At 44.1% G+C, this 89,016-nt stretch carries 59 protein-coding genes and 5 pseudogenes; 52 read left to right on the top strand and 12 right to left on the bottom strand.

Annotated features, from left to right (window positions below; genetic code table 11):
- The first annotated feature begins 501 nt into the window (after positions 1 to 501).
- From GC102_RS21460 to GC102_RS39580, 10 genes are all read left to right on the top strand, one after another.
- Positions 502 to 2,187: a sensor histidine kinase gene (locus GC102_RS21460; protein ID WP_171691303.1), complete on the top strand. Its 1,686-nt coding sequence runs from the start codon at positions 502 to 504 to the stop codon at positions 2,185 to 2,187.
- A gap of 13 nt (positions 2,188 to 2,200) precedes the next feature.
- Positions 2,201 to 3,703, top strand: coding sequence for a response regulator transcription factor (locus tag GC102_RS21465; RefSeq protein ID WP_171691304.1), 1,503 nt, complete (start codon positions 2,201 to 2,203; stop codon positions 3,701 to 3,703).
- Between the two features lie 134 nt (positions 3,704 to 3,837).
- Positions 3,838 to 5,157 carry a sugar ABC transporter substrate-binding protein gene (locus GC102_RS21470; protein WP_171691305.1) on the top strand — a complete coding sequence of 440 codons (1,320 nt, stop codon included), beginning with the start codon at positions 3,838 to 3,840 and terminating at the stop codon, positions 5,155 to 5,157.
- Positions 5,158 to 5,237: 80 nt separating this feature from the next.
- A complete protein-coding gene (locus GC102_RS21475) occupies positions 5,238 to 6,134 on the top strand; it encodes a carbohydrate ABC transporter permease (RefSeq protein WP_171644274.1) in 897 nt (298 codons plus the stop codon).
- A 10-nt stretch (positions 6,135 to 6,144) separates the two neighbouring features.
- A complete protein-coding gene (locus tag GC102_RS21480; protein WP_171644275.1) occupies positions 6,145 to 6,987 on the top strand; it encodes a carbohydrate ABC transporter permease in 843 nt (280 codons plus the stop codon).
- A 7-nt stretch (positions 6,988 to 6,994) separates the two neighbouring features.
- Positions 6,995 to 9,100, top strand: coding sequence for a DUF5054 domain-containing protein (locus GC102_RS21485; protein WP_171691306.1), 2,106 nt, complete (start codon positions 6,995 to 6,997; stop codon positions 9,098 to 9,100).
- Positions 9,101 to 9,326: 226 nt separating this feature from the next.
- Positions 9,327 to 13,307, top strand: a complete 3,981-nt coding sequence (locus tag GC102_RS21490) for a DUF7402 domain-containing protein (protein ID WP_171691307.1) — start codon at positions 9,327 to 9,329, stop codon at positions 13,305 to 13,307.
- A 134-nt stretch (positions 13,308 to 13,441) separates the two neighbouring features.
- Positions 13,442 to 14,731, top strand: coding sequence for an S-layer homology domain-containing protein (locus GC102_RS21495; protein WP_246321041.1), 1,290 nt, complete (start codon positions 13,442 to 13,444; stop codon positions 14,729 to 14,731).
- Between the two features lie 694 nt (positions 14,732 to 15,425).
- On the top strand, positions 15,426 to 15,599 hold the full coding sequence (locus GC102_RS21500; RefSeq protein ID WP_171691309.1) for a hypothetical protein: 174 nt from the start codon (positions 15,426 to 15,428) through the stop codon (positions 15,597 to 15,599).
- Between the two features lie 68 nt (positions 15,600 to 15,667).
- Positions 15,668 to 20,599, top strand: a complete 4,932-nt coding sequence (locus GC102_RS39580; protein WP_312883345.1) for a LamG-like jellyroll fold domain-containing protein — start codon at positions 15,668 to 15,670, stop codon at positions 20,597 to 20,599.
- A gap of 244 nt (positions 20,600 to 20,843) precedes the next feature.
- On the opposite strand, the gene GC102_RS21520 is transcribed toward GC102_RS39580, so the two are convergent.
- Complete coding sequence (locus GC102_RS21520) at positions 20,844 to 22,070, bottom strand: response regulator transcription factor (protein WP_171691310.1); 1,227 nt, start codon at positions 22,068 to 22,070, stop codon at positions 20,844 to 20,846.
- A complete protein-coding gene (locus tag GC102_RS21525; protein WP_246321046.1) occupies positions 22,048 to 23,862 on the bottom strand; it encodes a sensor histidine kinase in 1,815 nt (604 codons plus the stop codon). The genes GC102_RS21520 and GC102_RS21525 overlap by 23 nt, the downstream gene beginning before the upstream one ends.
- 170 nt (positions 23,863 to 24,032) lie before the next feature.
- Between GC102_RS21525 and GC102_RS21530 the strand changes: the two genes are divergently transcribed.
- The 7 genes from GC102_RS21530 to GC102_RS39585 all read left to right on the top strand — a co-directional run bounded on the left by GC102_RS21530 (position 24,033) and on the right by GC102_RS39585 (position 38,125).
- Positions 24,033 to 24,959, top strand: coding sequence for an ABC transporter permease (locus tag GC102_RS21530; RefSeq protein ID WP_171646744.1), 927 nt, complete (start codon positions 24,033 to 24,035; stop codon positions 24,957 to 24,959).
- Between the two features lie 20 nt (positions 24,960 to 24,979).
- Positions 24,980 to 25,855 (top strand): carbohydrate ABC transporter permease, encoded by an 876-nt coding sequence (locus GC102_RS21535; protein ID WP_171646746.1) that lies wholly within the window; start codon positions 24,980 to 24,982, stop codon positions 25,853 to 25,855.
- A 55-nt stretch (positions 25,856 to 25,910) separates the two neighbouring features.
- Positions 25,911 to 27,416, top strand: a complete 1,506-nt coding sequence (locus GC102_RS21540; protein WP_171691312.1) for an ABC transporter substrate-binding protein — start codon at positions 25,911 to 25,913, stop codon at positions 27,414 to 27,416.
- 231 nt (positions 27,417 to 27,647) lie between these two features.
- A complete protein-coding gene (locus GC102_RS21545; protein ID WP_171691313.1) occupies positions 27,648 to 29,738 on the top strand; it encodes a DUF5054 domain-containing protein in 2,091 nt (696 codons plus the stop codon).
- Positions 29,739 to 30,751: 1,013 nt separating this feature from the next.
- Positions 30,752 to 36,400, top strand: a complete 5,649-nt coding sequence (locus tag GC102_RS21550) for an OmpL47-type beta-barrel domain-containing protein (protein WP_171691314.1) — start codon at positions 30,752 to 30,754, stop codon at positions 36,398 to 36,400.
- A 953-nt stretch (positions 36,401 to 37,353) separates the two neighbouring features.
- A complete protein-coding gene (gene sigK / locus GC102_RS21555; protein WP_171691315.1) occupies positions 37,354 to 37,896 on the top strand; it encodes an RNA polymerase sporulation sigma factor SigK in 543 nt (180 codons plus the stop codon).
- A 4-nt stretch (positions 37,897 to 37,900) separates the two neighbouring features.
- A complete protein-coding gene (locus GC102_RS39585; RefSeq protein ID WP_171691316.1) occupies positions 37,901 to 38,125 on the top strand; it encodes an ATP-binding cassette domain-containing protein in 225 nt (74 codons plus the stop codon).
- 81 nt (positions 38,126 to 38,206) lie between these two features.
- Here the strand turns inward: GC102_RS39585 and GC102_RS21565 are convergent, their stop codons facing one another.
- From GC102_RS21565 to GC102_RS21575, 3 genes are all read right to left on the bottom strand, one after another.
- On the bottom strand, positions 38,207 to 38,833 hold the full coding sequence (locus tag GC102_RS21565; protein WP_171691317.1) for an FMN-dependent NADH-azoreductase: 627 nt from the start codon (positions 38,831 to 38,833) through the stop codon (positions 38,207 to 38,209).
- A 71-nt stretch (positions 38,834 to 38,904) separates the two neighbouring features.
- Complete coding sequence (locus tag GC102_RS21570) at positions 38,905 to 39,489, bottom strand: DUF3238 domain-containing protein (protein ID WP_171691318.1); 585 nt, start codon at positions 39,487 to 39,489, stop codon at positions 38,905 to 38,907.
- Between the two features lie 48 nt (positions 39,490 to 39,537).
- On the bottom strand, positions 39,538 to 40,122 hold the full coding sequence (locus GC102_RS21575; protein WP_171691319.1) for a DUF3238 domain-containing protein: 585 nt from the start codon (positions 40,120 to 40,122) through the stop codon (positions 39,538 to 39,540).
- A 151-nt stretch (positions 40,123 to 40,273) separates the two neighbouring features.
- Here GC102_RS21575 and GC102_RS21580 point away from each other — a divergent pair, with 151 nt between their 5' ends.
- The 3 genes from GC102_RS21580 to GC102_RS21590 all read left to right on the top strand — a co-directional run bounded on the left by GC102_RS21580 (position 40,274) and on the right by GC102_RS21590 (position 42,173).
- The gene (locus GC102_RS21580) at positions 40,274 to 40,747 is read left to right on the top strand and encodes a MarR family winged helix-turn-helix transcriptional regulator (RefSeq protein ID WP_171691320.1); all 474 of its coding nucleotides are present in this window, start codon (positions 40,274 to 40,276) and stop codon (positions 40,745 to 40,747) included.
- Positions 40,748 to 40,871: 124 nt separating this feature from the next.
- Complete coding sequence (sigK, locus tag GC102_RS21585) at positions 40,872 to 41,438, top strand: RNA polymerase sporulation sigma factor SigK (protein ID WP_246321042.1); 567 nt, start codon at positions 40,872 to 40,874, stop codon at positions 41,436 to 41,438.
- Between the two features lie 60 nt (positions 41,439 to 41,498).
- On the top strand, positions 41,499 to 42,173 hold the full coding sequence (locus GC102_RS21590; RefSeq protein WP_171691321.1) for an ABC transporter ATP-binding protein: 675 nt from the start codon (positions 41,499 to 41,501) through the stop codon (positions 42,171 to 42,173).
- A gap of 207 nt (positions 42,174 to 42,380) precedes the next feature.
- Here the strand turns inward: GC102_RS21590 and GC102_RS21595 are convergent, their stop codons facing one another.
- Positions 42,381 to 43,034: a transposase gene (locus GC102_RS21595; protein WP_246321043.1), complete on the bottom strand. Its 654-nt coding sequence runs from the start codon at positions 43,032 to 43,034 to the stop codon at positions 42,381 to 42,383.
- 801 nt (positions 43,035 to 43,835) lie between these two features.
- On the opposite strand from GC102_RS21595, the gene GC102_RS21600 reads away from it, so the two are divergent.
- Complete coding sequence (locus GC102_RS21600; protein ID WP_171691322.1) at positions 43,836 to 44,957, top strand: amidohydrolase family protein; 1,122 nt, start codon at positions 43,836 to 43,838, stop codon at positions 44,955 to 44,957.
- A 12-nt stretch (positions 44,958 to 44,969) separates the two neighbouring features.
- Positions 44,970 to 45,344 carry a Rieske (2Fe-2S) protein gene (locus tag GC102_RS21605; protein ID WP_171691323.1) on the top strand — a complete coding sequence of 125 codons (375 nt, stop codon included), beginning with the start codon at positions 44,970 to 44,972 and terminating at the stop codon, positions 45,342 to 45,344.
- A gap of 48 nt (positions 45,345 to 45,392) precedes the next feature.
- Here GC102_RS21605 and GC102_RS21610 read toward each other — a convergent pair whose 3' ends face one another.
- Positions 45,393 to 48,110 carry an MGH1-like glycoside hydrolase domain-containing protein gene (locus GC102_RS21610; RefSeq protein ID WP_171691324.1) on the bottom strand — a complete coding sequence of 906 codons (2,718 nt, stop codon included), beginning with the start codon at positions 48,108 to 48,110 and terminating at the stop codon, positions 45,393 to 45,395.
- A gap of 125 nt (positions 48,111 to 48,235) precedes the next feature.
- Between GC102_RS21610 and GC102_RS21615 the strand changes: the two genes are divergently transcribed.
- Positions 48,236 to 49,096, top strand: coding sequence for a helix-turn-helix domain-containing protein (locus tag GC102_RS21615; protein WP_171691325.1), 861 nt, complete (start codon positions 48,236 to 48,238; stop codon positions 49,094 to 49,096).
- A gap of 34 nt (positions 49,097 to 49,130) precedes the next feature.
- On the opposite strand, the gene GC102_RS21620 is transcribed toward GC102_RS21615, so the two are convergent.
- Positions 49,131 to 49,916: an AraC family transcriptional regulator gene (locus GC102_RS21620; protein WP_171691326.1), complete on the bottom strand. Its 786-nt coding sequence runs from the start codon at positions 49,914 to 49,916 to the stop codon at positions 49,131 to 49,133.
- 239 nt (positions 49,917 to 50,155) lie between these two features.
- On the opposite strand from GC102_RS21620, the gene GC102_RS21625 reads away from it, so the two are divergent.
- From GC102_RS21625 to GC102_RS21695, 15 genes and pseudogenes are all read left to right on the top strand, one after another.
- Positions 50,156 to 50,377: a hypothetical protein gene (locus tag GC102_RS21625; RefSeq protein WP_171691327.1), complete on the top strand. Its 222-nt coding sequence runs from the start codon at positions 50,156 to 50,158 to the stop codon at positions 50,375 to 50,377.
- Positions 50,378 to 50,512: 135 nt separating this feature from the next.
- Complete coding sequence (locus GC102_RS21630) at positions 50,513 to 53,761, top strand: right-handed parallel beta-helix repeat-containing protein (protein WP_171691328.1); 3,249 nt, start codon at positions 50,513 to 50,515, stop codon at positions 53,759 to 53,761.
- An 88-nt stretch (positions 53,762 to 53,849) separates the two neighbouring features.
- Positions 53,850 to 54,608 carry a sugar phosphate isomerase/epimerase family protein gene (locus GC102_RS21635; protein ID WP_171691329.1) on the top strand — a complete coding sequence of 253 codons (759 nt, stop codon included), beginning with the start codon at positions 53,850 to 53,852 and terminating at the stop codon, positions 54,606 to 54,608.
- A gap of 192 nt (positions 54,609 to 54,800) precedes the next feature.
- Positions 54,801 to 56,924: a helix-turn-helix domain-containing protein gene (locus tag GC102_RS21640; protein ID WP_171691330.1), complete on the top strand. Its 2,124-nt coding sequence runs from the start codon at positions 54,801 to 54,803 to the stop codon at positions 56,922 to 56,924.
- Positions 56,925 to 57,085: 161 nt separating this feature from the next.
- Positions 57,086 to 58,018 carry an ABC transporter permease gene (locus tag GC102_RS21645; protein ID WP_216628121.1) on the top strand — a complete coding sequence of 311 codons (933 nt, stop codon included), beginning with the start codon at positions 57,086 to 57,088 and terminating at the stop codon, positions 58,016 to 58,018.
- Positions 58,018 to 58,902, top strand: coding sequence for a carbohydrate ABC transporter permease (locus GC102_RS21650; RefSeq protein WP_171691332.1), 885 nt, complete (start codon positions 58,018 to 58,020; stop codon positions 58,900 to 58,902). The genes GC102_RS21645 and GC102_RS21650 overlap by 1 nt, the downstream gene beginning before the upstream one ends.
- Positions 58,903 to 59,010: 108 nt before the next feature.
- Entirely contained in the window at positions 59,011 to 60,549 is a 1,539-nt protein-coding gene (locus GC102_RS21655) for an extracellular solute-binding protein (RefSeq protein ID WP_171691333.1), read from the top strand.
- A 61-nt stretch (positions 60,550 to 60,610) separates the two neighbouring features.
- A complete protein-coding gene (locus tag GC102_RS21660; protein ID WP_216628122.1) occupies positions 60,611 to 61,876 on the top strand; it encodes a polysaccharide pyruvyl transferase family protein in 1,266 nt (421 codons plus the stop codon).
- 271 nt (positions 61,877 to 62,147) lie between these two features.
- On the top strand, positions 62,148 to 63,215 hold the full coding sequence (locus tag GC102_RS21665) for a Gfo/Idh/MocA family protein (protein ID WP_246321044.1): 1,068 nt from the start codon (positions 62,148 to 62,150) through the stop codon (positions 63,213 to 63,215).
- 99 nt (positions 63,216 to 63,314) lie between these two features.
- Entirely contained in the window at positions 63,315 to 63,512 is a 198-nt protein-coding gene (locus GC102_RS21670) for a hypothetical protein (RefSeq protein WP_171691334.1), read from the top strand.
- A gap of 23 nt (positions 63,513 to 63,535) precedes the next feature.
- The gene (locus GC102_RS21675) at positions 63,536 to 63,976 is read left to right on the top strand and encodes a hypothetical protein (RefSeq protein WP_171691335.1); all 441 of its coding nucleotides are present in this window, start codon (positions 63,536 to 63,538) and stop codon (positions 63,974 to 63,976) included.
- A 57-nt stretch (positions 63,977 to 64,033) separates the two neighbouring features.
- Complete coding sequence (locus GC102_RS21680; RefSeq protein ID WP_171691336.1) at positions 64,034 to 64,423, top strand: hypothetical protein; 390 nt, start codon at positions 64,034 to 64,036, stop codon at positions 64,421 to 64,423.
- Between the two features lie 77 nt (positions 64,424 to 64,500).
- Positions 64,501 to 65,820 (top strand): SGNH/GDSL hydrolase family protein, encoded by a 1,320-nt coding sequence (locus GC102_RS21685; RefSeq protein WP_171691337.1) that lies wholly within the window; start codon positions 64,501 to 64,503, stop codon positions 65,818 to 65,820.
- 344 nt (positions 65,821 to 66,164) lie between these two features.
- Positions 66,165 to 66,626, top strand: a pseudogene (locus GC102_RS21690) (sigma-70 family RNA polymerase sigma factor); the annotation flags it as partial.
- A gap of 14 nt (positions 66,627 to 66,640) precedes the next feature.
- Positions 66,641 to 66,925 (top strand): ATP-binding cassette domain-containing protein, encoded by a 285-nt coding sequence (locus GC102_RS21695; protein ID WP_171691338.1) that lies wholly within the window; start codon positions 66,641 to 66,643, stop codon positions 66,923 to 66,925.
- A 214-nt stretch (positions 66,926 to 67,139) separates the two neighbouring features.
- On the opposite strand, the gene GC102_RS21700 is transcribed toward GC102_RS21695, so the two are convergent.
- Complete coding sequence (locus tag GC102_RS21700) at positions 67,140 to 67,988, bottom strand: PHP domain-containing protein (RefSeq protein ID WP_171691339.1); 849 nt, start codon at positions 67,986 to 67,988, stop codon at positions 67,140 to 67,142.
- 38 nt (positions 67,989 to 68,026) lie between these two features.
- On the opposite strand from GC102_RS21700, the pseudogene GC102_RS39125 reads away from it, so the two are divergent.
- The 12 genes and pseudogenes from GC102_RS39125 to GC102_RS40660 form a co-directional block, all read left to right on the top strand.
- Positions 68,027 to 68,182: pseudogene (locus GC102_RS39125) on the top strand (IS1380 family transposase); the annotation flags it as partial.
- 329 nt (positions 68,183 to 68,511) lie between these two features.
- Complete coding sequence (locus GC102_RS21705) at positions 68,512 to 68,658, top strand: hypothetical protein (RefSeq protein ID WP_171691340.1); 147 nt, start codon at positions 68,512 to 68,514, stop codon at positions 68,656 to 68,658.
- A 252-nt stretch (positions 68,659 to 68,910) separates the two neighbouring features.
- Positions 68,911 to 69,744 carry an AraC family transcriptional regulator gene (locus GC102_RS21710; RefSeq protein ID WP_171691341.1) on the top strand — a complete coding sequence of 278 codons (834 nt, stop codon included), beginning with the start codon at positions 68,911 to 68,913 and terminating at the stop codon, positions 69,742 to 69,744.
- A gap of 280 nt (positions 69,745 to 70,024) precedes the next feature.
- Positions 70,025 to 70,249 carry a hypothetical protein gene (locus GC102_RS21715; protein ID WP_171691342.1) on the top strand — a complete coding sequence of 75 codons (225 nt, stop codon included), beginning with the start codon at positions 70,025 to 70,027 and terminating at the stop codon, positions 70,247 to 70,249.
- Positions 70,250 to 70,487: 238 nt separating this feature from the next.
- Positions 70,488 to 71,870 (top strand): sulfatase family protein, encoded by a 1,383-nt coding sequence (locus GC102_RS21720; protein WP_171691343.1) that lies wholly within the window; start codon positions 70,488 to 70,490, stop codon positions 71,868 to 71,870.
- A gap of 17 nt (positions 71,871 to 71,887) precedes the next feature.
- On the top strand, positions 71,888 to 72,859 hold the full coding sequence (locus tag GC102_RS21725) for an ABC transporter permease (RefSeq protein WP_171691344.1): 972 nt from the start codon (positions 71,888 to 71,890) through the stop codon (positions 72,857 to 72,859).
- Positions 72,860 to 72,878: 19 nt separating this feature from the next.
- Positions 72,879 to 73,775 (top strand): carbohydrate ABC transporter permease, encoded by an 897-nt coding sequence (locus tag GC102_RS21730; RefSeq protein WP_171691345.1) that lies wholly within the window; start codon positions 72,879 to 72,881, stop codon positions 73,773 to 73,775.
- A 26-nt stretch (positions 73,776 to 73,801) separates the two neighbouring features.
- Positions 73,802 to 75,421 (top strand): type 2 periplasmic-binding domain-containing protein, encoded by a 1,620-nt coding sequence (locus tag GC102_RS21735; protein ID WP_171691346.1) that lies wholly within the window; start codon positions 73,802 to 73,804, stop codon positions 75,419 to 75,421.
- Positions 75,422 to 75,474: 53 nt separating this feature from the next.
- A complete protein-coding gene (locus GC102_RS21740) occupies positions 75,475 to 75,852 on the top strand; it encodes an FIMAH domain-containing protein (protein WP_171691347.1) in 378 nt (125 codons plus the stop codon).
- 24 nt (positions 75,853 to 75,876) lie between these two features.
- Positions 75,877 to 75,990, top strand: a pseudogene (locus GC102_RS40100) (SUMF1/EgtB/PvdO family nonheme iron enzyme); the annotation flags it as partial.
- Between the two features lie 27 nt (positions 75,991 to 76,017).
- Positions 76,018 to 76,257, top strand: a pseudogene (locus GC102_RS21745) (formylglycine-generating enzyme family protein); the annotation flags it as partial.
- Between the two features lie 316 nt (positions 76,258 to 76,573).
- Positions 76,574 to 76,696, top strand: a pseudogene (locus tag GC102_RS40660) (macrolide ABC transporter ATP-binding protein); the annotation flags it as partial.
- A gap of 328 nt (positions 76,697 to 77,024) precedes the next feature.
- On the opposite strand, the gene GC102_RS21750 reads toward GC102_RS40660, so the two are convergent.
- From GC102_RS21750 to GC102_RS21760, 3 genes are all read right to left on the bottom strand, one after another.
- Positions 77,025 to 79,379: an AraC family transcriptional regulator gene (locus GC102_RS21750; protein ID WP_171691348.1), complete on the bottom strand. Its 2,355-nt coding sequence runs from the start codon at positions 79,377 to 79,379 to the stop codon at positions 77,025 to 77,027.
- A gap of 401 nt (positions 79,380 to 79,780) precedes the next feature.
- On the bottom strand, positions 79,781 to 80,674 hold the full coding sequence (locus GC102_RS21755) for a carbohydrate ABC transporter permease (protein ID WP_171691357.1): 894 nt from the start codon (positions 80,672 to 80,674) through the stop codon (positions 79,781 to 79,783).
- A 32-nt stretch (positions 80,675 to 80,706) separates the two neighbouring features.
- Positions 80,707 to 81,696, bottom strand: a complete 990-nt coding sequence (locus tag GC102_RS21760) for an ABC transporter permease (RefSeq protein WP_171691349.1) — start codon at positions 81,694 to 81,696, stop codon at positions 80,707 to 80,709.
- Between the two features lie 531 nt (positions 81,697 to 82,227).
- Here GC102_RS21760 and GC102_RS21765 point away from each other — a divergent pair.
- The gene (locus GC102_RS21765; protein ID WP_171691350.1) at positions 82,228 to 83,805 is read left to right on the top strand and encodes a DUF3502 domain-containing protein; all 1,578 of its coding nucleotides are present in this window, start codon (positions 82,228 to 82,230) and stop codon (positions 83,803 to 83,805) included.
- A gap of 179 nt (positions 83,806 to 83,984) precedes the next feature.
- A partial coding sequence (locus tag GC102_RS21770; RefSeq protein ID WP_171691351.1) for a discoidin domain-containing protein occupies positions 83,985 to 89,016 on the top strand: 5,032 nt, incomplete at its 3' end.

Here is an 89,016-nt window from a genome sequence, read left to right on the forward strand (position 1 = left end):
GATTCACTATTTGCTTTGTTATATCCTTATGTGTCTGAAGCAGTTTAGATGCATGGGCGTATATACCGCAAAAGTTCACTTTTTGAGATAATTATATATATTTTTTGGATACTCCAGTTACAACAGAGAATTAGATATTAGATTATTAGAATTGCTTACACTGCGATTTATAAAAAATTAATTAGAGGACTTCGGCCGCTCTCTCCCATCGATAGGCCAGCTTGAGTCTTCTGACTGTAGGGGAACGTGCATTGAATTACGAGGAAGGTATAACACATCGATTAATTAATGTCGAATAATGAAATCTCATGTAATATGGAAATAGACACAATGTTCTTTTTCATGATATGGATAACGTCCACAAATTTACTACTTGGAAAGTGAGGAGTATCCATGTTAAGTTTCATCAAAACAAAGCTGCCAAATCGATCACTATATTTAACTATGGTTCTGTATTATTCGATGCTTTCCATATCTTCTTTAGTGGTGTTCGGAGGAATCATGTTTTATATTTTTTCTAATACAATGAGGTCGGACACTTTATCACACTCTTTAAAGATTTCCAGTCAGACCAGCATGAGTTTAGATAACTATTTTAAAGATATTGTTACTTCGTTGGAAATGGTTTCTACAAATCCAATAGTTATATCTAGTTTACTAGACTATAATACCAATTCCAGTTATACCAATAATGCAAATAGAAAACAAATCGCTGACTTATTGCAGAATACAAAATCACTCAAGCCTGATATCAGTAATATTTTTATATATAATCCAAGCTTATATTTTTCTATACCCAACTTAACATCAATAAATGTGAACTCACCATTTTTAAATCAAGTATGGAATTCCTTAGTAGATATGGATCATACGAAGTCCATATTCTACCCAACCCATACCTTAGACTACTACTCAAATCCCAGAGATCAGAATGTGGTCAGCATGAGTTTTCCAATACGAGATATTAGCCGTTTCAGTAAGACTAACTTGGCGATATGCTTTGTTGATTTTAATTTTGAGAAAATTGCTCAAATTATTGAACATTCCAAGCTTGGCAAAAGCGATAGCATTATTTTGTTATCTGATGACGGTATTGTCATTTATTCAACTGATCCTAGATTTAAAGAAGGCAGCAATGAATTAGGAGGGCTTTATGTTGAACAGATCCTCCAGCAGGATACCGGTAGTTACAATACAACGTTTCATTCTGAGAAATTGCAGGTCAATTATTCCACTTCTAAGGTGACAGGGTGGAAGTTGGTATATCTAAGCAAATTGTCGGAAATTCAAAAAAATGTAGATCGAACTGGAACTATAACCCTATATTTGGTATTTACCGTCATTGTTTTAAGTATAGCCATGTCTATTTTTATTTCACGTAGAAGCTCCAAGCCGATCATTAAGCTAATGAAAAATATGCAGGAAGTAGGTAGAGGAAACTTCACAGCAAGAATTCCAGAAGATGAGATCTACTCGGAGTTTAGAATCTTAAATAGTGGTTTTAATATGATGACTAATAAAATCAATGTTTTATTTGATGAAGTTTATACTGGGAAAATCAAACAAAGGGAAGCTGAATTTAAAGCATTACAGTCAAACATCCATCCACATTTTCTGAATAATACACTGCAGGTCATTCATTCATTGGCTATTTTGGAGCGCACATCGGATATCGAAAAAGTAGTTACTGCTCTAGGGAATTTATTGGAATACACAATTTATCAGAAAGAAACTAACGTGTTGATTTTTAAGGAACTTGACTATATTAATGACTATTTACAAATTCAAAATATAAGATACGACAATACGATTCAAGTTGATATCGAAGTTGAAGAAAAGGTTTCTCGGAGTTATATTTTGAAATTTTTACTCCAGCCATTGATTGAGAATGCAATTTATCACGGATTGGACAAAATAGCTAAAGAGAGAGTGCTTAGTATTAGAGGATATACGGCAGATGGCAACATTTATTTCGAAATTATGGATAATGGAATCGGAATGACGGAGCAACAATTGTTTGCTGTCATTCAGAACCTTGAACAAAAAGTTGTTCCTGAAACAAGCATTGGATTATCCAATGTGCAAGAGCGTATTCAGATCGCATATGGACAAGAATACGGAATAAAAGTCCATTCAGAATATGGAAAAGGTACTAAATTAGTAGTAGTGATCCCTATAAACGGTTAAATACGAGGTGAAGATGATGAAAAAAGTAATATTAATTGATGATGAGCCACTGATCAGGCAAGCCCTAAAAAAATTGTTAGAACGTAATAAGCTGAATGTCGAAGTCATCGGGGAAGCAAATAATGGCATTGAGGCGTTGGAGTGGATTGAACGTGAAAAGCCGGATCTTATATTTCTTGATATTCGTATGCCTCTTATGGACGGCTTTGAGTTGCTAAAAAAGCTTCAAGCCAAAAAAATAATGGTGATGACCATTATTTTAACGGCATTTAGAGATTTTGATTATGCAACAGAAGCGATTGAGTTCGGAGCATACGGTTATTTGGTTAAGCCAATTGATGAAAAAAAATTAATAGAAATGGTAGAGAAAGTGTGCCTGAAAATTGATGAGTTGAAGCAGACAGAGCTAGCCACAAAACAAGTAAATGAATTATTGAAAACAAGTTATTTGGAAAGGTTACTGGAGGGTCACGAGCCTAATATCACATTGGATAATAATGATGGCACCCTCCTGGAATTAAGAAGTAATAACTGCCAGTTAATGATAGTTAGGTCTTCTTTGACGATATCTGAAATAGATCTTCTATTGGAGCAAATGGGCTCCCGAATTCTTCTTAATTTTCAGGGGGAAATCGTTGTTGTATTCAACCATTCTACTGATTTTATAGATATACTTACTGGCATCCAACGTCAATTAGGTGAAAGGAAAACTGCTTGTACCTTTGGTGTAAGCAGCTTTGGTGTACCGTTACAACAATTGAGAGATGCTTATCTGAAGGTCAGAGCATGTATTTTTTATCAAAAAGCTACTTCGCTCCCTTATGTTTATGTGGTCGAAGGTGAAAACGAACGTGTCTCAACACAAGATTTTACACCCGATCAAGGGACATTTGAGCTGTTCGCCGAGAAATTGGTACTGGGTCTGAATGAGGAAGCACGCGAATTGATTCGCCAATTTAAAGTGAAGTTAGCAGATGCTATGCTGATTGATCTGGACCTCGTCTATCAGCTCTTTTTTGAGTTTGTGATACAAATTAAACAGAGAATAGCGAAAACAAATTTGCAAGATCGAATGAGTATCGGGATAGCAGAACTCAAATTTGTAGATATTCAAGCATACAAAACTTTGGAGGCGCTAAGCGCTTTTTTTGAACAAATGACATTAGAATTTATGCCTTTGCTTCAATTGGATGAAACTAGCCGTATGGTTCAGAAGATAAAAACGTACATTCAGGAAAATTATTCAAAAGAAGTTAGTCTCCATTCATTAGCCGAACAACTATTTGTCAGTAAAAATTATATCAGTTCTATATATAAACAAAAAACTGGGTTGAATTTTCTTGACTATTTGACTCAGGTGAGAATGGAGCAAGCCAAACACAGGCTGGAAACGACCGAGAAAGGAATTCTACAGATTGCCCAGGAAGTAGGCTATAAAAACGCAAGTCATTTCGGCAAGGTATTTAAACAGGAAGTCGGGACTACACCGGCAGAGTATCGGCAACGAATATTCTAATTGTGTTATTTTAGGACAGAAATCGATATTTCTCGATATTGTAGCTCATTCCGCCCAGGTATAAGATTAGATTATCAAATGGTAGCGTTGCCATTGGATATTACATTCAGAGTTTACTAAGGGGGAAATATGAAATGAAAAAAATATTAAGCGTGATTCTTGCGACGATGGTGATTACCAGTGTAACAGCTTGCGGCACGAAAAATGGGGATGACGGGTCAGCAGCAACGAAAGCACCAGATTCCAAGGCAACGAGTACGGCTAGTTCCACAAATGATAAGTTTACTTTGAAAGTTGTAGGCTCAGGGGCAAAAGATGATGGATTAGATATTGCGACAGAGATCTTCAAGAAAAAGTATCCGAATGCTGATGTGCAAGTAATTACTGCGCCGTGGGGCAACGGCGGTTCAGATATGCGTAATAAAGAGCTTATGATGTTAAGCAGCGGAGAAACTCCGGATGTTGGAAAAATGGTGTGGGGGAAAGAATTTTTCAGTTCAGGCGTTATTGAAGATATTACGGATCAAGTGAAGAATTGGGAAATTTATAGTCATTTAAGTGATGGGCAGAAAGATAGAATGACGTTAAATGGTAAGGTGTTTGGCGTTACTCAAAGTAATAACACGGTTTATATGTTCTACAATAAAGATATCTTGGCTAAAGTCGGTGTTACAGAAGCACCGAAAACGCTTGATGAAGTAGTTGAGATTGCAAAAAAAATAAGCGCAGCAAATTTAAAAACTGCAGATGGTAAACAGATTTATGCTACGAGCTTTGAAGGTGGGAACTGGGCAACCGATTATTGGTTATGGGCAAATGGTGGAAAACAGATGTCAGACGACTTCAAAAAAACACAAATCGATTCTCCTGAATCCGTAAAAGCATTTCAGTTCATGCAAGACTTTAGTAAAAATGGTTGGGCGCCAAAAATAGATGGCAGCTATGATAAGCTTTGGTTGAATGGACAGATTGCAATTTGGCCTTGTGGGGATTGGGATGTTCAGGCAACGACCAACGCTAAAATTAATGTTGGCTTTGCTCCAATGCCAAAAGGGTCTTCTGGTCAAAGCACGACAAGTGTCGGCGGCGCTGAGTGGGCTGTATTTAAACAATCAGCACATAAAAAAGAAGCGGCAGATTTCCTTCAAATCCTAGTTTCAAAAGAATTCCAACTTAAATCTAAATCCTATATAACAGATTTATCTTTATATGATGATCCAAGTATGCAAGCTGAATGGAAGACGGCAGGAACACTAGAGGCACGAATGGCAGAAAAGCAGCAATTGCAGAATACAAAATACAATTTCTTGGAAGCTCCGTTTATTTTTCCAGATGCATCCAAAATTTATGCTGCAGCTCTAGAGAAAATTTTGGTACGCGGTGATGATGTTGAGAAAACAATGAAGGACGCAGCAACTCAAATTAATAAGGGAATCGCAGAAGCCTCTAAATAAGAACTATGATCTAGCATGCTATTTATTGATCTGGTTTGGCAATTGCTGGACCAGATCAATGTATTTTAGGAGTGAAGCAGATGGAATCGACCATTCGACCGAAGTTGCGAAGAAGTAAATCAACGAATAAAGGTATCGTCTATGCGGCTATAGTACCAACAATCTTATTTTTTGCCACTTTCTTTTATTACCCATTCTTTACGAACATCGTCTGGATGTTTACGGATTATAACTTTCTGAATCATCCTAAATTCGTTGGCCTAAAAAATATTCTGAAATTTATACATGATCAGAATGCTTGGCATGCATTAAGGAACACGGCTTTAATTACGATTATCAGCACGCCGCTTACACTCTGTGTATCGCTCGGGATCGCCATGGCAGTTTTTTATATGAAGCTTGGCAAAAGTGTCATTAGAGGTGCCGTATTTACAACCTACATTGTGTCTACAATTGTTGCATCGATTATTTTTAAAGTTTGGTTTAATGATGAGCTAGGTTATATCAATGGCATTTTAACAAGTATGGGTATTCACAGAGTACCTTGGTTAACTGATCCTTTCTGGGCAATGGCAGCTATTATTGTTCTCTGTGTATGGCTCCAAATGGGTTATTTTATGGTCGTATTTTTGGCCGGTTTATCTAATGTCGACTCGCAGTTGTTTGAAGCCGGAGTGATCGATGGCGCTAACAAGCGGCAATTATTCTTTCATATCACCTTGCCACAATTAATGCCAGTTATAATTTTTTCGTCAATTATTGTAGTAGCTACTTTTCTGAAAACTTACCCACAAGTAGCTATATTAACAAATGGCGGACCTTATCGCTCCACAGAAACGATTCTCATGTATATGTTTGATCAAGGGTTTCAGTCCCGTAATGTAGGTTATGCTTCTGTTATAGGAATTGTCATATTCATGATTACCATGGTTGTATCCCTACTACAATTAAAATTGACGAAATTTTTCTCGGAATAGGAGTGGCAACATGAATCAACCAAAAACGCAGTGGAATGTAATAGATTTGGCATTTTTCTTCTTCATGTTAGTAATAGCGATTATACTATTGTCACCTGTATTCTGGCTCGTGTCTGCCTCATTTCAGGGAAGTGGAGAAATATTTAAAGTACCCTTCAAATGGATTCCAAACCATATTTCCTTAGATAATTATATCAATGCGTGGAACGTTGGAAAGATTGGTGAAGCACTGTGGAATTCAATCTGTGTATCATTGCTAATGTTGGTTTTCCACGTATTTTTGTGTACGTTTAGCGGGTATGTGATAGTCAAACACTCTTTTAAATACAAGAATATATTAATTATGTTCATATTAGCGACGATGATGTTACCTCAAGAAATAACGTTTTTGCCGATCTACAATGTGGTCAAGTCGATGGGGCTTATTAATTCATATTTAGGTTTAGCGATCCCTTTTTTCTACAGCGGTTTCGGTGTTTTCCTAATGATGCAGTTTGCTCGTTCCATTCCGAATGAAATTATTGAGTCAGCTAAAATAGATGGTAGTTCTGAATTTAGTATCTTCTTACGAATCGTAATGCCGATGATGAGATCGTCAATGGCAGCGTTAAGTATTTTGGCCTTTTCTTTTATCTGGAATGAATTTGCTTGGTCTAGAATTGCAATCATTTCGGACAGTATGCGAACGCTGCCGATAGCACTCAGTTTTCTTGCCTTCTCGTCTGATAATTCAACCAATATTACGGCTCTATTACCGTCTAGTGTTATCGCCATTGCACCTGTAATGATCTTATTTTTTATTTTTCAACGCCAATTTATCGAAAGTGTGGCTAGTTCAGGAGTGAAGGGGTAGCTAATACATGTGTAAAATAAAGACGGTTCATGTTATTTTTAAAACTCATTTGGATATTGGATTTACCGATTTGGCTGAAAATGTAGTAAACAAATACTTTGAATTATATATTCCCAAATCGATCGAATTGGCCAAACAGTTGAAAGCTGACGGCGGGCCTGCGCAGTTTGTATGGACGACCGGGTCGTGGTTGATTCATGAATACCTTAAGCAAGCTACGGAAGAACAGAAACTTTTGATGGAACAGGCAATTGCTTGCGGTAATATCGCTTGGCACGGTCTGCCTTTTACCACGCATACCGAACTGATGGATCCTGCTTTGTTCGTGTATGGGCTATCGATTGCACAAAAGCTGAATGCGCGGTACGGTAAAAATACAATGACTGCCAAAATGACGGATGTCCCAGGGCATACGATAGGCATGGTACCTTATTTCGCTCAGTTTGGCATTCAATACTTGCACCTCGGCGTGAATCCCGCATCGAAAGTACCGAATGTTCCTGGAATTTTCGTTTGGAAAGGGAAAGACGGATCGGAAGTTGTAGTCAATTATGCGAGTAACTATGGAAATGCGGTAGAAATTGACGGATTTGATGAGGTGATGGTGTTTGCCCATACGGGAGATAACTGCGGGCCCCCTTCCTCCGATGATATCAAAGCAGAGTTCGCTCGACTCTCTGAACAATATCCCGGCGCTTCCATTCAAGCGTCCACAATGGATCAGTTTGCCGAGAAGTTATTGACCTTGAGAGATCGGTTTCCGGTTGTATACGAAGAGATTGGAGATACGTGGATTCACGGCGTCGGCACAGATCCGTTGAAGGTTTCACAGTACAGAGAATTGTTAAGGCTGCGAGATAAATGGGTGAACGAAGGACGGCTCGACCCTGATAGCAAGGAATATGCGGACTTCTGCGATCAACTCATCCTAATACCAGAGCATACGTGGGGATTGGATGAAAAGAAATTTCTAACGGATTTCAAACATTATGCCGTTCAAGAGTTCCGTTCGGCACGTGAAGCAGACCGGATAACGGATGAGGCTGTTCCGGATAAGTACAGCTATATCGGATCGTTTGCCATGCATGAATTTGACAGCCTTTCGTCGGAATTATTTTCGACATCATGGGAAGATCGAAGTTTCCGTTTCTTCGAGAGCTCGTGGATGGAACAGAGGGCATATGTTTGGCGTGCAGTGAATGCTTTACCGCTAGATAAACGAGTTGAGGCTAAAGAAGCCATTCAGTCTTTGGAACCGAAAAATGCATGGATTCAAAACGGACATGAGCTTAAAAGCGACGAAACATATGATCTCGGATCATTTCAGGTTGCATTTTCTGCAGATGGGTCAATTACTATGCTAAATGACCGTCGTGGAAAGATTTGGGCTGACAAGGAGCATCATCTAGGCAGTTTCCAATATGAATTATTTGGTCTTGAAGACTACAACAATTGGTTTGAAACTTATACAGTGCAACGGAATACAACGTATCATTGGGCGGATGCAGACTTTGGTAAGCCTGGTATGGAGTTTGCGGAGCCGAGACCGAAGCATAGACGATTTACGCCGAGTGTGAAGCGCATATGGACTTGTTCAGAGGAAAATTGCGATGTTGTTCAAGTTCATCTTGAAATGCCATTAGAGAGTACTCAGTTGTATGGAGCTCCACGGGAGATTCGGATCGATTACAGATTTTACAAGTCACTGAATAAAATCGAAGTGGAATTAAGCTGGTTTGATAAGCAGGCTAATCGGCTGCCTGAAGCAAGTTGGTTTTCATTTGCTCCAAAGGTCGATAATCCGAATCTTTGGAAAATGGATAAATTGGGAGCATTGATCTCGCCTCTGGAAGTAGTTAAGGATGGCAATCGGAATTTACATGCGGTGAATTCCGGCGTCTATTACCATGGAAGCGACGGTAAGATTTCTATTGAAACGCTGGATGCGCCATTAGTGGCTCCAGGAGAGAAGAGACTACTACAATTCGATAATTCCTTTGTCTCGTTAGATGGGGGTATGCACTTTCTTCTGCATAATAATGTTTGGGGTACGAACTTTCCAATGTGGTATGAAGAAAATACGAAGTTCAGGTTCGTCATCAGCTTGAGTTAAATCGAAATCAGGATCAGTTTTCTAAACCGTGGAGGCTTGGATTTTTATTCCAGTTTGGTATTGAAGATCAAAGTGCTCCATGCTTTAGTTAATAATTGGAAGCGCTTTAAATTATAGGGGGGTGAGAGGTGAAGTTCTTGTTTTCCAGTAACTATTGGTGGCGGAAATGTCCGTCAATGCGGAGTATTAATTGAATTCAATCTAAAAGATTCAGGGAGGCGTAAATATGCTAAATGTGAAAAAAGCAAGAAAAATGATTAGTGTAATGATTAGTGTAATGATTTTGTTTAGTACACTCGTATTTCAAACAAGCGATGTAAGTGCCGCAAGCGATGTAAGTGCCGCAAGCCAACTTGTCACATATTCCGACCCGCCTGCTGGTACACCAAGCGATTCGAATTTTACAGCACAGGTAAGAATTCCCGGAGGAACATACTCGAATTTATTCACATATGCTGCTCGTACCATGAAAAGCGGAGTCCCTGACGGTACAGCAACTGTAGGGTTTGTAATGTTTGACTCTTCCGATCAAGTGGAAATGAAAATCACATATAATGGCGGGGCTGTCACTTCGGCAAAGATCTGGCCGCAGGCTTATGGCATTACGCCTTCAATTAACGGCAACGTAATCACGATTCCGCTTACCGGACCAAAGAATATTTTACTGGAAATAAATGGAGATATGTACAAGGCTTTGCAGATATTTGCTAATCCTATGGATACCAATATACCTTCCCCAACCGATCCGAATGTGATGTTCTTTGGATCAGGACTTCATGCTTATGGTAATGATTCAAGAATTACAAGGGAGACCGTACCTACACATCAAGGCGGCGGTACGACCACCCAGGATGTTATTTATGTACCAAGTGGAACAACTGTTTATATAGAAGGCGGTGCAGTCGTACAGGCTCAAATCAAAACCAACCCTTTCCAAAACCAGACGGGCTGGCAAACTGCACCAAGAAAAAATAATATTACAATCCGCGGACGGGGTGTGATTGATGTTTCAAGGTGGTGCGGCAATTTTACCGACGCGGATCGCTCGCGAAACCCTGAGATGCCGGGTATTGTAATTTTCAATTCGGATAATGTAACCGTTGAAGGTGTCGTAGTGGTTAATCCTGAAAGACAGTCAATTCACATACACACCTCAAACAATGTAACAGTTGATAATTTTAAAGGGTTTACTGCAATGCTAGAAGGTGATGGTATTGTCAGTACCGGCGGTAACAGCTATGTGACTGTCAGGAACTCTTATCTCAGAACTTCTGATGATGCTTTGGTATGTGATGCCTCAAACAATCACATTTCATTTGACAATATCGTAGTATTCGGTCAAAAAGCCCATAGTATAATGGCCGGAGTTGGTAGTCCATATGGAACGCCGCTTGATGCTTACTCTGCCACAAATATATATATTATTAATCATTACGAGGAGCAATCACATGCAAATGGTGTTATTGGGATTGCTGCAGGGAATAATGGTCTGGTAACAAACATGGTTTTTAACAATATTATAGTGGAACGAAATTCCAAGGGCAGATTGTTTGAGATCACACCATTTGCACCATGGTTTGGAACGAGCGGCAATATTAGGAATTTAACTTTCCAAAATATATACTATACAACTGGGCCGAGTGAAGCCACTTCAAATATCACGGGAATTGATTCCACCCATACTGTTGATGGTATACACATTAACAATCTGGTTATTAACGGGAGTAATATTTCAAATATTCGAGATGCAAATATGACGATAGGGAATTATGCATACAATGTGGATTTAGGTAACATTAGCGTATCTGATAATAAGATCCAAACGTCGAACGCCACAGTTACCGCTTCATCGTCATTCAATGCCAGTTATTCTCCCGATAAAGTGATAGGTACTGGCGAATGGGCGTCCTTGGGAGAAAGCAATCCATGGATCCAGGTGAATTGGACGACGAATCAAACGATCAACAAGATTACCTTCTATGATCGGCCCAACTCGAGTGACTGGGCGCCAGGCGGGACGCTTTCCTTCAGCGACGGAACCTCTTTGGTGGTTTCGGGTATCCCGAATAATGGGAGCGCTCAATCTGTAACTTTCCCTAACAAGACTGTGTCTTGGGTCAAATTTCAGGTATCTGGCGGAAGCGGGTCGAATGTAGGTCTCTCAGAAATAGAATTTTACAAAGTGCCAGATAAAACGCTTAGTAGCGTCACAGCGCCTGCACCAATAACAGTGGCCATCGGAACGCCAAAGACAGCGGCAGTTCTTGGATTGCCTGCTAAGGTAACGCTTGTTACCGATACGGTAAATGTGGATGCCAATGTGAATTGGGATTTAAATAGTGCAAGCTACGATCCGACTGCCACGACGGCGCAGACCTTCACAGTAACAGGAGAAGTAACTCTGCCTTTTAGAGTCCTTAACCCGACCAGCATTCCATTGACAACAAGCATTACCATAACTACAAAGCCTGCCGTACTATTAGCCCAATGGAAGTTCAATGAAGGCTCCGGTACAACCGTTGGCGATTCTTCAGGCAAGGGCAACACCGGAACTCTGGTTAACAACCCAACTTGGACCAATTCGGGCAAGTTCGGCGGATCACTTGCTTTCAGCGGCGGCTCAAGGGCTGAGATCAACCCTTCGGCAACTTTGAATCAAACGGGTGACGAGACCGTGTCGTTCTGGTTCAAGACTTCTCAGCCTTCAAACGGCTACTATGGCGTTTTCCGTCAAGATGGTCGTTTCACGCCCCTACAGTTGATAGGCGGGGGTAGAGCACAAGTGGCCTATTGGCCCAATGGTTCATCTAGTAATAAATCGCTATCGTTTCCATGGACCTACAGCGATAACAACTGGCATCATTATGTGGCTTCCTACGATCATTCAACTGGGCTGAAGATTTATGTCGACGGTAACGTAGTGGCAAGCGATGCAATTAATCTCGGGCCACTTCCGAACACAACGAATAAAATCATGCTGGGAGCCGCTCCATGGGGAGAAGCTTACAGTGGACTGCTGGACGACGTTCGCGTATTTGACGGTATGTTGACTCAGGCTCAAGTAACGCAATTGATGAATGCGGGGGAAGGATCGACGCTTACGAGCGTAACAACGCCTGCAGCCATCACAGGGGTGGTGAGCGGTACGGCGAAGACAGCAGCTGCTCTTGGATTACCTACAACGACACAGCTCGTTACCGATACGGGAAGCGTGAACGCTTATGTTACATGGAATGTTGACGGTTCAAGCTATGATCCGGCTGTACGGACGCAGCAGTCATTCACGGTAAGTGGAACTGTAACTTTGCCTGTAGGAGTGGTAAATTCGAACAACGTAGCATTGACAACAAGCGTCAGCGTAACCGTATTGCCAGCGCCAGCAACACCGAAGTCTATATTGACAGGTGTCCAGCAGGTACTTTCTGGCCAAGCCTTCACTCTGACGATGGGACTGAGTGACGTTACGCAAAGTGTGTATCAGTCGGTGTATGGTCAGGATTTCACACTACAGTATGACCCTGCACGTGTGCAATTCGATTCGGTGACATCCCTGAAAGACGGGTTCCAAGTCATCGATCAAAGGGAGACGGCACCGGGTCAACTCCGGATTGTTGCTGCCAGCGTGGGCGCGAACGTGCCTGTTCAAGACGTTATGCTCGCAATCCAATTTACGGCCAAATCTGTCACCCAGGCAACCAATACGACGATTTCTGTAGATCATGTTGTGATAGCCAATGCACCGGGGAATGAGTTGCAGGTTGACGGTGCTTCCCACGAGATACAGATAACAGTACCTAGTACACCTGTAGATAAGGTGCTCTTGAACACTACGATCGAAAGCGCTCTGACGAAGTACACTGCAGCAGCGGAAGGCAATGGAGATGGACTGTATGCGATTGGCTCCAAGACGCAATTGCAGACGGCCATCGATACGGCTAGTGCGATAGCGAGTAATTCGAATGCGAACCAGCAGCAGGTGGATAGTGCGAAATCCGCATTGGAAGCAGCCATACAAGTGTTTGATACGAAGAGAATAAACGCAGATATTAATGGAGGCGGTGTCTCGATTGGAGACCTGGCTATGGTTGCAGCTGCTTTCGGCAAAGAACAAGGTCAAGCCGGCTGGAATGAGAAAGCGGATGTAAACCATGACGGTAAAGTAGAGATTGTAGACCTTGTCATTGTAGCCAAAGCGATCTTGCAATAAAACAATGTTTGCTTGCGTACATGAGAGAGATTTAGGGTGAAGTGGTAATGAAACGGGGAGAGCTAATCTCCCCCCCCTTCCTCGCCGATATGACCTGTTATATTAATAAATTATTAGAAGGGTGGATTACTTTGATGTTAAAAAAACTTTTCGCATTCAGTATGGCGTTGCTTTTGACTGTGTCCATTTTCCCCGGTGTCGTTATCCATGCAAACACCGTTCCTACCTTTTCCCTGTCAGTCTCGGATACTAGCATATCCGCAGGCGATGATTTCCAAGTGACGGTGAGAGGAGAGCAATTAAGTGACTTATACGCATATGAAGTCAATGTCACATATGATACCAACCGTTTGGTTTTTGTGACGGGAGCTAGCGAAAGTAGCGGCTTTGCCGTAGCTCCAATTGTGAACGGAAATAAGATTCAAATCGCGCATACGCAAATTGGTAATGTTGCGGGCAAGAACGGGGATGTAACACTGGCTACGGTGACCTTTCATGCGACTAGTCAGGGATCGGCCGAAATTGTACTGGACAGCGTAAAACTGGTGAATTCGCAGATCGTATCTACTGTTGTTTCAAGCAATAGCAAAGTATCGGCGAACATACAAGCATCGGGACAAGAACCAACACCAACACCAACACCAACACCAACACCAACACCAACACCAACACCAACACCAACACCAACACCAACACCAATACCAACACCAACACCAACACCAATACCAACACCAACACCAACACCAACACCTGAACCTACGGCCAGTGTATTTAAGAGTGACATTGTTGATATAACAAAATTGGTTAATACGATCTCATTCAAAGTAGAGGAAGCTAAGAGATCTGATGTAAAGGTTGAACTGGCTGACACTAAAGGACACTGGGCCGAAAAGACCATCGGTACGTTCGTGAAACTGGGCGTTATCGATGGGTATGAGGACGGATCGTTCCATCCGGATGGCAACATAACACGAGCTGAGTTTGCAGCGATTATCACCCGTGTATTCGATATCAGCAGCAATGCAAATCCTTCTATTGTACTGAACGATATTGACAGTCACTGGGCTAAGGGCATTATTGAAAAGCTCGCTAGCGCAGGAGTGATTGGCGGTTACGAAGACGGAACTTTTAAGCCGGACCAAACTATCAGTCGCGAGGAAATGGTCGTCATTTTATCCCGAATTATCAACCTGAGTAAACTGGATAAAGATACTACTAAGGGCCACTTGACAGATTTGGCAAGCGCAAGCTCGTACGCAGTGAATCAAATCAAAGATGCGGCTGAAGCTGGCCTCGTCAGTGGCAAGAAGGATGGAATGTTTGACCCGCAAGGCAATTCCACACGCTCGGAGGCATTTACGGTCATTCTGAATGCATTGAACCTTAACCCTCAGTTGAAAACGCTATTGGACAGTTTGGAATAATCTTCCTTTTATCAAAGTAGAATAGCGGAGCTATCCTTAAGAAATAAAGTAGAAAAGGAAGACTTTATAAGGTTTCGGGCGTTTTGGAGGAAAGGTATCATCAATTAACCCCAACCATAAAAGCAACCTCTATGCTGGGGTTAAGGTATTTTTTTGCGCAAAATTAACTTTGAAATACAAATCTTAGATACAAATTGTATTAAATATGCAAAAGGTCAATTAAGCACCAGTTCAAAATGCCAACAGGTTCAGAAAAAAACAAAAAATGCATCTGAGCGAAAAATGGGTAAATGGAAATACCCCTATCACCACTTACCCATCGCGAGGTGCATTTTCATAGACGTGCAGCTTGAACTGCACCCTACTGCTATAACACGCTCGGTTTTGTCTCTGAACTCATAGGCGTAATTTCATAGACGCTCTTCCTATGAGAAGGAAGATGCATTCAGCTTGATTGAGCGAGTGATCCAAGTAGAGTAATTATCGCTGCCCTTGCGGGCTAGCGTTCTGACCTAAAAACATCAATCACCGAGCACGGGATGTATCCATTTCTTGGTGATATAAAAAAGGCTAAGTTGTCTCAGTTACGCTGAATTTAGGCTTTTTGAACAGGCTCTTACAGTGGTTATTATTTACAAAAATATGATTTAAAGTTAGTTATATTGAGTTAGTGAAATAATGGGCTGCAACGGAAATGAAAGCGTTATCTATCGTTTGTTCGGGAGAACGGCGGCTGCTGCAATTCGATAACACGTTCGCGCCGCTGGATGGTGGGTTTCATTTTAACCTGCATAATAACGTTTGGGGCACCAATTTCATGATGTGGTTTGAAGACGATATGAAATACCGGTTCCGCTTGACGCTGTAGCCGAACCGGACGCGCTAAGACAGATTTTTCCCTAAAAAATATCATAGGTAAAAGAAGGGAGAATTAACGTGAAAATAAAAGGCGAAAAATTATTGAGTTTGGTCCTGGTACTATTGATGATTACAATTGTTACAATTATTTCTTCACCGAAATCTGTTTCCGCGGAGGATCAAAATCAACTTACTTTATATCCTGATCCGCCGGCAGGTACTGCAAGTTATTCAGCTTTTACAGCACAGGTAAGGAATCCAGGGGGATCCTATTCCAATCTATTTCCATATTTAGCAAGAATGTTTAATGGTGATTCGGGTGATCCGGGTAAAAGCGATGTTCCTACAGGTTTTGTAATGTTTGACTCTGCAGGTACAGTGGAAATGAAGATTACGTATAATGGCGGTCCATTAACATCAGCAAAGGTTTGGCCTCAGGCATACGGAATAACGCCAACAATTGACGGTCAGGAGATTACATTTTCATTGACCGGAGCTAAAAACATAGTACTTGAGGTAAATGGTAATATCTATAATACGCTGCATATATTTGCAAATCCTATGGATACAAATGTTCCATCACCAACTGATCCCAATGTCATGTATTTTGGCCCCGGACTTCATCAATATGGAAACGATTCCAGAATACAGAGGCAATCTATACACGCTCACACAAATTCCAACTACATGACAACTGAGGATTTTATAGATGTACCGAGTGGAAAAACAGTCTATATAGCGCCAGGTGCTGTAGTAAAGGCGCAGATTAGAACCAATCCGTATTTGAATGAGGCTGGCTGGGATACTAGACCGATGAAAGAAAATATTACAATTAGAGGACGAGGAGTCCTTGATTTGTCTCAATGGTGCGGTAATTTTACAGATGCTGCTAGAGCTACGCAACCCGAAATGCCAGGCATTGTCGCATTCAGAGCGAATAATGTAACCATTGAGGGAGTAGTTGTAGTAAATCCTGAAAGGCAGTCAGTCAATGTAATCGGCAGTTCGAATGTAACAATAGACAATATTAAAGGATTCACGAGTATGCATGAAGGTGACGGCATTGTGCTTGTAATGGACAATAGTCATGTGACAGTGAAGAATAGCTTTGTTAGAACTTCTGACGATGCTCTTGTGACTGGCAATCGTAGTCATGACATCTTATGGGAGAATAACGTGATTGCTAGCATGAGAGTGCATAGTTTTATGGTTAACTCTGGTAATCTTACAAACTATGTAGCTAAAAATAACTACGTTATTAACTCTAATGCATATCCTGGCATAAGAGGTGTTATTGGAATTTATGCCGGCGCGGGTTTAGTAGAGAATGTGACCTTCGAGAATATTGAAATAGAACGTACAAGATACGGGAGTATGCTGGAAATATATCCATATTCAATCTGGAATCATGTAACTGGAAGTATCAGCAACATCGTGTTCAAGAATGTCAATTATGCTTCCAATCCATATGATTTTGGGTCGCAGATAGGAGGGATAAGTGAGACCGAGTATGTCGACGGTGTACATTTTGATAATGTAAAAGTTGACGGGAAGCTTGTTACAGATAGCAAAAGCGGAAACTTGTCCATAGGCAGCTATGCTTCGAATATCACATATAATGGGGTTGCAGACTCAGGAAACCTTACGCTCCCGACCAGCATTGTCCCTGCGTACTCCGATACTAATATTGCTTTAGGTAAAACAGCCACATCAACCCCAAATATTTCAGGGAAAACCCCCTCCATGGCGGTTGACGGTACGACAGCCAACGGTTCCAAGTGGAGTGCAAACGGAGAAACAAACGAGCTAATAGTGGATCTTGGCGCGCCAAAGTGGATTACAAGATATCATATCATTCATGCCGGAGGTATTGAAAACTGGGGCACACAGAGCTTGAATACAAGGGATTTCCAGCTACAGGTAAGTGATAACGGCAGCACCTGGACTACTGTTGACACAGTAACCGGCAATACGGCCAATGAAACGGACAGAAATGTTACTGCTAGTGGAAGGTACATAAAGCTCAATATTACAAATCCTCAAACTGAAACTACCAATAGGTCGGCAAGAATCTATGAACTTCAGATTTACGGCAGCGGGTATTATAAACTCTATAATCGCAGGCTTACAGGTAAAAGCCTTTTTGACAATTCCGGAACAGTAAGTTATGGAGATGGAACGGGATATCAATATCACTGGGCTCTGGAAAATGATAATGGATTTATACGTTTCAGGAACCGGTTAACCGGCAACTATATGAATATTGAAGCTAATAACGGTCGAATTCAGACTGGACCGATGAATGGATGGAGTGCGAATTGGATGCCAATCGGCTCTGAAAATGGATATTTCCAGCTCAGAAGCCGCAAGCAGGCCTTACAGCATATACACACACAGAACGATTATGTACAATCTGGTATGGTAGGTGGAGGTGATTGGACGAGCGACCAGTGGGAATTTGTGGAACAAAATAATTATGAGGCCGAGGATGCCACACTATCGGGCGGTGCAGTGGTAGTTAACGATCATATGAATTATTCCGGGACCGGTTTTGCGGGCGGATACGAGAATTACGGTGCAACGACTACCTTTACAGTAAATGCTGCGTCAGGGGGTAGTTATAATCTGGATCTCAGGTATGCCAATGCTACGGGCGCAACAAAGACAATCGGCCTGTATGTGAACGGCATCAAGTTAAGGCAGATTAGCCTGCCGAACTTGTCAAATTGGGATACATGGGGCGACAAGGTTGAGAAGGTAAACCTGAATGCAGGGGACAATACCATAGCATACAAATATGAATCGGGCGACAGCGGAAATGTTAGTCTAGATTATATTACAGTAACGGAATCTAACAAGTATGAGACCGAGAATGCATCCCTATCGGGCGGTGCAAAGGTAAATAATAGCCAGCTGAATTATTCAGGGACTGGTTTTGTGGACGGATACGGGAATTACGGTGCAACGACTACCTTTACAGTAAATAATGCATCAGCGTTAACGTGTAGTTATAATCTGGATCTCAGGTATGCCAATGCTACGGGCGGAACGAAGACAATCAGCCTGTATGTGAACGGCATCAAGTTAAGGCAGATTAGCCTGCCGAGTTTGGCAAATTGGGATACATGGGGCGACAAGGTTGAGACGGTAACGCTAAAATCCGGAAGTAATACGATATCTTATAAATACGATGATGGAGATAGCGGAAACGTAACCCTTGACTACATTATACTGCACACAATGCACACAAATATTGGCATAGATACTAAGCCTGCCGAACTAGTGGCCTACTGGAAGTTCAATGAAGGCTCCGGTACAACCTTCGGCGATTCTTCAGGCAAAGGCAACACCGGAACTCTGGTTAACAACCCAACTTGGACCAATTCGGGCAAGTTCGGCGGAGCACTTACTTTCAGCGGCGGCTCAAGGGCTGAGATCAACCCTTCGGAAACTTTGAATCAAACGGGTGACGAGACCGTGTCGTTGTGGTTCAAGACTTCTCAGCCTGCAAACAACTACTATAGCGTTATCCGTCAAGATAGTCGTTTCACGGCCCTACAGTTGATACCCGGGGGTAAAGCTCAAGTGGCCTATTGGCCAAATGGTTCATCTAGTAATAAATCGCTGTTGTTTCCATGGACCTACAGTGATAATAACTGGCATCATTATGTGGCTTCCTACGATCATTCAACTGGGCTGAAGGTTTATGTCGACGGTAACGTAGTGGCAAGCGATGCAACGAATCTCGGGCCGCTTCCGAACACAACGAATAAAATGATACTGGGAGCCGCTCCATGGGGAGAAGCTTACAGTGGACTGCTGGATGACGTTCGCGTATTTAACTATAAGTTGACTCAGGATCAAGTAACGCAATTGATGAGTGCTGGGGAAGGACTGACGCTTACGAGCATAACAACACCTGCAGCAATCACAGGGGTGGTGAGCGGTACGGCGAAGACAGCAGCAGACCTTAGATTACCTGAAACGACAGAGCTCGTTACCAATACGGGAAGTGTGAATGCCACTGTGACATGGGATGTTGACGGTTCAAGCTATGATCCAGCTGTACGGACACAGCAGAAATTCACTGTAAGTGGAACTGTAACTTTGCCTGCAGGAGTGGTAAATCCCGGCAACGTAGCATTGACAACAAGCGTCAGCGTAAACGTATTGCCAGCGCCAGCAACACCAAAGGCTACATTGACAGGTGTACAGCAGGTACTTTCTGGCCAAACTTTCACTCTGAACATGGGACTGGCCGATGTTACACAAAGCGTATACCAGCAAGTGTACGCCCAAGATTTCACACTACAGTATGACCCTGCAAGTGTGCAATTCGATTCGGTGACATCCCTGATAGACGGTTTCCGGGTCATCGATACAAAGGGGACAGCTCCGGGTCAACTCCGTATTTTGGCTGCAAGCGCGGGCGGGAACGTCCCTGCCCAAGGCGATTTGCTCGCAATTAACTTTTCGGCCAAATCTATCAACCAGGCAACCAATACGACAATTTCTGTAAGTGATGTAAAGATTGCCAATGGACAGGGGAATGAACTGCTGGTTGGTAGCGCCTCCCGTGAGCTCCAAATAATTGTAACTGCTATACCTGTAGATAAGTCACTGTTGAACGGGGCAATTGCAAGCGCTCAGGCGAAGTATGATGCAGCAGTGGAGGGCAATGGTGATGGTCTGTATTTGAGCGGTTCCAAAGCGCAGTTGCAGTCGGCAATCGACGTGGCCAAAGCGATAGCAGACAATTCGAACGCGACTCAGCAGCAGGTGGATAATGCGAAAACCGCATTGGCAGAAGCAATACAAGTGTTTGATGCGAAGAGAATAAACGCAGATATCAATGGAGGCGGTGTCTCTATTGGAGACTTGGCTATCGTTGCAGCAACATACGGCAAACAACCAGGTCAAGTAGGCTGGAATGAGAAAGCGGATGTGAACCAAGACGGCAAAGTTGACATTATAGACCTTGCCATTGTAGCCAAGGCGATCTTGCAATAAAACAACTTTAATTGAAGTTAAGTAGAATCTCATAGTCGTTATACAGTACTTGGACGATAAGTATTGTATAGCGACTTTTTTAACAATACGCCTTCTGTGGTTTAAACTCTTTTGTTGTTCTGAAAAAAATGGACTTTTGAAGCGGTCTCCAAGTTGCACTCGTTCCTTATGGTACCATAAGGTTTTTTCTGAGTGTCTATTACCATTTTCCATCTTAGGACGGTTTTTCTATGTTTCTAATCCATTATTTCGTCTGATACGTCTTGCGATATTCAGCGGGAGTTAGACCGGTCGTCTTCTTAAATATTTTTCCGAAGTGGCTTATGTTAAGATAACCGCATTTTTCGGATATTTCCGTTATTTTCTCGTTTGTGAGAGAAAGAAGCTCTTTGGAATATCCGATACGTAGATCCGTAATATATTCCCAGAAGGTTAAATCAAAGTGCGACTTAAATAAGGTGCAGAAATAGTATTTATTGAGATTTAGGTGATCGGATATCTTTTGCAGACTGATATCCTTCGTAAATGCATTTTTGCAGTATTCCGCTGCTCTAGTCATAAGTTCGGAATGATAATTTTCTTTTTCATTCGATGTAAGATCGAGATCTGGGAGAGAAACAGCTAAACTCGTATAGGACTCGACAAGGTTCTTATCGGCTTCCACATAAGCAAAAGGAATTTGTTCAAGCGTGAAGTTCATCCTGCAACTACCGGTTAAAATTGTGACTTCCGTATATTTGGACAACGTTTCAAGGCAAGCCTGTAAGATCGGAATATCGTCCAATTTAGGTGTATATAGGACAACCAATTCGTTTTCTTTTTTAAAAAAACTCACGACGCGACAACCATGATTCGCTAATAGGCTGTTGATCTCTTCGGACATGCTGATCTTAACGATTTCTTCGAGAATCTCGTTGTTTTCGGAGGTGCGATTGAATCGGTAAATCGTTAGAACATACTGGTCCCAGTAGCTGCCTGCTAAATTTTTCAACAGGTTGAGATCGCCTTGCTGCAGCTTGCCTACAAGCAACTTCTTAATCATATTCTCTTCCACGAGAGGAATGATCTTGGAAATGTCTTGCTTATGCGCGAGTTCCGTTTCGATCTCTTTGTTTAAGCGACTTACTTCCAGAATGAGCTCGCTCTGCACGAAAGGTTTGACCATGTATCCGAAAGCACCAAGAGCAATAGCTCTCCTCGCGTATTCGAATTCGCCATAAGCGGTAATTAAGATGACTTTGACGGACAAGCCTGCCTCGCGTACCCTTTCCATTAATTGCAGCCCATCCATATGCGGCATGCGAATATCGCTGATGATGAAATCCGGCGTTTTCCTCAGAATTGAATCCCAGGCTTTAGCACCATTCGTTACTTCTCCAATAATATCGATCGATGGAAAGTGAACTTGAAGAACTTGACGAATGGCCTGGGTAGTTAGCGGCTCGTCATCAATTAGAAGTACTGTCGTCATGTTGATCGCCTCTTTCCGGATAATGTTGGGGTATCGTCAGAACGATGGTTGTCCCCTTATGTTGTTCGCTTTCGATTGCCAGAGTCGCACTTGGACCGAATTTGAGCTCTAAACGATCTGCTATACTGGACAATCCGATTCTTCCCGTACGCAAATTTTTGTTGGATAATTGGGATCGTAATTCAAGAAGCCGTTCAGGCGTCATTCCAATGCCATTGTCAGATATTTCGATTCTCACTTCTTCGGATTGTTTGGTAATACGAATACGGATTAACCAATCTTCATCGATTCCCTCGACCCCGTGATAAATCGCGTTCTCAATAAGAGGTTGAAGCGTGAATTTGTTGATGGAATAGTAGAGGACGTCATTGTCGGCATGAAATTCGAAGCGAATTTTGCCATTGTATCGAATATTTTGGATGTTAAGATAGTTTTCTACGGAACGAACCTCGGATTGAATGGGTACCATATCATTCTGACGATATAGCGAATAATGCAACATGTCCCGCAAGGCGTGCGTGACTTTTTCTATGTCCACATTGCGACCTAGAATAGAGAGAGATGAAATGGATTGCAACGTATTGTAAAGAAAATGCGGATCCATTTTGGACTGGAGTGCATCATACTCGGCTTCTTTTTGGAGTAGCTGGCGTTTCACGGATTCCTCGATCAGTTCATTGATCTTGTCCAACATTTCGTTGATTCCGCGATTTAGCAGCGAGAATTCTTCGTATGTCGATTTCCTTTCCAGACGGAGATTAAGGTTACCTTTGCCGACGTCCTTGATGAATTTCACAAGAACCAATATCGGCCTATTCGTTCGAATCGTCATTGCCGATGCGAATGAAATCGTGAGCGTAACCATTATGGCAAGTAGAGTAAGCGTTGTATTACGGATAAGCATTAAATTTTTGTCGAGTTGCGAGAAGGAGAGGAGGCTAACGGTCTTCCAACCGGTTACGGCAGAGGTGGAATAGGATAACAAACTCTTGCCGTCTCCGATGTTCTCCGTCCAGTAACCGGAGGAATGCTCGAATAGTTTCTCCATGGAAGAGCTCGATAAGGTAAGAGACGGATCGGTCTGATAGATAAATTGTTGCTGGTCATCGACGATAATAGATTCAATGCCTGTCTGGGTTTGAATTCGGTCATAGATGCTTTTGAGCTTGCTAATGTTGTAATCGAATATGGCGACCCCATATAACGTAGAGTTCGAAGGGTCGTAAGAATCCTTAATATTGGCGGCTATCGTAATGACGTTGCCATCGGTTTTATTGGAAGTGCGTTCATAATAATCGGGCTTATGTGAGCCATAAAAGCGGGTTTGCAACGCATACTGAGTATTCTTGAAATCAACCCATACCTTGTTAAGAAAAGGAGAATCGTATTCAATCAGCGATAGGTTATTGATAAAGGAAATCTTATAGTCGTTATTATAAATAAAGTATCCGCGAATATCGCTCTTCTCAGCAAACATGTTGTACAGAAGCTCGGTTATTCTTACCCGGATTTGATCTGGCTCTATGGCATAATTATTGTTTTTGGATATGGAATTTTGAAGATTTGAGATTAAATCCTTATCGATGGAAAGGAAATGCAAGGAGTCTTTGATTTCGCTTAAATAGAGATCTAGACTTTGATTCGTCTGCGCCGTTACGGAGGTGACGTGTTTAATCATGTCATTTTCAGTGAATCTCGAGAAGATTTGATAACTGATAACGCCTAAGCTGATTAGGGATAGTCCAATTATGATTGAGAGATAGAGAATGATCCTGGCATTGATCGATTTCATTATTTTCAATGAACTCCCTCCTTGTAGTTATAAATATAACGTTTTCAATAATAGCCGACAAGAGAAGATGCGATAATTCCCAACATTAGAATATAACCTCAATATTTGACGATATTCAACTGATCTAATAGCCATTATAGTGTAGAAAACAAAGACGACAGGTGAATCTAATGAACATGAAGAGCGGTATGCTGGCTGAATTATGGAAGAACAGATCCTATTATTTAATGGCGGCACCGGGTTTGGCGGTGTTGATCGCCATTGCGTATCTTCCCTACCCGGGAATGATTCTCGCTTTCAAAAACTTCAATCCTATGGATGGGATCTATGGAAGTCCATGGGCAGGATTCGAGAACTTCAAGTTTTTCTTGGATAACGGAGATTTCCTGCGGATTACCATGAACACGTTATGGATTAACTTTAACTACATCTTATGGGGAACGATTCTGGCCGTCGTATTCGCACTTATGCTCAATGAGTTGAAGAATCGATTGATGAAAAAGTTATTTCAAAGCATAATGTTTATCCCTTATTTCTTCTCCTTCGCCATTGTAGGGAAACTAGTCCTATTGTTGTTTAGCAATGACCATGGTCTCGTAAACGAGCTCATTCAAGCCTCTAATGGAAATGCGATTCAATGGTATACGGACCCCGAGCATTGGGTGAAGATCATCGTATCAACTAACATATGGAAAAACGTTGGATATACTGTGATTATCTACCTTGCCGTAATAACCGGAATAGACGAAGAAATGCTAGAAGCGGCATCTCTCGACGGAGCTTCCCGCTTGCAGAAGATACGTTATATCTTAATTCCGAATCTAATCCCTACTATTATTATTTTGACTTTAATGTCCATAGGCAGAATCTTCTTCGGTGACTTTGCGTTAATCTATGCCATCGTTGAGAATAACGGATTGTTATACGAGACGACAGATGTTATTGACACCTATATCTATCGGTCGATGATTACTGGGGGGGGAGAATACGGCATGATGACCGCAGTTGGCCTGTGTCAATCCGTTGTAGGCTTTATCGTTGTATTAGGGAGCAACTGGCTCGTCAAGAAATACGATAAAGACTCATCATTGTTCTAATCAGAAGCGAGGTGAATGGAATGAAAAGCAATACTATTAACAAATGGAGTTTAATGGATTGTCTGATTTACGGTAGCCTTATCCTATTTAGTTTATTGACGATAGTCCCGTTTGTCTTGGCTGTCGTCGTGTCATTCTCGAGTGAAAAGTCGGTTCTCATGAATGGGTATCAATTCTTCCCAGACGCATTCTCGCTATCTGCATATAAAGTTATATTCATGGACGGCGTTGTGTTTAAGGCCTATTCAATTACAATTTTTGTCACGGTGGTCGGAACGATATTCTCATTGATCGTATCAACGTTGCTTGGATATTCAATCTCCATACCGAAAGTAAGATACCGCAACATAATCGCTGTTATTATCTTCATTCCGATCATATTCAGCGCAGGGCTCGTCCCATGGTACCTGAATTTGACGAAGGTGCTTCACTTGAGGAACACCATACTTGCTTATATTCTTCCGCTGGCGGTAAGTCCCTTCAATATTTTCTTGCTTCGCAATTATTATAAAACGATTCCAACGGCATTATCGGAATCAGCTGAAATTGATGGAGCTGGCCCATGGTACGTGTTCTTCAAGATCATTACTCCTCTATCGGGACCGATCCTGGCGACGATCGGATTGTTTGTTTCCTTGGCTTATTGGAACGATTTCATAATGCCTCTATGGTTGATAGACGATCGCAGCTTATTTTCAGTGCAATTTTTGTTATACCGAATTAATTCGATGATTCAGTTTATGAGCATGAATACGAATATCGCAACAGTTGAACTACCATCCGAAACGTTGGTATTCGCCATGTTCCTCGTGGCAATCGGCCCGATTATTCTCGTATATCCCTATGTGCAGAAGTATTTCGTCAAGGGAATCATGATTGGATCCGTTAAAGGTTGATCCCGGCGACAAAGCTGGTCAACATATATGAGACACATACAAAGGGAGTGAAAGTATGAAAGGCCTAAAAAGAAAGTTAGTCGGCATTGGTCTTACGACAATTCTAGCAGTAACGATGCTTGCAGGTTGTGGCGGTAATAACAATAAAAATGAAGGAGCAGCACCTTCTGGAGCGCCCGCATTAGCGAACGAAGAAGTAACGTTAAAAATTCTATTCCCGGGAGATCCTCCGAAGGATTTGGATGCTGTATCAACTGCGGTTGATACGAAAATGAAAGCCGATGGCCTTAACTTTAAGCTTAACTTTACTTTTGTTCCATGGGATACGTATTGGAATAAACAAAGCTTAATCGTCGCTGGCGGAGAAGATTTCGATTTGACATGGTCCCATATTGCAAATCTGCCGCAAAGCGTAGCCAAGAACGTATTATTGCCACTAGATGAGTATTTGGATAGCGACGGACAACAATTAAAGGAGAACACGCCAGACTATGTCTGGAAAGGCGCCAAAATTGGTGGGAAAATCTATGCGATACCTCGGGTAGTACCAGTCGCGCAAAATAATGATACTTTCCAGATTCGTGGAGACTTGCGCAAGAAGTACAACCTTCCAGAAATCAAAACGCTCGAAGATTTCGATAAATATTTGGAAGCCGTGAAAGCGAACGAACCGACAATGATCCCATTAGGCATTAACACGACTGGACTCGGTCGTGAATACTTACCTAGTTATTACGCGAATGGAGACCTATTCAATAGCTTCTTTTACATTGATGTTACGCAACAGCCTTTAACGTTCAAAAATCTTTATGAATCCGAAGCATTCGCTAATTTAGTTAACAAGGCCCATGAATGGTATAACAAAGGATACACCCCGAAAGATCCTATCGCTGCGAAGGAAGATTTCGGTAATGGCAAAACTGCTGCCATAGCATCGAATTTATTTCGTCCTACAGAGACCATTGATGGTCTAGTGGCGAGTGTACCCGGAGCGGAAATCGAATTCGTTCAATTCCAATCCGATAAACCGAAATACATCTTCAACTCCGTAGACAACTTATTGGCCGTATTTTCGACGAGCAAGCATCCTAAAGAGGCGGTTCGATTCGTGAACTGGGTTCACAGCAACAAAGAAAACTATAACCTGTTCTCCCTCGGCGTAGAAGGCATAAATTATAAATTAGACGGCAACAGCGCTTCCTACGATGGAATCGCAAACGACAAGCAATACCTGCCGATCAGTTGGGCTTGGACGGATATGAGATACGCCAAGTTCAGCAAGAACATTACGCCAGCGCAATTGGATGTTATTAAGAACTGGGATAACGGGGCCATTAAAACCAATTTAATCGGCTTTAGCGTAGATTCCGAGCCGATGAAGAACGAAATAGCCAAAGTAACCGCCATTGTTAAAGAATATCAGGTCCCATTGTATAGCGGCCTTGTGGAATACTCCTCGGTTAAAGAAAAATTGCTGAAGCGATTGAAAGATGCCGGGATCAACAAGGTTCTTAATGAATATCAAAAACAACTGGATGCTTACTTGTCTGCACAAAAATAAATGAAATGAATAATGCCCTAGTACGGTTGTCCGGACTAGGGTTGTAATTCTGCTTATACCTCCATGCAGATGCTGGTCATTCATTTTTTTGCGTAATTTCAGCGGATATGTCATAACATGAGAACGCTGCCGATCGCGCTCACGTTTCTCGCGTAAGCCATTTTTCCGAAAATATTTAATTCACGGGGTCGTGCTCGATTCTGTGAAAGAATGAAAGAAGGAAGCCGAATTATGACTTCAGTTAATAAAGTACATGTTATTTTTAAAACGCATTTGGATATTGGGTTTACCGATCTTGCGGCTAATGTGGTTGACAAGTACATGAATACGTTTATTCCGCAAGCCATATCATTGTCTGAACGGATGGCATGCGATGACGGACGGTCGAAATTTATTTGGACAGTTGGGTCTTGGCTGATCGAGGAATATTTGCAATCCGCGTCGGAAGAGCAGCAGATCCGAATGGAGAATGCGATTAGCAGAGGAGAAATTGCCTGGCACGGTCTTCCTTTTACAACCCATACGGAATTGATGGATAAAACACTGCTCGAATATGGCTTGTCGATTTCCAAGAAGTTGGATCAACGATTCGGGAAAAAGACCATTGCCGCGAAAATGACGGATGTACCGGGACATACGATCGGCATCGTACCTATATTGGCTAGTTTCGGAATTCGTTATTTGCATATAGGAGTAAATCCTTCCAGCAAGCCTCCGTGCGTCCCGCAAGCGTTTGTTTGGAAGTCGAGCGACGGCTCCGAGCTGATCGTTAACTATGCCGGTGATTATGGTCAAGCTCTGGAAGTGGAGGGACTTGAGGATGCGCTCTATTTTGCCCACACAGGCGACAATAACGGTCCTTCTTCCTTAGAAGATATAGAGTTGCTGTATAGACGATTGCAAACTGATTACCCGGGAGCGGAAATTGCTGCATCAACACTGGACGCATTCGCCGAAAAGTTGCTGGAATGTAAGCATGTGCTTCCGGTCGTTAATGAGGAAATAGGTGATTCGTGGATCCAGGGCACGGCTTCCGATCCGCTCAAAGTGGCACGCTACCGGGAGCTGCTTCGATTAAGGGATAAATGGGTAGGTATGGGTTCTCTAGATCCAAATGGCGAAAGTTACGGCAAGTTTTGCAATCGTCTCATGTTGATCGCAGAGCATACTTGGGGGTTGGATGAGAAAACCTATTTGGCGGATTACGTCAATTACGCTGCAGCGGATTTTGCGGCGGCGAGATCGAAGGATCAATATACGGATGAAGATGTTCAAGGTCCGCATTATGATACGTTTAATCGACTTGGGCGAAAGGTGGAGCGCAGCTATCGGCACTTTGAAAGCTCGTGGGAGGAGCAGCGCGCATATCTGGATCAGGCGGTGTCAGCGCTAAGTTCGGAATTGCAAATCGAAGCAAAGGAAGTGCTAGACAGCCTGAACCCTGTCCGTTCATCTCATTCAAATGACGCCGAAAACATTGAAAATCTTGAAATGAACCGATGCTATACGTTAGGGAAATTTCGAGTTAGCTTCGCTTCTGACGGTTCGATCGATCATCTGGTAGATCCGAATGGGAAAGTATGGGCAAATGATGGCAATAGGTTGGCTGCCTACCGATATGAAACGTTCGGCCAAGAAAACTACGACCGCTATATTAAGGAATATACGGTTGACATGAAAAAGAATTATATTTGGGCGATTCCCGATCATGCCAAGCCCGGAATTGAATATGCAGATCCTGCTCCGGAACATAAGCAGTACTCTCCGATTCTAAGAAATCTTCAATTGGAAAGGCGAGCGGACGCAGACAAAGTATGGGCTCAATTGGAGATGCCTTCCGATGCTAGCAAGCATTATGGCGCACCTCATCAGCTCGAGATCGTGTACACGTTCCATCATGACGATGTAAACATCGATTTGGAGTTGAACTGGATGGATAAATCGGCATGCCGTTTGCCAGAAGCGAGCTGGTTCTCATTTGTCCCTTGCGTTGACAATCCAAACATGTGGATGATGGATAAACTGGGTACACGGATTTCGCCGTTATCGGTAGTAAAGAACGGAAATCGGAATATGCACGCTGTGAATACAGGACTTTATTATGAAGGTGCGGATGGAAGTGTCGTGATTGAGACACTGGATGCGCCTGTAGTTTGCCTGGGTGAAAGACGATTGCTGCAATTTGACAATACGTTTGCTCCACTCGCGGGTGGCTTTCATTTTAATCTGCACAATAATTCTTGGGGCACCAACTTCCCGATGTGGTTCGAGGACAATATGAAGTATCGATTCCGTATGACTTTACAGTCGAATAGGATGTAATAGGCTAAAAGCCATGGAAGGTCAAGACTGAATTTCCCTTGGCCTCGGCCTTCCTTTTGGTAACGGGCTATTTTATTTTCCGTCCAATCAGTTGAGCGCTTAGCCTTAGATTTAAATTATATAACCATGGGGCTCCACAAGCAGGAGTATTAGACTATTTATGAGGCAAACAAACAGGTAATAACTGTCATGTAAGCGCTGTCTTTAGAGCGAATAGACAACGTTGCTAACTAAAAGAAAGGGGGGTATAACATGAAGATAACGGTATCATGGATGAATTCATCGGTTTTACTCATATAAGCTAAAATTCATACGGAGGTTGCCAAGTTACCTATAGAATAGGAGTTTATTCCTAATCTTGGCGAACAAATGCCTCACTCTTTTTGTTCGACTTGCAGAATGGATTGCACCGCCGAAAACATTTGGATAGAGCGAATTATGGAAGAAGTGATTATCTTTTCTATGTACGAGAGTCCTTTAAAACTAATGGAGGAAGGAGTTGAAGTGAATATAAAGGTCTATTGAGGCGGTTTCAAGGGCGATATTTTACTGGGAAATGCAGGCCGACATTCTCAGGTATCATTTTCACAAATAAGCAATGAGCAAACTGCGGCATATGGTGCGGATGTGGTTGATGTCGGCGATATAGGGATGGAAAGTCACCGTACAACCCACAACCTAGATTCTAAAACAACTCTGCTGGCACGGTCGGTTCAGCTGCCTGACAGTAAAACAGAAAAGTTGGACTTTACGGACGTGGGAGCGCTTACCGCAATGAGCAAGGCTGTACAACTCGACAGGCATTAAAAATGGTACAGGAATCATAAGGGCACTCCAAAAAAACGGTTTTCATAAAATGGATATGCGCGAGGTTTCACACCGGTTCACAGATTATGGTTTGTTATTACCTCGATTTTCGAGGTGAAACAATAATAGACCCTGGCCGTAATACCAAAGCAGACACGGAATATATTTAATTCCCGGAGGCTAATTATTAATAATGGAGGTAAACAATGAGAAAACTACTAAGTTCCATACCTTTCTTGGCCATTATTCTTTTTGCAACGTTGCTAATGATATGTAGCGTTGCAAGCGCTAACTCTGTTTGGCCGAGACCGGTTGTCCCACCGCTGCCAGATAGTGTTACGGATGTTACGACGCCTAAGGTCAGTTTAAATGGCACCTGGAAATTTACAAAAACGCCGCCGACCAATTTCTGGGATAACTCGTCCGATCCTTCGACTTGGCCGAATGTTAAAGACGTTCAAATTCCAAGCGATTTGGCGATCAAAGGGTTTGTGGATTTCTGTTCAAAAGATCTTAGCTGTACAACAGATAAAGATAAAGAGTTTCCATACAAGAAGCAAATTGCCATCCCGTCCGAATTTGCAGGGAAACGAATATTTATTCGGTTTGAAGCTGCTTACAACTATGCCCGGGTATGGGTGAATGGCAATTTGGTACGTACACATTCAGGGGCATTCTCTCAATGGGATGCGGATATTACGAATTATGTGACCCCTGGTTCCAACGCATCGGTTACGATCGGCGTTACTGCGCAGAATGCGGTAGTATCGTTTTTCCATCAAAGAGGCATAACACGGGATCTGACACTGTACGCGGCTCCTCAGGACTACGCAATGCGGCTTCAGGCATCGACGGATCTGGATGCTAATTATAACAATGCGACATTAAAGGTAGAAAGTGGAGTCGTGTTTAATGGCGGATCGAATGCAACCGTCAATCTTTCATTGAAGGATCCATCCGGCAACGAAGTTGCGCTTTCTCAGAGCTCGATTTCCATCAGTTCATCTAATCCAGAAGGCAGCGTCTCCATACCCGTGACCGCTCCTCTCAAGTGGGATGCCGAGCACCCGAATCTGTATACGTTGACTGGCACATTTGTCGTCGATGGCAAGACGACTCAGACGATTGTTAAAAAGATTGGCTTCCGTAAAATTGAGGTGAGCGGTCAAAAAGTGCTTGTAAACGGCAAACCGGTCAATTTGCATGGCGTTAACTATCAACACACCTATGCAACGGAAGGGTTCCGTACATCAGATGAAGAGCATAGGAAAAATTTATTGAAATTGAAGGCCGCGAATATCAATTATATTCGAACTGCGCATATGGCGCCGCCTGAGAGCGTACTAGACATGGCAGATGAATTGGGCATTTTCGTTGAGTATGAGACATCCGTTATGTTTGTTGGGGCGACGGCGAACGACCTGACAAAAACTGAGGAATATATGACCCAATTCTCAGAAAACGTTGAAGCCGACAAAACGCATCCTAGCATCTTGTACTGGTCCATTGCCAACGAGAGTAATGCAGGTACCAATATGACGAAAATGTTGGATTACATCAAACTGGAAGATCCGACTCGTCCGAATAAACATAGCTGGGGCTACAATGGTGTAAACACTTCCATTTATAGCGTCCATTATCAAATTGGTTCGCCATCATCTACGAAACCGACGATATACGATGAATTTGCTCACGGTTTTTACGTGGAACCTGCTTATGATCCGGGAATTCGGGATTATTACGGCGAATATCTCTCGAATTATTGGAACGGCATGTACGCTAATAAGGGTATTCTCGGTGGTGCGTTGTGGTCAGTGATGGATGCTTCGTTTCAGGCGGCCGGTACCAACGGTGTAAACGCCACTTGGGGTACCACAATGGATGCATGGGGCCGTGAAAAGCCGGAATACTATAATGTGAAAGAAGTATTCAGTCCCAATAAAATTACTGGGAATGCATTGGCTAATCCTGGAGCGAATAAGCCTCTGATCTTTAATGTAGAAAATCGTCACGATTTTACTAATATGAGTGAGATGAATATCACTTACAATGTCGGATCGAGCTCGGGAACCGTGAATGCGAATATCGATCCGCGCGCGACTGGGACGATTACTATTCCAGCCCGCGACTGGAAGTTGGGGGAAGTCCTCAACTTGAAGTTTACAAATCCGCAGGGCTATTTGGAAAACGAATATAACTTGACGATAGGCAAACCTCTCTATAGCTTTGCTGAACCGTCTGGTTCAGCTCCGGCGATTACGGAAGATTCAACATCCTTGACCGTGACGGGAACGGATTATGTTCTTAAGTTCAGCAAAAGTACTGGCATGATCACGTCGGGTATATACAGTGGCAGTACCGTATTGACAGGTGGGCCGTATTTGAATATGGGGAAGGCATCCCTTTCAGCCTGGACTTTCAGATCGATAAATAGCTCCACCGTCGATAACGAAGCCGTCATAACGATTGATGGTACTTATGGCACTGTCGGAGCTACCTTCGTCATCCGTGTTGACGGGACAGGACTTATCCGTACAACCTATACGGTAGCGAATCCTCCATCCGAATACTCGGAAGTAGGCGTGGGCTATGACGTTACGGGCAATGCGGATACTCTATCTTGGCTGAGAAAAGGCAAATGGACGTCTTATCCGTCGGATCATATCGGCCGCAACGTAGGACAGGCAGCCAAACACAAGCCAGCATCCCAGAAGGATACTTTTGGAATACTGCCGACTTGGTCATGGTCGCTTGACGAGAAAAGCTATGGGGAATTCGGAAACAACGATCCTGGTGATCGGGGGACAAACGACTTCAGAAGCTCCAAAACTTACTTCGTTTACGGTTCCTTGATTTTGAATGACTCCAACATCCGGATCCGTGCCGAAGGGGATGGGACAGGCTCAATCAGGGCTCAGATCAATGGAAGCAATACGAGGTTGAACATCAATAACTTATGGGCGGTCGCGACGAAGAACCAGTGCTGTGACAATTTCTCTGAAAAAAAGATCTCGATAGCTAACGGCTACACCAACACGGTACAAATGAGGCTTACAAACAACGACACAGTCAACACAGCGTATACGAATAATTTAAACCTGGATCCTACACTAAAATTGAGCGCTACGAGTGTCAGCAGCGACCCTCAATTTTCGCTGGATAAAGCTTTAGATGGATATTTAGATAGTAGTTACAAGAGTGGAGATTCACCCAGCTTCCCGCAATATTACACAATGAAATGGTCAACAGGACAAGTACTAGACACTGTCATGCTTACTTGTGGCTCATGTCAAGGTCAAGGAATTACGGACTTTGACGTACAAGTATCGGATGATGGTACCACGAATTGGACGACGGTCGCTTCATCAGGCGCATTAACTTACACATCAAACTCCGGGTATGAAACGAAGACAATCGGTTTTCAGCAAGTTTCGAACAAGAAAAATGTACGCATCAAAATCAACAGCGCTAACTTATCGTCAAATCATTTTGCCATCAACGAAATTTTTGTGGGCAGATTGGCCGGACTGGCTACAGCAAGCGCAACCTCCGTCAAAGGGGATGTACAATATTCGCCGGGTAAAGCGATAGACGGGGATTCTAATACAAGTTACGTGAGCACGGATTCACCTGGGCTCCCGCAATACTACACATTGACGTGGCCGTCAGGGCAAACGTTCAATACTGTCAATATCTCATGTGCTTACTGTTCAGACCAAGGTGTTTCGAACTTTGACGTGGAGGTATCCGATGACGGTTCCACGAACTGGACAAGAGTCGCTACTTCCGGCACATTGACTTACAAGTCTGACTCTGGAATTCAAACGAAATCTATCTTCTTTCCACAAGTTACGAACAAAAAAGGGTTTCGGATTAAAATCAATAACGCAAACTTAACGTGGAAACATTTCGTTTTAAATGAAGTTGTAGTCACCAATACGGCGCCATCAGCAGTTGTCAGCATTAAAGCGCCTGCAGCCATTACAGGAGTGAACATCGGAACGGCAAAGACAGCAGCAGCTCTTGGATTGCCCGTAAATGCAGTGCTTGTAACCGATTTAGGAAATGTGAATGCCAGTGTGAATTGGGATTTAAATAGTGCAAACTACGATCCAACTGCCACGACGGCGCAGACCTTCACCGTAACAGGAGAAGTAACGTTGCCTACTGGAGTCCTAAACCCGAACAACGTACCTTTGACAACAAGCATTAGCGTATCTGTAAAGCCTGCCGAACTATTAGCACACTGGAAGTTCGATGAAGGCTCCGGTACAACCGTCGGCGATTCTTCAGGCAAAGGCAACACCGGGACTCTGGTTAACAACCCAACTTGGACCAATTCGGGCAAGATCGGCGGAGCGCTTGCTTTCAGCGGCGGCTCAAGGGCTGAGATCAACCCTTCGGCAACTTTGAATCAAACGGGTGACGAGTCCGTGTCGTTGTGGTTCAAGACTTCTCAGCCTTCATCCGGCTACACGAGCGTTTTCCGTCAAGATAAGCGTTTCACGGCCCTACAGTGGACAGGCGGGGGTGCAGCTCAAGTGGCCTATTGGCCCAATGGTTCATCCAATCTTAAATTGCTATCGTTTCCATGGACCTACAGCGATAACAACTGGCATCATTATGTGGCTTCCTACGATCACGCATTGGGGTTGAAGATCTATGTCGACGGTAAGGTAGTGGCAAGCGATGCAACGAATCTCGGGTCGCTTCCGATCGCAACGAGTAAAATCATGCTGGGAGCCGCTGAATCCGGTGGAGAAGCTTACAGTGGACTGCTGGACGAAGTTCGCGTATTTAGCGGTCCGTTGACTCAGGACCAAGTAACGCAATTGATAAATGCTGGAGTTGATCAACAAGCACCAACGACAACGGACAATGCGCCAAGCGGTTGGGTTAATCAAGATGTCACGGTAACCTTAAGCGCAATCGATAACGTATCGGGTGTATCTAATACCTACAACACGGTAGACGATGGCGCTAAGCAAACGGGAACTTCCGTCGTATTGTCAGAAGAAGGAGTTCACAAGCTTGTATATTGGAGCGTAGACAAAGTAGGCAACATAGAACAAGCGCATACAGTATCCGTTAGCATCGATAAGAAAGCTCCTGAGACAAAAGCAGCGATAACACCTGCCGAGCCGGATGGACTGAACGGATGGTACGTGCATCCGATTGCGGTAAGCCTGAACGCTGTGGACAATCTGTCGGAAGTAGCGAAGACGGAGTATAGTCTGGATGGAGGTACTACGTGGAAGTCTTACACAGCGCCGTTAACGTTTGATCAAGGCGGAACACATACGATAAACTTCCGCTCCACGGATAACGCCAGCAATCAAGAAGAAGGAAAATCGGTAAGCTTCAATCTGGATTCAGCCGCCCCTGTGGTCGAGGTGGCCGTACCGGGAGATAACAGCATTTATCAAGATTCCGTGGATTTGACGCCTCAGATTGCACTGACGGATATCTTGTCGGGTGTGGACAGCAGCAAGACGACGGTGACGCTGGATACGTATTCTTACCAAATCGGAACGGCGATCCCGCTTTATATGTTGCCGCTTGGGCAACATACGCTTGTTGTATCGTCCATCGACTTGGCCGGCAACCACGTAAGCAAGACCGTTCAGTTTACGACGGTAGCCAGCATCGATACTTTAAAGGAATTGGTGACACGCTTTGCTAATAACAATGGGATCGATAATGCCGGTATTACCAATAGCCTGCAGGCAAAATTGGAGAAAAACAATCTGAACAGCTTTGTGAATGAAGTGAAGGCTCAAAGCGGGAAGCACATCTCAAGCGAAGCGACTGAATATTTGCTGCGAGACGCTCAATATGTATTGACACAAAAGTAGAGCAATTCAAGTGTAGAATAAAGGCATGACACTGGGGGGAGATCAATTTTCTCCCCCTCATCCATTTTGTTACATTCCTGTCCTTGTTCATAATCACTATCATATTTTTGCGGATGCCAGCACTTCATTTGCCCATAACCAAAGTATGGGTTACTCAGCGGTATACGTTAAAGGAAACGTGATTGACTATGAACTTTTTTTGATGAAAGGGACCATCGTCCAGATCATTGAGAAGATCGGAATGGAAAATGAAAGTTATTTTTATAAACTATTAAAAAAAGAAATATGAGTTAACACCGAAGGAATATGTTCTGAAGAAAACGATAATGAAATCTTAAAAGCTCACCGCTTATGTACTTTATTGGGAATAAGCGTTGATTTTTTGTCTGTTGCGTGAGATATGCAACAGTAATTAACTTAATAAAAGACGTAAGTTGGCTTGTTCGCAGGATTTTGTACAAAGAAAGAAAGCACCAGAGTACTGGATTCACATTCCTTAAGGGCACAGACCCGTGAACGAAGCAGATCAGTCTCCATCTCTTGGACAGGTATAACGATGGAATGACAGGGTATTATGACCCGTTGAGTTATGGGAGGTAGAACCACCAATGGTAGCATGGAGCATTGTGCAGGATATGGAGCGATATGGGAAAAGATGACGATCCCTCTATGAGATGTGAAATCCTGCGAACAAGCGAGCATACATAAGAAAATATCATCATTCTGTGGGAGGAATGTAAGGGTGTCGACCCGTTGAGCCTTGGAATGGTCAATCTCCAGGGAATTGTGGAGTATGCGTGCAGTAGATTTATAAATGGTAAAATGTTTCAATTATTTCTTCTATTCCCGCATGCCTTAAAAGGGTTACTTACGGTCACGACAACTTAATATCCTAGTTTATTAAAAGCGGCAGTCAAGGACTTCATTTTAGTCCAAAGGTGTCGCTTTTCAATATGTTAAACCAATTTACGTTGCTTCGTGTTCACAACCTCAAAAAATTCGACAATACAGGAGAAGATTTGGAGGATTTGATCTCGATCGGGACGATCGGATTGATCAAAGCCATTGAGTCGTTCTCGCCGAACAAAGGGACCAAGCTCGCGACGTTTGCGGCTCGCTGTATCGAGAACGAGATCTTGATGCACTTGCGTTCGCTGAAGAAAACGCGCAAAGATGTGTCCTTGCATGATCCCATCGGAACGGACAAAGAGGGGAATGAAATTACGTTGATCGACATTCTCGGCACAGAGGCTGACGATGTCGTAGATAAAGTGCAGCTTAAGATAGAGAAGAGTAAAATATACCGGAATTTAGAGATTTTAGACGATCGCGAGAAGGAAGTCGTCGTCGGACGGTTTGGGCTGGAGCTTGGCGGGGAAGAGCGGACGCAGCGGGAGATTGCGAAGGAGCTGGGCATCAGTCGCTCCTATGTGTCGCGGATTGAGAAGCGGGCGCTCATGAAGCTGTATCATGAATTTTATAAGGCGAAGCGGTAAGGTTATGAATCAGATACTTCATTTATTTGGAACCTGTGCAAGTAATGGAGGTGAAAGTTATATCGTTAATCCATATCGAGAAAGCCTATACTATACGATGGGCGAGGAAACGATAATAGCATTAGATGACTTCTCGTTAGATATTGATCATGGAGAGTTCGTGGCAATCATGGGACCATCGGGTTCCGGCAAGTCCATATATAGGTGGGTTATTATTGCCCTAAAGTAGTAAGATAAGCCAATAAAAAGGCAGGTACCACCACTGTAAAAGTGTTGGTACTGCCATATTCAGTGAAAATTGTTTTGCTAATTAGAACGTACTTGCTACTTTAACAGCCTTTTCAAGCCCTGAGGCAATAATTTCTTCTGATTTATCCGGGAATTGATTGTGGCCTTCTATCACTATTTTCTCCATATCTTTTACTCCGAAGAAGCTCATCATACTTGCTACATATTTAACAGCCATTTCTACTTCAGCTTTTGGTCCTTCAGAATATATACCGCCGCTTGCGTTTAATAATGCAATTTTCTTATCACCTATAAGACCCACTGGACCTTCTGGTGTATATTTAAATGTTTTACCTGCTCTGTTTAAATAATCAATATATGTGTGTAGTACAGCTGGAATTGTTAAGTTCCATAATGGGAAACCAAATACAACTTTATCAACTGCAAGGAATTGATTTAAAAATTTATCAGCAACAGCTACTGCTTTTGCTTCTTCTGCTGTTAACTCAAGTCCTCTACTCGTTTTAATAGTGCCATTAATCATATCGACTCCTACATATGGCAATTCTTCCTTGAATAAATCAAGCTCTATTATTTGATCATTTGGATGTGATTCTTTGTAACTCGCTAAAAAAGCCTCATATAATTTTACACTAACCGATTGATCTGCTGGGCGATTATTTGTTTTTACAAATAAAACTGATGTCATTCTCATTTCCTCCTATTATTCACTCTTATGTTGTTTTATATTTATTCACTAAAAAGGGCATCATATTGACGTTACAATATCTTTTTAAAACTATACTCCATGTCTCCACCTAGAGCTTCAGCTGTATCACCAGTTTCTCTGAAATCATGTGTATAAATTTGTTCAAACGGGCCGAAATTTACTTGCTTATAAAATTCATAACAAGGGAATCCATCATGTGCACCTTGAATATTGACAATACCATCTTTTTTGACATGTACGGTTAATAGATAGTCGACCGTAGGTGCAAAAACATTTAATGGGTTGCTAGCACTTGCACTCATTTGAAATTTGACGTCATCTGCCCCCCATACGACATCAGTGCATAAAATGCTTTCCGTACCAGCTTTTCCTGTTCTTTTATGAACGGAACCATCAAGAGTTATGATTCTTTCTGTAGATATGCCCGTATTCGCATATATGAAAATTTCATTTTTGTAAAAATCTACAACTACTTCCTGTTCCACTCTAGAACGCATAGCGTTTACCGCATAAGGTGTAAATTCACGTGAATCACCTTCGAATTGGATGATGTTTCCCGTTTGAATATCGTGCTTAGGTTCAGTCCACGATATTGGAATAAATACACTTGCTCTAACTTTAACGATATTAGTCATGAGACACACCTCTGTAATTCTTAATATTATTTTGGGTAATATTTATATCTAGATTGTCGCTTTGAAATTGTACTCCATTTCCCCAGCTAGCGCTGCTGGAGTGTCACCAGTTTTTCTGAAATCATGTGTATATATGAATTCAAATGGACCGAAATCTGTTTGTTTATAAAATTCATAGCAAGGGAACCCATCATGTGCACCTTCGATATGTGCAATCCCACTTTGTTTAACTTGTATAGTTAATATATAGTCAGCTGCAGGTGCTGCTATATTTAAAGGATTGCTGGCACTTGCACTCATTTTAAAAGAAACTTCGTCTTCGCCCCACACAACGCTAGTACATACAATATTGTCTGTACTTGTTTTTCCCTTTTTATACTCGATAGAACCATCTGGATTTGTAATTTTCACAGTTACGATACAAGCATTTGTATGTGAAAAAATTTCATTTTTATTAAAATCAATGATCACTTCTTGCTCCAATCTTGACCTCATTGTGTTTACAGCGTAAGGTGTAAATTCGCGTGCATCACCTGTATATTCGAATATCCTTCCTGTTGCAGGATCTTTAATAGGTTCCAACCAGGCATACGGTGCAAATACACTTCCTCTAATTTTAACGATATTAGCCATGAGAACCCTCCATAATGTATTAATTTTGTCGCGGTGAATCCTATTTCTTTCATAATTGCAATATAGTCAATTTGATTGACTATATTGTGTATAGTACAATGAACCTCATACAAAGTCAACTTAGTTGACTTTATTTAAGGAGGTTTTATGTATGAATCATCAAGTTTTTAGTGAATTAGATCTTACATCCCTTTTATCATTATCTTTTAGTGCATCGATAAATGAACTACATGACAGATTGAGTGAATTGGGATTTGGAGATATTAGACCTGTACATGGTTTTATGTTTAAATGCATCATTCCCAATGGAGCGACAGGTATAGAACTAGCCGAATATTTAGGAATTACAAAGCAAGCTGTGAGTAAAATGGTGGATTATCTCGAGAAATGTGGTTATGTAATACGCAAAGCTCATCCCACTGATAATAGAGGAAAAATTATTGTTTTGACCGAACGAGGTTGGTTAGTAGTGAAGGCAAAAGAGAAGATACTAACTGAGATTGAGCAACGCTGGATTGAAAACATTGGAGCTGAACGACTGCAAATGCTCAAAGAAGATTTAACAAAATTAGTTTATGAAGCAAATGAAGGTAATTTACCAACGAGATTAAGACCTGTCTGGTAATAATAGAGCTTAACGAAGGCAACGCTGTATATGCAACAGCTACCATAACACCATAATAGATTAGAAAACTAAGCCTTATTAGCAAAAGCTCTAAAAATGCGATCAAGCATTTTTGGAGCTTTAGTTGTATAACAATCAGATATTTACTTTAATTACTCAAGTTACGTTGCTTCGTGTTCACAACCTCAAAAAATTCGACAATACAGGGGAAGATCTGGAGGATTTGATCTCCATCGGGACGATCGGATTGATCAAAGCTATCGAGTCGTTCTCGCCGAACAAAGGGACGAAACTCGCGACGTTTGCGGCTCGCTGTATCGAGAATGAGATCTTGATGCACTTGCGTTCGCTGAAGAAAACGCGTAAAGATGTGTCGTTGCATGATCCCATTGGAACGGACAAAGAGGGGAATGAGATTACGTTGATCGACATCCTCGGTACGGAAGCCGATGACGTAGTGGATAAGGTGCAACTCAAGATAGAGAAGAGCAAAATATATCGGAACTTGGAAATCTTGGACGATCGCGAGAAGGAAGTCGTCGTCGGGCGGTTTGGGCTGGAGTTAGGCGGGGAAGAGCGGACACAGCGGGAGATTGCAAAGGAGCTGGGGATCAGCCGCTCTTACGTGTCGAGGATTGAGAAGCGGGCGCTCATGAAGCTATATCATGAGTTTTATAAGGCGAAACGGTAAGGGTTATGAATCAGATACTTCATTTATTTGGACATTGTGCAAGTAATGGAGGTGAAGGTTATGTCGTTAATCCATATCGAGAAAGCCAGTAAATACTATACGATGGGCGAGGAAACGATTAAAGCATTAGATGATGTCTCGTTAGATATTGATCATGGAGAGTTCGTGGCCATCATGGGACCCTCCGGTTCCGGCAAATCCACACTGATGAACATCATCGGGTGTTTGGATGTTGTAGATAAAGGTATTTATAACCTGGATGGTCAAGCAATAAACGTGCTTAAGGATTCTCAGCTTGCAGATATTCGTAATCAGAAGATTGGTTTCGTTTTTCAAAGCTTCAACTTGCTGCCGAGATTAAGTGCCTATGAGAATGTGGAGTTGCCTTTGATCTATCGGGGAATGAGCAAAAAGGAAAGAGAGCCTCTCGTTTTACATGCACTGGAAGCGGTGGACTTGCAGGATCGTAAGAAGCATTTTCCATCAGAGTTATCTGGTGGACAGCAGCAGCGTGTTGCTATAGCGCGAACGTTGGCAGGAGATCCGTCGATCATTTTGGCGGATGAGCCTACAGGAGCGCTAGATTCGAAGATAGGTGTGGAGATCTTAAACATTTTAAAAAGGTTAAATGCACAAGGTCGGACGATTATTTTGATTACGCATGACTTATTGATTGCGCAGCAGGCGAAGCGGATTGTGCGGTTTCGGGATGGGCGATTAAACGAAGTTGTCTAGTGTTTATAAGACCGGGACTCTAAACAAGGGGTTCCGGTTTGTTTTATATTTAATAAATTGTTTGATTTTTGAATAAAATTGGTAGGGCATTCAACTACCATAAAAATTAAAATGCAGGCAGTCGAAGAAAAAGGCAGCACTAAATAAGACGCGGCTAAGTCTCTTTTTTTAAAATCTGCAGCGTCTAAGATATTGGTAATCTGTAGATCAGGAGACCTCGGAAATAGTAACGTTATATCCTAAAGTTTCAAGCCTTCGAACTGAATTCCGTACAATTGCTCCAAGTTTCTGCTTATCAAAATAATCTTCACCTAGGTCTACATACATTTCTTTTCTTGTTAGCAGATAGTAAGCGATTCTTAGCATGGCATGGGCTACTACAATAGCTGCTCTTTTCCTACCTTTTCGCGCGGATGTTCGTCTATACATAGCGCCAAGATAGTTCTTGGAAGCAGCTACAGAATGTGCGGCCTCTGTTAACGCAGGTTTCAAATATTTGTTTCCTTTCTTGCCTTTTGAAGACTTACGCTTGCCTGCACTCTCATTATGTCCGGGTACGAGTGCTGCACAAGAACACAAGTGCGCTGCACTTGGAAACTGATTTTTAATATTTGTTCCTATTTCAGCTAATATTTGCTCAGCCATTCTATTGGCAATTCCAGGTATGGAATCTAATCGTTCGATATCCTCTTGGTCAGAAATGACTCGCTGGGCAACCTCTTGATCTAGTATTTCAATTTGTTCTGTGAGGAAGTCAATGTGGGTCAGAGTGGTTTTGAGCATCATGCGTTGATGGGGATTTACGTAACCTCGAAGAGCGAGTTCAAGTATGGAGAAGGTGAGGGCGAATGAAAGGGTCATCCCGCACCAACTTCCAGAAGCTCCACTTATTAAGAAGCCTTGAATTGAAACTTTGATATGGTTCCGATCTTGCAGGCGGTGTACCAAGCTCTTCCGGTATCGACGGGTGCGAATGAAGAGGACATTAGGATAGACGAAGGCTCCCTTGATCCATCGTGGTTTGCCCCGCTCCGGATTCAACGAATAATAGAAGCCACTATCGATTTTACTCCTGGTCTTGATACCACGAACGGAGCAGAAATAGACGAGCCCTTGGATGGTTTGAGAATATTCATAATAAGGGTGATACTTCTCCTAGATCGTAAGTTCATATCACGTTCGGGAACCAATATTGCAATAACGGGCCCTATATACAAGTAATGTTGATCCAAAACCATCTCGTATGGGGCCTCCGTTGGTATAGTAGTGTCGGCTGCGAAACGATCAGGTAAGCCTATGCATTCCATTGGCCAATGAGGCGAGCGAAAGACTCGCATGCGCTGCTACCGAGTGCCGAAATGAAAAATGACGTTTGAAGGGGCGGGGCAGCATCTGGAGAGAAGGGACTGATTGGGCTTCATTGAGAAATCCCTGTTGTCGTTCGTTCACGGGGCAGACAGAGTTCTCCAGCCGCTGCTGCTGTGTCGCGATGCTGCTCGACAGAAGCGACGCTCGCCTTTGATCACCGGAGAACCAAAATTATATTTTGCAAAAAAGTGAAAGCATAAGTATGGAAAGTGTATTTAAATCGCTTAATGACGTGATTTATAATAAACACAAGCAGCCGATTAAATACAAATGAGTACAAGGAGAGTGTAGAAAATGGATACCACAGATCAATCGCAAGCAAGCAAGAATCGTAAGCCCAAGCGTTCCATTATCGATTGTGACATTCATGCTGGTTCGTTTAGCGATGAGGTGTTGACCTACTTGCCTCGTATATACCGTGAGCAGATTAAAACCTTCGGCTGGCGCCTGCCGAGTCAGAATGCCATGTATTTAAACGGAACGGGGGGAGGGGCTAAGCAGGACGAAAACTTTCCTAAAGAAGGTGGCTCAGCAAGCTATTTGAAGTATTTTCAAACGAATTTCCTGGACAAACACAACATTGAATACGGAATATTGACCGGTACTGGCAGCTATTCCATTCAAACCATTCCGGATGCCGATTATGCTGCAGCGGTATGCTCTGCCTATAATGATTATGGAATTGATAAGCTGCTCTCTCAGGATGAGAGAATCAAGGGCTCCATTCTGATTCCGAAGCAGGATCCGATTTTGTCGGCCAAAGAGATCGATCGTGTCGGCTCAAACCCCGATATGGTTCAGGTGATTGTAGCCAATGGGGCGGAGAAGCCTTACGGGAACCGTTTTTATAATCCGATTTATGAGGCTTGTGTACGCAATAATTTGCCGTTCGCCATTCATGTAAGCATGGAGGGGATCGGCACGAACCCTGCACCTACAGGAGCAGGTCAAGTAAGCCATTACATTGAATACCGCGCGGCCCGTGCACAAATTATGGCAACGCACCTCGCGAGCTTTATTTTTGAAGGTGTGTTTGAAAAGTTTCCTACTCTGAAGGTGGTCATGATAGAAGCGGGTACGCTTTGGATTGCACCGCTGTTGTGGAGGCTGGACCAGGATTGGAAAGCATTGCGGAGTCAGACGCCATGGGTGAAGGAGCCGCCGAGCGAATATTATCGCAAGCATTTCAGAGTGACATCTCAGCCGATTGAGATGCCGCACAAGCCAACGATGTTCCTGCCGATGTTTGAAGCGATCAACGCAGATACGAATTTAATGTTTGCAACGGATTTCCCGCATTGGGATTTTGACTCTCCTACTTTATCCCTCCCCAAGCTGGATGAGGAACTATGGGACCGGATTTTTTACCAAAATGCAGCAGAGCTTTACGGATTGCCTCAGCGCAGAAACCAATAGGAGGAACGGAAAATGACTACTCGGTATGTCGTAGGAAGCGTTAAAGAATTCACTGCGGGCTCCAAGAAAATCATTGAAGCGGGCGGCAAAAGCATTGGAGTTTACCAGGTGGATGACCAATACTATGCGATAAGGAATTTGTGTCCACATCAAGGTGCACCGCTCTGTGCCGGAATCACCTCATCATACATCACGTCCAAAGGGCCAGGTCATTTTGAATTTGAAAAAGAAGGGGAGATTGTCCGTTGTCCTTGGCACCAGTGGGAGTTTGACCTGAAGACCGGCTGTATGATAGTTGATCCGAAAATGAGGACAATGACATACGATGTTACGGTAGAGAAATATGACGTTTCGGTCGATGAAGACCAAATTTATGTTCATCTTTAAATAGAACGACCGCCCTTCAGCGCTTTTGGCTAAAGGGCGTTTTTTCAGCTAGTGTGCGGTTCTGATAGATACGGTACCACTCCATTCCAAAGCCGGTAAGGTAATCTCAATCGTACCTGCATGAAGAGTGCGCGTTTGCAGCGGTGTACCGTCGGCTTCAGCCCTGTATTCGGTTCCCTCCGCCAATACGACCAGCAAAAGCCCTTGCTTGCTTGAATATTTGATTAACCTGATATCGGCCTGTGCATGATACGGGGCAAACCGGACATCGGTAATCCACGTATCGAAGCCTGCAGTAACCGTACCCGGACGGTAAAGCGCTGCAAACCAATTAAGCACGGGACTGGATAATCCGCCAAAATGATGCCAGCCCGCACCTTTGCCCGTTTCGATGATGAAATGCTCTGCGGTGTTATAGGTCTCTTCGACGGATCGTTTCCATACGTTCAAGGCGGTAGTGGCAATCTTCTCGGCTAGCTGACCGAAGCCGGCATCCAACAGCGCTTTCCAAATAAACCACTGGTGAGGCATCCACACGGACCCGTTCCAATACCCGTCATGCCGGTAATAAGGCGCGCTCTGGTCGACTGTAGAGATTCCGACATCAGACCACAGCCGCCCTGGGTCTGATAAATGATCGAGCATTCGACGTTCCTGTATCGTAGTGACAGCGCCGGCAATCAACGGTTGAATGCCGTCAAGGCCTTTATTGTAATTGTCACCGTCCGGATGCTTCAAAATGCCGTAAGGCTCACCCTGTTCATTATGAAGAACATAAGCGAAATAGCCGGACTGTTCATCCCATGAATACTGTTGAAGCGCGTCGGTCCAAGCAGCAATATCGCTCTCATATATCTGGATGTCGCTTTCCAGGTTGCCCAGTTGATATGCGGCCATCTTTAGTATTTTGGCAATGCGGATGGCATGGGCCGTAGTAACGACTGGAGCCGTTTTGGCTGACAGCTTATTGTGATGCACATACTCCTGAGCGGGATAATCGTCCCAACCGCCTGAATTATAAAAGTAAGCGAACGGGTTCAGTAGCTGGGACCGGAGCTGTCTCATGAGCGAGCCTTCTGCATGTCCCGCGTAAAACATATAATATTGCTTCAATCGGGGATAGAAAAAGGCCAGCAGCTCCATGGATCTGGTGCGATTCCACAGCTCCATGTACAAATAGTGCTGAACCGGGACGATACTGCCATGATGGATGAAGCTGGCATGCCGGTCCCCCGGCTCCGTAACGTAGGCGTTCAGCACATCGGAGGCACGTTCGATATCGATATCGCAGAAGCCGATCCCGATGAACCCTGAATCCCAGGTGTATAAGCTGTCCCAGAATCGCCCCGGGGTAAAGTGACGGATGTAGGAGCGCCGTAAATAGATCGGATATACGATATTCTGGAGAGTTGTCGCCCGCAAGCGTTGTTGACTGAACCGATAGTAGCTTCCTGTGGAGTTAGACAAGGGATCGACTGCCCGCTGCTTCTTTATCGTGTACAAACGCTCACATTCCGCCTCATCAGCCTGAAAGTCTGTAAGTTGAAGAAGCACATCTTCCTTTGTTCCGCTGAAGACCATTCCATAAAGAATGCGAGAGGAACGAGGGGCAACGTTCACAGGACGGAAATAGATGTCGGTAAAATGACCGAGTCCATTGCCAACATAGGTTTTTGTTGCATTCCGACGGCTGTGGACCCGCATAAACTCATCAAGCGGGTAGTGTTGAACTTCTCGAAAATCGACCGGTTCAGCGGTCCACTTCAACCCGTAGTAAACATCGCTATTGCTGTATTTCAGCACAATACTATCCGGAGTAGGGCCAGGCAGTCGTTCTGGGACGAAGGAGGGCATAATTTCAGTGAAATCGATCTGGCTGGTCTCGGATGAACGGGTTAGAACAAAACCGTCAAGCCAGAGTTCTTGGCTGTTCTGCTCCGCACAGAAACTGACTTGATAAGCGCCGGCCGGAAGCTGTCCAATCGGGACATTTACGGTGCCAAGCGTATCGATCCCTTCCAAGATAAAAGCAGCTTTACGCTTAAAACCATACCCGTTGGTCCAGGTAACGCGGATTACAGCTCCTTGCAAATGAGAGGATTTGTATCTAACCACCATACTTGCCTGCTCTATTGTCCCGTTTACATTGACGTTGTAGGATATCTTGTCATTAGGATGATGACCGAAGGTTATACCGGAGCCGCTAACGAAGCCGTGTCCGCGAACTTCACCCCGGAGCAAGCCGCCGGAAATCATTGCTGTATTCATAGATTTGTCTTCATAGTAAATATCCGAATAATCCAGAGCATCCACCCAATAGGCGCCCTCAGGAAGAGTAACCCGGGATACTCGCAGAGGATCTGCACCGTTAAGCTTATGCAGCCTGTTATACGCTTGCATAGATGCGATAAAGTGGACGGTTAGGCTTTGCAGAGAGTCCGTACGATTCACGGCTTCACAGCGAATGAGACGGGAAGATTCTGACAGCTCGGAGAACGAGATGTCGCAGAATACTTGATCCTTCCACTCAATTTGATGGCGGTGACTGAAATAAGTCAGATCCGGTGCTGCTTCGGTAGGATGATAGCCGGAGTCGTACATGGCATTAGGCAGCAATATCTTATTCCTGTACACACCGGGGGCAACGATCAGATCGAAGCGGAGTCCCAAATCTGGATCGGCAACGTGGGATAAACCGCCAAAATCCTTGTTGTAGGGTCCCCATAAAGGGAGCCGGGGGTCATGAACATTTACGAAATGCTTCATTGAAAATCCTCCACTGGAATAGGTTTTCCCAAGTATACAATAGTGGAGGCTGGCGTTTCATTCCGAAATCTGTGAATAAAATATTGAATTCTGTTGTATGTGGTCCATTTGGGAGGGGATAAAGATTGGACATTTATCAAGAAACAATTCGATATGATTCCCAGTTGTTAGGTGCAAGAATTCTTGACATTTATAAAAGCGGGGTGCCGAAAATGACGCGCTGGCACGTTCATGAAGAAATGGAGCTCATCCTTGTCATCCAAGGCGGTATCGACATGGATGTCGACCATACCAAATATCGTCTGAAGCCCGATGACCTACTCCTGATCGGTCCGAACGAGCTGCATCGGTCCATGAAGCATCAAGACGATGTACACTATTGGGTATTACAATTCGATGTCAAGCATCACATGGACAGGAGCGCCCTTGCTTACTTGCCATGCTTCTTTAACCCGCTTAAGCCGATGTCTACTTACAACAGCCAACTATTTGCACAGGCTAACCTTCGGCATGAATTTACCGAACATATGCTGCTTATTCAGCAGGAGCTCAGCCAACGGCCGTTCGGCTACGAGATGGCTGTCTCTCTGCACATCGGCAGTATGCTGTTCAAGCTGCTTCGTATAGACCCCTCCGTACAACAGCCGGATCGGCTTTCAATTCTAGAGCGTCTTCAGCCCGCTTTGGCATATATTGATGCCCATTTGGAGGATAAAATTACAACAGCGGAGGTTTGCCGGCAAGTGAATCTCAGCTACGAGCATACTGCCCATTTATTCAAACTGGCACTCGGGATGTCCATCATTCAATTCGTCAACTACAAGCGGATCAAGAAAGCGGAGGTGTTGTTGGCTGCAGTGGGCATGACGGTAACCGGAGCGGCTCATGCGGTAGGGATCGAGAATTTGGCACACTTCACCAATCTGTTTAAACGCTGGAACCAAGTAACGCCAAGGGTTTTTCAACAATACTCAAAGCAGAGGTAAGGAGGGAACCTTTTATCAGATCGGATCGGGTTTCTTATATCCGGTATTTTTGTCTGAAGGAGGACGGATTGAGGCCGATCTTGGAGGTAAAGACCCGGCACAAATACGAGCCGCTTTCGTAGCCGCATTGGAAAGCGATCGATTCCAATGTATCGTCCGTTTCCAGCAGCAGCCTCTTCGCCTCCTCAAGACGTAGGGTCGTTACATAGGCGGCTGGTCCCACACCGTAAGCGGCTTGAAAGCGGCGGGTGAACTGCGATCGACTGATGCCTAGATTCGCAGCCATCTGGCTCATACTGAAATCAAGGCAAGCATGAAGCTGCAGATAGCTGTAGGCCTGCTGCATGAGCAGATCGTTTGTTTTATGCTGCTTCATGTGCTGGAGCAGCTCCAATTCTGTAAGCAGCAGCAGGTCGGGGAGCAAATATTGCTTTATGATGCTTAAACGGGCTGAAGGGTCATTCGTAAGAAGATGAAGATTGCGCAAATAATTGTAGGTCGAAGATAACCGGATCACATCCTGGATCGATATTTTACCGATAGGGAACGGGCAGTCGCTTTTGTCCTGCTTCACCTTTTGGAAATGGACATGATGAAACGTAATATCACTTAACGCGCTGCGCTTGAAGCTGACTTCAGCGGGACAAAACACAAGATCCCCGAGGGCGGCTTGTCCGGCAGTAGGGCCAATTGCAAATTCAAATGAGCCTGCTTCAATCGCGATTAAGGTTGGATGATCCAGAATCTGTTCCGTATGTCGAAATGCCGATTGAGGTCCAGCATATACATAGCCGGTTACCTGATAGTGGCTAGTGAGCATCAGCGTCCCTCTCCTCCGCTTTTTCCATTCAACAATAGAATATCCCTCCCTGTAAGCGGTTGTCAATCCTGAATTTGGCAGCTTGATAGCTGCAAAAAAGTGAAAATGACAGCTTTAAAAGTGTATATTCATGTGCAGTGCATACCTTTATACTGGGAATAAGCTAACATATATAGTTAGAAATAGGTGTCTTGACAAGGTGTGCGGATAGGCGTCTATTACAAGAGGAGGGCTTATCGATGCTCAAAAAAAGTGTCAACCTGCTTTTCTGCCTTGGCGGCAAGTGTACTTCTGTTAACCGCATGCATGGGGGCACAAACTCCATCCAAGGAGGGCGCAGCGGGGGTGGAAAGCCCGCGGAAGCTGCGCTAGCTGCCCAAGAGCCTGCTGAGTTCAGTATCTATTTGTGGACAATGCCGCAAACTGAATTTGATTTTATCGCTGAGCAGGCCAAAGTATAATTTCCACATATTACTTTGAAAGCGATTCCAAAAACAAGTCCAAGTAATCCCCGTCTAACTTTTTGTGTAAAGGGGGTGATACGAGCTAGATCCGTTATTGCTAACGGTTAACCTATTTCATGGGAGGTTTACTCAATGTTCAGTAGGAATAGAAAGATTGGCCTCAAAGCAAGCCTGGCCGTTATTGTCGCTTTAACCTCTGCTGGATTTACCGCGAAGGAGGACATGAAGATCGTGGAAGCCTCAACCGGGATTTCGTACTATGTTTCAACGACAGGCAGCGATGAAACCGGTACTGGAACTCTCCAAGCGCCTTTCCGAACACCCCATAAAGCAAGGGATGTAGTAAGGCAGCAAATTGTTGGAGGAATGAGTGAGGATATTACGGTAATGCTTCGGGAAGGCACTTATTATTTGGATTCTACCTTGACTTTTAATGAACTCGATTCGGGTCGAGACGGACATCACATTACATATCGAAGCTACCCGGGAGAGAATGCTGTGTTGGATGCAAGCAAGTCGATCACCGACTGGCAGCTCCATAACGGGAACATATATAAGGCGAATGTCGGTACCAATTGGAGCTTTGACAACCTTTTTGAGAATCAAGTGCAATCGATTAAGGCACGATATCCCAATATCCAGGGAGATACGAATGTGTATAACCGGGTGGAGGAGCTCGTAGCTGGTGAAGACCGGAAAAGCTTTGTGTTCGCCCAAGGGGATATCCCAGTGGTAGCCAATCCTTCAACACTGGAGACATATATATGGCCCGGAGGGATTCAGGGCTATCAAAATTGGTATTCCTATACGGTTGCTGTAAGCGCTATTGACTATGTAAAAAGGGTTGTCAGCCTATCAAAGCCTGTGAGTTATGTAATCGGTCCGGGATCCCGTTATTTCATGCAGGGAGCGCTGGAGTTGTTGGACCAGCCCGGCGAATTTTACCTGGATAAAAGCGCTGGAACCGTTTATTACTACCCTCACGATATTGCCAATCTGAATGGGGGCATCTCTGCACCATTCGCTGGTGATGCGATAAGGCTGAAAGGAAGTTCGGCATCAGCCCCGGTAAGGGATATTACGCTAGAGGCGCTTACGATTCGCAACACTGATGTTGGCAATGACGGTATCCACGGGGAGAATCTGGAACGTGTAATAGTGCTGAACAGCCGTATCCACAACACGGGCGAGCACGGCGTTCAGCTGCTGGGCTGGGCCAGATCGAACCGGGTAGAGGGTAACGAAATTCAGAATATCGGCTATAACGGAGTAAGTATCGAAGGAATTGGCAAAACAGCCGAGCATGTCAGTAGCGGAAATATCGTTACGAACAATCATGTACACCATACAGGGAAGTTTTACGGAAACAGCGGGGGTATCCGGATCTATGATAGCGGGGAAAATATCGTTTCCCATAACAGAATCCATCACTCTACGCGTTATGCCATACACATTAAAGCACAGCGCAAAGGCTATTTAATCGGTACGACTATAGACAATGTACAAGTGACAGAGAACAATTATCGTGATTACCAGCATGCTCGAAACAATATTGTGGAGTACAACGATGTTTCCCATGTTACGACAGATTCGCAGGATGCCGGCATCATTGCAGGCTGGGGAACGGGCACAGGCAATATTATACGCCATAATCTGGTTCATGACAGCGATCAGCAGCTGCTTACGGTTGTCCCGAGCCGCTCCTTCGGATATGGCATATATTTTGACGACAACTCAGACGATGTACTAATCCAAGGGAATATTGTCCATAGTCTCCAGAAGTTAGGAGGCGGATTTCTGAACAGCTCCGTAATGATCAAAGGGATCGGAATCCGGGTCGACAATAACATCCTAGCAAATAACCGTGAGAAAAACGGGACAATCGGCTCTACCCAAACCGGAGGCGAAATTTCTTCAGAGCTGGAGATTACTCGAAACATTCTGTATGAGAATGACGCAAAGCTTTATTCCATCAATTTCTGGGATGAAAACAAATTTGCTCAAGCAGACCATAACGTATATTTTACGACTAAGGGTGCCTATGAATTTGGCGGATCCATTCCTACACCGCACTATGAACGCTGGCTTGAACTGCAGCTAGGAAAATTCGATCAGCATTCGATCGTTGCAGAGGACCCCCGGTTCATGAATGCTTCGGAGCACGATTACCGACTGAAATACAATTCACCCGCGTATAAGCTGGGAATAACCGATCTTGATATCGAGAATATCGGCTTAACGAACGACTATCCATTTATTGACTCGAACGATTCGCTTGCCACTCTATTCGTCAAAAAAGCAGGTGAAGCGACAAACAAAGCATGGACCGTGCTGGCGGAAAATCAAAGCACGAAACTGAAGGTAGCCGGAAGAACCGTGAAAGGGTATTTGATTAAGCCTGCCCCTTCCTCGATCAGCTATTCCACCAGCCATCCTGCCGTGGCCACGGTCAACTCAGCCGGAGTCGTTAAAGCGGTTGGTTCCGGCGTTGCGATGATTACGGTTTCGGCAACATATAATGGAGTCACAAAGTCGACGAGCTATGATGTGCTTGTCAACGATAACTTAACATCGCTGGGGATTCAAACGCCGAATAAAATTCAGGTTGGCGCTTCTGTCAATGCGGATGTATACGGATTGTCGTCTTTTGGCAATTACATTGATTTAGGCGGCGCAGCGATCCAATATTCAAGCAGCGCACCGTCAATTGCCGCGGTTGATTCGAACGGTCAAGTCACAGGTGTAAGCACAGGCACGGTAACACTCACAGCTACGATGGTTTCAGGCGGCAACACCTACACAGTCAGTAAGCCGATGCAAGTTTATGTTACAAACCCGAATCTGGAGACGTATGATTTCGAGGGCACAAGCACTGGCGGTTGGGTGCCGCTCTCGGGTACTTGGCAGCTAGCCGAGGATGGTGATAATCACGTATATCAGAATACGAATACGGTGAACACAGCCAGAAGCTATCTCGGACATATTGTCCATGCCGACTACTCCCAGAAAGTCCGTATGAAAGTAGACGCATGGGGGACGGGAAATCCGGTTCGATTGGGTATCGTGGGAAGATACGTCAACAGTACTAATTTCTATTACGCCGTGTACGAGCGAACGACGGAGAGGTTTAAGATTTACAAAATCGTCAACGGCACTGTAAGTACAGTCGCTTCTTCCGGTGTCACTCCAGTCGACTTTACTTTGGGCTATCGTGAGATGAAGCTTGTTCTTGAAGGCACGTCCTTAGTATTGTATTTGGATGGCATTCAAGTGGTATCGGCTGTAGATTCCTCCTTCTTGGAAGGATATCCCGGATTATACGCCTACAACCAGAAAACGTACTTCGATGATATTGTTATAGAAGATATTTCAAGTAACTAGAAAGGTACCTTCATCATGATAAAGAAACTCTAAATGGGTATGGTTGAAATCGGAAAAGAAGTAAGGCTATCCTAGGGGGCTGCTATGCATGAAACACAAATTGGCTATTCAGCTGCATACTCTGAGAGATGAGCTCCAGCAAGACTTCATGGGTGTACTTCGTGAATTGGGGCGGATGGGTTGGGCGGGTGTACAGCCGGCAAGGCTGTATGGCAACGATCCAGAGGAAGTTGCGACTGTTCTCTCGGAAACCGGAATGAAGGTAGCCGGTATACACATTGGACTGGACCGATTCGAAGCCGATCTGGAAGGAATACTGCGGGAGGCTGAGATATTGCAAACCCGGGATCTGGTTTGTTCCATCGTTGGAGCTGCGTTTCGAAACGAGGAGGGCTACCGCAAAGCAAAAGCATTGCTTAATGAAGCTGCGCGCAAGGCACAAGAGAATGGGATGCGGATTAGCTACCATAATCACTCCTTTGAGCTGGAGACTACGATGGACGGAAAAAGCGCGCTCGAGTTTCTGCTCGAGCCGGCGGATAACAATCTGGTGCTGGCCGAACCCGACGTGTATTGGGTAAAGAAGGGGGGACGCGACCCGTACAGGTTCCTGAAGCCGTACTCGGGCCGTATCCCAATCATTCACTTAAAGGACATGACATTTGACGATGAACAGACCTTTGCCGAGATTGGCACCGGGAGCATCGACTTCCTTCCGATATTACGTTGGGGCGAGGAAAACGGCATCGAATGGTACGTGGTCGAACAAGATCAATGCTCCGGACCTCCTATGGACAGTGTGAGGCAGAGCTATCGCAATTTAATTCGTCTCACCGAAGCTCTGTAATGCAGCAAAGACAACCCGCTTTTTCTTTCTTAAGAGAGAGGAGGCGGGTTGCTTTTTCGTAGCAATCATGTATTTACTCTAACAAAATCCGCCTATATAATAAACTATGAACAAACGGTGTCCTTCCTGTTGTCTTTGAAGCCGAATGTAAGCGCTAACCATATTGTTGACCACATCAAGGAGGGGCAAGCGATGAAACGATTTCTCAACAAGCGATCGGAGGATTGGCGGCGGCTGATCTTGTCTTATTTAGCCTTGACTATTGTCATTATTCTGGTTATTGGCGGCTATTTAACGAAGCTGGCTCAGGAGATTCATACCCAGGAGCTCTCTCAGGAAAATCTCAATCAGCTGCAGCGTGTCCAAAATTTCGTGGAAGAAAATTATTTGAACCGGTACGAGCTCTCGATGCTCAATAAGGCCATGACCACCATTCGTTCCTCCAGTACCGAGGAAATCAACTTTTTTATGGAGAACGGGGTAGAAGGCAATTATTATAAGATCGTAAGACTTAGCAATGACCTTCGAACTCTCAAAATGGCCTCCCCCGGCTTGGAAAATATTTCGATCTACTTCAAGCAGTCGGATATGGTTGTAGATCAAGACTATTTCTATCAATCCCCGTCCAATTCACCGAATAATGAACTGCTCAGGGATATAGATTCAGCCGAGCCGCACCGTTGGTTTGCAAGAACGATCAGAGACCAGGAGGGAGCGGAGAAGCAGCTGCTGAGTTATATCTATACGCTTCCATATCGATCCAAGGGTATGCAGGTAAAAGGCTATATGATTATAGATCTGGACGTGATGGATGTTGTCCGCAAGCTGCAAGCGCTCATCCAGAATCCGGAGGACAGGTATTATATTTTTACCGAGAAGGATGTTCTTGCCGTTTCTAACACCATGCTCACCCAAGGAAATCAGCTCGAACTCTCTTGGGCGAATCTAACAGGCAAATTACAGGAGCGTGAAACCCGAACGCTGCAGTTGACTAAGGATGGGAAAGAGGTCAGCCTGTCAGCCTATGAATCGAATAGCGGCTGGAAATATGTCAGCCTGCGGCCAGTCGATTCCACCATGCTGCTTGCTCTTCAGCTGAAAAGCAAGGTGTGGGTCATTAGCTTGGTAGTGCTGCTCATAGGCATCATCTTATCCTATATGATGTCACTTGGCTTTCACAAGCGGATGCAGGGGATCAAGCTAAGGCTTCAGCAGATGCTTGAGGTTCAGCACAGTAAGCATTTGCAGGACCTGCTTGTCGGTAGACTGCCTGTCGAAGTGGATCAGCTGCCGTTACAGCAGCAGGGTCTATTTGTTGTGGCTCTCCTGGAAGTGGATCCGCATAACACAGCCACGTTATTACAAAAGCAATTTGAAATGAAAAAGCATGTCATACCCAACTTTTTCATTCCGATTAACAATCAGCAAACTGCTGTTATTTATTGCGTGGATCACCTTCACAAGTGGGAAGCCGTCCACCAAGTACGTAATGAGCTAGAGCATCTAAGAATTAAGCTGAGCAGTGAAATCAGATTTGCCGCGGCAATAGGAAGTGTTGTTCAAGGGATTGAGCAGATTCAGGTCTCCTATACAGAAGCGCAAGAGGCTATGGAATACGTCTTTATCGAGGGAATGTCCCTTCTCTTGGCCTATGAGGAGCTTGAACAGAAGCAGCCGATTTCGATTGAACTGCTGGAAAGTCAGGCGTTGGAGAATAAGCTTCGTTCCGGGGAGGAAGAGCTGGTGCGGGAGCATTATCAAGAATGCGCACGATACCTGATAGAAGCCGAGCATACGATTGAAGCTTACGAAATGCTGCTGCATCACATCGCCCTGACCTTAGCGAAGGTAGTATTGGATACCGGAAAAGGCAGCTTCAGGTTAACTTCATCAGACATCATTGCCGGCTACCGCAAGAGCTCATTGAAGGAGACGTTAACCTGCTTGGAGGATGTAAGTATCGAGTTTATGGCCTGTCAGAAGGAAATGGGAGATTCATTGTATGAGCGGATTGCCCTTCAATTGAAAGAATATATTGATCTTCATTTGGATCAGGATCTATCCCTGGATGATCTTGCCGAGTATGCAGCCTATTCCAAGCAATTCATCAGCAAGGTGTTCAAGGAGCGGTATCACTGTACCCTTGCAGACTATATGAGCAGGCAAAGATTGGAGCTGGCAAGGAAGCTGCTATTGGAAAAAACGCATACCATCGCAGAGATAGCACAGATGAGCGGCTTTCGAAGCGTTCCTTATTTCACTACAAAGTTTAAGCAATTCTGGGGAGTGACCCCGGCCCAATTTAGAAACCAATGAGAACTGCCCCCGAGACACCTCTCGCAGGGGCCGTTTTTCGTTATAACATAGCATTATTTCATATTCTGTAAGCCGGATTCAGATATTGAAATTGAAAATACCGAGCCTCGACGTGTACGATCAATTCATGAAACAGCAACATGAAAGGGGAGCTTAGCATCATGAAAGCGATTACCTCACTGTTTGATTCAGATGTGCGGAAGGAATACCGCAAATGCAAGTATTTATTCCTAATGCTGGTACCGGTTTTGCTCTATTACATCATCTTTGAGTATGGTCCGCTATATGGTGTGCAGATCGCATTCAAGGATTACCGTATCAGAGACGGAATTATGGGCAGCCAATGGGTAGGCTTTAAGCATTTCATTTATTTATTTACCGCTTCGCCTGATTTTTTCCGTATTATGAAGAACACCTTGGTGCTCAGCTTTTATCACATTGTATTTGGCTTTCCGGCACCTATCGTATTAGCGCTTTTATTTAATGAGATTCGTATCGAAGTGTTCAAAAGAATTACGCAAACCATCAGCTATCTGCCTCATTTTTTATCTTGGGTAGTACTTAGCGGGCTTCTGATCACCATTCTTTCCCCCACTACAGGTACGGTCAACCAGCTGTTGTCGATGATTGGAATGAAGCCGATCTATTTTTTAGGTGACCCTCAGTATTTCCGTTTCACTTTGATTGTCTCCTCCATATGGAAAGAAGTCGGCTGGGGCACTATCATTTATTTGGCGACAATTGCCAATGTAGATCCTGCCCAGTATGAAGCGGCTATTGTGGATGGAGCCAATCGGTGGAAGCAGACATTGCATATTACGTTGCCGGGCATTATTCCTGTCATCACGATCATGTTCATCTTCCGAATAGGCGCAGTGCTGAATGCAGGATTTGATCAAGTGCTGAATATGTATAGTCCGAATACTTACAGCGTGGCTGATATTCTGGATACGTATGTCTATCGGACCGGGCTTACCCAGCTGCAATATAGCTTAACTGCAGCCGTGGGGCTGTTTAAGAATATAGTCGCCTTTGGATTAGTGCTCCTCACGAACTATGTTGTCAAAAAACTGGGACAGGAGGGGATCATGTAATGCTGCCAAAGAGGACAAGTAAAGCAGAGCTCATTTTTCAATACGCCAATCTTGCAGCCATCACTTTACTTTGTGTCAGTGTGTTATACCCTTTTATTCATGTTTTGTCAGTTTCCCTAAGCACTCCCGCAGAGGCCGTTAGACCAGGCATTCATCTGTACCCCAAAGCGTTCACATTCTCAGCCTATGAGCAGGCTCTGCAGACCAAAGGGATCTGGATGGGCTACTACAATACCATCTTTCGAACGGTTGTTGGAACTATCCTTTCCTTGATTATCATGACCATGGGTGCCTATGCGCTTTCGAAGAAATATCTGCCTCATCGCGGGTTTTATACCATGTTTATCGTGATTACCATGTTCTTTAGCGGCGGCTTGATCCCCCTGTTTCTGCTAGTCAAGGGCTTAGGTTTGTACGACTCGCTGTGGGCGTTAATTATTCCGGGGCTCATCAATACCTTCTATATGTTGATAATGCGTAATTTCTTTTTTGGGATACCCCAGGAGCTTGAGGATTCCGCCAAGATGGACGGAGCGCATGATTTTCAAATTTTGTTTCGCATCATCCTGCCGCTTTCCAAGCCCATCCTTGCAACGATAGGGTTATGGCTTGCCGTCCATCATTGGAATGAATGGTTTCAAGGCTTGATCTATATACAGGACCAATCCAAGCTGGTACTGCAGATTTATCTTCGCCGGTTAATTGTGGAGAGCAGCGACCTGGAGACGAAGCAACTGATGGATCAAGCGTCGGATCAAGAAGTGGTTGCGGAGAGCATCAAGTCAGCCGTGCTGATGATTGCCACGCTGCCGATCCTTGTGGTGTACCCGTTTATCCAGAAATATTTCGTCAAGGGTGCGCTGGTCGGGTCGGTGAAAGGTTAGTGCGGTAAAGCTCTTGAAAGGGGAGATACCCGAAACAGGTTGAGACAGGGTTAAAAGTTGCCTAAGTACTTGATATGATCATGAACGAATACATTGGGAGGTCCTTACATGAAACGTTTGTCCAAATCCGTTGTTGCTATTGCTTTGTCCTTATCCGTATTGCTCGCGGGTTGTACCCGAGCCTCGACCCTTTCATCGAATCCCAGCACGAGCCCGGCTGAGAAACCAATAGAAATCAGCTGGCTGAGCTTTGATTTCCCTGAGGAGGACGGATCCTTCGTTCAGCAATGGATGGAGAAGAAATTTAATGTCAAACTAAAGAATATCCGGATTGATCGTACGAACTGGAAGGACCAGTTGAATTTACGTCTTGCTGCCAATGAGCTTCCCGATGTATGGCTGCTCTGGGGTCTGGCCGATGTCCGCGCCTATTCGCAGCAAGGACTGCTCGCTGAGCTGCCCATAGACGAAATTAAGAAGAATATGCCGACATTGGCCGACTTTATTGACAAGAACCAGCCGGAGGCTTGGAATGATGGGATTATTACCGGAAAAAGCTACGGAATCCCGATTACAAATCTGGAGGGCGTCATTCCGATAAATCCCTTTTATAATCAGGACTGGCTCAAGGCGGTAGGTTACAATGAGCCGCCGAAGACTCTGAAGGAGTTCGAGGATGTCATCTATAAATTCCGCAATAACGATCCGGACGGGAATGGAAAGAAGGATACCTATGGACTTACCGCATTAGGCAAAACAAATACTAACGAATCGCTGCAATATGTATTCGGTGCCTTTCAGACGAATCCGAGCTATTGGATGAAGGATAAGGAGGGTAAGCTTACCTATGGGATGATCACGGAGCCATCCAGAGAGGCCTTTCGATATTTGAGTAAATGGTTTAAAGATGGCGTGCTGGACCCTGAATTTCTAACCAGTGACGGTAAGAAGGAAGAGTTCGTCAACAAGCGCGTGGGAGTATCCAATGACAACTGGTCCAGCTTCCGTCCCAACGGCAGGATCGGTCAGACTGCTGCCAAGAACGGCGTTAAGATCGCGGTGGGTAAAGCATTGGATGGTCCCTATGGCCCTGGTAAGCTATCGGCTTGGGGACTGACTGGAAACTACATGGGCATGAGCGTGGATGCCGGGAAGGACCCGAAGAAAAAAGCCAAAATTTATGAAATTCTGAATTCCTTCTACTCCGATAAAGAAAGCTTCATGGCTTCCCAATATGGTGAGGAGGGTGTACATTACACGCTGCAGAACGGAATGCCGGTACCAAAAGAGGAATATAAGGATACCAAAAAGAAAATTTCTGCAGGATTCGGAAGCTATTACGGACTTCTTTCCAAAAAGGCAAAAGCCTTCGAAATGTATTCCTTCCCTGCGGAGGATCTATCACTTAGGGATCAGGCCACCAAGGGTGTGGAGTTGCTCTATAACATTAAGTTCAATGTAAACGCAATTCAGAAGTATTCGGATCTTCCCAATTTGGAGAAGGAGTACTTTATCAAATTTATAACCGGCGAAATCGATCTGGATAAGGGCTTCGACAAATTCGTAGAGTCCTGGAAGAAAGCCGGAGGAGAGGAAATAACCAACGAGATGAATGCGACCTACAAAGCACAATCGGGCAAAAAATAAATGAAGTGTGGTATTCATAGTCATAGCATAGGAACAAATAAACATACTTGGAGGAGATGTCGTGAATCAGCATAAGCGGGAAGAGATAGACAAGGGAAGAGCTCCACGTATTTTGCTTCGTTCCTCGTGGCAGGTAGTCAATATTGGAGATATTGCGCATACACCGGGCGTATTGACTTTGCTCGAGCAGTATCTTCCTAATGCCGAGGTCATCCTGTGGGCTTCCCCCGATCTTACTCAGGAGGTGATGGATATGGAGCACAAACGCTTCCCAAGCCTTCGTATTATAAAAGGAAGCATGGACTCGAATGGCCAAACCACGAGCGAGGAATTGGCTGATGCAGTTAGCTGGTGCGATTTCCTGCTGCATGGCTCCGGTCCTTACCTGGTCGCTAATGAAGATGTGCAGGCTTTCGTTGCGGCTACAGGTAAACCCTTTGGTGTATTTGGCATCACTTATTCCGGCAATCCGGTTGAGGAAGACATGCTGAACAAAGCGGAATTTGTTTATTTCCGGGACTCTGTCTCACTGGCTAAAGCTAAGGAAATCGGAATTGCTTGTCCTGTAATGGACTTTGGTCCTGACGGAGCCTTCTCCGTCGATCTTCGGGATGATGAGAAGGCTGAGCAATTTTTGCAGAAGAGCGGGCTGCAGGAAGGAGGGTATCTGTGCTGCATACCTAAGCTGCGGTTTACCCCTTACTGGAAAATCAGGAACAGCCCTTTTAATGAAGAGAGGCATCAGCGAAACGAGCAGATGAAGGAGCACGATCATGTTCTGCTTCGCGAGGCAATTACAGCCATTGTTCGTGAGACGGATATGAAAATCTTACTCTGCCCGGAGGACAGTACGCAGATGGAAGTAGGCAAGGAAATGATTTTCGATAAGCTTCCGGAAGATGTGCGCGCTCATGTCATCTGGAGAGAGAAATTCTGGTTAACAGACGAAGCATTGAGCGTATACGTTCGTTCCACCGGACTGTTCGGAAATGAAATGCATTCGCCGATCATGTGTATCGGCAACGGGATTCCTGCCGTTGTCTGCCGGTGGGAGGAGCAGACCAGCAAGGGTTATATGTGGCGTGATATTGGACTAGGGGACTGGTTGTTTGATCTGGACTCGGAAGTGGATCGAAGCAAGCTGGTTGCTGCTGTGCTGGGGATGGCGCAGCACCCGGATAAGGCCAAACGAAAAGCATTAGCGGCACGCAACTACGTAGTTCAGAGCCAAATGCGAATGGTGGAGACCTTACAAGAGTCACTTCGCAAATCTGCCCCGCTTGAGGCAACGCGAAAAGGTAACAGCTGGCATCAAGGTGATCTTTAACCCCGTGAAGTTCAGCGTGCCGGCTTCGAGTAAATACCCGGATTTAGCAAATCTTGTGAAGAACATTTCATCAAGTTCATCACAGGAGAAGTTGATCTGGATGCCGGTTTCGACAAGTTTGTTGAAAGCTATAAAAAAACAGGCGGACAAGAAATTTCAACGGAAACGAACAAGCTCTTTAAGGAATTGAACGGAAAAAAATAAGAATGTCTCCCCTTGGCCAAATCTAGTGGGAGAATAAAGATGGATTGCTAAAAAAGGAGTGAATCTATTGAGCAGCAAATTGAGAATGGGTATCGTTGGGGCTGGGAATATATTTCAATTCTCACATGCCAAAACGTTGATGGAGCATGAGGAAGTAGAAGTGGTTGCTATCTGCGATATCAATAGGGCGAGAGCGGAACAGGTTGCCCAGAAACTGGGAGTGGCTCTCTGTTTCGAGGACTATAAGGAGCTTCTCTTAAGGGATGATATCGATGCGATCGACATCTGTACACCGAATGTGTACCATTCAATCATTTCCATTGCGGCCTTGCAAGCAGGAAAGCATGTCTTCTGCGAGAAGCCAGATGCAGTGAATCCAGCAGAAGCGCAGAAGATGGCTGATGCAGCCAAAGCAAGCGGCAAAATTTTGATGACCATGCGCAACAATCGCTTTACGCCCGCAGCCCAATTTCTAAAAAGGCATATCCGTGATGGCGGGATGGGAGAGATCTATACGGGGCGATGCGGTTGGATTCGACGTCGAGGCATACCGGGCAAGGGAGGCTGGTTTACGACGAAGGAACTGTCTGGCGGTGGGCCGCTGATTGACCTTGGTGTTCATTATATCGACCTGGCAGTTTGGCTGATGGGGAATCCGAAGGCAGTCGCTGTTAGCGGTTGTACATATACGAAGTTTGCCAATAATGAAATATCCGATTCGATACACAGTCAGTTTGGTGAGAAAAAGGCTAGCGGGACGTTTGATGTGGAGGATTCATGTATCGGGTTTATCCGTTTCGAGAACGGTGCTTCGCTGCAATTCGAGTTCAGTTGGGCATCCAATATCGGAGAAGAGATGAATTTCGTTGAGCTTCGAGGAACCCAATCCGGCTTCTCTTTAAAGAAAGGTGAGGTGGAAATCTTCTCAGAATCCGCAGGAGAGCTGACGAATATGAAGCCTGTTATCAAAAAGGAAGCGGCTCCACCTCATGGAGAGCATCTGAAGCATTTCATCGATTGCGTACAACAGCGGGCAGAGCCGATTATGGCGCCAGAGCAAGGTGTGGAAATGATCAAACTATTGTCGGCAATTTATGAATCGGCAAGCAGCGGACGTGAAGTCCGGTTAGTATAACCGCGTTCACCGCTGCAGCCTGAGACGGGGCGGGTGTAGGCATACATTCGTCCTGATTGGTTATTCAAGTGCAAAAAAAGGAAGAAAAGAGGATTTGGAATGAAATTAAAAACAGTGGCATTATTGAAAATCCTACTGGTTGTCATTCTTATTACTGCCAGTATGGGGTGGGTCCGAGAGAGTGATAGAGTAGAGGCGACAGGCATGGACTACTATGTTTCGCTTACCGGGGACGATAACAATGGAACAGGCACGATAAACGCCCATTTAAGACGCCTGGTAAAGCAAGGGATGTAATTAGACAGCAGATTGAGGTTGGTATGCGCGGAAATATTACCGTCTATTTGAGAGGCGGCATATATCGACTGGAGTCACCGTTCGAGCTTACAGAGGCGGATTCCGGCCGAAACGGTTTCCAGGTGACTTATAGAAGCTATCCCAGCGAGGAAGAAGTATTGGACGGGAGTAAAGTGATTACGGGGTGGCAGCCTCACAGCAGCCCAATATACAAAGCTAATATAGGTCCTGCTTGGAAGTTCGACTCTATGTTTGAAAATAATGTTCGTTCCGTAAAAGCCCGATATCCGAATACGCAAGGCGGTGCGAGCGTCTACAATCGGGTGCAGATGTTGGTCGCCGGGTCAGATAAAACGAAGTTCGGCTTTGCGAATGAAGATATTCCGGTGATCGCGAATTCTGCCGATGTAGAAGCTTTTGTATGGCCGGGAGGCGCTCAGGGATTTCAGTATTGGTTCTCCTAGACAGTCGGTCTAAGCGCAATTGATTATTCAAATCGGATTGCCACGCTTGCTTCAGCTGTGCCATACGTACTTGGACCTGGGTCGCGTTATTTTGTTCAAGGAGCGCTTGAACTGCTGGATCAGCCTGGAGAGTATTATCTGGATCAAGGAGCTGGAGTTGTCTATTATTATCCTCGCGATGAAAACCAATTAAGTCAAGGCATATCTACCCCCTATGCGGGTGACATTGTCGTGTTGAAAGGCAGCACGCCTAATCAGCGAATCAGTCATGTGGTGCTGGAGGATCTGATCATTCGCAACTCCGATATTCGGAAGGATGGCGTTCATATTGAAAATTCTGAAAGCGTTATCATTAGAGATAACCGCATTAATAATAGCATCCCGATCGACATGACCGCACCAACTGCGTTGTCAATGCTTCGGGAGCAACGTCAAGCGATACAATGATCGTGCATGTGAGCAAGTGAAAGCCAACGCGTTAAATTGTACGCAATCTAATTTATTAATAATCATGAGGTGCAGATATGAAAGAGCGCATCGTATTGCCGGAGCGAATTTACTTAATGGCAGGGGAAGGTGAGCAGTTTCACATCTACTATCGGAATGCAATCATCGGATTGGCGCCGGACGAGATTGTGAACGTTATTTGCCAATATGGCAAGCAGTACCGTGAGTTTTGGCGGATGGAACCCGGAAAGGCAGACGTTCCCCATTTCGATATAACGCAAGGGGAATTTCCGCTTCGGCTGCAAATATTAAACCGGAAACTGGAGGTTGTATCGGAGCAAACGACCCAGATCGTGATCGTGCCAAAGGAAGTGAAAACAGAAATTCCCATGCTCTGCATTGGGGACAGTATCACCCGCTGTGGAGGCTACGTGGCGCAAGTGCAGGAATCGCTGGCATGGGTACGATCCATCGGTACTCGCACTTATGAAAACGGCAAGGTAAACCGGGAAGGCCGTGGCGGCTGGACAGCGGAAAACTATGTGAAGCGAATTGTAGAATCGGACGGGGGGGATTCGCCGTTTCTGTTTCCAGTAGGTGAGGAATGCGGGCATACTGTCTATTGGGGGAATACCGTTTTCTGGAAGCGGGTCATAAGCGAGGATCCGAGCGGATATTTTTATGATGGGTTTCTAAGAGCGGCCCGGAATCAAACAGATGCGGCAAACCCTTTTCGGATTGGATCCGATGGTTATCCGTTTTCCCCGCAAATCGGCGATACGGTTTGCGATCCGTCACGTGGGCACGATTTCTCCGTCTGTCGGTGGGACGGGTCCGAATGGAAAACGCTGCATCCGCAACCGCATTGGGAGTTAGACTTTGCACGGTATTTGGCACATTATCAGGTAGAGATGCCGCATATTGTGACATTCTTGTTTGGGGCGAATGAATTTCAAACCGTGGAACGTATCGACGACGGCGTCGATACATACCTTGGCAGCATGCAGCAGATGATCGATGAGATTCACGCATGCAATCCATCCATTCGGATCGTTATCAATTTGCCAGTGGCAGGCGCGGATCAGGATGCATGGGGGCTGCAGCTTGGCTGTACGGGATCGGAGGCGCGCTATCGTCGCAATATACAGGAGGCATCTCTTGCGATCCTGAGACGTTGGGACCATGCGCAAGCGCGGGAACGAGGAATTTATATTTGTCCGATACTTCTAGCCGTTGATCCCTACTATGGATTCGATCGATCGGCAGAACCGGTGAATAAGTATGTCCCCCAACGGGTAGAACGGCATAACAATTGGGTGCACCCCGGCGTCGTCGGGCATCAGCAGATGGGAGATATGCTTGCAGCGACGGTACAGGGCTTGTTAAGTGATCTGTAAAGCGAACTTACGTTTATACGGCAATAGAGAATGACCGACGTTTAAACAATTTGTGAAAATATGGCGAATATTATATCGAAATCGAACCTAATCCGAATGTTGATTCGAACTCTTACATTACTTCTTTTTCTTTGCTACTTGATAGTTTATGGACTAGAAGTTTTAGGGCAGTTGCTGTTTGTGATTTTGAAGTGCTGCTCCCTAAAAAAGGTGGCAATAAGTTCGGTTCAATACAGGTAGATGTTTTAAGCTCTAACGGAAAACTTTAGTTAAATACTGAAAGATCAGTTATCGAGTTATTTATGATTTACGTTGCTTCGAGTACACTACCTCAAAAAATTCGAGAAGATTTGGAGGATCTGATCTCGATTGGGACGATCGGATTGATCAAAGCGATCGAGTCGTTTTCTCCGAACAAAGGGACCAAGCTCGCGACGTTTGCGGCACGCTGTATCGAGAACGAGATCTTGATGCATCTGCGCTCACTGAAGAAAACACGTAAAGATGTGTCCTTGCATGATCCCATCGGAACGGACAAAGAGGAGAATGAAATCACCTTGATCGACATCCTCGGCACGGAGGCCGACGATGTCGTGGATAAGGTACAGCTGAAGATAGAGAAGAGTAAAATCTATCGCAATCTCGAGATATTGGATGATCGGGAGAAGGAAGTTGTGGTTGGGCGGTTTGGGTTGGAATTAGGCGGAGAAGAGCGGACGCAGCGGGAGATTGCGAAGGAGCTGGGCATCAGCAGCGAAGCGGTAAGGTTGATGAGTCGCATACTTCATTTATTTGGCATCAGATAATGGAGGCGAAGGGAATGACCCTAATCCAAATCGAGCATGTGAGCAAGTATTATGTTAAGGGCGAGGAAACGATTCGTGCCTTAGATGATATTTCCCTGGAAATCAATCACTGCGAGTTCGTAGCGATTATGGGCCCGTCGGGGTCGGGAAAGTCGACGCTGATGAATATCATTGGGTGTTTGGATGTTGCATATCAAGGAGCTTATTTGCTGGATGGGAAGGATTCACTATTGTCCTATAATATTATGATGGGTTTCTTGGAGGCTCACGAAGTCCTGTTGTACCAATTTCATCCTTAGATACACATTGGCGGTTCGGGATGTGCAAACTGACGACGGCTTTATTACGGAGCTTGTACAACGGATTAACACTTGCTTCGGATAGGCGTCAAACTCATTGATATCTGAAAAGAATTCAGTAACTAGCGGACTTTAAAAAAGGTATACTTCCTCATATTTCGAGGAAAGTATACCTTTTTGTTATTTAGGATATTGTCTTCTGGAGTATGCCAGCTCACGTTTTGTTTTTCTCAATCTTGTATTGAGACAACGATACGCCGAAACGTTTTTTGAAAATGGTATAAAAATAGTTTGTCTCTTCTTTCAGGCGTGCTCTTCCATGCCAGTCCGTTCCACCAGATACTTTCAAATCTAGTTTCTCGCAACAAAGTTCATACCAATTGCATTCTTTGGGAGAATGTTCAGGATAATATGCTTCGATGCCGTCTAACCCCAAATCTTTCATCTGCTTAAAAATGTTTAATTCTTCATCCAAGCTCAATTTCATTAGTTTAGGATGCGCCAGAAATACGTTTCCTCCGCTTTTTTTAATAACGTCGAAGCTCTTTTCAACCGGAGCAGAATATTTCTGCTTTACGAATTTGAAACAATAATCAACAAAGCCCGCGTATTGTTCCCAGCCGTTAAACAATCCATCCTTCAACATTGCTGAGAACACATCTGAGAGGTAAAACCCTTTTCTTTTTCGATTATGATTCAATACTTGTTCCCAAGAATAGCCGTACTTATGAGCTATATATTTCTCAAAAGTATACTTAGTGTACTTTGTAGCTTCAGCAGTTAAAGCATCCAACAATTCTAGTAGCGCTATGTTTTTTATGTCAATGCCATAACCAAGATTATGTACGTGCTTTTGACCGATGCGCGATGAAATCTCTACTCCGGGTATTGTTTCAATATTCGTTCCTGCAGCAGCCGTCATGAAGGCTTCTACTCCATCAACAGTATCGTGGTCAGTTAATGCTACCGCATCGATCCCATATATTTTAGCAAGATTGATTAATTGTTCCGGGGTGTCTGTACCGTCAGAATGACAGGAATGCATATGATAACTATATCTCATGCTTCACTCAACCCCTTTTTGTACCGCTTGGCTGACCAAAGGTTAATAGGCGGCGGGTCCGAACTGTGATTGAGAACCTAATCTGGCTAGCCTCGCGATTAGTTCAGCATGCTCGGGAGACCAAGTTGCGATTTGGCCGTCACAGTCCTTGGTTCCCAACCTTTCGCCTTATCTATATGGCGCTGTCGGGCTAAGCAACCTTCTTCAAGTTAAGTTAGGCTTCCCGAAAGGGTAGGTCTGTTTGCACCTGCAGTAATTTTATTCTAGAATCCGTCGCTCCGTAATTTTCCACGGGACTCTTGTGGGGTGGACTTGAAGAGACTACCTTCAACAATCTTTCACGGATTCAGGTAATATTATAAAAGTAAAATAAAGGTGGATTAACCAATGATAAGGAAAAAATCCCCCGTTAGCTAGAGGTCCTCCATCATGTCAACTGTTTACTCACCCAGCAGTCAGATTTCGTCTGCATACGAGCATCATTTGTTGGCGAAGTGATCGGTACGAAAGGGAGTATCAAGGTATGGTGGTCCGGGCAACGGACAAAATACGGGAGCCGCAGTACCGGATGGAATATTTCGACGGAAGCGTCAAAAAAGCGATCGGGATCGAAAGAACGCCTCGGGAATTATTTGAACTGGAGCATCAGATTTCGTTTCCGAAATGGTAATAAAAAGGGGGGCGAATCGTCGCCGGGGAAGACGGGATGTGGGCCGTTACATTGTGCATTGCGGCTAAGCAGTCGGCTAAAACCAGGCAGACCGTACCTCTATATCCTGCGTTTCTCCACATCGAAGACAGTATGGAAAATCCTACTGTCTATTCATAGTTCGTAGGTTATAATATGCTAGAAATAGTCTCACATTTTGATCCGGAGAAATTCACCCGGTTTTTCAACTGTTCGAAAGGAGGTGCGAACCGCTTGACAGTCAGTATTCATGAACATATCCGGTTCTCATTGTATCAAGTAAGCGAATTCAACTATGTCACCCATCGCATCAGTCAAGAGGCACAGTCATTTTATTCGTTTTCCTTCATTTCGGAAGGAGCCGTTCGTATAGAAGCGGATGGAAAAACGTATTTTGCCAACTCAGGGGACGTGATGGTGCATAGAGCGAATATCCCTTTTTCTGTAATTGCAGAAAAGCCAGGTACGCATATGTTTATCAACTTGGATTTTCACGTAATGGATCAGGTCGACTTTTTCCAGCTTTACCTTTTGCCCAGAGTAATCACGCTGCATAAACCAGTTCAGTACCTGCAAACCTTCAAGTTGCTCAAATCGGTATGGAATTGTACGGAGGACGGACTGAGGGACGTAAAATCGACGATGTTGGTATTTCAACTGCTGTATGAAATGATAGAGAGCGTCGGAATCCGCCAAGCCTTGCAAGCCGGCCAAGAGCCTGCGGTTCCTGATCGACTAGCGCAAGTCATACCCTATATCGAAAAGAACTTAAAAGATCGGATTACCCGCGAACAGCTGGCCAAAATCGCTAATCTCAACCCGGTCTATTTCAGCAGGCTGTTTCAAAAGCAGTATGGCATAACCCCCATGAACATGGTCCATAAACTCCAGATGAAACGTGCGCTGCAAATGTTGGAAAATCCAGAGTATACCGTCGAGTTCATTGCTTTGGAATGCGGGTTTTACGATGCCCCCTATTTTAACCGTATATTCCAACGAACCCACATGATGACGCCCGGTATGTATAGAAAAAAAATGGAGGCAAGCAAAAATGGGTATTTTGATTAGGAAACCGGCGAAAGCGGCGATCCCAGCCAGGAAGTAACGATTATAAATGAGGGTTCAGATTCATTCGAGCAGACTTCGGCTTACGATCCTTGATAGCGCGAAAACGTCGGTGATCCGTAGCTTTGCGACGAATCACGAAACGAATTGAAAACGACGATTCGCATTGCGAAGAGGCTTCCCGAAGCGGACAATCCGTTATCGGGAAGCCTTTCATTTGGTTACGAAGTGTGTGGAATTTAGGTCATGAAATGTATCGATAGCCGAAACGGAAGTCAACCATGTGATCACGATGGAGCAAATCGCAGCAGGCGAGCGGGTTCGTTCCAACCTGCTGGAAGCGGAGTCCGGCGGGGAATGGATCGAGCTGCTCCGGGGCAGCGCAATCGGACATAAAAAAATCGATGCGTTTCCGACCGTTCGTGCGAGCCGGCTTCGGCTTACGATCCTCGATAGCGTGGAAACGCCGCTGATCCGCAACTTTGCGACGTATCACGTAACGAGTTGAAAACGACGATTCGCATTACAAAAGAGGCTTCCGAATTGGATAATCCATTATCCGGAAGCCTTTTATTTCTTTTACAAAATTTGTTGATAAAAGTATCGATTATACAAGAAAATGTTACGGTTATACATTGAGTGAAAAAAAATGATGTGTTAAATTGAATTTAATTAAACCGAAAGAACAATTGAAAGGTAGCAAAAATCCAACTAGCAAAAAAATCCAGACGGAGGACAGAAAACCAATGAGAATTCTATACCTTGACATCGATTCGCTTCGTCCCGATCATTTGGGCTGCTACGGTTATCACCGTGAAACTTCCCCCAATATAGATCGAATAGCAAAAGACGGCGTACGATTCGAAAATTACTATACGTCGGATGCCCCATGCGCCCCATCCCGAACAGCCCTGTTATCCGGACGATTCGGCATTCATAGCGGGCTTATCGGGCATGGTGGAACCGCAGGCGATTATCGCCATGAAGGTGCGGAGAGAACCTTCAACGACAGTTTGGGGCGTGAAAGCCTGCCAGCCTTCTTGCGGAAGCAAGGATTTAATACGACGCTTATCAGTACGTTTGCCGAACGGCATTCCGTCTGGCAATTCTATGCCGGTTTCAACGAGATGCATAATATCGGCAGAGGCGGAGCGGAAAGTGCAGAAGAAGTGACTCCGACTGTACTAAAATGGATAGAAGACAACGCAGCTAAAGATAATTGGTATTTGCACGTCAACTACTGGGATCCGCATACGCCGTACCGTGTTCCTTCCGAGGCCGGTAACAGGTTTGCTAACGATCCGTTACCGGCCTGGCTGACAGAGGACGTTTTCGAGGAACATATGCGCAAACAGGGACAGCATAGCTTGTCCGACATGAATAGTCTGGCACGAACGCACTATTACAAGCATCCGAGGCATGGGAAAACGATGGAGAAGCATGACGATCTTCGCGTTATTCTGGACAATTACGATGAAGCCATCCACTACGTAGACGGGCATATCGGAAGATTGTTCAAAAGCTTCGAAGAGCAGGGTGTTCTGGATGACATGGTTATTATCATCAGCAGCGATCATGGGGAAAGCATGGGCGAACTCGGAATCTATTCCGAACACGGGACAGCGGATCAAGCTACTAATCGAATTCCGATGATCATCAGATGGCCTAGTAAACCAAGCGGAAGTGTAGACGACGGATTGCACTACCAGTTGGATCTTGCGCCGACACTTGCTGAGATGCTTGGTGCGGAAGCACCATCGAGCTGGGACGGCGTCAGCTATGCAGGTACAATCGAAAGTGGAATGCAGATAGGACGACCTTATCTTGTTTTGTCACAGTGTGCACATGTATGCCAGCGCAGCGTGCGGTTTGACGATTGGTTGTACATGCGTTCCTACCATGACGGACACCATGGATTTCCAAAGGAAATGCTATTTAATTTAAAGGATGACCCGCATGAGCAGTTCAATTTAGCTGAGGATCGACAGGATATTTGCAGGCAAGCCGTTTATTTTTTTCAAGACTGGCACGACGAGATGATGTCGTCCATGCCATTTGATACGGATCCATTGTGGACCGTCATGAAGGAAGGCGGCCCCTTTCATGCGAAAGAATATGCTCCTCGATGACTTGAGATGCGAGATTAATGAGAGGGGGCAATGCTGTGAGTCTTACTAAACAAGCAAATCTGCGGGTAGCGGCCACCAGGAATCGCCTGTCATTTTGGAAACGAATACACAAAACCTACGAATTATATTTGTTTCTGCTGCCTACAATCACTTACTTTCTGATTTTTCACTACGGGCCTATGTACGGGCTGCAAATCGCTTTCAAAGATTTCATGGCCGTCAAAGGCATTTGGGGAAGTCCGTGGGTCGGGATGGAGCACTTCGAGCGGTTTTTCAATTCACCGCAATTTACGATCGTTTTGAAAAACACTTTATTTCTCAATTTGTACGAATTGGCGGTATCTTTCCCGGTCCCGATCATTATGGCGCTGCTGCTCAACCAGATCCAACATACCCGGTTTAAAAAGTGGGTTCAGACGGTTACTTATGCGCCGCATTTTATTTCATCGGTCGTCATTGTGGGGATGCTGCTCGCATTTCTTTCCCCGAGAACCGGGTTGGTCAACGAACTGATCCGTTTTTTCGGGGGGGAGCCGATATACTTCATGGCCCGTCCGGAATGGTTCAAGTCGATATTCGTCTTCTCGGGAGTGTGGCAAAATGCGGGTTGGTCGATGATCATTTACTTGGCAGCGCTAACTAGCGTCAGTCCGGATCTACACGAAGCCGCCATCGTGGACGGAGCCAACAAATATCAACGAATCTGGCATATCGATCTGCCTTCGATTATGCCGACGATTATGATTTTGCTCATCTTGAACATTGGCAATTTCATGACCGTAGGTTTCGAGAAAGTATACCTGATGCAAAATAATTTGAATCTAGATGCTTCCGAAGTAATTCAAACGTATGTGTACAAATCGGGCTTATTGAACGCCCAATACGGATATAGCGCCGCCGTAGGCTTGTTTAACGCAGTAATCAATTTTATTTTGCTTATCAGCGTCAATGCATTGGCCAAGCGTTTGAAGCAGGCCAGTCTCTGGTAATGGAAAAGGGGGACCCAGGATGAGCGTACTCAGCCGCAAAAACGGTTTCGACCGTATGTTCGACATCACCAATTATACGATCATGACCGTCATCATGCTAGCGGTTATGTATCCACTGTATATTATCGTCATTTCTTCCATCAGCGATCCGGACAGCGTAAACACGGGCGGCGTATGGCTGCTGCCCGAAGGGATTACGTTCGAAGGCTATAAACGCATTTTTACGGATTCGAAAATTTGGACCGGTTATAAAAATACGTTGATTTATACGTCGCTAGGCACCTCCCTGAATGTCGTATTGTGCTTGACGAGTGCGTTTGCGTTATCCCGCTCCGACTTGGCAGGACGCAATTACTTCATGATTCTGATCGTGTTTACGATGTTTTTCGGGGGCGGACTTATTCCCACTTACTTGCTTGTCAAAGAAATGGGCATGACGAACACCATTTGGTCGCAAATTGTTCCCGGCGCCGTAACCGCTTACAACATTATCATCTGCCGGACTTTTTTTCAGACCACGATTCCGAAGGAACTGCAGGAAGCATCAGAAATGGACGGTTGCTCCATTACTGGGTTTTTCTTCAAAGTCGTACTTCCGTTGTCCTTACCTATCGTTGCGGTTATGGTGTTGTTCAACGCCGTCGCACACTGGAACGCCTACTTCACGGGACTCATTTATTTGCGGGATCATAAGCTTTATCCTCTACAGCTTGTGATCCGTGAAATCTTGATCGTGAATGAATCGCAGGCGGACTCGGCAATAGGGGGTGCAGGAGAAGATGGCGGGGCGCAAAGAATCGCGGACATTATGAAATATGGAGTCATCATCGTATCAAGTTTGCCCGTACTTGTGCTGTATCCTTTTCTGCAGCGATATTTTGTGAAAGGCATTATGATCGGCTCGCTGAAAGGGTAAATATATTTGAAAAGGGGAATGTAAACATGAAAGTTAAAAAAGTCGTTACTTCTATTTTCCTTACTTTATTGGCCTCGAGCGTCCTTCTATCCGGTTGCTCCACGAAATCAGGAGACAACCCAGTGGCAACGCCGGCACAGAGCGCAAACAGCAGCAACAACAGCTTTCCCATTGTCAAGGACAAGATTAACTTGAAATTTGCTTTCGCCAAAATTCCACAACAAAAAAAGAGCACAGATCAATTAAAGGTAGTTAAGGACATGGAGGCCTTAACGAACATTCACATTGAATGGGATGCAGCGGATCAAGGCTACCAGGAGAAGAAAAATCTGATGTTCGCAAGCAACGATTTGCCGGACGCTTTCTTCGGACCTGGAAGCTTGTTGGAAGCGGATCTCCTGAAATATGGGTCGCAAGGCATGCTGATTCCTCTCGAGAAGCTGATTGATCAATACGCTCCCAATATAAAGTGCTTACTGGAAAAAAATTCGAGCGTGAAGAAACTCATTACGGCGCCAGATGGTCATATTTACTCGATTCCGACCGTCGTTACCGAAGGTGGCATAGAGTTGGGAGAGGTTCTGTTTGTCAACAAAACGTGGCTTGACAAGCTAGGTCTTTCGGTGCCGAAGACAACGGCAGAGTTTGAGCAGATGCTGATGGCTTTTAAAGATAAAGATTTGAACGGAAACGGCAAGAAGGATGAGATTCCGTTCAGCTTTATTAACAACAACGCCTTGAACGGCATCTTCGGGCTATATGGATCGTTCGGTTTGCCGGACAACGCTTCGCATTTGATGCTTCAAGACGGGAAAGTTTCCTATATTGCAACCCGTCCGGAATATAAAGAAGCGACCCAATATCTTCATTCGCTTTACAAGCAAGGTCTGATCGATCCGGAAGCCTTTACGCAAGAGCGAAACATTTATTTCTCCAAGGGCCGTGGCAAAGAGGGTGCGGTATTCGGAGCGTTCGCAGGCTATAATGCCGAGAATGTGGTGGGACCTGATCATGCGAAAAACTATGTTGCCATTGCCCCGCTTAAGGGACCGAAAGGCCATCAGGTCGTCAATATGAATGAGTCTCTTTCCGTACAGAAGCCTGGATTTGCCATTACGTCGAAGAACAAGCATCAGATGGAATCGATACGTTGGATTGATGCGCTGTATGACGAACGCCGTTCCATTGAGTGGCAATTAGGCCCCGTAGGCGTCAATTTCAAAGAAACGAATGGAGATAAGTACGAATATTTGCCTACGCCGTCCGGCATTAGCTATGACGATTTCCGCTGTACGGAAGCCCCTTGCTTCGGCAGTACGGGAGCCCTTTTGGAGGATACGTACAAAAAAATCGAGCTTAACGATAAGATCAAACAGCGGTTAGCCTCTATGGAAATCTACAAGCCGTTTATGAAAAAATTCACGCTTCCTCCCGGCATGTTCATGACGATTGAGGACACGAACCGTTTGAATGTGATCAATATTGATATTACCGACTTTGTGAAGAAGAAGCAATCGCAGTGGATCATAAACGGCAATATCGATTCGGAGTGGGATAGCTATTTGGCACAGCTGAAGAAAGTGAACCTTGATGAATTCGTACAAATCTACCAAAAAACGAATGACCGTTTCCAATCGGTGAAATAATCGATTTAGCACAGAGGAAGAACTTGTATAGGTGAGGTTCTTCCCGAGCAGTCATGGCACAGAATACTGTGAACTGGGAAGGTCAATTAGGGAATCATGTTATTCAAGCTGTTGTAACGGATCGGGCTGGAAATAGTAAGCTAATCATGCTTAGCGTGAAAGTTACAACGAATGCAAGTGCTATGCAGCAACTGATCGCTAAGTTTTTAGCATCAGGTGAACTAAATGGATCGCTCACGACTCAATTCACAAACAAATTTACTCAGTCTCTAGACCAATTAAGCAAAGGGCATAAGGATCAGGCGATTAAGCATATGCAAGATGTTCTGAAGGAAATCGATAAAGCGAAGCAGGGTGAAATTTCAGCCTATGCGAAGCAAGTCTTGATAACAGATGCCAATGATGCCATAATTGCAGCTTGGTCCGAATAATGCAGGAAACCCAAATACAGTATCATAGAAGCAGGTCATTCTGATGGTGAGGGGGCTGTCAGAGAAATTTCTGTTAACCCTTTTTACATCGATGCTACGACGATAACGAATGAGGAATTCAAGAGATTTGTTGATGATACAGGCTTTCAAACAGAAGCTAAAACTTTCAATGTAGCTGGTAATGTGTGGGAATGGTGCTCGGATTGGTTTAGCCCAACCCATCATATCAATGGCGCAAAGGATAACCCCGCTGGCCTCCCGACGGGAGACAACAGGGTCATAAGGGGAGGTTCGTACTTGTGCCATGCTTCCTATTGCAATCGATATCGTGTGGCTGCACGGAGTAAGAATACACCAGACAGTTCTGCTGGAAATATAGGTTTCCGTAGTGCTGCTGATGCTTGATTACACTTTCATGTCGCCAAATAGCAACTGAAACCAATTTAGTCCAATGGCGTTCACTCTCAGGGTGAGCGTCTTTTTTTACAATAAGTAAGAAGTAGAAGTAATGGGAGTATGGTGCTGCATCAATTTCATCGAATCCTAAAAACATCAACCACTGATTACACAAGATGAGATTATTAAAAATTGAAAAGCAACTAATGTCGCAGAAAATGAATATTGGTACTATAGTGAGTCTTCGAATACCTCGAAGTAAGAGTTAGGGGAACACAGTGGAATCGAGCAGCAAACATTTACCTTGCTTCGTGTCCACAACCTCAAGAGGTTGAATGAGCAGGGCAGGACGATTGTTTTGATTACGCATGACCTGGCCATTGCGCAGCAGGCGAAGCGTGTTGTGCATTTTCGGGATGGGCGGTTGAGTGAGGATCAATTACCTTAACTAAATGATATGCAAAGCTTACTCTCTTGCATGTTAATTTTTCACATTGTCCAATTTTATTATGGATGGGTTTCTTGGAGGTTCACGAAGTCCTGTTGTATTAATTTCATCCTTAGATAGACATTGGCGGTTCAGGATGAGCAAACAGACGATGGCTTTGTTACGGAGCTTGTACAACGGGTTAACACTTGCTTCGGATAGGTGTCAAACTCATTGAAATCAGAAAAGAATTCAGTAAACAGCAGACTTTAAAAGGTATACTTCCTCATGTTTCGAGGAGAGTATACCTTTTTGTTGTTTAGGATATTGTCTTTTGGAGTAGGCCTACTCACGTTTTGTTTTTATCAATCTTATATTGAGACAACGATACGCCGAAACGTTTTTTGAAAATGGTATAAAAATAGTTTGTCTCTTCCAAACCGCATTGTTCTAAAATTTGCTTGGTTGAAAGATTGCTGTTGTCCAGCAGATGTTTGACATGATTCATTCGCACGTCAGTAATATACTCCGAAACGGATTTACCTGTAGCGTCTTTGAATAATTTTCCCAAATAAACGTTCGACATTTGAAACTCGTCGGAGATGATCCGTAGATTTAAGTTATTATCACGGTACTGATCCTCGATCACCCTTATGATTCTTGAAATAATCGAACTGTGTTTATTATGTTTATTTTGTTCCATGACGCGAATGATTTCGGAAAATAGGGATGAAAAGGTTTCATGAATTTCTTCAATGGTTTCAAACTGCTCAATATTTCTGGAAACAATCTGAAATAGTTCTGATTTTCGAAATTCATGACTCTCCAAAATGATGTTAAAGGTTGTTCTCAACATGAAGCTGAGCTGCATAATGGACGAAAGCAAGTTTTCATAAGTCGTTCCGGAAAGTTGGCTAATAAAGTCGGAATACGCTTCCTTTGCCTTGTCCAAATGGCCCAATTTTAAGGAGTCAAGCAGCAATTTGGCCTTACTCTCGGGAAAGGAAATTAGTGTATCCTTGATCGAACTTCGAAAAGTTGGAATCAGGAAGCTGCCGTGACCTGCGATGATCCGATACGAAGATAGTGCCAATGTATCGGAATAAGCCTCATTGAGTTGCAAGTAGGAATAGACAGGGATGCTTAGAGTTGCGGAAAACGAGAGTTTCAGGTACTGGTTTACAGCTTTTTGTGCTAATTCGATAAGCCCCTTTAAGGCACATTCTGTAGTTTCAACATTCTCTGAGGGGCTGATTTCCAACAGCAACAGAAGCTGATCGTTTTCCAGGTAAATGGTCTCTAGTTTATATTCCTCTGACACGATTTCATTAACGATGTTAGCAATGCCGAACTTTAAGAGCCAACGGTCTTTTTCATTAAATAGGTCGAGGAAATCGCGATAGTTGTCCAGGCGAAGAAGTAACAACCTGAGTGGGCCATTTAGATTCAAATGTATGCCAAGCTCTTTTTGAGAAACCCGCAACGCTTCTTGATCAACGAACCGGATACCAAACAGTATATCTTGCAGCCATTTATTTTTTAAGGGAGCGAGCTGTTCTCTTTGTTTGTTTTCCCATTCATTATTTTTCGTAATCATTTCTTTGAAAACGTTTTGCAGAAAATAGATGTCATTTGTCGAATGATCCTTATGATGAGCGCTTGTGAGATGTTCTTTAACGGTCTCTACAAGTCTGCCGACAGGAATATAAAGCGATCTTGACATGATGAACGAGAAAAATAAACCGAGACCCAGGATCGTTAGACATATCCAAAGCGTAGAGGTTTTGATTGAATCAACTGTGCCAATAAATGTTGCATATGAAGTCAAACTAATAAATTTCCATTTTGGTTTATCGGATGAAACAAAGGTAACTTGATAATTTTGACCGTTCAGATTCGTCTTAAAGCTTCCCGATTCTTGGTCAGCTGCAAGTAAGGTTTGGATATACGATTCTTGTTTCGCGCTGTGCAGAAACATGCTTTCTGATGTATGGTTCACAATCGTTCCTTTGGAATCGATCACGATAATTTCGTTGCCGGAACCTGCCATCTTGGCATTCAATGAAGCGATCAGATCCCGAAGCACACTTGCTTTGATATTGATGACAGTCGCAATGCGCGAGGATGGATTCTTTTCCAGACTGTCGAGCATGATATAGGTGTATACATTAGCAAGTTCCGAAACTGTTGCGGCTTGGGGGTTTGGAATTTTTCTGGCAATAGGCATTTCGGGAAATGAGTCTTTGTTCACCGTTTGCAACAATGATATAATGTCTCGATCGTAGAAATCTTCTTTTGTATAAAAATTGCCCGTCTCTGTGGATACGATACGGTTCAAAGCGAGATTGATCGTATATACGGAGTACACATAATCGTGCGGAAGTGAAAGGCTATCAAGGTTGCGCAATGCTGCTCCGAGCGTAACCATATCGTTATCCGTATTATGCAGCAAAACGGATGTATAAGGGCTCATGATAACGGTATTTATAAATTTGCTAACCAAAGTATCCATGTACTTCATGCTGTAGCTGGTTTGAGACAGGATTGAAGTATTCATTCGGTTGATATTATCCAAAGAAGCCGAAAAGAAATTTCGATAGAGAAGCGATGATAGTCCTATAATCAATAAAGTAACCGTTATCGTAAGAGTTAACAACATTTTTGCAAATAAGGTCTTGCGAGGAGATTTATGAGGGATTTTCATGCTAGAGTTAACCTCCTTAAAGATAGTTTATTGTACTTCTCACTTCTCCAAGACCTCGGTTTTATCCTTCACAGAGTTTTCAAGAACTATACATTTTGTAGAAAAATGCATTTTTTGGTGGACTGAATAATGTAAATTACTGAAAAATAGTTATTAAAATTTCCTTTGGTGAGGAACCGACGTTCTTTTGCCCAGAATGTAATGGAACAATGGTAAGAAAGGAAAAGCCGAGGGTTGGAAGAACCGTCGGCTAGAAATATTTATTCACCCGTAGGGTGATTTTGTTCGTAGATAAGAAAGTATAAGTTTTATACTTTTGCTTCGCATCTACCTTGACAAACGCGCTCGTCCCTGAAGGAAGACGGAGTCGTTTACCCTTGTTGAGTTAACAATATTTTCTTCTATGATTTTACCGCTCCAAGAGTCAGCCCTTTAACAAAATATTTTTGCAAAAGGGGGTACGCTAAAATGATCGGTCCAATAGAAAGCATGCAGGTAGCCATTCTAGCGCTTTCTCCCGGAAGCATACCAATCGATTGTTCAATGGATCTAGAAGCGTTTTGGTTGCTTACAAGAATCTGAATGTTCGTCATTAAGGACTGAAGCAAATATTGAAGATTATAAAGTTTATTGTTCTCTATAAACAACGAGCAGGTGAACCAGTCGTTCCAATAGGCGACAGAAATAAACAACCCGATCGTCGCAAGAACAGGCGTAGACAGAGGGAGTACAATCCGGAAATAAGTCATGAATTCCCCCGAGCCGTCAATCCTCGCCGATTCAATGATTGCGTCAGGCAGCGTTTTGAAAAAGTTTCGCATGATCATCACATGTACCGGAGATACAAGGAACACGACGATTAGAACAAAAAATGTATCCTTCAAGTGGAGGTATCTGGTTATCAGAATGTAGTATGGAGCCAATCCTCCGTTGAACAGTATAGTAAAGAACACAAGGAACGCTATCTGATTCCTGTATTTGACTTCATTCCTGGAAATAGCATAGGACATCAGCGAGGTCACAAATAAATGAAGAAATGTGCCAACGACTGTGACGAGGATTGTAACCATGTAAGCATTCAAAATGGTTGAAGTGCCGGAGAATACATACTGGTAACCTATAAGACTGAATAGTTTCGGTATCAGGTGAAATCCGTCGGTCACGAGTGATTTTTCATCTGTAAAGGAAATGGACAGCACCAGTAAAATAGGTATAAGGCACATCGCACTATATACGGCAAACATTAAATTGATCAGAATCTTCGGTACGACATTCCATCCTGTGAAGGATATCATTTTCACTTTTACACGCTCCTCAAATTAGTACGCTAGAATAGCGAGCTATCGGAATCATATTTTTTGACCAGAAAGTTGGTTATCAGCACCAACACAAATCCAACAACTGCTTGATACAGACCTACTGCAGCTGACATACCGATATCGTTTACAGTGCGCAATGACCTGAAAACGTAGGTATCGATAACATCGGTCGTCGAAAACAAAATTCCCGATTCCCGTGGCAGATTGTAAAATGCGCCCCAATCTCCAAGCCCGCCATTGAAAATCTTCCCAAGCGAGAGGAGTAAAAGGATTATTACAACGGGTAATAATAACGGAATCGTAATGTACCTTGCCTTCTGCCACTTGTTCGCCCCGTCGATTTCAGCGGCTTCATAATAATCCGACGATATTCCCAGTAAAGCCGCAACATAAACAACCGAAGTATAGCCTACTGACTTTAAAATAAATGCCAACGGCATTATAAAACGCCAATATATCGGCTCACCATACCATTGTATATCTTCTAATCCTAGTGATCTTCGAATCCCGTTCATTACCCCCTGATCAGGGCTAAGCAAGGCGTACACAATATACTCCCCTACTACCCAAGATAGGAAAAACGGAAGCAACATCACACTTTTATAAAGCGCTGTCCGTAACCGGCTGCCGGTTTCCTGTAAAAGAATAGCGAAAACAACGGATATTACGGTTACCGTCAGCATGATGACCAGGTTGTAAAAAATCGTATTAAACGTAACCCTCCATACCGCATCGGACTTGAAGAAAAACTCGAAATTTTTTAACCCGATCCATTTGCTGCCCCATACTCCCTTTATCGGGTTATAATCCTTGAAAGCGATCACCGCCCCGAACATTGGCAAGTAACTGAATATGATGAAAAAAAGCAATCCTGGCAGCGCCATGACGTAAAACGGCCAGCGTCTGAAAATTTCCTTTAAAAAACCTTGCCGATGCACGGAGCCGGCCTTTTTGAAACCATTCTTTATAGCAGTTGCGGCTGGCACATTGTTATTCATTTACCCACTCCTCCTTAATGAAAATCTTGTATATTTGGACACAATTCCACAATAGCCGATCAAAGAAAATCATAAAACAGAAAAAAGCATATTTTCCTTTAATAATTCGCTATTAGGCTCTATAAAAAATAATGTTTTCTTTAATTTCTATTTTTGATATAAGGAAGAACGATCTGCACGAGCCTCACCGTTGTTGGCTGAGATTCAAAAAGCATTCGAAAATTCTCTTCGCATGTCGAAAGAAAAGATGCTCATCAAGGGAGTGTCGAAAGTCGATAAAAACTTCAAAAAATTCACATATTAATGAAATGTATATTTTTTTAAGGATCACAATTGTAAATTATCAAAGGAAACTATATTTTTTTCTGTATTAAAGATCATCGTAATCTATTATTGTGAAATTGCAGTCAATAGTATCTGTGCTTTTCCATATAGGGGGAGATGAGGCTTAACGTTAACTTCTCGAATGTTTTGAATGGATTGTATGGATTGTAAGTCTCAAAATCGCGGATCTTAAAAAAGGAGGACAAAATGCTTAAACAGAAAAAGAAAATTGCATCAGCAATAGCTTTATCCCTTATTGTGCCCCTTGCGCTCGCCGGATGCGGAACAGATACGGGTAAACAAATTGAAGTGTCACCGAGCCAGACAGCCCAGGGTAAAGGACAACAGAGTGAACAGCCGGTAGAATTGACATTTTATATTGGTAATTCACCTGTTAAAGACATGGATCGAATTATGGAAGCGGCAAATAAGATCATTAAAGAAAAAATTAACGCAACTTTAAAGCTTGTCGTTACCGACTGGAGCACGTATCCGCAAAAAGTTAATCTGATGATTTCCTCGGGTGAACCGTTTGATCTCGCTTTTACCGGAAGTTTTGGAGAATTGAACTATTTCCAGAATGCTTCCAAAGGAGCTTTCAAGGATATCACCGAGCTTCTGGATAAGTATGCTCCAACGACCAAGTCGAGAGTGCCCGAGAATATATGGCAAGGCGTTAAAGTGAATGGTAAAATATATGGTTCCATTAATTACCAGGTATGGGGGATGGCCGGAGCTAGAGGGGTGCAGCTTCGAAAAGATTTGGTCGACAAGTACCAGTTCGATTGGAAATCGGCAAAGAAATGGGAGGACCTGACGCCATTTCTGGATGCTGTGAAAAAGGGCGAACCTGATTTGATTCCTTGGGAATACAGCAATCAGCAAGACAATTTTGCAGATATGTCCGTCGTTTATGGCATGGATTCTGTGGGAGATAATAAAATTCCCGGCTGGGTTCGGTATAACGATAAAGATATCAAGGTAATCAATCAATACGAAACTCAGGAGTATAAGGATTATCTCAAATTGTTCAGAAGCTGGTATCAAAAAGGCTACATTAAGAAAGATGCTGCGACAATGAAGGATTATGTACCGGACAGAAAAGCCAAACGAGTTGCCGCGTTATATGCCAACCCGTATCCTGACCTGGTTGACATGCCTGAGCTTGGCTCCTCTTCTTTCATGGCTATGGCGCCACCGGATGACAAGGTTTACAGTTACACCAAGAGGTTTACAGAGCCCTTTATCTCTGCCAATACTCCTTCAACTGCATTAGTTGCTGTAGGTGCCAATTCGAAGCATCCCGAAAAGGCGGTTCAACTGATCGAATTGCTGAATACGAATGATGAGCTATTCCATCTCCTGGCTTTCGGTCAAGATGGGAAAGATTACAAAAAGATTGGCGAAAAGAAAATTGACATGATAAAAGACCAATACAATTTTAACTGGTCTGAATGGGAAATCGGACAGTCTTATAACAGGATGCTGTGGGATCAGAACACCGATGTCGAATCGCGTGAAAAGTCTCTGGGCATCATTTATAAAGCTGATAAGACAGCAATGATATCGCCTGTGATGGGATTTGTATTTAATACGGAGCCGGTTAAAACCCAAATGGCCAACGTTGACGCGACTTTGAAAGAACTTCTATATGCGCTCGATTCGGGCACGGCAGATCCTGACAAATATTATGATGATTTCATAAAAAAATTGAAGAATGCCGGAGCCGACGATATTATCGCCGAGAAGCAGAAACAGATCAACGAATGGAAAAAAACAAAATAGCAAGTAAGCATGAAGCAAAGAATGATAAGCGCTAGCTTTTAGCGGGATTTATCAAGGGAGGGGCAGCAGGCTAAGTGCTGTTATGTGGATGAGCCTCGCTTTCCCTCCTGCTTTGGGAAAAGTGAAAGCGGTATCATCCCAGGCCGAACTACTAATACTTGAATGGGGGAATAACCCGAATGAAAAACAAATTAAAGCGATTTTTTTCTTTATTAGTAATAACCTCTATAATGGTTCCGTCGTTTTCGTTTATTAATACTAATCATGTAGAAGCGGCTCGAACGGACGGCACCGCGCCCTACATGAACCAATGGGCGGTTTCCGGTCCTTTTACCAATGAGCAATCTCTTGGAAACATCGTTCCTGTCATTGGCCAGTCTTTTGCCGATCCAAACAGCACAGAAACATCCACTTGGCAATATTTCGACGACCGTATCTTCAACCGCAACTATGATGATTACAATGATCTGTTGGGTTATTTTGATGTCAAACAGGGGCAGGATACACTCAATAAGTGGGTAGTGGCCGCGACCTATGTTTACAGCCCCACAGCACAAACGGTTCAGTGGCAGGTAGGCGGTTCGGGTGCGTATAAACTTTTTGCCAACGATATTCTCAGTGGACAACAAACTCAGATTCCAACTCGTCTGAACAAGTCCGGTACAAGATATGCAGTTAATTTAAAACAAGGTTGGAACGAGCTGTTCATTGAAATTCAGCATAAAAACCCTAGCACTTCAAGGAATTTTTTAGGATTTTATTCAAGACTTTGCGATAATAACGGAAATCAAATTTCGGGTCTAACCTACTCTGTAACAGGACCAAACGTAACCAACAACCAACTGAACATTGTTACACAGGGCCTTGCTATTGATAAACAAGCATTTGATGCCCGCAATGCAAATGTCCCGGCAAACGACTATCCGTCAAACACACTTCCAATTGCTTACGATGAAAATCCGTATGTATGGATGGTTTTCAAACTCGACAACGAAGTGAGTACATCATCTAATGCCGCGCAGGCGTCTCCTTTTACATTCCAGGCTGCGGGCGGAAATCCCGGCTACACTTGGGAAATTGCCGATGGTCAGTTGCCGCCCGGTCTGACATTGGCATCCGACGGCCACATTGAAGGTAAGGTTGCAGACGGCGCTCAGGGCACAACAAAAACAGATTATGCCTTCACATTGAAGGTAACGGACGCTCAAGGTTCTATTGCAACAAAGCAATATACGATAACGGTCAAGGAAAACCCGGTTGATTGGTTTATTGAGGGCAAGCTGTCGGCGCTGTCACACACCACAGGCACCTATCCGAACCTTTATGACCCGAACTACAACTTTGACGCGTGGGCACAGGCAGCTAAAGAAATGGGAATGACCATGCTTTCGACAGAAACCATTCAAGGCAAAGTTTACTACTGGCCGTCACCCAACGCAGTCTTAGATCCAAGCGACAGCAACTATACGTATAAATACAACGCTATGTACCAGTCTGAGGATGGCAAATGGCATGTCAAAGACAGAGTGATGGAGGCCAAGCAGGCTGTCGAGCGCTACGGCATGAAGTTTGGTATGTACCTAGCGCCAGGATACGACCAACCGCCGACAAGACAAGAAGTTTCAGTTTTGGATACCGACATGCAAGCTTTGGTAGCAAGATACAATCCATGGTATCTCTTTGTCGATGGTAATCCTGATGATCATCAAAATGTTGACGTGCCGTGGAGTTCTGCCCGCAACTATAACGACCGTGTTTTAATTGCGAAAAATTCCGATCCTCGATCGGGTGATGCAGATATTACATTTCACGAGCGTCCATTCTGGCAAAGTGAACCTTATAATAACGGTGGCTGGGTCAACGGTATTAAGCAACAAACAAGAAAAGTTGCCCATGAGGAATGGAACGATCCATTTACAACTGCATTAGATGTCTGGGCACAATACGCAAAGGGCAACGAACGCGACAATTGGATTGAGTTAACCAAGGAAATCATTGACCAATACGGACACGGTTATGTCATGAATTATGACCAGACCATTGGTAGAACCCGCGGTCCAGATAACCTGTCTAGTAATTTGGATAACACAAATATCTTCTCAATGGTGCCTATTGAGTCACAGAATGCGTTAGGTATGCGCAGCTCCATTGCAAAATGGATGGCAAATGCCGGTGGTCCGGACCTGCGTGAGTCCATGTACGGCACCTTGCCATACACCATGGATTACACCATTAAACCAGGCTGGAAAACCGACCCGCAGCAGGCTATCGCCTACGGTCAGGGTCCAGACTGGGGTTACGCAATGTCCCGTGACCAGTATGTCTATATGCACATGATCAAAAACCTGATTTCCGGCGTGAGCAAGGCAGGATTTACCGGCCAGGCCTCGATGAGCGGAATTGGTCCCTTCGATTACCCGGTTGACAAGGTCGAGTTGCTGAACAAGGGCGTTTCTCTGCCATTCACAACACAACAAAACAATGGCAAAACCTATATTACAATTGACACTTCAAGTGTTGTTGCAGACCCTATTGATACAATCATTAAAATTACAACAAAAAACCCTGCAAGAAAATACAAAATGACAAGTGTTAAAATGTTCAGCAGCCAAACTGAACCAAACAAACTGAAACTTAGAGCAGAGAGCTATATGAATAACTACACCAATTTTTTCGCACCTGCTACACTTAGCTACACAAGCGACAAAACAAGCGTAGCAACTGTAGACTCTGCAACAGGTTTGGTAACAGCTGTCGGTGACGGTACAGCTACAATCACAGTTACGGCAACCTATAATGATGGTCTGAACGCTCCTCAGGTGAAGACCGACACATATCCTGTAAAGGTGTCGGGCGGTGCGATTTCAGCTGCACTTCCGCTGGTTGGTGTTAATATGTTCACAAAAGGCGCTTTGTTCTGGGGACAATTCTCCACAAACCAAGACCTTCCTGTGACATTCCAGGGATTCACAGAAAAGGGCGGCACGGTTGATATTCTGGGCGGCACCAATATCAAGTACCACTATGCAACAGTGGACGGTAACCGTAACAACCCTACAGGTAAAATCATTGTAACTGAAGTGCCAGCAAATCAAGTACCGTTCGTTGTAAATGGCAACACCATGCAATTTACAAGTAAAGTTTCCACCCCTACGATGTACTGCTATTGGGCTGACATCACTGTAGACGGAAAGACATTTACATCAACCCGTAACTACATTACTCTTATTCCGGATGTAAACGTTGCAGCTGGAATTACGCCGACAGTTACAAGCGACAGCATTAACGCAGCCAAATTATCTGACGGGATAATCAACGATTCGACCGGCGGCAATCGCGCAAAATGGGTAGCGCCGGCAAGCGCTGCAAATCCGAGCATCACGTATGATTTGGGCAAACTGCAAAAGCTTAACCGCGTTAATATCTTCTTTAATCACCATATGCCGAATGTCGACAACGTTACTTACTACAACGTGCCGAATAAGGTGAAGATTGAGTATAGCGTTGACGGAACAAATTGGATAGCAGGCAACGAAACAAACACATTGTCCGGCGGTGGATTGCCGACATCGAGAAATACACTGGCAGTTCCGAAAAGCGATACAACCTTATATGCTTGGGAGCAAGAGGGCTTGTATTACAACTATCCGGTTGATCCGAGCAAACCCGACGTGCAGGCGCGTTATGTAAGAGTATCCTTCCCTGGCGGGGGTCAAGGCGGCAGCCCGATTGATGTGCTGGAAGTTAAAGTATTCTCAGTAGGAGATTTAACAGCACTTGGAAGCATTAAGCTTGATCCGAAAATCGGAACGGATAACAAAAAGGTAACGGTTGATGTAAAAGGTTATTCCTTTTTAGGTGAACCTCTGGACCTAAGCGATGCGAACATCACGTTCACAAGCGATAAACCATCCGTTGCAGCAGTTGGCGCAGATGGGGTTATTACAGCCGGGGCAGAAGGCAAGGCCAAGATCACTGTATCTGTTAGGAAGGGCAGCTACATCGCAAGCGATTATATCTATGTTGATGTAGATGCTGACGGAAAAATAGTTCTAAACTCTTTCTTGAGAGAAGTAAAGCTTTCTCTAAATAAAACTACAATTCAATCGGATAAACCAGTCATTGCTTCAATTGATGGCCTATTAAATACTGGAGAAACAACTGATTTATCAAGGGCTGCTGTAGAATATCAATTTAGTGATGCAAGGTTATCCGTTGTTGAGGGCAGCAATACAATCATAGTTAAAGGCGATATAGGTAGTGGATTTAATGCGACTGTTGTTGTAAAGGTTACTTTAGACGGGGTAACCGCTGAAAGTCGTCCTATGACAATTGCTGCAGTTAGGAATATTATCCCTCAGTCAAAAATGACGGCAACGGCGACGAGCCAGGAAATGAATCCTGGCACAGACAACTCTGCTTCCATGGCGATTGACGGAAATCCACAAACGATTTGGCATACAAAGTGGAATGGATCCGACGTTCTCCCCCAATCGATTACGTTAAATCTTGGAGGAACCTACAATATCGATTCAATCTCCTATTTGCCAAGGCAATCAGGCGGCAGCAATGGAATTATTACAGGCTATAACGTATATGTAAGTACGAATGGAGTAGACTTTGCCAAGGTTGCAAACGGAACTTGGGCAAACGATAGTAAAGAGAAAATCGTCAATTTTGCTTCGACAGCTGCATCGTATGTCAAGCTCGAAGCAACGGCGGGTAATGGCGGCTGGGCATCAGCTGCGGAGATTAATGTCTCTGAAGCAAAAGCAGTTGTAAAAACTATAGTAGATTACAAGTCGGTTGCTATGGATACGAACTTAGGCGTAATACCATCACTACCTGCACAGATCGAGGCTGTATACAACGATGGAACAACTGGATTAGTTGACGTTGCATGGGACCCGATTACTTCAGATATGGTAGCGAATGTGGGAGTTTTTACCGTTAACGGCACAGTCGAAGGAACGGCAATAAAAGCAAAAGCCGTCTACAGGGTAGCGGGAGTAGCGGATAAACAACCGCCATTGACTACGGACAATGCGCCAAGCGGCTGGGCCAATCGAGATATTACGGTTATCTTAAGCGCAAGCGACATCGGCTCGGGAGTTGCCGATACCCATTACATTGTAGACGATGGCGCTGAGCAAACGGGAACTTCTGTCGTATTGTCGACAGAGGGACTTCATAAGCTTGTTTATTGGAGCG

The organism is Paenibacillus germinis, assembly GCF_013141785.1.
In the GTDB taxonomy this organism is placed as follows: Bacteria; Bacillota; Bacilli; order Paenibacillales; family NBRC-103111; genus Paenibacillus_E; species Paenibacillus_E phytorum.

Excerpts from the sequence above, each read along its gene's own strand:
- GC102_RS21495 (WP_246321041.1), top strand. The coding sequence starts at position 13,442 with ATGTTAAAAAAACTTTTCGCATTCAGTATGGCGTTGCTTTTGACTGTG.
- GC102_RS21765 (WP_171691350.1), top strand. The coding sequence starts at position 82,228 with ATGCTTAAACAGAAAAAGAAAATTGCATCAGCAATAGCTTTATCCCTT.
- GC102_RS21635 (WP_171691329.1), top strand. The coding sequence starts at position 53,850 with ATGAAACACAAATTGGCTATTCAGCTGCATACTCTGAGAGATGAGCTC.
- GC102_RS21655 (WP_171691333.1), top strand. The coding sequence starts at position 59,011 with ATGAAACGTTTGTCCAAATCCGTTGTTGCTATTGCTTTGTCCTTATCC.
- GC102_RS21490 (WP_171691307.1), top strand. The coding sequence starts at position 9,327 with ATGCTAAATGTGAAAAAAGCAAGAAAAATGATTAGTGTAATGATTAGT.
- GC102_RS21540 (WP_171691312.1), top strand. The coding sequence starts at position 25,911 with ATGAAAGGCCTAAAAAGAAAGTTAGTCGGCATTGGTCTTACGACAATT.
- GC102_RS21525 (WP_246321046.1), bottom strand. The coding sequence starts at position 23,862 with ATGAAATCGATCAATGCCAGGATCATTCTCTATCTCTCAATCATAATT.
- GC102_RS21620 (WP_171691326.1), bottom strand. The coding sequence starts at position 49,916 with ATGCTCACTAGCCACTATCAGGTAACCGGCTATGTATATGCTGGACCT.
- GC102_RS21485 (WP_171691306.1), top strand. The coding sequence starts at position 6,995 with ATGTGTAAAATAAAGACGGTTCATGTTATTTTTAAAACTCATTTGGAT.
- GC102_RS21720 (WP_171691343.1), top strand. The coding sequence starts at position 70,488 with ATGAGAATTCTATACCTTGACATCGATTCGCTTCGTCCCGATCATTTG.
- GC102_RS21520 (WP_171691310.1), bottom strand. The coding sequence starts at position 22,070 with ATGACGACAGTACTTCTAATTGATGACGAGCCGCTAACTACCCAGGCC.
- GC102_RS21750 (WP_171691348.1), bottom strand. The coding sequence starts at position 79,379 with ATGAAAATCCCTCATAAATCTCCTCGCAAGACCTTATTTGCAAAAATG.
- GC102_RS39585 (WP_171691316.1), top strand. The coding sequence starts at position 37,901 with ATGAATCAGATACTTCATTTATTTGGAACCTGTGCAAGTAATGGAGGT.
- GC102_RS21575 (WP_171691319.1), bottom strand. The coding sequence starts at position 40,122 with ATGGCTAATATCGTTAAAATTAGAGGAAGTGTATTTGCACCGTATGCC.
- GC102_RS21550 (WP_171691314.1), top strand. The coding sequence starts at position 30,752 with ATGAGAAAACTACTAAGTTCCATACCTTTCTTGGCCATTATTCTTTTT.
- GC102_RS21470 (WP_171691305.1), top strand. The coding sequence starts at position 3,838 with ATGAAAAAAATATTAAGCGTGATTCTTGCGACGATGGTGATTACCAGT.
- GC102_RS21760 (WP_171691349.1), bottom strand. The coding sequence starts at position 81,696 with ATGAATAACAATGTGCCAGCCGCAACTGCTATAAAGAATGGTTTCAAA.
- GC102_RS21535 (WP_171646746.1), top strand. The coding sequence starts at position 24,980 with ATGAAAAGCAATACTATTAACAAATGGAGTTTAATGGATTGTCTGATT.
- GC102_RS21565 (WP_171691317.1), bottom strand. The coding sequence starts at position 38,833 with ATGACATCAGTTTTATTTGTAAAAACAAATAATCGCCCAGCAGATCAA.
- GC102_RS21725 (WP_171691344.1), top strand. The coding sequence starts at position 71,888 with ATGAGAGGGGGCAATGCTGTGAGTCTTACTAAACAAGCAAATCTGCGG.
- GC102_RS21580 (WP_171691320.1), top strand. The coding sequence starts at position 40,274 with ATGAATCATCAAGTTTTTAGTGAATTAGATCTTACATCCCTTTTATCA.
- GC102_RS21640 (WP_171691330.1), top strand. The coding sequence starts at position 54,801 with ATGAAACGATTTCTCAACAAGCGATCGGAGGATTGGCGGCGGCTGATC.
- GC102_RS21605 (WP_171691323.1), top strand. The coding sequence starts at position 44,970 with ATGACTACTCGGTATGTCGTAGGAAGCGTTAAAGAATTCACTGCGGGC.
- GC102_RS21675 (WP_171691335.1), top strand. The coding sequence starts at position 63,536 with ATGCGCGGAAATATTACCGTCTATTTGAGAGGCGGCATATATCGACTG.
- GC102_RS21630 (WP_171691328.1), top strand. The coding sequence starts at position 50,513 with ATGTTCAGTAGGAATAGAAAGATTGGCCTCAAAGCAAGCCTGGCCGTT.
- GC102_RS21465 (WP_171691304.1), top strand. The coding sequence starts at position 2,201 with ATGATGAAAAAAGTAATATTAATTGATGATGAGCCACTGATCAGGCAA.
- GC102_RS21595 (WP_246321043.1), bottom strand. The coding sequence starts at position 43,034 with ATGACCCTTTCATTCGCCCTCACCTTCTCCATACTTGAACTCGCTCTT.
- GC102_RS21460 (WP_171691303.1), top strand. The coding sequence starts at position 502 with ATGTTTTATATTTTTTCTAATACAATGAGGTCGGACACTTTATCACAC.
- GC102_RS21705 (WP_171691340.1), top strand. The coding sequence starts at position 68,512 with ATGGTGGTCCGGGCAACGGACAAAATACGGGAGCCGCAGTACCGGATG.
- GC102_RS21740 (WP_171691347.1), top strand. The coding sequence starts at position 75,475 with ATGGCACAGAATACTGTGAACTGGGAAGGTCAATTAGGGAATCATGTT.
- GC102_RS21600 (WP_171691322.1), top strand. The coding sequence starts at position 43,836 with ATGGATACCACAGATCAATCGCAAGCAAGCAAGAATCGTAAGCCCAAG.
- GC102_RS21670 (WP_171691334.1), top strand. The coding sequence starts at position 63,315 with ATGAAATTAAAAACAGTGGCATTATTGAAAATCCTACTGGTTGTCATT.
- GC102_RS21500 (WP_171691309.1), top strand. The coding sequence starts at position 15,426 with ATGAAAGCGTTATCTATCGTTTGTTCGGGAGAACGGCGGCTGCTGCAA.
- GC102_RS21650 (WP_171691332.1), top strand. The coding sequence starts at position 58,018 with ATGCTGCCAAAGAGGACAAGTAAAGCAGAGCTCATTTTTCAATACGCC.
- GC102_RS21545 (WP_171691313.1), top strand. The coding sequence starts at position 27,648 with ATGACTTCAGTTAATAAAGTACATGTTATTTTTAAAACGCATTTGGAT.
- GC102_RS21610 (WP_171691324.1), bottom strand. The coding sequence starts at position 48,110 with ATGAAGCATTTCGTAAATGTTCATGACCCCCGGCTCCCTTTATGGGGA.
- GC102_RS21700 (WP_171691339.1), bottom strand. The coding sequence starts at position 67,988 with ATGAGATATAGTTATCATATGCATTCCTGTCATTCTGACGGTACAGAC.
- GC102_RS21695 (WP_171691338.1), top strand. The coding sequence starts at position 66,641 with ATGACCCTAATCCAAATCGAGCATGTGAGCAAGTATTATGTTAAGGGC.
- GC102_RS21645 (WP_216628121.1), top strand. The coding sequence starts at position 57,086 with ATGAAAGCGATTACCTCACTGTTTGATTCAGATGTGCGGAAGGAATAC.
- GC102_RS21730 (WP_171691345.1), top strand. The coding sequence starts at position 72,879 with ATGAGCGTACTCAGCCGCAAAAACGGTTTCGACCGTATGTTCGACATC.
- GC102_RS21625 (WP_171691327.1), top strand. The coding sequence starts at position 50,156 with ATGCTCAAAAAAAGTGTCAACCTGCTTTTCTGCCTTGGCGGCAAGTGT.
- GC102_RS21735 (WP_171691346.1), top strand. The coding sequence starts at position 73,802 with ATGAAAGTTAAAAAAGTCGTTACTTCTATTTTCCTTACTTTATTGGCC.
- GC102_RS21530 (WP_171646744.1), top strand. The coding sequence starts at position 24,033 with ATGAACATGAAGAGCGGTATGCTGGCTGAATTATGGAAGAACAGATCC.
- GC102_RS21570 (WP_171691318.1), bottom strand. The coding sequence starts at position 39,489 with ATGACTAATATCGTTAAAGTTAGAGCAAGTGTATTTATTCCAATATCG.
- GC102_RS21755 (WP_171691357.1), bottom strand. The coding sequence starts at position 80,674 with ATGATATCCTTCACAGGATGGAATGTCGTACCGAAGATTCTGATCAAT.
- GC102_RS21685 (WP_171691337.1), top strand. The coding sequence starts at position 64,501 with ATGAAAGAGCGCATCGTATTGCCGGAGCGAATTTACTTAATGGCAGGG.
- GC102_RS21480 (WP_171644275.1), top strand. The coding sequence starts at position 6,145 with ATGAATCAACCAAAAACGCAGTGGAATGTAATAGATTTGGCATTTTTC.
- GC102_RS21590 (WP_171691321.1), top strand. The coding sequence starts at position 41,499 with ATGTCGTTAATCCATATCGAGAAAGCCAGTAAATACTATACGATGGGC.
- GC102_RS21475 (WP_171644274.1), top strand. The coding sequence starts at position 5,238 with ATGGAATCGACCATTCGACCGAAGTTGCGAAGAAGTAAATCAACGAAT.
- sigK (WP_171691315.1), top strand. The coding sequence starts at position 37,354 with ATGTTAAACCAATTTACGTTGCTTCGTGTTCACAACCTCAAAAAATTC.